At 61.5% G+C, this 114,430-nt stretch carries 109 protein-coding genes and 1 pseudogene (1 of these 110 cut by a window edge); 72 read left to right on the top strand and 38 right to left on the bottom strand.

Translation table 11 applies throughout. The annotated features are described in order from the left end of the window. Positions 1 to 791, bottom strand: partial view of a serine/threonine protein kinase gene (locus LCF59_RS06470; RefSeq protein ID WP_292286631.1) — the start only. It extends 1,390 nt beyond the left edge of the window; 791 of the gene's 2,181 nt are visible here — the first part of the coding sequence; the start codon lies at positions 789 to 791; its stop codon lies off the left edge, out of view. A gap of 33 nt (positions 792 to 824) precedes the next feature. Continuing rightward, complete coding sequence (locus LCF59_RS06465) at positions 825 to 1,418, bottom strand: OmpA family protein (protein WP_292286630.1); 594 nt, start codon at positions 1,416 to 1,418, stop codon at positions 825 to 827. Between the two features lie 264 nt (positions 1,419 to 1,682). Between LCF59_RS06465 and LCF59_RS06460 the strand changes: the two genes are divergently transcribed. Continuing rightward, positions 1,683 to 2,546, top strand: a complete 864-nt coding sequence (locus LCF59_RS06460; RefSeq protein ID WP_292286629.1) for a M15 family metallopeptidase — start codon at positions 1,683 to 1,685, stop codon at positions 2,544 to 2,546. Between the two features lie 46 nt (positions 2,547 to 2,592). Here the strand turns inward: LCF59_RS06460 and LCF59_RS06455 are convergent, their stop codons facing one another. Next, entirely contained in the window at positions 2,593 to 3,906 is a 1,314-nt protein-coding gene (locus LCF59_RS06455; RefSeq protein WP_292286628.1) for a methyltransferase domain-containing protein, read from the bottom strand. Positions 3,907 to 4,159: 253 nt separating this feature from the next. Continuing rightward, complete coding sequence (locus tag LCF59_RS06450) at positions 4,160 to 4,942, bottom strand: DeoR/GlpR family DNA-binding transcription regulator (RefSeq protein ID WP_292286627.1); 783 nt, start codon at positions 4,940 to 4,942, stop codon at positions 4,160 to 4,162. Positions 4,943 to 5,169: 227 nt separating this feature from the next. On the opposite strand from LCF59_RS06450, the gene glpD reads away from it, so the two are divergent. The 8 genes from glpD to glpK all read left to right on the top strand — a co-directional run bounded on the left by glpD (position 5,170) and on the right by glpK (position 14,477). Next, positions 5,170 to 6,765: a glycerol-3-phosphate dehydrogenase gene (gene glpD, locus LCF59_RS06445; RefSeq protein ID WP_292286626.1), complete on the top strand. Its 1,596-nt coding sequence runs from the start codon at positions 5,170 to 5,172 to the stop codon at positions 6,763 to 6,765. Between the two features lie 10 nt (positions 6,766 to 6,775). Beyond that, the gene (locus LCF59_RS06440) at positions 6,776 to 7,864 is read left to right on the top strand and encodes an ABC transporter ATP-binding protein (protein WP_292286625.1); all 1,089 of its coding nucleotides are present in this window, start codon (positions 6,776 to 6,778) and stop codon (positions 7,862 to 7,864) included. A gap of 12 nt (positions 7,865 to 7,876) precedes the next feature. Further along, positions 7,877 to 8,977 (top strand): ABC transporter ATP-binding protein, encoded by a 1,101-nt coding sequence (locus tag LCF59_RS06435; RefSeq protein ID WP_292286624.1) that lies wholly within the window; start codon positions 7,877 to 7,879, stop codon positions 8,975 to 8,977. Continuing rightward, entirely contained in the window at positions 8,977 to 9,846 is an 870-nt protein-coding gene (locus LCF59_RS06430; RefSeq protein ID WP_292286623.1) for a carbohydrate ABC transporter permease, read from the top strand. The genes LCF59_RS06435 and LCF59_RS06430 overlap by 1 nt, the downstream gene beginning before the upstream one ends. Positions 9,847 to 9,939: 93 nt before the next feature. Continuing rightward, entirely contained in the window at positions 9,940 to 10,716 is a 777-nt protein-coding gene (locus tag LCF59_RS06425) for a carbohydrate ABC transporter permease (protein ID WP_292286659.1), read from the top strand. A 61-nt stretch (positions 10,717 to 10,777) separates the two neighbouring features. Next, entirely contained in the window at positions 10,778 to 11,059 is a 282-nt protein-coding gene (locus LCF59_RS06420; RefSeq protein ID WP_292286622.1) for a DUF2160 domain-containing protein, read from the top strand. A gap of 69 nt (positions 11,060 to 11,128) precedes the next feature. Then, positions 11,129 to 12,835: an ABC transporter substrate-binding protein gene (locus LCF59_RS06415; protein WP_292286621.1), complete on the top strand. Its 1,707-nt coding sequence runs from the start codon at positions 11,129 to 11,131 to the stop codon at positions 12,833 to 12,835. A gap of 127 nt (positions 12,836 to 12,962) precedes the next feature. Continuing rightward, entirely contained in the window at positions 12,963 to 14,477 is a 1,515-nt protein-coding gene (glpK, locus tag LCF59_RS06410) for a glycerol kinase GlpK (RefSeq protein WP_292286620.1), read from the top strand. Positions 14,478 to 14,570: 93 nt separating this feature from the next. Here the strand turns inward: glpK and LCF59_RS06405 are convergent, their stop codons facing one another. Continuing rightward, positions 14,571 to 15,563, bottom strand: coding sequence for an NAD(P)H-quinone oxidoreductase (locus tag LCF59_RS06405; RefSeq protein WP_292286619.1), 993 nt, complete (start codon positions 15,561 to 15,563; stop codon positions 14,571 to 14,573). A gap of 222 nt (positions 15,564 to 15,785) precedes the next feature. Here LCF59_RS06405 and LCF59_RS06400 point away from each other — a divergent pair, with 222 nt between their 5' ends. Beyond that, a complete protein-coding gene (locus LCF59_RS06400; RefSeq protein WP_292286618.1) occupies positions 15,786 to 17,075 on the top strand; it encodes an aminotransferase class I/II-fold pyridoxal phosphate-dependent enzyme in 1,290 nt (429 codons plus the stop codon). A 77-nt stretch (positions 17,076 to 17,152) separates the two neighbouring features. On the opposite strand, the gene LCF59_RS06395 is transcribed toward LCF59_RS06400, so the two are convergent. Beyond that, positions 17,153 to 17,845 (bottom strand): metal-dependent hydrolase, encoded by a 693-nt coding sequence (locus LCF59_RS06395; protein ID WP_292286617.1) that lies wholly within the window; start codon positions 17,843 to 17,845, stop codon positions 17,153 to 17,155. A 139-nt stretch (positions 17,846 to 17,984) separates the two neighbouring features. Between LCF59_RS06395 and bchE the strand changes: the two genes are divergently transcribed. The 6 genes from bchE to LCF59_RS06365 all read left to right on the top strand — a co-directional run bounded on the left by bchE (position 17,985) and on the right by LCF59_RS06365 (position 23,490). Beyond that, positions 17,985 to 19,649, top strand: coding sequence for a magnesium-protoporphyrin IX monomethyl ester anaerobic oxidative cyclase (bchE, locus tag LCF59_RS06390; protein ID WP_292286616.1), 1,665 nt, complete (start codon positions 17,985 to 17,987; stop codon positions 19,647 to 19,649). Beyond that, the gene (bchJ, locus tag LCF59_RS06385; protein WP_292286615.1) at positions 19,642 to 20,232 is read left to right on the top strand and encodes a bacteriochlorophyll 4-vinyl reductase; all 591 of its coding nucleotides are present in this window, start codon (positions 19,642 to 19,644) and stop codon (positions 20,230 to 20,232) included. Before bchE ends, bchJ begins: the two co-directional genes overlap by 8 nt. A gap of 85 nt (positions 20,233 to 20,317) precedes the next feature. Continuing rightward, complete coding sequence (gatC, locus tag LCF59_RS06380; RefSeq protein ID WP_292286614.1) at positions 20,318 to 20,605, top strand: Asp-tRNA(Asn)/Glu-tRNA(Gln) amidotransferase subunit GatC; 288 nt, start codon at positions 20,318 to 20,320, stop codon at positions 20,603 to 20,605. Then, positions 20,605 to 22,089 (top strand): Asp-tRNA(Asn)/Glu-tRNA(Gln) amidotransferase subunit GatA, encoded by a 1,485-nt coding sequence (gatA, locus tag LCF59_RS06375; RefSeq protein ID WP_292286613.1) that lies wholly within the window; start codon positions 20,605 to 20,607, stop codon positions 22,087 to 22,089. The genes gatC and gatA overlap by 1 nt, the downstream gene beginning before the upstream one ends. Positions 22,090 to 22,111: 22 nt before the next feature. Further along, entirely contained in the window at positions 22,112 to 22,831 is a 720-nt protein-coding gene (locus LCF59_RS06370) for a hypothetical protein (RefSeq protein ID WP_292286612.1), read from the top strand. A 68-nt stretch (positions 22,832 to 22,899) separates the two neighbouring features. Then, a complete protein-coding gene (locus LCF59_RS06365) occupies positions 22,900 to 23,490 on the top strand; it encodes an N-acetylmuramoyl-L-alanine amidase (protein WP_292286611.1) in 591 nt (196 codons plus the stop codon). A gap of 97 nt (positions 23,491 to 23,587) precedes the next feature. Here the strand turns inward: LCF59_RS06365 and LCF59_RS06360 are convergent, their stop codons facing one another. After that, positions 23,588 to 24,985 (bottom strand): short-chain fatty acyl-CoA regulator family protein, encoded by a 1,398-nt coding sequence (locus LCF59_RS06360; protein ID WP_292286610.1) that lies wholly within the window; start codon positions 24,983 to 24,985, stop codon positions 23,588 to 23,590. Between the two features lie 53 nt (positions 24,986 to 25,038). Beyond that, entirely contained in the window at positions 25,039 to 26,268 is a 1,230-nt protein-coding gene (locus LCF59_RS06355; protein ID WP_292286609.1) for a multidrug effflux MFS transporter, read from the bottom strand. A 176-nt stretch (positions 26,269 to 26,444) separates the two neighbouring features. Between LCF59_RS06355 and LCF59_RS06350 the strand changes: the two genes are divergently transcribed. From LCF59_RS06350 to LCF59_RS06325, 6 genes are all read left to right on the top strand, one after another. Continuing rightward, positions 26,445 to 27,977 (top strand): acyl-CoA carboxylase subunit beta, encoded by a 1,533-nt coding sequence (locus LCF59_RS06350; RefSeq protein ID WP_292286608.1) that lies wholly within the window; start codon positions 26,445 to 26,447, stop codon positions 27,975 to 27,977. A gap of 47 nt (positions 27,978 to 28,024) precedes the next feature. Then, the gene (locus tag LCF59_RS06345) at positions 28,025 to 28,432 is read left to right on the top strand and encodes a DUF6497 family protein (RefSeq protein WP_292286607.1); all 408 of its coding nucleotides are present in this window, start codon (positions 28,025 to 28,027) and stop codon (positions 28,430 to 28,432) included. Between the two features lie 220 nt (positions 28,433 to 28,652). Beyond that, entirely contained in the window at positions 28,653 to 28,799 is a 147-nt protein-coding gene (locus LCF59_RS06340) for a hypothetical protein (protein WP_292286606.1), read from the top strand. A gap of 63 nt (positions 28,800 to 28,862) precedes the next feature. Next, positions 28,863 to 29,222 (top strand): hypothetical protein, encoded by a 360-nt coding sequence (locus tag LCF59_RS06335; protein WP_292286605.1) that lies wholly within the window; start codon positions 28,863 to 28,865, stop codon positions 29,220 to 29,222. A gap of 337 nt (positions 29,223 to 29,559) precedes the next feature. Beyond that, entirely contained in the window at positions 29,560 to 29,775 is a 216-nt protein-coding gene (locus LCF59_RS06330; protein ID WP_292286604.1) for a hypothetical protein, read from the top strand. Positions 29,776 to 29,904: 129 nt separating this feature from the next. After that, positions 29,905 to 31,905 (top strand): acetyl/propionyl/methylcrotonyl-CoA carboxylase subunit alpha, encoded by a 2,001-nt coding sequence (locus LCF59_RS06325; RefSeq protein ID WP_292286603.1) that lies wholly within the window; start codon positions 29,905 to 29,907, stop codon positions 31,903 to 31,905. Between the two features lie 60 nt (positions 31,906 to 31,965). On the opposite strand, the gene LCF59_RS06320 is transcribed toward LCF59_RS06325, so the two are convergent. Then, a complete protein-coding gene (locus tag LCF59_RS06320; protein ID WP_292286602.1) occupies positions 31,966 to 32,442 on the bottom strand; it encodes a DUF4174 domain-containing protein in 477 nt (158 codons plus the stop codon). A gap of 159 nt (positions 32,443 to 32,601) precedes the next feature. Between LCF59_RS06320 and scpA the strand changes: the two genes are divergently transcribed. From scpA to LCF59_RS06290, 6 genes are all read left to right on the top strand, one after another. After that, positions 32,602 to 34,731, top strand: a complete 2,130-nt coding sequence (gene scpA / locus LCF59_RS06315; protein ID WP_292286601.1) for a methylmalonyl-CoA mutase — start codon at positions 32,602 to 32,604, stop codon at positions 34,729 to 34,731. 139 nt (positions 34,732 to 34,870) lie between these two features. Beyond that, a complete protein-coding gene (locus tag LCF59_RS06310; protein WP_292286600.1) occupies positions 34,871 to 35,485 on the top strand; it encodes a VOC family protein in 615 nt (204 codons plus the stop codon). Continuing rightward, entirely contained in the window at positions 35,482 to 35,961 is a 480-nt protein-coding gene (locus LCF59_RS06305; RefSeq protein WP_292286599.1) for a GNAT family N-acetyltransferase, read from the top strand. Before LCF59_RS06310 ends, LCF59_RS06305 begins: the two co-directional genes overlap by 4 nt. A 42-nt stretch (positions 35,962 to 36,003) precedes the next feature. Continuing rightward, a complete protein-coding gene (locus LCF59_RS06300; protein WP_292286598.1) occupies positions 36,004 to 36,687 on the top strand; it encodes a molecular chaperone DjiA in 684 nt (227 codons plus the stop codon). Beyond that, on the top strand, positions 36,687 to 37,718 hold the full coding sequence (locus LCF59_RS06295) for an endonuclease/exonuclease/phosphatase family protein (RefSeq protein WP_292286597.1): 1,032 nt from the start codon (positions 36,687 to 36,689) through the stop codon (positions 37,716 to 37,718). Before LCF59_RS06300 ends, LCF59_RS06295 begins: the two co-directional genes overlap by 1 nt. Positions 37,719 to 37,768: 50 nt before the next feature. Beyond that, positions 37,769 to 38,134, top strand: coding sequence for a hypothetical protein (locus LCF59_RS06290; RefSeq protein ID WP_292286596.1), 366 nt, complete (start codon positions 37,769 to 37,771; stop codon positions 38,132 to 38,134). A 3-nt stretch (positions 38,135 to 38,137) separates the two neighbouring features. Here LCF59_RS06290 and LCF59_RS06285 read toward each other — a convergent pair whose 3' ends face one another. The 4 genes from LCF59_RS06285 to LCF59_RS06270 form a co-directional block, all read right to left on the bottom strand. Beyond that, a complete protein-coding gene (locus LCF59_RS06285; protein WP_292286595.1) occupies positions 38,138 to 39,190 on the bottom strand; it encodes a YeeE/YedE family protein in 1,053 nt (350 codons plus the stop codon). Between the two features lie 315 nt (positions 39,191 to 39,505). Beyond that, the gene (locus LCF59_RS06280; RefSeq protein ID WP_292286594.1) at positions 39,506 to 40,486 is read right to left on the bottom strand and encodes an ABC transporter permease; all 981 of its coding nucleotides are present in this window, start codon (positions 40,484 to 40,486) and stop codon (positions 39,506 to 39,508) included. Then, on the bottom strand, positions 40,479 to 41,516 hold the full coding sequence (locus tag LCF59_RS06275; RefSeq protein WP_292286593.1) for an ABC transporter permease: 1,038 nt from the start codon (positions 41,514 to 41,516) through the stop codon (positions 40,479 to 40,481). The genes LCF59_RS06280 and LCF59_RS06275 overlap by 8 nt, the downstream gene beginning before the upstream one ends. A gap of 110 nt (positions 41,517 to 41,626) precedes the next feature. Then, entirely contained in the window at positions 41,627 to 43,327 is a 1,701-nt protein-coding gene (locus LCF59_RS06270) for a peptide ABC transporter substrate-binding protein (protein WP_292286592.1), read from the bottom strand. Positions 43,328 to 43,590: 263 nt separating this feature from the next. Between LCF59_RS06270 and LCF59_RS06265 the strand changes: the two genes are divergently transcribed. The 4 genes from LCF59_RS06265 (at position 43,591) to LCF59_RS06250 (ending at position 49,630) form a co-directional block, all read left to right on the top strand. Beyond that, complete coding sequence (locus LCF59_RS06265; RefSeq protein ID WP_292286591.1) at positions 43,591 to 45,411, top strand: ABC transporter ATP-binding protein; 1,821 nt, start codon at positions 43,591 to 43,593, stop codon at positions 45,409 to 45,411. Between the two features lie 457 nt (positions 45,412 to 45,868). Next, positions 45,869 to 47,035 carry an acetylornithine deacetylase gene (gene argE / locus LCF59_RS06260; RefSeq protein ID WP_292286590.1) on the top strand — a complete coding sequence of 389 codons (1,167 nt, stop codon included), beginning with the start codon at positions 45,869 to 45,871 and terminating at the stop codon, positions 47,033 to 47,035. Next, the gene (locus LCF59_RS06255) at positions 47,035 to 48,381 is read left to right on the top strand and encodes an FAD-binding oxidoreductase (RefSeq protein WP_292286658.1); all 1,347 of its coding nucleotides are present in this window, start codon (positions 47,035 to 47,037) and stop codon (positions 48,379 to 48,381) included. Before argE ends, LCF59_RS06255 begins: the two co-directional genes overlap by 1 nt. A gap of 85 nt (positions 48,382 to 48,466) precedes the next feature. Next, positions 48,467 to 49,630 (top strand): M20 aminoacylase family protein, encoded by a 1,164-nt coding sequence (locus LCF59_RS06250; RefSeq protein WP_292286589.1) that lies wholly within the window; start codon positions 48,467 to 48,469, stop codon positions 49,628 to 49,630. A 130-nt stretch (positions 49,631 to 49,760) separates the two neighbouring features. Here the strand turns inward: LCF59_RS06250 and LCF59_RS06245 are convergent, their stop codons facing one another. Next, entirely contained in the window at positions 49,761 to 50,969 is a 1,209-nt protein-coding gene (locus LCF59_RS06245) for a cytochrome b/b6 domain-containing protein (protein ID WP_292286588.1), read from the bottom strand. Positions 50,970 to 51,120: 151 nt separating this feature from the next. Here LCF59_RS06245 and fabD point away from each other — a divergent pair, with 151 nt between their 5' ends. The 3 genes from fabD to LCF59_RS06230 all read left to right on the top strand — a co-directional run bounded on the left by fabD (position 51,121) and on the right by LCF59_RS06230 (position 53,369). Next, entirely contained in the window at positions 51,121 to 52,056 is a 936-nt protein-coding gene (gene fabD, locus LCF59_RS06240) for an ACP S-malonyltransferase (protein WP_292286587.1), read from the top strand. A 75-nt stretch (positions 52,057 to 52,131) separates the two neighbouring features. Then, positions 52,132 to 52,869, top strand: a complete 738-nt coding sequence (gene fabG / locus LCF59_RS06235) for a 3-oxoacyl-[acyl-carrier-protein] reductase (RefSeq protein WP_292286586.1) — start codon at positions 52,132 to 52,134, stop codon at positions 52,867 to 52,869. A 266-nt stretch (positions 52,870 to 53,135) separates the two neighbouring features. Next, on the top strand, positions 53,136 to 53,369 hold the full coding sequence (locus LCF59_RS06230; protein WP_292286585.1) for an acyl carrier protein: 234 nt from the start codon (positions 53,136 to 53,138) through the stop codon (positions 53,367 to 53,369). A 202-nt stretch (positions 53,370 to 53,571) separates the two neighbouring features. Here the strand turns inward: LCF59_RS06230 and mazG are convergent, their stop codons facing one another. Further along, a complete protein-coding gene (mazG, locus tag LCF59_RS06225; RefSeq protein ID WP_292286584.1) occupies positions 53,572 to 54,378 on the bottom strand; it encodes a nucleoside triphosphate pyrophosphohydrolase in 807 nt (268 codons plus the stop codon). Between the two features lie 63 nt (positions 54,379 to 54,441). Between mazG and LCF59_RS06220 the strand changes: the two genes are divergently transcribed. From LCF59_RS06220 to LCF59_RS06195, 6 genes are all read left to right on the top strand, one after another. Further along, entirely contained in the window at positions 54,442 to 55,602 is a 1,161-nt protein-coding gene (locus LCF59_RS06220; protein WP_292286583.1) for a M20 aminoacylase family protein, read from the top strand. Positions 55,603 to 55,605: 3 nt separating this feature from the next. Next, positions 55,606 to 56,568: an agmatinase gene (gene speB, locus LCF59_RS06215; RefSeq protein ID WP_292286582.1), complete on the top strand. Its 963-nt coding sequence runs from the start codon at positions 55,606 to 55,608 to the stop codon at positions 56,566 to 56,568. Between the two features lie 52 nt (positions 56,569 to 56,620). Continuing rightward, positions 56,621 to 57,034 (top strand): DUF1499 domain-containing protein, encoded by a 414-nt coding sequence (locus LCF59_RS06210; protein ID WP_292286581.1) that lies wholly within the window; start codon positions 56,621 to 56,623, stop codon positions 57,032 to 57,034. Between the two features lie 68 nt (positions 57,035 to 57,102). Further along, positions 57,103 to 58,149: a peptide chain release factor 1 gene (prfA, locus tag LCF59_RS06205; protein ID WP_292286580.1), complete on the top strand. Its 1,047-nt coding sequence runs from the start codon at positions 57,103 to 57,105 to the stop codon at positions 58,147 to 58,149. Then, entirely contained in the window at positions 58,146 to 58,976 is an 831-nt protein-coding gene (gene prmC, locus LCF59_RS06200; protein WP_292286579.1) for a peptide chain release factor N(5)-glutamine methyltransferase, read from the top strand. The genes prfA and prmC overlap by 4 nt, the downstream gene beginning before the upstream one ends. 205 nt (positions 58,977 to 59,181) lie before the next feature. Then, positions 59,182 to 59,769, top strand: coding sequence for a DUF4167 domain-containing protein (locus LCF59_RS06195; protein ID WP_292286578.1), 588 nt, complete (start codon positions 59,182 to 59,184; stop codon positions 59,767 to 59,769). A 9-nt stretch (positions 59,770 to 59,778) separates the two neighbouring features. Here LCF59_RS06195 and rsmA read toward each other — a convergent pair whose 3' ends face one another. From rsmA to lptF, 6 genes are all read right to left on the bottom strand, one after another. After that, positions 59,779 to 60,621, bottom strand: a complete 843-nt coding sequence (rsmA, locus tag LCF59_RS06190; protein WP_292286577.1) for a 16S rRNA (adenine(1518)-N(6)/adenine(1519)-N(6))-dimethyltransferase RsmA — start codon at positions 60,619 to 60,621, stop codon at positions 59,779 to 59,781. Between the two features lie 82 nt (positions 60,622 to 60,703). Then, positions 60,704 to 61,672, bottom strand: coding sequence for a 4-hydroxythreonine-4-phosphate dehydrogenase PdxA (gene pdxA, locus LCF59_RS06185; RefSeq protein WP_292286576.1), 969 nt, complete (start codon positions 61,670 to 61,672; stop codon positions 60,704 to 60,706). After that, on the bottom strand, positions 61,669 to 62,898 hold the full coding sequence (locus LCF59_RS06180) for a peptidylprolyl isomerase (protein ID WP_292286575.1): 1,230 nt from the start codon (positions 62,896 to 62,898) through the stop codon (positions 61,669 to 61,671). Before LCF59_RS06180 ends, pdxA begins: the two co-directional genes overlap by 4 nt. Then, positions 62,886 to 65,039: an LPS assembly protein LptD gene (locus LCF59_RS06175; protein WP_292286574.1), complete on the bottom strand. Its 2,154-nt coding sequence runs from the start codon at positions 65,037 to 65,039 to the stop codon at positions 62,886 to 62,888. The genes LCF59_RS06180 and LCF59_RS06175 overlap by 13 nt, the downstream gene beginning before the upstream one ends. Then, positions 65,039 to 66,133: an LPS export ABC transporter permease LptG gene (gene lptG / locus LCF59_RS06170; RefSeq protein WP_292286573.1), complete on the bottom strand. Its 1,095-nt coding sequence runs from the start codon at positions 66,131 to 66,133 to the stop codon at positions 65,039 to 65,041. Before lptG ends, LCF59_RS06175 begins: the two co-directional genes overlap by 1 nt. Further along, the gene (gene lptF, locus LCF59_RS06165) at positions 66,130 to 67,263 is read right to left on the bottom strand and encodes an LPS export ABC transporter permease LptF (RefSeq protein ID WP_292286572.1); all 1,134 of its coding nucleotides are present in this window, start codon (positions 67,261 to 67,263) and stop codon (positions 66,130 to 66,132) included. Before lptF ends, lptG begins: the two co-directional genes overlap by 4 nt. A 131-nt stretch (positions 67,264 to 67,394) precedes the next feature. On the opposite strand from lptF, the gene LCF59_RS06160 reads away from it, so the two are divergent. The 3 genes from LCF59_RS06160 to lpdA all read left to right on the top strand — a co-directional run bounded on the left by LCF59_RS06160 (position 67,395) and on the right by lpdA (position 70,890). Further along, positions 67,395 to 68,870, top strand: coding sequence for a leucyl aminopeptidase (locus LCF59_RS06160; protein WP_292286571.1), 1,476 nt, complete (start codon positions 67,395 to 67,397; stop codon positions 68,868 to 68,870). 3 nt (positions 68,871 to 68,873) lie between these two features. Beyond that, entirely contained in the window at positions 68,874 to 69,332 is a 459-nt protein-coding gene (locus LCF59_RS06155) for a DNA polymerase III subunit chi (protein WP_292286570.1), read from the top strand. Positions 69,333 to 69,498: 166 nt separating this feature from the next. Continuing rightward, positions 69,499 to 70,890 (top strand): dihydrolipoyl dehydrogenase, encoded by a 1,392-nt coding sequence (lpdA, locus tag LCF59_RS06150; RefSeq protein ID WP_292286569.1) that lies wholly within the window; start codon positions 69,499 to 69,501, stop codon positions 70,888 to 70,890. Between the two features lie 43 nt (positions 70,891 to 70,933). On the opposite strand, the gene LCF59_RS06145 is transcribed toward lpdA, so the two are convergent. The 3 genes from LCF59_RS06145 to LCF59_RS06135 all read right to left on the bottom strand — a co-directional run bounded on the left by LCF59_RS06145 (position 70,934) and on the right by LCF59_RS06135 (position 72,839). Then, positions 70,934 to 71,677: an SDR family NAD(P)-dependent oxidoreductase gene (locus tag LCF59_RS06145; RefSeq protein ID WP_292286568.1), complete on the bottom strand. Its 744-nt coding sequence runs from the start codon at positions 71,675 to 71,677 to the stop codon at positions 70,934 to 70,936. Positions 71,678 to 71,934: 257 nt separating this feature from the next. Next, entirely contained in the window at positions 71,935 to 72,171 is a 237-nt protein-coding gene (locus tag LCF59_RS06140; protein ID WP_292286567.1) for a hypothetical protein, read from the bottom strand. Positions 72,172 to 72,185: 14 nt separating this feature from the next. After that, positions 72,186 to 72,839, bottom strand: coding sequence for an alpha/beta hydrolase (locus tag LCF59_RS06135; protein ID WP_292286566.1), 654 nt, complete (start codon positions 72,837 to 72,839; stop codon positions 72,186 to 72,188). A gap of 171 nt (positions 72,840 to 73,010) precedes the next feature. Between LCF59_RS06135 and LCF59_RS06130 the strand changes: the two genes are divergently transcribed. From LCF59_RS06130 to LCF59_RS06075, 12 genes are all read left to right on the top strand, one after another. Further along, positions 73,011 to 73,469, top strand: a complete 459-nt coding sequence (locus LCF59_RS06130; protein WP_292286565.1) for an Rrf2 family transcriptional regulator — start codon at positions 73,011 to 73,013, stop codon at positions 73,467 to 73,469. A gap of 145 nt (positions 73,470 to 73,614) precedes the next feature. Beyond that, on the top strand, positions 73,615 to 74,658 hold the full coding sequence (locus LCF59_RS06125; protein WP_292286657.1) for an aminotransferase class V-fold PLP-dependent enzyme: 1,044 nt from the start codon (positions 73,615 to 73,617) through the stop codon (positions 74,656 to 74,658). Between the two features lie 25 nt (positions 74,659 to 74,683). Next, a complete protein-coding gene (sufB, locus tag LCF59_RS06120; RefSeq protein ID WP_292286564.1) occupies positions 74,684 to 76,207 on the top strand; it encodes a Fe-S cluster assembly protein SufB in 1,524 nt (507 codons plus the stop codon). A gap of 163 nt (positions 76,208 to 76,370) precedes the next feature. Beyond that, positions 76,371 to 76,691, top strand: a complete 321-nt coding sequence (locus tag LCF59_RS06115) for a heavy metal-binding domain-containing protein (protein ID WP_292286563.1) — start codon at positions 76,371 to 76,373, stop codon at positions 76,689 to 76,691. Positions 76,692 to 76,693: 2 nt separating this feature from the next. Next, entirely contained in the window at positions 76,694 to 77,305 is a 612-nt protein-coding gene (locus LCF59_RS06110) for a hypothetical protein (RefSeq protein ID WP_292286562.1), read from the top strand. Between the two features lie 42 nt (positions 77,306 to 77,347). Beyond that, positions 77,348 to 78,103, top strand: a complete 756-nt coding sequence (gene sufC, locus LCF59_RS06105) for a Fe-S cluster assembly ATPase SufC (RefSeq protein WP_292286656.1) — start codon at positions 77,348 to 77,350, stop codon at positions 78,101 to 78,103. After that, positions 78,103 to 79,380 carry a SufD family Fe-S cluster assembly protein gene (locus LCF59_RS06100; RefSeq protein ID WP_292286561.1) on the top strand — a complete coding sequence of 426 codons (1,278 nt, stop codon included), beginning with the start codon at positions 78,103 to 78,105 and terminating at the stop codon, positions 79,378 to 79,380. The genes sufC and LCF59_RS06100 overlap by 1 nt, the downstream gene beginning before the upstream one ends. An 8-nt stretch (positions 79,381 to 79,388) precedes the next feature. Beyond that, entirely contained in the window at positions 79,389 to 79,877 is a 489-nt protein-coding gene (locus tag LCF59_RS06095) for a YIP1 family protein (RefSeq protein ID WP_292286560.1), read from the top strand. After that, positions 79,874 to 80,464 (top strand): YIP1 family protein, encoded by a 591-nt coding sequence (locus LCF59_RS06090; RefSeq protein WP_292286559.1) that lies wholly within the window; start codon positions 79,874 to 79,876, stop codon positions 80,462 to 80,464. The genes LCF59_RS06095 and LCF59_RS06090 overlap by 4 nt, the downstream gene beginning before the upstream one ends. Next, positions 80,457 to 81,677 carry a cysteine desulfurase gene (locus LCF59_RS06085; RefSeq protein ID WP_292286558.1) on the top strand — a complete coding sequence of 407 codons (1,221 nt, stop codon included), beginning with the start codon at positions 80,457 to 80,459 and terminating at the stop codon, positions 81,675 to 81,677. Before LCF59_RS06090 ends, LCF59_RS06085 begins: the two co-directional genes overlap by 8 nt. 14 nt (positions 81,678 to 81,691) lie before the next feature. After that, the gene (locus tag LCF59_RS06080; protein ID WP_292286557.1) at positions 81,692 to 82,120 is read left to right on the top strand and encodes a heme-binding protein; all 429 of its coding nucleotides are present in this window, start codon (positions 81,692 to 81,694) and stop codon (positions 82,118 to 82,120) included. 10 nt (positions 82,121 to 82,130) lie between these two features. Then, positions 82,131 to 82,913, top strand: a complete 783-nt coding sequence (locus tag LCF59_RS06075) for a gamma-glutamyl-gamma-aminobutyrate hydrolase family protein (RefSeq protein ID WP_292286556.1) — start codon at positions 82,131 to 82,133, stop codon at positions 82,911 to 82,913. Between the two features lie 27 nt (positions 82,914 to 82,940). Here the strand turns inward: LCF59_RS06075 and kynU are convergent, their stop codons facing one another. Continuing rightward, positions 82,941 to 84,134 carry a kynureninase gene (kynU, locus tag LCF59_RS06070; RefSeq protein ID WP_292286555.1) on the bottom strand — a complete coding sequence of 398 codons (1,194 nt, stop codon included), beginning with the start codon at positions 84,132 to 84,134 and terminating at the stop codon, positions 82,941 to 82,943. A gap of 116 nt (positions 84,135 to 84,250) precedes the next feature. Beyond that, a complete protein-coding gene (locus LCF59_RS06065; protein WP_292286554.1) occupies positions 84,251 to 85,006 on the bottom strand; it encodes an SDR family NAD(P)-dependent oxidoreductase in 756 nt (251 codons plus the stop codon). Positions 85,007 to 85,132: 126 nt separating this feature from the next. Here LCF59_RS06065 and LCF59_RS06060 point away from each other — a divergent pair, with 126 nt between their 5' ends. Continuing rightward, positions 85,133 to 86,080 carry an MBL fold metallo-hydrolase gene (locus LCF59_RS06060; RefSeq protein ID WP_292286553.1) on the top strand — a complete coding sequence of 316 codons (948 nt, stop codon included), beginning with the start codon at positions 85,133 to 85,135 and terminating at the stop codon, positions 86,078 to 86,080. A 385-nt stretch (positions 86,081 to 86,465) separates the two neighbouring features. Next, on the top strand, positions 86,466 to 86,702 hold the full coding sequence (locus LCF59_RS06055) for a YdcH family protein (RefSeq protein ID WP_292286552.1): 237 nt from the start codon (positions 86,466 to 86,468) through the stop codon (positions 86,700 to 86,702). Here LCF59_RS06055 and LCF59_RS06050 read toward each other — a convergent pair whose 3' ends face one another. Continuing rightward, the gene (locus LCF59_RS06050) at positions 86,703 to 87,221 is read right to left on the bottom strand and encodes a glutathione peroxidase (protein ID WP_292286551.1); all 519 of its coding nucleotides are present in this window, start codon (positions 87,219 to 87,221) and stop codon (positions 86,703 to 86,705) included. A 326-nt stretch (positions 87,222 to 87,547) separates the two neighbouring features. On the opposite strand from LCF59_RS06050, the gene LCF59_RS06045 reads away from it, so the two are divergent. Continuing rightward, positions 87,548 to 87,817 carry a DksA/TraR family C4-type zinc finger protein gene (locus LCF59_RS06045; RefSeq protein ID WP_292286550.1) on the top strand — a complete coding sequence of 90 codons (270 nt, stop codon included), beginning with the start codon at positions 87,548 to 87,550 and terminating at the stop codon, positions 87,815 to 87,817. A 616-nt stretch (positions 87,818 to 88,433) separates the two neighbouring features. Here LCF59_RS06045 and LCF59_RS06040 read toward each other — a convergent pair. Both LCF59_RS06040 and LCF59_RS06035 read right to left on the bottom strand, forming a co-directional pair. Beyond that, a complete protein-coding gene (locus LCF59_RS06040) occupies positions 88,434 to 88,982 on the bottom strand; it encodes a hypothetical protein (RefSeq protein ID WP_292286549.1) in 549 nt (182 codons plus the stop codon). Between the two features lie 295 nt (positions 88,983 to 89,277). Further along, the gene (locus tag LCF59_RS06035) at positions 89,278 to 90,240 is read right to left on the bottom strand and encodes an IS1595 family transposase (RefSeq protein ID WP_292286548.1); all 963 of its coding nucleotides are present in this window, start codon (positions 90,238 to 90,240) and stop codon (positions 89,278 to 89,280) included. A 103-nt stretch (positions 90,241 to 90,343) separates the two neighbouring features. Between LCF59_RS06035 and LCF59_RS06030 the strand changes: the two genes are divergently transcribed. Both LCF59_RS06030 and LCF59_RS06025 read left to right on the top strand, forming a co-directional pair. Further along, positions 90,344 to 90,568: a DUF6471 domain-containing protein gene (locus LCF59_RS06030; RefSeq protein WP_292286547.1), complete on the top strand. Its 225-nt coding sequence runs from the start codon at positions 90,344 to 90,346 to the stop codon at positions 90,566 to 90,568. Positions 90,569 to 90,579: 11 nt separating this feature from the next. After that, positions 90,580 to 91,464, top strand: a complete 885-nt coding sequence (locus LCF59_RS06025; protein ID WP_292286546.1) for a hypothetical protein — start codon at positions 90,580 to 90,582, stop codon at positions 91,462 to 91,464. A gap of 114 nt (positions 91,465 to 91,578) precedes the next feature. Here the strand turns inward: LCF59_RS06025 and LCF59_RS06020 are convergent, their stop codons facing one another. The 3 genes from LCF59_RS06020 to LCF59_RS06010 form a co-directional block, all read right to left on the bottom strand. Further along, on the bottom strand, positions 91,579 to 93,399 hold the full coding sequence (locus LCF59_RS06020) for a M3 family oligoendopeptidase (protein WP_292286545.1): 1,821 nt from the start codon (positions 93,397 to 93,399) through the stop codon (positions 91,579 to 91,581). A gap of 97 nt (positions 93,400 to 93,496) precedes the next feature. Then, positions 93,497 to 95,089 (bottom strand): ATP-dependent DNA ligase, encoded by a 1,593-nt coding sequence (locus LCF59_RS06015; protein WP_292286544.1) that lies wholly within the window; start codon positions 95,087 to 95,089, stop codon positions 93,497 to 93,499. After that, positions 95,086 to 96,093, bottom strand: coding sequence for a ligase-associated DNA damage response exonuclease (locus tag LCF59_RS06010; RefSeq protein WP_292286543.1), 1,008 nt, complete (start codon positions 96,091 to 96,093; stop codon positions 95,086 to 95,088). Before LCF59_RS06010 ends, LCF59_RS06015 begins: the two co-directional genes overlap by 4 nt. 110 nt (positions 96,094 to 96,203) lie before the next feature. Between LCF59_RS06010 and LCF59_RS06005 the strand changes: the two genes are divergently transcribed. Then, a complete protein-coding gene (locus LCF59_RS06005; protein WP_292286542.1) occupies positions 96,204 to 96,437 on the top strand; it encodes a hypothetical protein in 234 nt (77 codons plus the stop codon). A 26-nt stretch (positions 96,438 to 96,463) separates the two neighbouring features. Here LCF59_RS06005 and LCF59_RS06000 read toward each other — a convergent pair whose 3' ends face one another. After that, entirely contained in the window at positions 96,464 to 97,402 is a 939-nt protein-coding gene (locus tag LCF59_RS06000) for an alpha/beta fold hydrolase (protein WP_292286541.1), read from the bottom strand. Next, a complete protein-coding gene (locus LCF59_RS05995; RefSeq protein ID WP_292286540.1) occupies positions 97,402 to 97,692 on the bottom strand; it encodes an SCP2 sterol-binding domain-containing protein in 291 nt (96 codons plus the stop codon). Before LCF59_RS05995 ends, LCF59_RS06000 begins: the two co-directional genes overlap by 1 nt. 90 nt (positions 97,693 to 97,782) lie before the next feature. Here LCF59_RS05995 and LCF59_RS05990 point away from each other — a divergent pair, with 90 nt between their 5' ends. The 5 genes from LCF59_RS05990 to LCF59_RS05970 all read left to right on the top strand — a co-directional run bounded on the left by LCF59_RS05990 (position 97,783) and on the right by LCF59_RS05970 (position 102,897). Then, positions 97,783 to 98,337: a tetratricopeptide repeat protein gene (locus tag LCF59_RS05990; protein WP_292286539.1), complete on the top strand. Its 555-nt coding sequence runs from the start codon at positions 97,783 to 97,785 to the stop codon at positions 98,335 to 98,337. Positions 98,338 to 98,378: 41 nt separating this feature from the next. Beyond that, on the top strand, positions 98,379 to 101,333 hold the full coding sequence (locus LCF59_RS05985; RefSeq protein WP_292286538.1) for a helicase-related protein: 2,955 nt from the start codon (positions 98,379 to 98,381) through the stop codon (positions 101,331 to 101,333). A gap of 1 nt (position 101,334) precedes the next feature. Beyond that, entirely contained in the window at positions 101,335 to 101,715 is a 381-nt protein-coding gene (locus LCF59_RS05980) for an RNA-binding S4 domain-containing protein (protein ID WP_292286537.1), read from the top strand. 50 nt (positions 101,716 to 101,765) lie between these two features. Then, entirely contained in the window at positions 101,766 to 102,104 is a 339-nt protein-coding gene (gene fdxA, locus LCF59_RS05975; protein ID WP_292286536.1) for a ferredoxin FdxA, read from the top strand. Positions 102,105 to 102,378: 274 nt separating this feature from the next. Continuing rightward, positions 102,379 to 102,897 carry a CarD family transcriptional regulator gene (locus LCF59_RS05970; RefSeq protein ID WP_292286535.1) on the top strand — a complete coding sequence of 173 codons (519 nt, stop codon included), beginning with the start codon at positions 102,379 to 102,381 and terminating at the stop codon, positions 102,895 to 102,897. Between the two features lie 54 nt (positions 102,898 to 102,951). On the opposite strand, the gene LCF59_RS05965 is transcribed toward LCF59_RS05970, so the two are convergent. Continuing rightward, positions 102,952 to 104,832, bottom strand: coding sequence for a monovalent cation:proton antiporter-2 (CPA2) family protein (locus LCF59_RS05965; RefSeq protein ID WP_292286534.1), 1,881 nt, complete (start codon positions 104,830 to 104,832; stop codon positions 102,952 to 102,954). Positions 104,833 to 104,969: 137 nt separating this feature from the next. Next, positions 104,970 to 107,513 carry a hypothetical protein gene (locus LCF59_RS05960; RefSeq protein WP_292286533.1) on the bottom strand — a complete coding sequence of 848 codons (2,544 nt, stop codon included), beginning with the start codon at positions 107,511 to 107,513 and terminating at the stop codon, positions 104,970 to 104,972. Positions 107,514 to 107,671: 158 nt separating this feature from the next. Here LCF59_RS05960 and LCF59_RS05955 point away from each other — a divergent pair, with 158 nt between their 5' ends. From LCF59_RS05955 to LCF59_RS05940, 4 genes are all read left to right on the top strand, one after another. Next, on the top strand, positions 107,672 to 108,370 hold the full coding sequence (locus tag LCF59_RS05955) for an SIMPL domain-containing protein (RefSeq protein WP_292286532.1): 699 nt from the start codon (positions 107,672 to 107,674) through the stop codon (positions 108,368 to 108,370). 85 nt (positions 108,371 to 108,455) lie between these two features. Continuing rightward, on the top strand, positions 108,456 to 109,460 hold the full coding sequence (locus tag LCF59_RS05950) for a hypothetical protein (RefSeq protein WP_292286531.1): 1,005 nt from the start codon (positions 108,456 to 108,458) through the stop codon (positions 109,458 to 109,460). Positions 109,461 to 109,609: 149 nt separating this feature from the next. After that, on the top strand, positions 109,610 to 111,475 hold the full coding sequence (locus tag LCF59_RS05945) for a DUF4214 domain-containing protein (protein ID WP_292286530.1): 1,866 nt from the start codon (positions 109,610 to 109,612) through the stop codon (positions 111,473 to 111,475). A 537-nt stretch (positions 111,476 to 112,012) separates the two neighbouring features. After that, positions 112,013 to 112,384, top strand: a complete 372-nt coding sequence (locus LCF59_RS05940) for a hypothetical protein (RefSeq protein ID WP_292286529.1) — start codon at positions 112,013 to 112,015, stop codon at positions 112,382 to 112,384. 126 nt (positions 112,385 to 112,510) lie between these two features. Here the strand turns inward: LCF59_RS05940 and LCF59_RS05935 are convergent, their stop codons facing one another. Continuing rightward, complete coding sequence (locus tag LCF59_RS05935) at positions 112,511 to 113,209, bottom strand: recombinase family protein (RefSeq protein ID WP_292286528.1); 699 nt, start codon at positions 113,207 to 113,209, stop codon at positions 112,511 to 112,513. A gap of 198 nt (positions 113,210 to 113,407) precedes the next feature. On the opposite strand from LCF59_RS05935, the gene LCF59_RS05930 reads away from it, so the two are divergent. After that, positions 113,408 to 114,283, top strand: a complete 876-nt coding sequence (locus LCF59_RS05930) for a hypothetical protein (RefSeq protein ID WP_292286527.1) — start codon at positions 113,408 to 113,410, stop codon at positions 114,281 to 114,283. 42 nt (positions 114,284 to 114,325) lie between these two features. Here LCF59_RS05930 and LCF59_RS05925 read toward each other — a convergent pair. Then, positions 114,326 to 114,430: pseudogene (locus LCF59_RS05925) on the bottom strand (IS5/IS1182 family transposase); the annotation flags it as partial.

Raw genomic sequence — 114,430 nt, 5'->3', positions numbered from 1 at the left:
GCACTTTCGAAACGGTCGTCGGGATTGGGATTGGTCATCTTGTCCAGAATGGACTTGAGAGGCTCGGGCACCCCCTTGGTATCGAGTGCCTCGGCCTTCTTGTGAACGACCTCCATCGGGTTGCGGCCAACATCGGGAGACCTGCCGCGGAAGTTGGCAAGCAGTGACGCACCAAGCGAATAGATATCCGTGCGGGCGTCGGTCTTGCCGGACAATTGCTCGGGCGCCGCGTAGGCGTATTTTCCGGCGAATTCGTTGCCGACGATGGTTTCCGCGCCCGGGTTGGTGTCCTTGGCGATCCCGAAATCGATGATCACCGCCTGTGCCGGGTCATTGTCACGCAGGATGATGTTGTCAGGCGACAGATCCCTGTGAAAAATCTTGCGCTCATGCGCAGCCTCCAGGCCTTCCGCGACCCGTCGACAGATCACGAGAAGGTCTTCGGAGGACATCGGTCCTTCCTTGAGCTTCTTGTCCATGCCCGGCCCGTCGACATAGTCGATCAGAAGGTAGACATGGCCGTCTGCCGTGCGGTGGTTCTCCGAGTACCGGACGATTGCGTCGTGCCGGATTTCGCGCATGGCTTCTTCGCGCGTCAGCAAAAGGAGGTAATCCTCGTTTGAGGAAAACTCCGATTTGAGAACCTTCAGTGCAACAAGCCGACCCGAGATCTCCGAACGGGCCCGGTAGACATCGGATGTCCCACCGCGGCCCAGAAGAGCTTCGACACGGTACGTGTTGTTCACCAGGTCGCCGGGCTTGAAAAGATCTCCTGGTCGGCTTTCTGTCATGATGACTCCGGGTTCAGACGGTGACCGAAGTCATTAACCAAGCGCTTGGAATTCCACCCGGCGATTCTCGTCGCTGCGGGGATCGTTTGGATCGAAGGGCACAGTCTCGCCCATGCCGATTGCCTCGAGCCGGGTCTCTGCGATTCCGCATTCATTCACGAGATGCCGCTTCACCTCTTTCGCACGCAGCAGAGACAGGTTTTCATTGTAGGATGCAGACCCCGAGCTGTCGGTGTGACCGACGATCTGGAAGAGTTGCACATCGACCGACTGCATCACTTGGCACAGCGTGGCAAGCTGCGGCTTCTGATCGTCACGCAATGTCGCGCTGTCGAAGTCGAAGGTGATCTTGATATTCACTTGATCGGATTTTTCGACTTCGTTGTACCCTGTCTCAGCAGTGGTGTTCGACGTGACAGTGGTCCCCGGAGTTTCCGCGTCGGTCTGATCGGAGGACTCGGAGGGAACCAGCACCAATCCGCGCGTCCTTTGTTTTTCGAATGCCTTGGTGATCTCGTCTGCGGTCATTTCATCCGCGGTTGCATCCTGTGCATAAGTTTTGGTTGCAAGCGGCATCGCCAGCGTTACGGCAACGGCTATTACGAAACGTGATTGAATATACGACATAGCAATACATGTCCTCGAATGAAAAAGCGTTGGTGCAAAAAGTCTAGCCCAGCTGCGATCCACCGGCAATGATTTTGACCGGTCCAGCCGGACAATGCGGCGCGCGGTTGGGGCCGTTGCATACTGCCGTGACGATTGACCGGTCCGACCGGTTCAGAATGATTTGAGCCTTTCGATTTGGGTCGGGATGCCGGTTTATCCTTGGCTTGAAAGCCGGAATCCGGTTTAATTCGACAAAATTTTTTGTGAAAGGCAGTGTGGCCCATGCGCCTGCTTCCGGCGATTATCCTTGGCATTGCGATCATTCTCGCGCCGATCATCTGGATCTTCGTGCCCAAGCTGCTTCAGCAAGAAGATTTCGCCGGTCCCGCCATCGATTCCGGGGCGCGCATCGAAATCGAGATTCTGAACCAGCAGGTCGAGGATCTGCAAATCCGGTTGGAAGATCTGACGCAGGAATTGGCAAAGGTTGCCTCAACCGCCTCGGCGGCCTCCCGTGCGCCTGCGCCAAGCCAGAACGCGACGATGGCTCCGTCCAACGATGACGAAACGTTTCGGCGTAATGGCGAGAACGATATCATCGACGCTTACGCGCAGGTGGTGTTGATCGCCAACCGCCGCAAGGTAAACGAGGGTCTGACCATCGCGGGGCCGAGTTATCTTGCGCGGGTGTTCGGCCCGCCGCGCGAAAACCTGTCCAACCGCTGCGAGGAAATGACCAACCCGCGGCTCAAGAGCAAACTCGTGCTCGAGGATGTGGGTCCGATCCGGGTACGGTTGCTCAAGCCGGCAGCGGAGTCCCTGCGCCGCGTCTTCGAAGAAATCCGCGTGACCGACCCCGATCTCTACGCGCGAATCGATACAGCCGGGTCGCTCTGTGTCAGGCAAATTCGCGGAACCCGTGGCCGCGCTTCGACGCATGCCTTCGGGCTGGCCGTCGACCTGAACATCGACGGCGTGCTCGATACGCTGGGCGATGGCAAGACCCAGTTGGGGTTAACAATTCTGGCCGATTTCTTCCGCAAGGAAGGGTGGGTCTGGGGGGCCTCCTGGGGACGCGAAGACAGCATGCATTTCGAGGTCAGCCGCCAAAAACTCGATGAGTGGATCCAGGCCGGCGCGTTGTAGGTCGGCGTGCTTTAAAATCCGAGGGTCCAGACCCCGGCCCAGTCCCTCAGAGCAGCAGAGCCGGTTTTTGAACCGCGAAAACCGTCCCTTTAATCGGATGGCCCATGTCGTTGCGCAACCGGGCGTGAGTTATCAGTTTCGGTTTCGGAAAGCCGATATCCTTGAGCGTTTCGGTCAAATAGGAATCGGAATGCTTGTACCGCCCAGTGGAATAAAGCTTGTAGCCCGTTCTGACGGATGGATCCTCTTCGTGTTCGACAGTCACAAGCAGCCAGCCGCCGGGGTGCAGAGTTTTGTTGAAGTTGTAGAAAATGGTGTCGAGGGCTCCGAAATAGACAAGAACATCAGCGCAGACGATCATGTCGAAACGGCCTTCAGGGTAGGTTTCCAAGACCGAAAGATCGGTGCGCGCCAAAAAGTGATATCCTTCCTTTTCGCGGGCGACTTCGAGCATCTTGATCGACAGGTCGATACCGATCAGCTCGGAGGCATAGTCGCGCAGAAATGCCGAACACAGCCCGGTTCCACACCCCGCATCGAGGATCCTGCGCGTCTTTGCCTTGTCGAATTCAAGTTTTTCCAGCGTGGTGAAAATCAGGTTTGGTCCGTTGTTTCCAAGCAGATTCAATTGCTGATCGTAGGACACCGCAAAACTGTCGAAAAGCTCGACTGCCATGCCGTGCTGATCAAGGGCGGATGCTGGGGATCCATGTGACGCAAGCAGGTACTCGACCCTTGCGGTCTCGGTCTTGGTCTTGCAGTTCGCTTTCGCGTATTCCAGGCAGGCCAGCGCGGCACCGTTGAAACCGACTTTTGACAGAATCATGCCCAGATGGATGGCTGGCAACACAGGTTGATCATGCGCCTTCAGGAAGGTCATTGCGACGTCCCGCGCTTTTTCCGGTCGGTTAACCGTGGCCAGGATAGACAGATACCCGGCGACAACGAGTTGGTTGTCGGGCTCGGCCTCGATAGCCTTTTGTCCCAATTCGTCAGCGGCCTCTGCCTCCCCAAGATCCGCGAGCACACCGGCGGCGGGCAAAAGGGCGTATTCGGGGCTTTTCAACCTGTGATGTACGCGGTCAAGCTCTTCGACGATCACGGTCTTGATCTTGTCGGCGGCCTCGATCTGGCCAAGCGACCTCAGCACCCCTGCCGCCTTCGCTGCGAACGGCACGGGCAGGTCTCCCAGGTCAAGGATTTCCTGGCACAGTTCGATCGCTTTTTGCGGGTCGTTTGCATCGACCAGTTCTCTTGCCTGCTCGATCTTTGATGAGATCAACTGAACGTTTTCATCCTCGACCAGAAGGTTGAGCCCGGTGTCATCGTCCTGTTCCTGTTCGTTTTGAATAAGTGTCATGTTGAAATTCCTTTTCGGAGCAATCGCCATTTATCTTGCTGCGAAACGAACCGGGAATCTAGTTTTTCACGCTTGGACCGCATCAGCGCCTAGTGCGCCGCCCAAATCGGGGCATTTCGAAACCTTGAGCGGCGCGGCGTTCATGATGGCCGACGCCCGTCTCGCGCCGCCAGCCGGACGAGGTGGACAGTTGCATCATCCGGGGAAAAGTCGATATCGCGGCTGATCTTGTCCCGACCCTGACGCGGATAGTTCAAAGCGCTGTCTGGCCAGCCCCGGATGTTACCACCACGTCGGTTTTCCATTCGGCGCATTTGCGGGGCAGGGGATCGGGAAGCGGCGCGTCGGTGAACAGGGTGTCCACCTCCGACAAGGACGCGATCCGGGCCGGTGCGCTACGTTTGAGCTTGGAAGCGTCGGCGACGAGGAAGGTTCTCCGCGATTGTTGCAGGATCGTTTGGCTCACCCCGATCTCCTGGATATCGAAATCGAGCAGATCACCATCCTCGTCCAGGGCGGAGCAGCCAATGATGGCCAAGTCGAACTTGAATTGCAGGATGGTCTCTGTCGCGAGTTTGCCAACCAGCCCACCGTCGGCGCGCCGCAGGTTGCCGCCCGTGACAACCACTTCGCATTCCTGTGTTTCGGCAAGAATATTGGCAACGTTCATGTTGTTGGTCACGACCAGCAGGTTGCGGTGATTGCGCAGCTCGCGGGCCACGGCCTCGGTGCTGGTGCCGATGTTCAGGAAAAGCGAGATATTGTTCGGGATACGGTTCGCGCAGGATTTGGCCATCGCGGCTTTTGCCTTTGCGTTGAGGACGCGGCGCTGCTCGTAGCCGATATTGCTGGTGCTTGACGGGAGCATCGCGCCGCCATGCACCCGCTCCAGCCGACCCTCCTCGGCGAGGTCGGACAGGTCACGGCGGATCGTTTGCAGCGTCACGCCGAAATGCTGTGCGAGACCTTCGACCGTGACCTTCCCGTTTTTTCGCGCGATTTCGAGAATGTCGCGGTGGCGGAAAGCATGAGACATCGGCGGACTCGTTCAAACTGGATTGCGGAGGCGGTGACGGCGTCGTCACCGGTCAAGTGGTCTGGACATTCTAAAGACCAAACACCGTCGATTGCCAATGCGAAATATCCCTCAAAATCAACCGGATAAAGAAAAACGAACAAAAACGAAAAAAACCTCCTTGCATGAATCGCATGCCGGCTGCATAAATCGAGCTCAATACGTGACCCAAGGGGAGGTGGTGAGCGGTGATCGACCATTCCAGCGAACCTGTAGACCTTTTCGTCATTGGTGGCGGCATCAATGGATGTGGCATCGCCCGGGACGCATCCGGTCGTGGTCTGACCGTGATCTTGGCCGAGATGAACGATCTGGCCTCCGCCACGTCGTCGTCGTCAACCAAGCTGTTTCACGGCGGGTTGCGATACCTCGAATATTTTGAATTCCGGCTGGTCCGCGAAGCGTTGATCGAGCGGGAAGTTTTGTTGAAAGCGATGCCGCACATCAGCTGGCCAATGCGGTTTGTCCTTCCATATCATGAGGATATGAGGTTCGAGTCGGATACCCCGACCTCGCGCCTGCTGGGTTACGTGATGCCCTGGATGAAGGGGCGGCGGCCGGCGTGGCTTATTCGTCTTGGGCTTTTTATCTACGACAGCCTTGGCGGTCGAAAGATTTTGCCGAGTACCCGGACCCTTGATCTGACCAGCGCGCCAGAGGGCGCGCCGCTTGATGATCGGTTCGAGAAGGCCTTTGAATATTCCGATTGCTGGATAGAGGACTCGCGGCTCGTCATTCTGAATGCGCGCGATGCAGAAGCGCGCGGCGCGTCGATCCTGCCGCGCACCAAGGTGGTGTCTGCAGCGCGGGACGGGGATCTATGGCGCGTCGAAACGCAAAATACCGAAAATTATGAAGTTCAGACCCACTATGCCCGCATGCTGGTGAACGCGGGCGGCCCGTGGGTGGGCGACATCATCCAGACCAAGGTGCGGCTCAATTCGACGGAAGGGGTGCGCCTTGTTCGCGGCTCGCACATCGTCACGCGCAAGCTCTATGACCACGACAAATGCTATTTTTTCCAGGGCACGGATGGGCGGATCATCTTCACCATCCCCTATGAGACGGATTTCACCCTGATCGGCACCACCGATGCCGAACACACCGAGCCGTCGGACAAACCTGTCTGTACACCCGAGGAGCAGTCCTACCTTCTCAACTTCGCGAACCAGTATCTGAAGCGCGACCTGACGGACGATGATGTTGTCTGGACCTATTCGGGGGTTCGCCCGCTCTACGACGATGGCGCGTCTAGCGCGACTGCGGCGACACGTGACTATACATTGAAGGTCGACGCGACGGGTGGTGCGCCGGTTCTGAACATCTTTGGCGGCAAGATCACCACCTATCGCCGCCTTGCCGAAAGCGCACTTGAAAAGATCGGTGAGCATTTGCCCGGGGTCAAGGGTCCGTGGACGGCAGGTGTGACCCTGCCGGGCGGCGATTTCGCGGTGGATGAAGTGGACACGCTTGTTGCGAACCTGCGGGCGCAGTATCCTTTCCTGGACGACTTCTGGGCCAGGCGGCTCGTGCGCGCCTATGGCACCGAGGCGGATGCGGTGCTGGGCGACGCGACACGGAAAAGCGATCTGGGCCGTGATTTCGGCGCGACGCTCACCGAGGCGGAAATCCTCTGGCTCATGGAACGTGAATACGCGCGCAGCGCCGAAGACGTGGTCTGGCGGCGCAACAAGCTGGGCCTGCGATTGCGCGGTGACCAGATCAAGGACTTGGAAACCTGGATGTCGGCGCATCGTCGGGCCATGCCCAAGGCCGCAGAATAAGGATGCTGGTATGACACTCGAGCTGAAAGGCGTGTCGAAGGTCGTGGAGGGGCAGACGCATATCTACCCCACGGACCTGACGCTTGAAAAAGGCACGATGAACGTCCTTCTGGGGCCGACCCTGTCGGGCAAGACCTCGCTGATGCGATTGATGGCAGGGCTGGACCAGCCCGCGACCGGCCAGATCATCTGGCAAGGCCACGACGTGACAGGCCAGCGTGTTCAAGACCGCAGGGTGGCGATGGTTTACCAGCAGTTCATCAATTACCCGTCGATGTCCGTCTATGACAATATCGCCTCTCCGATGAAGCTGATGGGGGTCGACAATTCGGAGATCGATCGCCGCGTGCGCGAAACGGCAGAGTTGATGCGGCTGACCCCGATGCTGGACCGCAAGCCGTTGGAATTGTCCGGTGGCCAACAACAGCGCTGCGCTTTGGCCCGCGCGCTGGTCAAGAATGCAGGTCTCGTCCTTCTCGATGAACCGCTGGCCAACCTGGACTACAAGCTGCGCGAGGAATTGCGGATCGAGATCCCGAAGATCTTTGAAAAGTCCGGATCGATCTTTGTCTATGCGACCACGGAGCCGGAAGAAGCGCTGCTTCTGGGGGGCAACACGGCAACGCTGTGGGAAGGCCGCGTGACGCAGTTCGGACCGACACCAGAGGTGTACCGCCAGCCGGTCGATGCCACAACAGCGCGGGTGTTCAGCGATCCGCCGATGAATTTCCTGCCCATCACCAAGACCGGAACGAAGTTGACCTTCGGAGACGGGCAATCGACACCGGTACAGGGCCGGTTGGCCGAGGTGCCAGATGGCAATTACACCGCCGGGTTCCGCCCCAACCACATCGAGATCGGTCAGCACGTGCCCGATGCGATGTCGTTCACCACACGCCTGACGGTGACAGAGCTGACCGGGTCAGAGACGTTTGTCCATCTCGACCATCATGGCGAACGCTGGGTCGGCCTGATCCACGGCGTTCACAACCTGGCGCTGGGTGAAGACCTGACGGTGTGGCTGGACCCGCGGCATGTCTACATATTCGATGAACGCGGCAAGCTCGTTGCGCCCGCATCCTACGCGCTCGCGGCTTAAGGAGAGGTAAAGATGGCCAAGATCACCCTCGACAACCTCGCCCATTCCTATCTGGCCAACCCGGCCAATGAGGCGGATTACGCCCTCAAGGAATTGAACCATGACTGGGACGATGGTGCGGCCTACGCCCTGCTCGGTTCGTCCGGTTGCGGAAAATCCACCCTTCTCAACATCATATCGGGGCTTCTTCAACCAAGCCAGGGACGCATCCTTTTCAATGGGCAGGACGTCACCCACTCCCCCACGGCAAAGCGCAACATCGCGCAGGTGTTCCAGTTCCCGGTCGTTTACGACACCATGACGGTGCACGATAACCTTGCCTTTCCATTGCGCAATCGGGGCCGGGACGAGGCCTACGTGGCCGAGCGGGTGAACAACATCGCCCGAATGATCGGCATGGAGGACGTGCTGTCGAAAAAGGCGCGCGGGCTGACAGCCGATGCCAAGCAGAAGATCAGCCTTGGCCGCGGTATGGTCCGCGAGGACGTGAATGCGCTGCTTTTCGATGAACCGCTGACCGTGATCGACCCGCACATGAAGTGGGAACTGCGCACGCAGCTCAAATCGCTGCATCACGAATTCGGCCATACGATGATCTATGTCACCCACGATCAGACCGAAGCGCTGACCTTCGCCGACAAGGTGGTCGTGATGTATGACGGTCGCGTGGTGCAGATCGGCACGCCCGAAGAACTGTTCGAGCGGCCGGAACATACCTTTGTCGGGTATTTCATCGGCTCGCCGGGGATGAATGTCCTGACGGCGGACGTGCAGGGCACCGAGGCGCGTGTCGGCGGTTCGACGATCCCGCTGGGCGGCGGCTACAGGTCAATGCAGGGCAGCAAGGTCGAGATCGGTGTGCGCCCGGAATTCGTGAAACTGAGCAGGACCGACGGCTTGCCGGTGAGCATCCAACGGGTCGAGGATGTGGGCCGCCACAAGATCGTGCGCGCCACGTTCGAAGGTCACGAGATCAACATAATCGCCAATGAGGACGACGTCATCGGGGCGGACATGACCCGCGTGAGCTTCGATCCGGCGCATGTGAATGTTTATGTGAACGACTGGCGCGTGGCGCCCGACGGGTCGCAATCGGTTGGGGAGGCCGCGTGATGGAAAAGACAGTCAACCAGAAAGCGTGGTTCCTTGTCCTGCCGGTGCTGATCCTTGTCGCGTTCTCGGCGGTGATCCCGCTGATGACCGTGGTCAACTATTCGGTGCAGGACACGTTCGGCAACAACCAGTTCTTCTGGGCCGGGCTTGAGTGGTTCGGCGAGATGCTGCGCGATGACCGCATGTGGGGCGCGTTGGGCCGCCAGTTGTTCTTCTCGGGCACCATTCTGCTGATCCAGATTCCGCTGGGTGTCTTCGTGGCGCTCAACATGCCCAAGAAAGGGATATGGGCCAGCTTCTGCCTTGTCTTGATGTCTCTCCCGCTGCTGATCCCCTGGAACGTCGTCGGCACGATCTGGCAAATTTTCGGTCGCGCGGATATCGGGCTGCTGGGCTACACGCTGGATGCCCTTGGTATCGATTACAATTACACGAGCGACGCGGTTGCCGCCTGGGTGACGATCATCGTGATGGATGTCTGGCACTGGACCTCGCTTGTTGCGCTTCTGGCCTATGCCGGCCTGCAATCCATCCCGGACGCCTATTACCAGGCGGCCAAGATCGACCAGGCGTCGCGTTGGAAAGTGTTCCGCTTCATCGAATTGCCCAAGATGATGGGTGTTCTGATGATCGCCATCCTGCTGCGCTTCATGGACAGCTTCATGATCTACACCGAACCCTTCGTCGTCACCGGCGGTGGCCCCGGCAGCACCACGACGCTTCTGTCCATCGACCTTGTCAAGATGGCTCTTGGACAGTTCGATCTGGGTCCGGCGGCAGCGTTCTCGATCATGTATTTTCTGGTCATCCTGTTGATCTCCTGGGTGTTCTACACCGTGATGGTCAACCTCGATAAGCGGGGGAGCTGAACAATGGCTGACACGACAACCACCGATATTCCCGGAGATCTGACGGCAGGCGGAACCCGCAAACGCGTCAAGGTGAACGGGTCGGCCATAGTCATGGGCTTGTACCTGCTGTTCCTGATGCTGCCGATCTACTGGCTGCTGAACATGAGCTTCAAGACCAATGCCGAGATCCTGAGTTCCTTCACGCTCTGGCCCCAGACGTTCACGTTCGACAATTACCGCACGATCCTGACCGACGCGAGCTGGTACACGGGCTATATCAACTCGATCATCTACGTGACGATGAACACGGTGATTTCGCTGGCCGTCGCGTTGCCTGCGGCCTATGCCTTCAGCCGCTATCATTTCGTGGGTGACAAGCACCTGTTTTTCTGGCTGTTGACCAACCGCATGGCGCCGCCCGCGGTGTTCGCGCTGCCGTTCTTCCAGCTTTATTCCTCGGTCGGGCTGTTCGACACGCATATTGCGGTGGCCTTGGCGCATACCTTGTTCAACGTGCCGCTGGCGGTCTGGATCCTCGAAGGGTTCATGCGCGGCGTGCCCAAGGAAATCGACGAAACTGCCTATCTGGACGGCTACAGTTTCGGCCGCTTCTTTACCCGCATCTTCATGCCCCTGATCTCGTCGGGCATCGGGGTCGCCGCGTTCTTCTGCTTCATGTTCTCGTGGGTCGAATTGCTGCTGTCACGCACCCTGACCAGCGTGGACGCCAAACCCATCGCTGCGACGATGACACGGACCGTCGGCGCAAGCGGCGTGGATTGGGGCGTGTTGGCCGCCGCGGGTGTGCTGACGATCATCCCCGGCGCGCTCGTGATCTATTTCGTGCGTAACTACATCGCCAAGGGCTTTGCCCTGGGGAGGGTGTGATGCGGATGACCTGTGACGAAACGCCCAAGATGACACACGTGAATACACGGAGGATCTTCTGATGGACCTTTCATGGATGGCATGGACATGGCCGACCGCGATTTTCTTCCTTGTCATCGCGAGCCTGCTGATCGTCTTCACAATCCTGGCAATCAAATTTCCCGAGACGCCGCGCACCGGTATCTTGCGGATCCAAACGACGCGGGGTGACAGATTGTTCATCACGCTGCTCGGTTCTGCCTTCATCAACCTGGCCTGGCTGGGTTTCATGGGCCCCGAGCTTCAGCCCTACGCGCTGATCGTATGTCTGGCCTATGCCGCGGCGGTGTTCCGCTACGTCTGACGCCGGATTTCAGGCATCGGATGCATCCGGTGCCCAACAAACCCTTGGTTCACTTTCGGGAGGATATCTATGAACCGTCTTTACAAATCCAGCACAGCCTTGGGGCTTGCGCTCATGATCGGGGGCAGCCCTGCCTTTGCCGACATGGATGCCGCGCGCGCCTTTCTGGATGAACAAATCGAACGGTCTGCGCTGTCGCGCGCGGACCAGGAAGCGGAATTGCAGTGGTTTATCGACGCTGCAGAGCCGTATCAGGGCATGTCGATCAACGTGGTTTCGGAAACCATCGCGACACATGAATACGAAAGCCAGGTGCTTGCGCCGGCGTTCACCGCGATCACCGGTATCGAGGTCTCTCACGACCTGATCGGCGAAGGCGATGTGGTCGAGCGGCTCCAGACTCAGATGCAGACCGGCGAGAATGTCTACGACATGTATGTCAATGACGCCGACCTGATCGGCACGCACTGGCGCTACCAGCAGGTGCGCAATCTGACAGACTGGATGGCCGGCGAAGGCGCCGAGGTGACGAATCCGGACCTCGATCTTGAAGATTTCATCGGCACCGCCTCGGCCACCGGCCCGGATGACAAGCTGTACCAGCTTCCGGTCCAGCAGTTCGCGAACCTCTACTGGTTCCGTCATGACTGGTTTACCGACCCGGACATCATGGCCGCCTTCGAAGAGGAATATGGCTACGAACTGGGTGTTCCGGTGAACTGGTCCGCCTACGAGGACATCGCGGAATTCTTCACCGGCCGGGAAATCGACGGCCAGACCGTGTATGGAAACATGGATTACGGTCGCCGCCACCCAAGCCTCGGCTGGCGTTTCACCGATGCATGGATGTCGATGGCCGGCATGGGCGACAAGGGTCTGCCCAACGGGACCCCGGTCGACGAATGGGGCATTCGCGTCAATGACGACTTTCAGCCCGTCGGCTCCTGCATGGCGCGCGGTGGTGCAACGAACAGCCCCGCCGCGGTCTATGCGATCGAGAAATATGTCGATTGGCTGGAAAACTACGCTCCACCCCAGGCCCCCGGCATGACCTTCTCCGAAGCGGGTCCGGTTCCGGGGCAGGGACGTGTTGCGCAACAGATGTTCCTCTACACGACATTCGTCGCGTCGCTGGTCGATCCCGACCTGCCGGTGATGAACGAGGACGGCACACCCAAGTGGCGTCTCGCGCCCAGCCCGCACGGGGCCTACTGGGAAGAGGGCATGAAGATCGGCTACCAAGATGTGGGATCGGCCACGCTGATGAAGTCCACTCCGGTGGACCGGGCGCAGGCCGCGTGGCTCTACGCTCAGTTCATCGCCTCCAAGACGGTGGACGTTGAAAAGTCGCATTATGGCCTGACCTTCATCCGCGAAAGCACGCTGGATCATGAAAGCTTCACCGAACGCGCACCGCGTCTCGGCGGGCTGGTCGAATTCTACCGGTCACCGGAGCGTGAAAACTGGACGGATACGGGCTTCAACATTCCGGACTATCCGCGTCTCGCGCAATTGTGGTGGCAGAACATCGGCGATGCGTCCTCGGGTGCCAAATCCGCCAAGGAAGCGCTCGACGGTCTGTGTGAAGAGCAAGAGCAAGTGCTGGAGCGTCTCGAACGGGCCGGTGTGCAGGGTGATCTCGGTCCCGTCATGAACGAGGAAAAGGGTGCCGAGTTCTGGCTGGCCGAGCCGGGCGCTCCGAAGCCGAAGCTCGAAAACGAAGATCCTGAGCCGTCAACCATCGCCTATGACGAGCTGATCAAGTCCTGGCAGTAAATTGCCTTTCGATCGGGGCGCGCGTGTTGCGCCCCGATCCCCTTTATTCCTTTCCTGTTTGATCCTTTCCCAGCGTCCTGAAAAACTGGACCGACATCGCACGTCACCATGAGGAGGCTCGCTGCCCATGACCCACATCCTTGCCATCGACCAAGGCACGACCTCGACGCGCGCCATCATTTTTGACGAAACCCTCAAGGCCGTTGTGTCGGCGCAGGAAGAATTCGAACAATATTATCCCAATAGCGGCTGGGTCGAACACGACCCTTCGGACCTCTGGTCGACGACGGCGGCCACCTGCCGCGCGGCCATCGAAAAGGCGGGTGCCGGGACAGGGGATATCGCCGCCATCGGCATCACCAACCAGCGCGAGACCACGCTGGTATGGGACCGCAACACCGGCAAGCCGGTGTTCAACGCGATCGTCTGGCAGGACCGGCGGACATCCGAATATTGCAAGACGCTCAAGTCGGACGGGTTCGAGACGGTCGTGACCGACCGCACCGGGCTTCTGCTTGACCCGTATTTCAGCGGCACCAAGCTGGCCTGGATCCTCGACAATGTCGACGGTGTCCGCGGGCGGGCCGAAGCCGGCGATCTTCTGTTCGGCACGGTCGACACATGGCTTGTCTGGAACCTGACCGGCGGCAAGGTGCATGTCACCGATGCGACCAATGCAGCGCGCACGATGCTCTATGATATCCGCAAGGGCCGCTGGTCGCGGACCATCTGCGACAGGCTGGGCATTCCGATGTCGATGCTGCCCGAAGTCAAGGATTGCGCTGCCGAATTCGGTGAAACCCGTGCCGATCTTTTTGGGCGCGCCATCCCGATACTCGGCATCGCAGGCGATCAGCAGGCGGCAACCGTGGGGCAGGCGTGCTTCAAGCCGGGGATGCTGAAATCAACCTACGGGACGGGCTGTTTTGCCCTCCTGAACACGGGTGACACGCCGGTGACATCGACCAACCGGTTGCTCACCACGATCGCGTATCAGCTTGATGGAAAACCGACCTACGCGCTGGAAGGGTCGATCTTCATAGCAGGGGCCGTGGTGCAATGGCTGCGCGACGGGCTCAAGATCATCCGGGAAGCGAAAGAAACGCAACCGCTTGCACAGAAGGCCGACGCGGCTCAGGAGGTGGTGCTTGTTCCGGCCTTTACCGGCCTCGGTGCACCCTACTGGAACGCTGAATGCCGGGGTGCGATTTACGGGTTGACGCGCAACTCGGGACCCGAAGAGTTTGCCCGCGCGGCCCTTGAAAGCGTCGGCTACCAGACGCGCGACCTGCTTGATGCAATGAAGGCGGATTGGGCGAGCACCTCCGAAACCGCTTTGCGAGACTTCAACGAGGCGACGCTTCGGGTCGATGGTGGCATGAGCGCGTCCGACTGGACGATGCAGTTCCTGTCCGACATCATCGATGCGCCGGTCGAACGCCCGCAGGTTTTGGAGACGACCGCGATGGGGGCGGCCTGGTTGGCCGGCTACAAGGCCGGGGTCCTGCCGGACATGGAGGCATTCGCCGCGCAATGGAAAGCCGACCGGCATTTCGATCCGGACATGAGCGCCGAGGCGCGCGCGCGAAAATACGGCGGCTGGAAACGTGCGGTCGAGGCGACGATCGGGTTCGCTGGTTAGGCTTCGGACGCGTTGGAAGCCGCTTCGAAGCGGCTTGCAACGCGGTTTCGAAACCGCGTGAAAAGAGCTTTGGAAAGCTCTTGCAGCCCGGTATCAGCCGGTCACGCTCAGAATGATTTTCCCGATATGGGTGGAGCCTTCCAGGCGCGCATGCGCCTGCGCCGCGTCCGCCAAGGCAAAGGTGCTGTCCATCACGGGTCCGATCCGTCCGGCAGCCAAATGCGGCCAGATCTCCGCCTCGAGCTCCCGCGCGATGGCGGCTTTGGCGGCAACCGATTGAGGGCGCAAAGTTGAACCGGTGATCGTCTGCCGCTTCATCATCATCGGCGCGAAATTCACCTCCGCTTTGGATCCGTGAAGAAAGGCGATCTGGACCAGACGGCCATCCTCTGCCAGCGACTTGAGGTTGCGCGATATGTAATCGCCGCCCACCATGTCGAGAATCACGTCTGCGGCGCCCATCCCGCGCATCTTGTCGACGAAATCCACCTCGCGATAATTCCACGCGGCTTCGGCGCCCAGTTCAAGGCAGGCATCACATTTTTCCTTGGACCCCGCCGTGGTGAACACGCGGGCGCCGCGCAAGGACGCCATCTGGATCGCCGTGGTGCCGATTCCGCTTGAGCCGCCATGCACGAGAAACCGCTCCCCGGCCTGCAAGCCGCCGCGTTTGAAGACATTCGACCACACGGTGAAAAACGTCTCGCAGAGCGCGGCCGCCTGGTCCAGCGCCATGCCATCCGGCACCGGCAGCGCATGATCGGCGCTGGTTGCGACGTATTCCGCATAGCCGCCTCCGGGCAAAAGCGCCGTGACCGCGTCGCCGACTTTCCACCGGAAAACGCCATGGCCGACCGCCGCCACGTGGCCCGCCGCCTCCAATCCTGGAAGCGGCGAGGCGCCCGGCGGCGGATTATAGGCACCTGCGCGTTGCAGGGCATCGGGCCGGTTCACTCCGGCGCAGGCCACCTTTATCACGATCTCGCCGGCCTTCGGGTGCGGCACCGCCACCGTCGTGGGGCGCAGGACCTCGGGTCCGCCAGGCTGTGAAATCTCGATTGCGGTCATCTCGGCGGGGAGGGGCATGGGCTGGTCCATCTTGCGTTTCGATTGCTTGGAGTGTCGCAGAACAATCCGGTACTGCAAGCCCGCGGAACGCTGTTCGCCCGCAGGTGCCGCGAGCAAAACACGGGTTTCATCGGCGGGGCGCGGGTCGGGTTGTCATTCTTTCCCGGCACGAACAGTTGTGAGCCATCCCGTGATGGCCTAATCCTTGGGGCAACAGCAGCATCCAAGAGGAAACGATCCATGACAGACGGACCCGAGTACGGCTTCGACACGCTACAGATTCACGCCGGTGCGCGGCCGGACCCGGCGACCGGTGCGCGGCAGACGCCGATCTACCAGACCACGGCCTACGTGTTTCGCGATGCCGATCACGCGGCGGCGCTCTTCAACCTGCAAGAGGTGGGGTATATTTACTCGCGTCTGACCAACCCGACCGTGGCCGCGTTGCAGGAACGCATGGCGACGCTCGAGGGCGGGGCGGGTGCGGTCTGCTGTTCTTCGGGACACGCGGCGCAGATCATGGCGCTGTTTCCGCTGATGGGGCCGGGCAAGAACATCGTCGCGTCGACGCGCCTTTACGGCGGGACGGTCACGCAGTTCAGCCACACGATCAGACGCTTCGGCTGGTCCGCGACCTTCGTGGATTTCGACGACCCGGATGCAGTGAAAGCGGCGATCAACGACGACACCCGCGCGGTGTTCTGCGAATCCATCGCCAATCCGGGCGGCTACATCACCGATCTGGACGCCATCGCGCGGATCAGCGATGACGCCGGCATCCCGCTCATCGTCGACAACACCTCGGCGACGCCCTACCTCTGTCGCCCGATCGAACACGGTGCCACGCTGGTTGTGCATTCCATGACCAAATTTCTCACGGGCAACGGCACTGTCACGGGCGGCTGCGTTGTGGATTCGGGTAAATTCGACTGGACCGCATCCGACAAGTTCCCGTCGCTGAGCGAGCCCGAGCCGGCCTATCATGGTCTGAAATTCGCCGAGACCTTTGGCCCGCTCGCCTTTACGTTTCATGGCATCGCCATCGGACTGCGTGACCTGGGCATGACGTTGAATCCGCAGGCGGCGCATTACACGATGATGGGGATCGAGACGCTGTCGTTGCGGATGCAGAAGCATGTCGAGAACGCGATGACCGTGGCAAGTTGGCTGGAAACCCATGACGCGGTCGAGGCGGTGACATATGCCGGGCTACCCTCGTCGCCCTATAATCACCGTGTCGAGAAGATTTGCCCCAAGGGCGCGGGCGGGTTGTTCACCGTGGCACTCAAGGGCGGCTATGACGCCTGTGTAAAGCTGGTGGAGTCGCTTGAGATCTTCAGCCATGTCGCCAACCTGGGCGATACGCGTAGCCTCGTCATCCATTCCGCCTCGACCACGCATCGGCAGTTGACCGAGGAACAGCAAATAGCGGCAGGGGCTGCGCCGAACGTGGTGCGGATTTCCATCGGCATCGAGGATCCCAAAGACCTGATCGCGGATCTCGACCAGGCGCTGTCCGCGGCAGGATGAGCGGCAAGGGCTTTCGAAAGCCCTTGCCCGCATTTTCGAAAATGCGGCAAGCCTGTTCGAACAGGCTTGCCCCCGGATCAGAGCGCGATCGGCTGCATCACTTGTGGTTCGATCACGTCCACATCGGGCAGAGCGCGGATCAGCCCTTCGGCGGATTGTTCGAGTGCCGGGAAGGTGCGGTAGTGACAGGGAACCAGCGTCTTGAAGTTGAAATAGCGCTTTGCCGCATAGGCGACCCCGGCCATATCCATGGTATAGTACCCCCCCGCTGAAAGAATGCCGATATCGGGTTTGTAAAGGTCCCCGATCCAGTCCATGTCGGCCATGATCGAGGTGTCGCCCGAGACATAGATCGTGCGGCCTTCGCCGCGAATGACAAAGCCGGTTTCCATGCCCATATAAGCGCTGCGGCCGTCCACAGGCATTGTTGATGAGTGCGAGGCAGGCACCAGCGTCACCGCCACATTGCCCAGCGTGATCGTCCCGCCCTTGTTGAAGGCATGTCCCTCGACCGCGCCATCGGCGTGCAGCCGCCCGGCCAGCTCGACGATCCCTGACAGGGGCGCGCCGGTGTTTCTGGACAATTCCGCGACGCCGTTGGTGTGGTCGAAATGCCCATGTGTCACGAGGATATGCGTCGCACCCGCAACGGCGGCGCCATGATCCTGCCCTTCCATCATCGGATTGCCGTTCAGCCACGGGTCGATCAGCAGCACCTGATCACCAATCTCGATGCGGAATCCCGCGTGGCCCAGCCAAATGATATTCATTCCATATTTCCTTTCTCCAGATCAGGCGCAGGCTAGCACACCCAACACCGCCGAAAAGAGGTCACTGCGGTTTGATCTGTGTCAATCAAAATGGACAATCAATATGTCAACTTGAAGTGACACATCAGGGAGACCCGTCATGCGCATCTTGTTTGTCCACCCGAATTACCGCTCCGGCGGCGCAGAGATCGCGGGCACCTGGCCACCGGCCTGGGTCGCCTACCTGTCGGGCCACCTGCGGCAGGCCGGATTCGATGACATCCATTTTGTCGATGCGATGACCGACAATCTCTCGGATGCCGATCTGGCGAAGCAAATGGAAGACATTCAGCCCGATGTGGTCGGTGTCACTGCGATCACGCCGTCGATCTACCGGGCCGAGGATGTGCTCAAGGTCGCCAAGGACGTAGTGCCCGACGCGGTGCGGATGCTGGGCGGCGTGCATGCCACCTTCATGTACAAGCAGGTCCTGTCCGAGGCGCCCTGGGTCGACGTCATCGTGCGCGGCGAGGGCGAGGAGATCTGCACCGAGCTGATGCTCGCCATCGAGGACGGGCGCTGGCCTGCCGACAAGCACAAGATCAAGGGTCTGGCATTCCAGGACGGTGACCGGATCGTCGCGACCCCGGCGGCGAGCACGGTCAAGGACCTGACCAAGATCAAGCCGGACTGGACCGTTCTGGAATGGTCGAAATACATCTACATCCCGCTGAACACGCGCGTCGCGATCCCCAACCTTGCACGCGGCTGTCCGTTCACCTGTTCCTTCTGTTCGCAGTGGAAGTTCTGGCGCGATTACCGCGTGCGCGACCCCAAGGACGTGGTGGACGAGATCGAGGACCTGGTCGAAAATCACGGCGTCGGCTTCTTCATCCTTGCCGACGAGGAACCGTCGATCAACAAGAAGAAATTCGTCGCCTTCTGCCAGGAACTGATCGACCGCGGCCTGCCCGACAAGGTCAAATGGGGCATCAACACCCGCGTGACCGACATCTACCGCGACCGCGATCTGCTCAAGTTCTACCGCAAGGCGGGGCTGGTACATGTGTCACTGGGCACCGAAGCGGCGGCGCAGATGAAGCTGGACCAGTTCAACAAGGAAACCACCGTCGCCGAGAACAAGGAAGCGGTGCGCCTGTTGCGCGAGGCGGATATCCTTGTCGAGGCGCAATTCATCGTGGGTCTGGACAATGAGACCGCCGAAACGCTGGAAGAGACCTTCCAGATGGCGTGGGACTGGCAGCCGGATCTGGCGAACTGGGCGATGTATACGCCGTGGCCCTTTACACCGCTGTTCCAGGACTTGAAGGACAAGGTCGAGGTCTTCGACTTCTCGCGCTACAACTTTGTCACGCCGATCATGAAGCCGGCCGCGATGGAGCGGGGCGAATTGCTGGACGGCGTGATGAAGAATTACCGTCGCTTCTACATGCGCAAGGCGCTGTTCCATTACCCGTGGCGCGGCACCGGGTTCCGGCGGCGCTACCTGCTGGGCTGTCTCAAGGCCTTCCTGAAAGCGGGCTTTGCGCGCACCTTCTATGATCTGGGCAAGGTCGGCTATACCGGGCCGCAATCGAAGAACAACCTCGATTTCCACTTCGACGAGACCCGGACCATCGCCGAGGCGCAGATGGAGGATTGGGAGGCCAGCGCTGACAAGGCCGCCAAGGCGGCCGAACGGCGCGAAGCGGTGAAGGCGCAAATGAAAGAGCGGTCGGCCGATCGGACACAAAGCTTCAAGATGCCAAACGGGGCCGAGGTAAAGGCCTGCGGTGGCGGAACGCAGCAAATGGAAGATGTCTGACGGGGTGCAGACCGAAGGCGTGATCGGTCCCAACGCCATCTTGCAGCTTCTGCCGCAGATCGAAGGCATCGGTGGGCAGGCGCAAGTCGCGCGGATGCTGGCCGATGCGGGCGTGGACATGGTGCCGGACGGGTCGCAGATGATCCCCGAGGGCCAAGCGGCGCGCCTGCATCAGGCCTTGCGCCGTGACGCGCCTGAAATGGCGCCGCTGTTGGCGTCCGAGGCCGGGCACGCGACGGCCCGGTATATCCTCGCGCATCGCATCCCCGTCCTTGCACAGCGCGCCCTCAGGGCGCTGCCGGCGGGTTTGGCGGCGCGCGCCCTGTCCAGGGCAATTGCCAAACACGCCTGGACCTTTGCAGGTTCCGGCCATTTCCGGGTCGTCACGCCCTGGGTGTTTGAAATTGCGCAGAACCCCATCGTGCGCGGCGAACACAGCCCGATACCGCTCTGCCATTGGCATTCCGCGGTTTTCACCCAGCTCTACCAAACCCTTGTCGCGCCCGACTGCCGTTGCACGGAAACCGCCTGCTGCGCCGTCACCGGGCACGGCGCCTGCCGGTTCGTGGTCACGCGCGGGTGACGGCCGCATCGCTTCCACTTGAACCCCTCATCCCGGACCGCTAAAGGCAGGTTGACAGTCTGTATCGCGATCCGAAGGGTGCCTCATGTCCATCGATACCGAAACCGCCGCCCGTGTGGCCAAGCTTGCGCGCATCCGTGTCGAAGACGATGCGCTGCCCGCGCTGGCACAGGAATTCTCGAATATTCTCGGCTTTATCGAGCAGCTGAACGAGGTCGATGTCGACGGCGTCGAGCCGATGGTCAGCGTGGAACCGATGCGGCTCAAGCGGCGCGAGGACGGGGTGACCGACGGCGGCATGCAGGACAAGGTCCTGGCCAACGCCCCCGACGCGCGCGAAGGGTTTTTCGCGGTTCCGAAGGTGGTGGAATAATGACCGACCTGAGCAAGCTCAAGATTTCCGAAGCCCGCGACGCGCTGCGCAAGGGGGACGTGACCAGCGTCGACTTGACCGAAGCCTGCCTGTCGGCGGTGGACCGTGCCGTGACCCTGGGCGCGGTCGTGCACAAGACGCCCGAAGTGGCGATTGGCCAGGCCAAATCCGCCGATGACCGGATCAAGGCCGGCGACGCACCCGACCTTTGCGGCATCCCGCTTGGCATCAAGGACCTGTTCTGCACCAAGGGCGTGCCAAGCCAGGCCGCCAGCGCGATTCTGAACGGCTTCACACCCGAATACGAAAGCACCGTGTCAGGCAAGCTGTTCGATGCCGGCGCGGTGATGCTGGGCAAGCTCAACATGGACGAGTTTGCCATGGGAAGCAGCAACGAAACCTCGACCTATGGCAACGCGGTCAATCCGTGGCGGCGCAATGGGGACGACACCGCGCTCACGCCGGGCGGCTCGTCCGGTGGGTCGGCCGCTGCCGTCGCCGCTGACCTCTGCCTCGCTGCCACCGGCACCGACACCGGCGGGTCGATCCGCCAGCCCGCCGCCTTCACCGGCATTACCGGCATCAAGCCCACCTATGGCCGCTGCTCGCGCTGGGGCATCGTTGCCTTCGCCTCGTCGCTGGACCAGGCCGGCCCGATGACCAAGGATGTGCGCGACGCCGCGATCATGCTTGAGGCGATGTGCGGCCATGATCCCAAGGACAGCACCAGCGCCGATTTGCCCGTGCCCAACTTCGAGGCGATGCTGACCGGCGACATCCGCGGCAAGACCATCGGCATCCCGCGCGAATACACGATGGACGGGATGCCCGACGAGATCGCGGCGCTTTGGGCCGAGGGCCGCAAGATGCTCGAGGACGCGGGCGCCGTGGTGAAGGATATCTCCTTGCCGCATACAAAATACGCGTTGCCCGCCTATTACGTCATCGCGCCCGCCGAGGCGTCGTCGAACCTCGCGCGCTATGACGGCGTGCGCTATGGCCATCGCGCCAAGCTGTCCCAGGGCGACGGCATCACCGAGATGTACGAGAAGACTCGCGCCGAAGGCTTTGGCCCCGAAGTGCAACGCCGCGTGATGGTCGGCACATATGTGCTGTCGGCCGGCTTTTACGACGCCTATTACAACCGGGCCCGCAAGGTTCGCACGCTCATCAAGAAGGACTTCGAGGATGTCTTCGCCCAGGGCGTCGACGCGATCCTGACACCCGCCACCCCCTCGGCGGCGTTCGAACTGGGCCGCAAGCAGGATGATCCGGTCCAGATGTATCTCAATGACGTGTTCACCGTCACCGTGAACCTTGCCGGGCTGCCCGGCATATCTGTTCCGGTCGGGCTGGACACCACCGGGCTGCCGCTTGGTCTGCAACTGATCGGCCGGCCGTGGGAAGAGGGCGATTTGCTGAACACCGCCTACGCTCTGGAACGCGCGGCCGGGTTTGTGGCGAAACCCGCCCAATGGTGGTAACACGCGCCAGATGAGCCAGGACATGAGCAGAAAATCCCCACACTCCCGACGTCTGACCCGTGCGTCGATCGGCGGCCTCGTGCTTTTGGCGCTCGCGGCCTGTTCCACGGAGGTGCCGAACAGCGGCGTCGGCTTCGACGATTACGACAGCTACCAACAGCGCCGCGATCAAGTGCTCGAAGGTCGTGAACCGGCCACGACGATCACGCCGCCCGCGCCGGTGACCGGCGCGCCGCTCTCGGCGACAGGCCCCCTGGACGACGCGGCCCTCGCGGCCCGTCGCGCAAATTCGGGTGTTGATCCGGTCAACGCCTCACCCGGCAACCCGGCGCCGCAGCCGGTGGAAAATGCCGCCGGCATCTCCACCGAGAATGATTTCGACGCCGTGTCCAACACGCGCAGTATCGAAAGCGACGCAGCCCTGATCGCGCAGAACCGCTCGCGCTACCAGGTCATCCAGCCCGAGGCGCTGCCCACACGCCCGGGGACGGATGCGCCGAATATCGTGGCCTACGCGCTGCAGACCGACAATCCCAAGGGCGCGCCGATCTATCGCCGCTCGTCCTTTGCGTCTGAAAACCGGCATCTGCGCAATTGTGCCGGCTTCGCCTCGTCAGATCTCGCGCAGGAGGCGTTTCTTGCCGCCGGTGGCCCGGAGCGGGATCGCAAGACCCTCGACCCCGATGGGGACGGGTTTGCCTGCAACTGGGACCCGGCCCCGTTCCGCGCGGTCCGCAACTGACGCCGCTCTGGCACCCATCGCCGAATTGCGGCCCGCGCCGTGGCGGCGCGCGGCCTGACCTGATCGTCTTGCACTACACGGCGATGGAATGTGCCGCGACGGCGCGCGATTGGCTCTGCGATCCGCAGGCACAGGTTTCGGCGCATTACGTCTTGGCATCCGATGGCACGCTTTGGCAATTGGTCGACGAAGACGCCCGCGCCTGGCACGCCGGCGCCGGGGCGTGGGGGCCGGTCGACGACGTGAACTCCCGTTCCATCGGGATCGAGATCGCCAATACCGGTCACACGCCGTTCGCCGCTTGCCAGATGGATCGGCTGGAGCGCCTGGTCGCGGAGATAATGACCCGCCACGGCATCCCCCCCGAACGGGTCATCGGCCATTCGGACATGGCACCGGGCCGCAAGACCGATCCCGGACCAAGGTTCGACTGGCTGCGGCTGGCCCGGCAGGGGCTGTCGATCTGGCCAGAGCCGCATGGCAACGGCGATTTCTTTGAGAACGCGCGGCGCTTCGGCTATAAGGCTGCTGTCCCGCGGGAGACACTCCTGCACAGCTTTCGCCTGCGGTTCCGTCCCGGTGCGACAGGCCCGATTGACGCTACTGACCATGCACTCATGGCCTGCCTCGCACAGCGCTGGCCCGTCGCCGCGTCCTGATCTTCTCTGGTTTTCAAATATCCCGGGGGTTTGGGGGTGGAACCTCCAAGTGGTTCCGCAGGTGGGAACAGACGATGCGTCACTGCATCCTTGCTGCTCAAATCAACTCGTAGGGCAGGATGCCCCGCCGGTGCGTCTGGATCGTCAGCTTGCGCTCCAGCGGCGGGACCGATCTTTGATGACAATTCGAGCGTTCACAAATCCGGCAGGAAATCCCGATCGGCTCGAAGGCGCCATCGCGGGCGAGGTCCAGCCCGTCGGCGTAGACCAGCGCGCCGGCATGTTTCACCTCGCAGCCAAGCGCGATCGCGTAGCGCCGCACGGGCGCGCCGAAATGCCCCCCGGTCTTGGAGACATCCCGTGCGAGAGAGATATAGCGCACCCCATCCGGCGTTTCGGCCAATTGCCGCAGGAACCGGCCCGGAGTCTCGAAGGCGCGGTGCACGTTCCACAGCGGACAGGCCCCGCCGAAGCGGGCAAATTGCAAGCGCGTGGCGCTGTGCCGCTTGGTGATCGTGCCGGCCTGGTCGACGCGAACGAAAAAGAACGGGATCCCCTTGGCCCCGGGGCGTTGCAGGGTCGACAGCCGGTGCGCCACCTGTTCGATCGACGCCCCGAACCGCCGTGCCATCAATTCCAGGTCGTGGCGGGTTTCATGAGCGCTGTGCAGGAATTGCCCGTAGGGCATCACCGCGGCCCCGGCGAAATAATTGGCCAGACCCAGCCGCGCGATGTCGCGGGCCGCGTCGGACTGGAACCGGCCCAGATCGAGCGTTGCATCCAGCAGCTTGCCATGACGTGCCAGCGCCAGTTGCAGCATCATCTGGAAAGTCTGGGTTTCGGGCGCGGCCAGCGACGACACGGTCACTTCCTGCCGTAATTCGTCAAAGCGGCGCAGCTCGGGCATGTTGGCGAAACGGACATGCAGCCCTTCGTGTTCGAGCCCGCGAATGGCGGCGCGCACGCGGTCCGATCCGGTCAGCTTGGTGGCCACCCGCTCGGCGGCGCGGTCCACGGCGTCGATGTAGTTGTCGCAATAGTGAAAGAAATCGCGCACCTCTTCCCAGGGTGAGGGCTGCAACTGCGCGCCCTCGCGCCCCAGGGCCTCGTCCAGCGACGCGAGCCGTTCATGGGTCTGCCTGTAGGCGCTGTGCAGTTCGAGAAAGGCCCGCGCCAATCCCGGCGCGTTCGATGCGGTCAGGCGAAGATCGGCAATCGGGGGGGTGGCGTCCGAGAAGATCGGATCGGCCAGCGCCTCGCGCATGTCTGAAATCATGCGCTCGGCATCCCCCTGGCCCAATTCGGTCACATCGATTCCGAATTCCTGCGCAAGGGCCAGCACCACCGTGGTGGACAGCGGGCGCTTGTTGTTTTCCATCTGGTTCAGATAGGGCAGGGACACGCCCATCTTGGTCGAGAAATCGCGCTGGGTCATGCCCAGTCGGGTGCGGATCTCGCGCAGCTTGGCACCGGCATAAAGTTTTTGAGTCGACATGTCAGCCTCGGGGATTTGCAGCTTTGCAGCGCGTCACTGCCGAGTTTGCAAATTCATCCGGCGCTGTCCAGCCCGGCAAGCCGCGCCGACCGCCAGATCACCAGCTGAATCGCGAAGATCGCAAAGATCGCGGTGGCAAGCATGATCCACAAAAGCGGCCACGGGCCCGATCCCGGCACCAAGAGCGCGCCGGCCAGGGCGGACAGGCCCGCGCCTCCGCCCAGCATGATTGCGCCGCCCAAACCGCTTGCCGTGCCGGCCAGATGGGGACGCACCGACAGCATGCCTGCGGTGGCGTTGGGGATTGTCATGCCGTTGCCAAGGCCGACGAAGGTCATGAAGCCGAAGAAACTCCATTCGGTGCCAAAGCCCAGCCAGAAGACGCTTATGGACAGAAGTATGCCAGCCGCGTTGATCAGCGTGCCAGCAAAGACCATGCGGTTGACGCCGATCCGCGCCGAATAGCGCCCCGAGATGAAATTGCCGAGGAAATAGCCGATCGCGGGTGCGCCGAAGAAGAAACCCAGGATGGCCGGTGACATGCCGAACACTTCGGTGCCGACAAAGGGCGCACCGCCCAGGTAGGCAAAGAACGCGCCCGAGGACATGCCGGCGGCAAGCGCATAACCCCAGAAACGCGGGCTGGTCAGAAGCTCGGGGTATTGCGCGAATTGCGCGGTCATGGACATGCCGCTGACGCTGGCGGTCTCGCCAAGGTCGGCCCAGGAAAGCCAGAACATGCCCAGGCCAAGGATGAAGAGCAGCCAGAAGTTCGACTGCCAGCCGAACATTTCGTCGAGAATGCCGCCAAAGGCCGGGCCGATCATCGGCACCACCGCCATACCCATTGTCACGTAGCCGATCATCGACGCGGCCTGGTCTTGCGGCACGCAATCGCGCACCACGGCGCGCGACAGGACCATCGCGGTGACGATCACCGCTTGCGCCATCCGAAACGCAAGGAAGGTGTAGACATCGGGTGCATAGATGCAGCCCAGCGTGGCAAGGCAAAACCCGCCAAGGCCCCAAAGGATCACCGGGCGGCGACCGAGCTTGTCCGAGATCGGCCCGATCAGGATTTGCAGCACCGCGTTCACGCCAAGATAGACCGCCACCGACAGCTGCATCAGTCGGTACTCGGTGTCGAAATAGGCGGTCATGTTGGGCAGGGAGGGCAGAAAGATGTTCATCACAAGCGCCGACAGCCCCGCGAGCAGGATCAGTGTGACAATATGCGGCGGTGTGGCGCGGTCGAGGAAGCGGACCTTTGAGATGTAACTCATTGGATATCGCTACGCCCGGTCTCCGGGAATGTCCATATGAGGCGGCGTAACGATACAATTTGCAAATTTGCAAATAGCAAGCAGAAGTCTTTCCATGGTTTGCAAATTTGCTCATTTTCTCTTGAGTGCGTGCCGCACCACAGTATGGTCGTGCGAAAGGCAAAAAGGGATGGTCCATGAAAGATATTCTGCAAGAGTTGGAGACCCGCCGCGCCGACGCCCGCATGGGTGGTGGGCAAAAACGCATCGACGCACAGCACGCGCGCGGCAAGCTGACGGCACGCGAACGGGTCGAGCTGTTGCTGGATGAAGGCAGCTTTGAAGAATACGACATGTTCGTCACCCATCGCTGCACCGATTTCGGGATGGAAAAGAACCGCCCGGCGGGCGACGGCGTTGTCACCGGCTGGGGCACGATCAATGGCCGGATGGTCTATGTCTTCAGTCAGGACTTCACCGTCCTGGGCGGATCGGTGTCTGCGACCCATGCGATGAAGATCTGCAAGATCATGGACATGGCGATGCAGAACGGCGCGCCGGTGATCGGGATCAACGATTCAGGCGGCGCACGTATCCAGGAAGGTGTCGACAGCCTGGCCGGCTATGGCGAGGTGTTCCAGCGCAACATCATGGCCTCGGGCGTGGTGCCGCAGATCAGCGTGATCATGGGGCCATGCGCGGGCGGGGCGGTCTACAGCCCGGCCATGACCGACTTTATCTTCATGGTGAAGGACAGTTCATACATGTTCGTCACCGGGCCTGACGTGGTGAAAACCGTCACCAACGAACAGGTCACCGCAGAAGAGCTGGGCGGCGCGGCGACGCATACCAGGAAATCCTCGGTCGCGGATGCCGCGTTCGACAATGATGTAGAGGCGCTCGCCGAGGTGCGGCGCCTGGTGGATTTCCTGCCGCTCAACAACCAGCAGCCCGCCCCCAGGCGCCCGTTCTTCGATGACGTCGACCGGGTGGAGTCATCGCTGGACACGCTGGTTCCTGAGAATCCCAACACACCCTATGACATGAAAGAGCTGATCCAGAAGATCGCGGATGAGGGTGATTTTTACGAGATACAGGAAGACTTCGCCAAGAACATCGTGACCGGCTTTGTCCGCCTGGAAGGACAGACGGTGGGGATTGTCGCGAACCAGCCGATGGTTCTGGCAGGGGTGCTGGACATCGACAGCGCCCGCAAGGCTGCGCGCTTTGTGCGGTTCTGTGATTGTTTCGGTATCCCGATCCTGACGTTGGTGGATGTGCCCGGCTTCCTGCCGGGAACGTCGCAGGAGTATAACGGCGTGATCAAGCACGGGGCAAAGCTGCTCTATGCCTATGGCGAAGCGACGGTGCCGAAAGTCACGGTCATCACCCGCAAAAGCTATGGCGGGGCGTATGTCGTCATGGCGTCCAAGCACCTGCGGGCGGATGTGAATTATGCCTGGCCGACAGCCGAGATTGCCGTGATGGGCGCGAAAGGCGCGACCGAGATCATCCACCGGTCGGATTTGGGCGATGAGGCAAAGATCGCCGCCCATGCCGCCGAATACGAAGACCGCTTCGCCAATCCATTTGTCGCGGCGGAACGCGGCTTTATTGACGAGGTGATCCAGCCGCGCAGCACCCGCAAACGTGTCGCGCGGGCGTTCGCCGCGCTGCGGTCGAAAAAGCAGGACATGCCCTGGAAGAAGCACGACAACATTCCGCTTTGAGCGGCGCTGGTGCGTGTGAGCACGCACCCTACGGAGGGAGGCCGTCAATGGCGATTGGAGGAGCTGGGCAATGTCTCGTCATGGGTGCAATGGCACTTGGCGGGACAGCTGCGTGCGCGTCTGATGAGCCTCTCTCCGTGCCTTCGGGCCAGCCCGTGATGTTCCAGGAAATGCTTTGGGACCGGCCCGGCGCGGGGCTTGTCTACCGGTTTCGTTTCATCGCGCCCGAGATCGGGCAGGAGGGGCGCGCCTATGATGACGTGGAGGTGGACATGCAGCATCTGTGCGAGGCGTATGCGATTCCCCGCATCGCCGATACCGGGCCGCAGCCCAGACAGATCGTGATTTCCCTGGCCAGGACCGAAACCGAATTCGGTATTACCAATCCCGAAGTCGTGCAATTTTTCGAAGCGTATCGCATAGAAGACGAGACCTGCATCTTGGAGCTTTTTTAATGCGACTACAAAATCTTGCGGACCGTCTGTCCAGTTGGAAACGGTTTGAGTCTTTTGCGCCACAGCGCGGCGTTGTCTTGGGCTGTGGATATCTTTCGGCCCGGATTTCAGGATATCCTGAAGAGGACTGCACCCAAGCAGTCTTTACCTCGAACCGAGGACAGGCAGGACCATCATCTGGTTTTGTTGGGTCCTTTACTGAACCTGACAGGAGAACAAGATGTCCAAGAGCATCAAGCTTCTTGCCGCAGCCGGCCTTTTTGCAGCGCTCTCGGCGTGTGCACAACAGCAGGCTGAAGAAGAGTTTGTGGTCATCGATCCGGAACCGATCAGCCACGAGCCCGTTCAAACCGGCAAATACAAGTAAACTGAAAACGGGGCGGGCACAGACGTCCGCCCCCTTTTCGCCGATGCGCGCAGGGGTTGTCCCATGCTGAAGCATCGCGGCTTTCCGGGGCGGCTTCCCGGAACGGATTTCCAGTTCACCATCCGGCGGCCCAATCCAAAGGGTGCCACGCCTCTTATCCGGCGGGACCGCTATCGCGACCGCCGCGCGCCGGACAAACGCGCCGATCTGGCCTTCATGGGCGCATTGTGGGCGCATTTCGGCGACGCACCGTTCGAGCGCGGCAATCTCGATGCCGGGCGGCTGAGCTGGCTGTTCGCACGCGAGGTGCTGCCCTATGACGACCCCTTTGATCCCGAAAGCTATGACGCGCAGCTGATCATCGACGAAAAAGCGGCGCGCGCCAGCTTTCCTGAGGCGTTCGAAGACGGAATGTGGGCATGAAATCGCTGACGCCGGGACACTTTAAGCGGGAACAGGCCGAAACGGCAAGTTGCCGCAAACGGTCGATTGATCCGTTGGGCGATTGTGGCACGCTGCCCGCGTTCCTGGTGACTTGGCGTTGGCAGTTTGCGCCAGGTTTTCTCAGCTACCCTGTGCCTGTCGGGCGGTTTGGCCATACCCCAGGTCAAACGCCTGACATTTTTCATTTTACATCAGAATGTTACACCGAACGGCAAAGTTTTTCTCAAACCTGGCACCATCCGGATCGGGGCTGGAACAGGCGGCCAATCCGATGCGTTCCTTCACGACAGGTACTCTTTCGAGAAGGAACACACTCATGGAACAGACTGGTCTCAGCCGCAAATCCATCCTCGTCGTCTGTGCGCTGCTTGGCGTTTCCGCCTGCGGCGACACGCTGGGCGAGCAGGCGCTTCTGGGCGGTGCGGCCGGTGCGGGCACAGCGGTCGCAACCGGCGGGGATACCGCAACGGGTGCAGCCGTCGGCGCAGCCGGCAATGTCGCCTACTGCCAGGCCTATCCCGAACGCTGCTGACGCAGCGCGCTACCACTCACATTCATTCGGGAATTGGACCGTCGCGCCGTCAGGCTGCGGCGGTCTTTTTCGTTCTATCGCCGCGGGTCGCGCCGGCGGCCAAGAAAAGACAGACAGAAAGGGACAGACATGTTCGACAAGATCCTGATTGCCAACCGGGGCGAGATTGCCTGCCGGGTGATCAAGACCGCCCGCAAGATGGGCATCAAGACCGTCGCGATCTATTCGGATGCCGACAAACACGCGCTGCATGTCGAGATGGCCGACGAGGCGGTGCATATCGGCCCGCCACAGGCGAACCAGTCCTATATCGTGATCGACAAGGTGATGGACGCGATCCGCCAGACCGGAGCGCAGGCGGTGCATCCGGGCTACGGGTTCCTGTCGGAAAACCCGAAATTCGCCGAGGCGCTCGAAGCTGAAGGCGTGGCCTTCATCGGGCCGCCCAAGGGGGCGATCGAAGCGATGGGGGACAAGATCACCTCCAAGAAGATCGCGCAGGAGGCCGATGTGTCCACGGTGCCGGGTGTCATGGGCCTGATCGAGGACGCCGAGGAGGCGGTGCGTATTTCGAGCGAGATCGGCTATCCGGTGATGATCAAGGCCAGCGCCGGAGGCGGCGGCAAAGGCATGCGGATCGCGTGGAACGACGATGAGGCGCGCGAAGGGTTCCAGTCGTCCAAGAACGAAGCCGCGTCATCCTTTGGCGACGACCGCATCTTCATCGAGAAATTCATCACCCAGCCGCGTCATATCGAAATCCAGGTGCTGTGTGATGCGCATGGCAACGGCATCTACCTGAACGAACGGGAATGTTCGATCCAGCGCCGGAACCAGAAGGTTGTCGAAGAAGCGCCCAGCCCGTTCCTGGATGAAGACACACGCAAGGCGATGGGCGAGCAATCCGTCGCTCTGGCAAAGGCCGTGGGCTACACCAGCGCCGGGACGGTGGAATTCATCGTCGATGGCAACCGGAACTTCTTTTTCCTTGAAATGAATACGCGGTTGCAGGTGGAACACCCCGTGACCGAACTTATCACGGGCGTCGATCTGGTCGAACAGATGATCCGCATCGCCAATGGCGAGGCGCTGTCGATCAAGCAGGATGATGTGAAAATCAATGGCTGGGCCATCGAGAACCGGCTTTACGCCGAAGACCCTTACCGCGGCTTTCTGCCGTCGATTGGCCGCCTGACCCGCTATCGCCCACCCGAGGAAGGGCCGCTGGGCGATGGCATCGTGCGCAACGACACCGGCGTGTTCGAGGGTGGCGAGATCAGCATGTACTACGATCCGATGATCGCAAAGCTGTGCACCTGGGCCCCGACCCGCGGCAAAGCGATCGAGATGATGCGCAATGCGCTCGACAGGTTCGAGGTCGAGGGCATTGGCCACAACCTGCCTTTCGTCGCTGCCGTTATGGATCATCCCAAGTTCATCGCCGGCGAAATGACCACCGCCTTCATCGAGGAGGAATATCCCGACGGCTTTGACGGGGTGACACTGGACGACACGGCGCTGAAACGGGTCGTCGCTGCCTGTGCCGCGATGAACCGCGTCGCCGAGATTCGCCGCGCGCGGATTTCAGGCACGCTCGACAATCACGAACGCCAGGTCGGAGATGACTGGAATGTCGCGTTGCAGGAGCGGGATTTCGACGTGACCATTGCGGCGGATCAGAGCGGCGCGACCGTTCGCTTTGCGGATGGTACCGAATTGCGCGTTGCAGGGGCCTGGACGCCGGGCGATCAACTGGCACGGATGACGGTGAACGACGCTCCGCTGGTGATGAAGGTCGGCAAGGTCTCGGGCGGGTTCCGCATCCGCACGCGGGGCGCGGACCTCAAGGTCCACGTCCGCACGGCGCGTCAGGCGGAACTTGCACGCAGGATGCCCGAGAAAGTGCCGCCGGATACATCGAAAATGCTGCTGTGCCCGATGCCGGGCCTGATCGTGAAAATCGATGTCGGTGAAGGCGACGAGGTTCAAGAAGGGCAGGCGCTGTGCACCGTCGAAGCGATGAAGATGGAAAACATCTTGCGCGCCGAACGCAGAGGCACTGTTTTGAAGATCAATGCCGATCCGGGCGACAGTCTGGCCGTGGATGATATCATCATGGAGTTCGAATAGGCGCGTGCCTCTGGTGTTGACGATATCAGGCGATCTGCCTTCGGGGCATGGGGACTGGCCTTACCCCCGTGGCAGGCCGTCCGTGCGGTCATTGATTTCCTGTTGGCGCATCGGCATCTTGTCGATGGCGCGGCTGATTTCACGGACGCTCCACGGCAGCGGCTTGCGCTGTTCGACCTTTCCATCCTTGCCGATCACCGCCAGCATGAAGCCACGCGGCCTCAGCTGGGTGCGGATGGAAGACCGGTCATCGGGGTCGGTGTCGGTGATGATGACGACATCGCGCGCGTCGAGCGCTTCCAGCTCGTCAAGCAGCAACTGCATCTGCTGGACGTATCTCGGGTCGGCGGGGCTATCGGCGAAAACGACGATGGGGCGCTTGATCCACAGGAAATCGGACAGCGTCACGTCCTGCGCGGAGCGGATCATGTCCACTGACATATCGTCGATCGTGGCCTCGTTTTCCCGCTCTTGTGTCCACGCGGCGGAGGACAGCGTCATCATGCCGGCCAGCATCAGGGATAATATCTTGTTCATGCTTGGACACATAGGGCGTGGATCGCCCAATGCGAAGGCTCGAAACGGGGCGGGGTGCAAAAAAGTGACCATCGGACGAACGCCCATCAGACCCTCACCGCCGCGCGGGACGCCATGGATCGGCGACACGCGGGCGCAGACAAAAGGATGACACGCCAAATGACAGCCAAGAAAGACACATGGCGCCAGCTTGCGGAAAAAGAACTTCGCGGCAAACCGCTGGACGCGCTGACATGGAAAACGCTGGAAGGTATCGATGTCCAGCCGCTTTATACCGAAGAGGATGTGGATGGGCTGCCGCATCTGGGGTCCATCCCCGGCGAGGCCCCGTTCACGCGCGGCGTCAAGGCGACGATGTACGCCGGCCGTCCCTGGACGATCCGGCAATATGCGGGCTTTTCCACGGCCGAGGAATCGAATGCCTTTTACCGCCGCAACCTGGCTGCCGGTCAGCAGGGGGTGTCGGTTGCCTTCGATCTGGCGACGCATCGGGGCTATGACAGCGATCACGAGCGGGTCACGGGCGATGTCGGCAAGGCAGGCGTGGCGATCGACAGCGTCGAGGACATGAAGATCCTTTTCGACGGCATTCCGCTGGATCAGGTGTCGGTGTCGATGACGATGAATGGCGCGGTGATCCCGATCCTTGCCAATTTCATCGTCGCGGGCGAAGAGCAGGGGCACGACAGGTCGGTCCTGTCCGGCACCATTCAGAACGACATCCTCAAGGAATTCATGGTGCGGAATACCTATGTATACCCACCCGAGCCCTCGATGCGGATCATCGCGGATATCATCGAGTACACCAGCAACGAGATGCCGCGATTCAACTCGATCAGCATTTCCGGCTACCACATGCAGGAGGCGGGCGCGAACCTCGTTCAGGAACTGGCCTACACGCTGGCCGACGGCAAGGAATACGTCCAGACCGCCATGGCGCGCGGCATGGATGTGGATCGCTTCGCCGGGCGGCTGTCGTTCTTCTTTGCGATTGGAAAGAACTTTTTCATGGAGGCGGCCAAGCTGCGTGCGGCGCGGCTTCTGTGGCACCGGATCATGACCGAACTCGGGGCCAAGAACGACCGCTCAAAGGTACTGCGCACGCATTGTCAGACCTCTGGTGTGAGCCTGGCCGAGCAAGATCCTTACAACAATGTGATCCGCACCGCCTATGAGGCAATGAGCGCGGTCCTGGGCGGCACGCAAAGCCTGCACACCAACGCGCTGGACGAGGCGATTGCGCTGCCAACAGAGTTTTCCGCCCGCATTGCACGCAACACGCAGTTGATCTTGCAGGAAGAAACCGGTGTGACGAATGTCGTCGATCCGCTTGCGGGGTCCTATTATGTTGAAAAGCTGACCCATGATCTGGCCGAGGAAGCCTGGAAGTTGATCGCGGAGGTGGACGAGATGGGCGGCATGACCAAGGCAGTGGCCAGCGGCATGCCAAAGCTGCGCATCGAGGAAACGGCGGCCACGCGCCAGGCGCTGATCGACCGGGGCGAGGATGTGATCGTCGGCGTCAACAAGTACCGTCGCGAGACCGAGGACGAACTGGATATCCTGGATGTGGATAACGTCAAGGTGCGCCAGTCCCAGATCGACAGGCTCAAGACGATTCGCGGCAACCGCGATCAGGCGGCCTGTGACAGGGCCTTGGCGGAATTGGAGCGGCGCGCGAAGGACGGCGGCAATCTTCTGGAGGCGGCGGTCGAGGCATCGCGGGCACGCGCATCAGTCGGAGAAATCAGCATGGCGATGGAAAAAGTGTTTGGCCGCCACCGGGCCGAGGTCAAGACCTTGGCAGGCGTCTATGGCGCAGCCTACGAAGGCGACGAGGGCTTTGCCGCGATTCAGCGCTCGGTCGAGGCGTTTGCCGAGGACGAAGGCCGACGCCCGCGGATGCTGGTGGTCAAGATGGGGCAGGACGGCCACGACCGGGGCGCCAAGGTGATCGCGACCGCGTTCGCGGATATCGGCTTTGACGTGGATGTGGGGCCATTGTTCCAGACGCCCGCCGAGGCGGCGCAGGATGCGATCGACAACGATGTTCATGTGATCGGGATCTCGAGTCAGGCCGCTGGGCACAAGACATTGGCCCCGGAGCTTGTCAAGGAGCTCAAGGCGCAAGGCGCGGGCGACATCCTCGTGATCTGCGGCGGGGTGATCCCGCAGCAGGATTACAAGTTCCTTCAGGATGCGGGCGTGAAGGCGATCTTCGGACCCGGGACGAACATCCCCGAGGCGGCGCAGGATATACTGCGGCTCATCCGCGAGGCGCGGGGGTGAGCCTGGTGTCGGATCGGCGTCGCCGATCCGACAGGCCGGGGGCTCTGCCCCGTCGTCCATTGGGCTTGCACCAATGGCGCCGCAATGAACGACCCCCCGGGATATTTGAAAAACAAAGAAACCGGGGAGGTCGGTTCTGATGTTCACTTTGGATCATGTCGCAGTGGCGGGGGAGACCCTGGCCGAGGCGGTGGCGCATGGCGAGGCGGCGCTTGGCGTGCCGCTTTTGCCCGGTGGGGAGCATGCGCATTACGCGACGCATAACCACCTGCTCGGGCTGGAGGACGGGCTGTATCTCGAGGCCATCGCCCTTGACCCGTCCCAGCCCGCGCCGGAATATCCGCGTTGGTTCGGGCTCGATGAGTTCACCGGTGCGGCGCGGCTCGACAAATGGATCCTGCGCTGTGATGACATCGCGGCGGCGCAGGACGCGTTTCCCGAGGCCGGGGCGCCGGTGCATCTGACGCGCGGTGATCTGAGCTGGAGCATGCTGGTGCCGCCGGATGGGCGTTTGCCGTTCGGCGGCCAGTTTCCCGCGATCATCCAGTGGCACACCGACACGCCGCCGGGAATGACGCTGCCCGCTGCGGCGCTGCGGCTCGAGAGGTTGACGATCTGTGGGCCTGATGTGGACGATCTGAAAACGCGCCTGGCGCCGGTGTTCGACGATGACCGCGTGGCGTTTCGCACCCGGCCCGAGCGGATGATGGAGGCGGTGTTCCTGACTGGCAGCGGGCGGCGCATCCTGACATGATCATCCGCCCCGCGCGTCCCGGGGATGCCGGGGTGGTGATGGCGATCCTGAACGATATGATCGACACCACAAGCATCACGTTCACCACCGAGCGCAAGAGCCTGCAGGCCGTGCAGGACGATATCGCGGCGCGGGGGCGGGCGTTTCTTGTCGTCGAGGTGGCGGGCGTTGCGGCGGGCTATGCCAGGTATTTCCCGTTTCGCGGTGGTCCCGGCTATGCGCGGACCAAGGAACATTCGATCGCACTTGCGCCACAGGCGCGGGGGTGCGGTGCGGGGCGTGCGTTGATGAGCGCGCTGGCGGCAGAGGCGCGCCGCGAGGGCGTGCATTCGCTGATTGCTGCCGTCAGCGGAGAAAATCCGGCAGGCCGCGCCTTTCATGCCGCCATCGGCTTTACCGAGATTGCCGTGCTGCCCGAGGTGGGCTTCAAGTTCGAGCGCTGGATTGACCTTGTCCTGATGCAGAAACGGCTCTGATGCCGCACTGACAGAGCTGGCGTTTTGACGTAAACTGTAGCCATGTCGATCTGGTCGCGCATTTCGGAAGCCCTTTCGTCCCTCGCGTCGGGCGAGGGGCTGGCTGCGGTGTTCGACCGTTTGCGCACACCGCCGGAGAAAACCGTTGCTTTCACCATCGCGGTGATCGCCCTGTCGGCCAAGATGGCCAAGGCAGACGGGCGTGTGACCCGTGACGAGGTCATGGCTTTTCGCGAGGTTTTTCACATCCCCAGGGAGGACGAGGCGGGCGCTGCACGCGTTTTCAATCTTGCACGGCAGGACGTGGCGGGGTTCGAGGATTATGCCAAGCGCATCCGCACCATGTTCGGAAACGATCAGGGCACGCTGTGCGACCTGATGGAGGGATTGTTTCATATCGCCATGGCGGACGGGACGTATCATGATGGCGAGGACGCGTTCCTGCACCGCGTGGCGCAGATATTCGAATTGCCGGCAGGATCGTTCAAACAGCTCAAGTCGCGTTTCGTGCCGGACGCGCAGCGGGATCCTTTTGATGTGCTGGGGGTCGATCCCGAAATGCCGCTGGACGAGATTCGCGCGACATGGCGGATGTTGGTGCGCGAAAGCCATCCCGATCGCATGATCGCGCGCGGCGTGCCGGAGGAGGCCGTGAAGCTGTCCGAACGCCGCCTGATCGACATCAATCGCGCCTGGGAAGAGATCTCGGCCCGGGAAAACGCGTGATGCGGATCGCCACCTACAATGTCGAGTGGTTCGATGTGCTGTTCGACGACGATGGCAGGCTGGTTGCCGATGATAGCTGGTCGGTGCGGCATGACGTGACCAAGGCCATGCAGATCGAGGCGCTCGGGATTGTCTTTACGGCGATGGATGCGGATGCGGTGCTGGTGATCGAGGCCCCGGACACCAACCGCCGGCGCGACACTGTCCGGGCGCTTGAGACCTTTGCCAGCGTCTTTGATCTGCGTGCCTGCAAGGCGGTGATGGGGTTTGCCAATGACACCCGGCAGGAAATCGCGTTGATGTACGACCCCGTCATGCTCTCGGCAGCGCATGATCCCAAGGGACCTGCGCCGGTGCCCGGTATGCCGCCGGGCGAGGGTGCGCCGCGTTTTGACGGGACCTTTCGCATTGATCTCGACGTGGACGCGACGGAAGACAAGGTGGTGTTTTCCAAGCCGCCGTTCGAAGTGGCGATGACGGTGCGCGCGACGGGGCAGATGATCCGCCTGATCGGCACGCATTTGAAATCCAAGGCGCCACATGGCGCGGCAAATCGCAACGACGTGATGCGCCTGTCGATCGCGAACCGGCGCAAACAATTGGCGCAGGCGATCTGGGTGCGCGCACGGGTCGAAGAGCATCTGGCGAAGGCGGAGCCGGTCATCTTGCTGGGGGATCTGAATGACGGTCCCGGGCTGGATGAATACGAAGACCTTTTCGGGCGCAGTTCGGTCGAGATTGTCTTGGGACGCGGCGATCTTGCCTTGTTCGATCCACATGCGGCGCGGGCGTTGTCGCGGCGGATTGTGGCACAGCCGACCACGGCGCGATTTTATATCCCGCAGGAAGAGCGGTATTTGCAAGCGCTTCTGGATTACGTGATGGTTTCCCCCGATCTTCGGGCCGAGGCGCGTCGCTGGCGGATCTGGCATCCATTCGACGATCCGGCTTGCTGGACGGCACCCGAATTGCGGCAGGCCTTGCTGACGGGGTCGGATCACTATCCGGTGTCTCTGGATATCGATCTGTAGGGTCTGCACCCAAGGGTGCAATCGTCTGTCATGTGGCTTATATCCGAACCATGAAACAGATTTCCAGCATTGCACTGGCTCTGGCCATCACGACATCCGCAGCCTCTGCGCAGGAGGATGAGGGCACCAGCCTCATGGAGGAGGGGGCAAAGCTCTTTTTTCGGGGGCTCATGGACGAGATGGAACCGGCGCTTCGAGAGCTTGAAGGGCTGGCCAAGGACATGGAACCGGCGATCCGCAGTTTCGCCGAGGAAATGGGACCGGCCCTGCGCGACTTGATGGAGCAGGTCGAGGATTGGTCGGCCTATGACCCGCCGGTCGTGCTTCCTAACGGGGACATCCTGCTCAGGAGGAAAAAGGATGCGCCCCCTCTCGACAGCTTGCCGCCGCCGGAAGAGGGCGAGATCGACATCTGAGCCTTATTCAGCCGGTTGCGCATAGGCGTCGCGCCGGGCAGGTGTCAGCAGCGCATTTGCCAGGAAAGCACCGGCTGCGATGGACAGGATGGCCAAAAGGGCGGCGATGGAAAGCGTCGGCACTCCGCCCAGACCCGCGCCCACTGTGCAGCCTCCGGCCAGCACGCCACCGACGCCCATCAGCACGGCACCGCCAGCATAGCGGCCGGTTTCGGCCGGGGCGCTGAAGGAATGCCACCGGAAGCTGCCAAACGCGAGGGACGTCACGAGGGACCCGGCGAGGACGCCACCAATCAGCCCGACGCCGAAAGTGGCGGGTATCGAGCTGGACGCGACGGTCCAGAACAGCGTGTCGGCGAAGGGGGCGGTGAACGACAGGCTTTGCAGGGCGACCGGGTCAAAATCATCGTAGAGCACATAACCCGTGCCGATCCACCCGGCAGGCACCAGCGCACCAAGCAGCGCGGCCATGACAAGCGCGCTGACCCGGTTGCCCGACCGCAGTGCAATGGCCAGGGCGGCCAGGGCGATCAGCGCAGACGAGAGCAGCGCGCCACCGGGCAGAGCAGCGAGGGACACTGTTTCGCCCAAGGGTAGGGTGGCAGAGCCCAGCGTGGTGCGCAGGGGCGCAAGGATGCCCTTGAGCGTGGCATGGGCGGTGATGGCAAACACCAGCAGGACAAAGACGCCGCGCAGGTTGCCACTGGCAGACAGGATCGTCAGTCGCGAGACACAGCCGCGTGTGAGCACCATGCCCGCGCCGAACATCAGACCGCCCAGGGCAATGGCGAGGACCGGAAGGTCCCCTGCCAGCAAGCGGTGAGTGTCAAAGCTGATCGCGCCGGTCAGCACACCGGCCTGCGTGCCAAGTACAGCCACGGCCAGCGCGGTCATCCAGACGCCCATTGCCTGCTTGCGGTCTTCACCAACCAAAGCGCGACGAAAGCAGAATTTCGTGCGCTCGGCCAGGGCGCCGAAGGCGGCACCCAGGATCACCCCAAGCCCGACCGCCGCTTGCGGCGCCGTAAGGGTCTCGAAGCCAAGAGATTCGAACATGGGGTCGCTCCTTTCATCTGATTGACGTGTCAGATGGCGGGAGGCTGTTGTCTCGACAAGGGCTGGAGACCGGAGGCGCGCGCGGCTGGCCGGGAGAGAATTCCGGACCGGTCAGGACCTGTGGAATGCCGTTCTTTCGTGGTGAGTTTGCCCGAACCAGTCTTCTGGTGATCTGCGCATCGCGGGGTTTCTGGTTTTATTTGCAATGAGCGAGGCTGCGTTGGCTCTTGACGCGGACCGGTGGGGGGGGTGCCCCCGGTCCGCCGTTGGCGGGGACCAGAGGGCCTTTTCGGCCCAAGGACTCCGCCAGTTGCGTCAGCGCCCCCGGATGCGCGGGTCGAGCGCGTCACGCAGGCCGTCGCCGAGGTAGTTCACCGACAAGACCGTCAAGGAGATGAACAGCCCCGGCAGCATCACGCGTTCGGGGTATTGCTGCATCCGCGACACGGCATCCGCCAGCATCTTGCCCCAGGTGGGGAAGTCGGACGGGAACCCGACCCCAAGAAAGCTGAGCGCGGATTCGGTGATGATCGCGGTGGCAAGGCCCAGCGTGGCCGACACCATGATCGGTGACAGGACATTCGGCAGCAGGTGGCGCTGCACGATCTTGAACGGCGTGGTGCCGATGGAGCGCGCGGCAAGGATGAATTCGCGCTCCTTCAGGGCAAGGATGTCGCCGCGCACGATCCGGGCCGTTGGCATCCAGCTTGTCACCGCGATGATCGCGACGATCAGGACGAACATGCCGCCTTCGGGCCCGAACGCCTGGCGCAAGGGCTGGCGGAACAGGGTCACCGCGACCAGCAGCATCGGCAGGATCGGCAGGGACAGGAACAGGTCCGTCAGGCGCATCAGAATGCCGTCAGCCTTTTTCACGAACCCGGCGAGAACGCCGACAGTCGTGCCGATGACAAGGCTCAGGACCATTGCGGCCCATCCCACAGCCATCGAGATGCGACCCCCCTGAAGGATCTGGGCAAACTGGTCGCGCCCCAGCTGGTCGGTGCCGAAGGGCCGGGTCCAGGACACCTTGGCAGAGCTGTCCAGAAGTGCGGTCCAGATCGGCCGCATGTCCTTGTTGCGAATGTCGAGCTTTTGCGCGTCGACCTGCCAGATCAATGGCCCGATCAGCACCGCAATGGTGATGAAAATCAGAAATCCACCGCCGAACATTGCGCCCTTGTGTTTGCGGAACTGGTCCCACACGTCTTTCCACTGGCTGCGTGGCGGTGCCAGCGGGCCTTTGTCGGCCAGCGCTTCGATCGGGGCGGGGGACGCGGGGAGGGGATCAGTCATAGCGGATTCTCGGGTCGAGAAGGCCGTACAGGATATCGGCGATCAGGTTGAACATGACGATGAGGAAGGCGAAAATAAACGTGATTGTCATTACCATCGGCAGATCGCTGGCGAACAGCGCCGTGATGAGCAGTTGGCCAAGGCCGTTTACCTTGAACACGTTCTCCGTGATGATCGCACCGCCGAAGATGGCCGGCACGTTGAGCGCGATGACGGTGATGACCGGGATCATCGAATTGCGCAGGACGTGGACGGTGACGACAACGGCCTCCGACAGCCCCTTGGCGCGGGCGGTGCGGACATAATCCTGGTTGAGATTGTCGAGCATCGAAGCGCGCATGTAGCGACTGATCTGAGCCGTGGTCTGCAACGCCAGCACCATCACCGGCAGGATCATCTGTTGCAGTTGAAACTTGAAGCTGGCCCAGTCATTCACGATATGCGTCGTGTCATAGATCGACGGGAACCAGCCCAGTTGCACCGAGAAAATGACGATGAGCAACGGGCCGGTGAAGAACGGCGGGATCGAAAAGCCGATCATCGTGATGAAAGTGCCCGATTGATCGAAAACCGAATATTGCCTGTAGGCCGAATAGATGCCGATGGGCAGGGCGATCAGGATGCCCACGACATACGCCATGCCGACAACCCAGAGCGTTTGCGGGATGCGCTGGATGACGGTGTCCATGACCGGCGACCGGGTCTGCCAGGAGATCACGCGCAGTTCGTCCTGGTAAAGCTGCGTATCCGGCAGCCAGCCCAGAAGACCGCTGGACCGTGTGGCCCAGTCGATGAACACTTTCGGTTCGGTCCAGAAGACCTGCACCAACCATTTCCAGTATTGCACCAGCGCGGGTTCCCCGACGCCAAGCGCTTCGCGCATCTTCTGCTTGACCTCTGGCGGGACGGTCAGCGGAACCTGCGCCATCGGGTCGCCGGGGGCGAGTTGCAAAAGCATGAAAATGACAAAACTGATGAACAGAAGCGTCGGAACGGCGAGGACAAGTCGTCGGACGGCAAAGGTCAGCATCGTGTGGCGCCTCGGGGCATGAGTCTTGGAAAAACTGGCAAGATGCGTGCACGCACGCACCTTGCCGGGCAAGCGTAGGGTGCGTGATGTCACGCACCCAAACCAGGGCATCAGTCCATGCGATACCAGTCTGCGACGTTCCACAATTCGCTGTCCCAGACATTGAGATCAACGCCGCCCAGCGTGTTGGAGTGGGCAGACAGGCGACCACGGTGCACCAGCGGGATCATGCCGCCATTGTCGGTCATCATCGCGCTCAGTTCCCGACCGATCCGCTGACGCTCTGCCATGTCGGCGGTTTCGGTCAACTCGGCATGCAACGCATCATACTCTTCCATGCAGAAGCGGCTGATGTTCTCGCCTTGCCACTGGGTTTCGGGGCGCGGAGCCTTGTCGCACAGGCCGTTGCCGAGATAGCTCTGCGGGTCGGTGCCGTTGAAGGTGTTGGCGTACATCTCAACGTCCGCATAGAACTTCTGGAAGGTGTCCGGGCTGCCCGGGTCACCGCCGAAAAACACCGAGCTGTCGACGTTGCGCAGCTCGACTTCAAAGCCGATCTGCTCCCACCATTCCTTGATCAGCGCCTGGAAATCCTGACGCACCGCGTTGGTCGAGCTCTGGTACAGGATCGAGAGCGGCTCGCCATTGTGTTCGCGCACGCCGTCGCCATCCGTGTCGACGATGCCGGCTTCATCCAGCAGCGCCTTGGCGCCTTCGATGTCCTGAACGTCGCAGCCCTCGAACGTGGACGCGAATGCCTCGGGGGCCGGGACCCAGGAACAGCCGACCCGACCGGCCTGACCATACCCGATTTCCACCAGCAGCGGGCGGTCGATTGCCATCGACATGGCCTTGTACACCGCCGGTTCGCGCAGGAAGGGATGAGGGTGCGCCGCGGTGGAGCGTTCGCCCTCGGGCAAGTTGGGGTCGGGGTCCGTCTGGTTGACCATGATGCGTTCGAGCAGCGGTCCGAACCCGGCAACGGCGACGCCCTGTCCGCCTTCTTCCATCGCGGCGATCACGTCAGGGGCCAGTTGCAGGTTCCAGGCGTAGTCAAATTCTCCGGTTTCCATCACGGCCTGACCCGCAGCGCGCGCATCACCGCCCCCCTTGAAGGTGACCGATGCAAAAGCGGGCTTGTCCGGGTCGCGATAATTCTCGTTCGCCGACATGGAAATCACATCGTTCGGCTTGAATTCATCAACAACGAACGGGCCGGTGCCGATCGGGTTGAAATTTTCCTCGGTGCAGGTCGATGCAGCCGCGCCCACGCAGTTTTCGAACTGTGCCTTCTGGAGGATCGGGCTTTCGCCACCGACAAACGGGCCATAGGGGTTCGGGGTCGGGCCGTCGAAAGTCACGACAACAGTGGTTTCGTCAGGTGTCTCGACGCTCTCCACGCCTTGGAATTTCGTCACCTGCGCGCAGCCGCCTTCGGGATCGGTGCAATATTCGTAGGTGAACTTGACGTCCTCGGAAGTGAACGGCGTGCCATCGGACCATGTCAGGCCGGGCGTGATGTTCCATGTGATCGAGGTCAGGTCTTCGCTGATGCCGCCATTCTGGACGGTCGGCAGTTCTTCGACCAGCCACGGCACGAGATTTCCGTCCGGATCGTAACGCGCAAGCGGTTCAATGACCATCGAGGCGGCTTCGACATCCTTCGTGCCGCCCGACAGGAACGCATTCATGATGGAGGGCGCTTGCCAGTAGATGATCCGGACTTCACCGTCCGATCCACGTTCTGCGAACGCGGCAGGGGCAAGGGCGACAGCCGCAGCGGCCCCCATGAGAAGGGTTGTGAGTTTCATTCGTCTCTCCTTGTTGGACACAGTTTTCCCGTGTCGTTCTTGTTGCCGGGAAAAGCGCCGAAGCGCGGCGGCTCCTGCTGTTCAAGATCACCAAGACCCACCGCTGACCACGCGCTCCACATCCACTAGGGGCACATCGAAACAATTTTTTATTCCGAAATGCAAGCCCCGAGGTCGGTTTGCGTCGCGTCCGCTTACAGAGCGTTTGACTTTGCCCGAGCGTCGTTTAGCAATTGTGCAACTTCTGCAAAAGGATCGCGCTCATGCCGGATGGCAGCATCGCCAAGATTGATAATCTTCGGGTTGAATTCCAGACCAAATCGGGGACGGTTGTCGGTGTCGAGGATGTCTCGTTCGAGATCAACCCGGGCGAAACCGTCTGTGTGGTTGGGGAATCGGGATCCGGCAAATCGGTGTCGTCCCTCGCCTTGATGCGCCTTGTTCAATACGGCGGTGGCGAGGTTACGGGCGGCCACATGCTGTTCGATCGCAAGGAAAAGGGAACCGTCGATCTTTCCGATACGGATCAGGACCTGATGCGCACGATCCGCGGCAACGAGATCGGGATGATCTTCCAGGAGCCGATGACCGCACTCAATCCGGTCTTTACCGTTGGCAAGCAATTGACCGAAGGCCTGCGCCTGCACAAGGGCATGAGCCGGGCCCAGGCCGAGGCGCGCGCTCTGGACCTGATGCGGCAGGTGCGAATCCCCGAACCCGAGCGTCGTCTGAAACAGTTCCCGCACGAGCTGTCGGGCGGGATGCGGCAGCGCGTGGTGATCGCGATGGCCTTGGCGTGCGAGCCGCGCCTTCTCATCGCGGACGAGCCGACCACGGCACTCGACGTGACCATCCAGGCGGAAATCCTGGCCCTGATGGACCGTCTCAAGCGGGAAACCGGCACGGCGGTGATATTCATCACGCATGACATGGCCGTGGTGGCGCAGATGGCCGACCGCGTTGTTGTCATGTTCCGGGGCAACAAGGTCGAAGAAGGCACGGTCCAGGAGATCTTCGAAAACCCGCAACACCCCTACACCCAGTCATTGTTGGCCGCAGTGCCCAAGCTCGGAGAGATGGCAGGCACCGACTTGCCGCGTCCGATGCGCCTGTTAGGCCGGGACGGGTCCGATGTGCCGCCGATCACCGGGTCCGAAGAGGTGCTTCTCGACGTCAAGAACCTGACGACGCGGTTTCCGGTGAAAGGCGGGTTCTTCCGGCGCACGGTCGCCAATGTCCATGCCGTCGAGGACCTGTCGTTTTCGGTGAACAAGGGACAGACTCTGAGCCTTGTCGGGGAATCGGGATGCGGAAAATCCACGGCCGGACGATCGATCCTTCGACTGGTGGAACCGCTGGAGGGCAGCATCTTTCTTGAGGGCAAGGATATCATGGCACTGGGCCAGACCGGCCTGCGCCAGGCGCGCAGCGACATGCAGATGGTGTTCCAGGATCCCTTCGCATCGCTGAATCCGCAGATGCAATTGGCCGACCAGGTGTCCGAGCCGATGCGCAATTATGGCATGGGAACCTCCAAGGAAATGCGCGAACGGGTCGAAATGCTGTTCGACCGCGTGGAACTGCCGCGCAGCTTCATGCAGCGCTACCCGCATGAATTGTCGGGCGGGCAACGGCAACGCATCGCCATTGCGCGCGCGCTGGCGCTGAACCCCAAGCTGATCGTGTCGGATGAGGCGGTGTCGGCGCTCGATGTGTCGGTGCAGGCACAGGTGTTGAACCTGATGATGGAATTGCAGGCAGAGCTGGGCATTTCCTATCTCTTCATCAGCCATGACATGGCGGTGGTCGAGCGGGTCAGCCATCATGTCGGCGTTATGTACCTGGGCCGTATTGTAGAGATCGGCCCCCGCCGCGCGGTGTTCGAAAACCCGCAGCACCCCTATACCCAAGCCTTGATGAAAGCGGTGCCGATTGCCGATCCACAAAGGCGCAAGTCGGAGAAGGACCTGAACTTCAAACCGATCCCGTCGCCCATTCATGGGCTCGATTACCAACCCGAACCATCGGTCTACCGCGAGGTGGAACCCGGTCACAAGGTGCTGGTGACAGACAGCGGGTATTGATCGTACCGGGCCGCATCCCGGGGGCGCGCGCCGCATGGTACGGGTCCAAGATCGGGGCAGCACCGTGCGGGTCCGCGTCGTGAACATGCATTGCGAATAGTCCGGCCGGTCCAACCGCCTGAAATCGCCTGCGCCGGTCCGGGCTCGCATGCGCCCGTGGATCGACGCCGGAAAGACCGTCTTTATGGTTGGCGACCTGGATACGCTGCACGGTTCCCGCAGGGTGGACATTCTGGAGGACCCGGGCGCGCGATCTTCGACCGGACGCCGGGCGCCACCTGTCACCTGAACCGCGGGCTGCACCTGTTCGGAGCCATTGACCATCTGTCTCGGACACGTGATGTTGCCCGCACGGCGGGGCCGGTTGCGCTGCAACGCAAATTCGATGATGTCCGGCCATCGGATCATCACACGGTCTACGCGGACTACCTTATGTCATCCGACGCAGAGTGAACACATGCAGACACGATTGTCCCCCCGCGAGATTCTTGACCATCTGGTGAAATTCCCAACGGTCAGCCGCGACACGAACTTGCCGCTCATCGATTGGGTCGAGGGTTATCTTGCAGATCACGGAATCACCTGCCACCGGCATGTCAAAGCTGACGACCCGGGCAAGGCGGCGCTTTTTGCCCATGTCGGACCCGAACTGCCGGGCGGCGTGATCCTGTCAGGCCATACCGATGTTGTCCCGGTTGATGGCCAGCCATGGACCACCGATCCGTTCACAGTGACCGAAAGGGACGGCAAGCTGTACGGGCGCGGAACCACCGACATGAAAGGGTTTGACGCGCTGGCGATCTGGGCACTGGTCGAGGCGCAGGCGCGCGGCGTCTTGCGGCCCGTGCAGATCGCCCTGAGCTATGACGAAGAAGTGGGATGCGCCGGCGCGCCGCCATTGATCGAGGCGATGCAGGGCAGGGTGCCGCGCGCCGACACGGTGATTGTCGGCGAACCGACGATGCTCAAGGCGGTGACGGGGCACAAGGGGGGCACGACGTTCTGGGTGCATGTCCACGGATTCGAAGTGCATTCATCGATCATGCATACGGGCGTCAGCGCGATCATGTACGGGGCCAAGCTGATCGAATGGGCGAACCGGATGAACGCCGAAAGCGCCGCTGCCACGCCGGGACCCGTCGCGGCGCAGTTCGATCCGCCTTACACGAATGTGCATGTCGGCCAGATCTCGGGTGGCACAGCCCATAACATCACCGCCAAGGATTGCGAATTCGGTCTTGGTTTTCGGGTCGTGCCGGGAGAAACCCTGGAGCATTGGGAAGGCAAGCTGCGCGCCGCCGCCGCAGAGGTCGAGGCCGAAATGAAAGCCGTGCGCCCCGAGGCCTGGATCGAGATCACCCCCGCCTTTTCCCTGCCGCCCTTCAAGCCCAAGGATGGCAGCAAAGCGGAAACGCTGGTGCGCCAACTCACGGGAGATAACGGCACGAAGCATGTCTCTTACGGGACCGAGGCGAGCCATTTCCAGGCCGCCGGATATTCTGTTGTGGTCTGTGGGCCCGGTGATATCGCCGTGGCGCATCAGCCAGATGAATACATTACGCTGGCCCAGTTCAAGCAAGGGCAGGCGTTCATGGAGCGACTGCTGGAGCATCTGTCCGCATGATGCCATTTCCGATCTCGGACGCCACGCCCATCGCGTTTCCCGGACCGCCGCCGCGCGAAACCGACGTTGTGGTGATCGGTGGCGGGGTTATCGGGGTGTGCACGGCGCTGTTCCTGGCGCGCAAGGGGCGCCGCGTTGTGCTTTTGGAAAAAGGGCGCATTGCGGCAGAGCAATCCTCGCGCAACTGGGGCTGGATCCGCCAGCAGGGACGCGATCCGCAGGAACTGCCGATCATGGTCGAGGCAAACCATCTCTGGACCGAGCTGGCGGCGCAGACCAATGTCGATATCGGGCTGGTGCGGTCGGGTGTGACCTATCTCGCCGAGAGCGAGACCGAGCTTCAGAGCTTTGCCAACTGGCTGCCGCATGCGACAGCGCAGGGGGTGGATACCGAACTTCTGGACCGTTCGGCGCTGAAGGCGCGTTTTCCGGACCTGGCGAAATCAGGCATCCACGGGGCGCTGACCACGCCTTCCGACATGCGGGCCGAGCCTTGGGTCACGGTGCCGGCGCTGGCGGGTATCGCCGTGCGCGAAGGCGCGGTGATCGTCGAGGGTTGCGCGGCCCGCAAGCTCGATCTCGAAGGCGGACGGGTCACCGGTGTCCATTCCGAGGCCGGGCGCATTGCCTGTTGCGATGTCGTGGTTGCCGGAGGTGCCTGGTCGTCCTTGTTCCTGCGGGCGCACGGGGTGGCAATCCCGCAATTATCCGTTCGTGCAAGCGCCGGGGCGACGGAGCCGGTGGCCTTGCCGCATCAGGGCGCCGCGGCGGCGGCAGATTTCGCCTTTCGCATGCGCGCCGATGGCGGTGCGTCATTGGCGGCGGGCGGCTTTCACGAGCTGTTCATCGGACCGGACGCTGTCCGGGCGCTGCCGAAATACGCCGCACAGCTCCGGGCCGATCCGTTCGGAACGCGCTTTTATCCCGCGGCTCCCGGCGGATATCCGGATGCCTGGACAACCAGGCGCCAGTGGCAGGCGGACGAGGTCAGCCCCTTCGAAAGGATGCGCGTTCTGAACCCGAAGCCCAACAGCGCCAAACTGCGCAAAGTGGCGGCTTCCGTCGAACGACTGTTCCCGCAGGTCGGGCCGATCCGCTACCGCGCGATGTGGGCCGGGATGATCGACACACTTCCGGACGTGGTGCCGGTCGTGGACCGTGTCGATGCGATCCCCGGCCTGACCATCGGCACGGGAATGAGCGGGCACGGGTTTGGCATCGGTCCGGGAATGGGCCGCGTGCTGGCCGATCTGGTCTGCGGCGCGGCACCGGGCCACGATCTTGGCCGGTTCCGCCTGTCGCGGTTCAGCGACGGGAGCCGAATGGATCTGGGTCCGGCACTCTAGGCGTCGGATCCACTTGAAGCCCGGAGCGGTCTGGGTCACGTTCCGGGGCTGAGACTCCGTTCCACTCAACACAAGGATGACCAACATGCCGGTCAAGAACCGATTTGCCGAACTGCACGACGAGATCACCGCGTGGCGACGCGATCTGCACGAAAACCCCGAGATCCTGTTCGAAACGCACCGCACCAGCGCTTTGGTGGCGGACCGTCTCAAGGAATTCGGCTGCGACGAGATCGTCACCGGGATCGGGCGCACGGGTGTTGTCGGTGTGATCAAGGGCAAGAGCAATGCATCCGGCAAGGTGATCGGCTTGCGCGCCGATATGGACGCGCTGCCGATTCACGAACAGACCGGGCTGGACTACAAGTCCAAGACCGATGGCGCGATGCATGCCTGCGGCCATGACGGCCACACGGCGATGTTGTTGGGCGCGGCCAAGTACCTGAGCGAGACGCGCAATTTCGATGGCACGGTTGTCGTGATCTTCCAGCCCGCCGAAGAAGGCGGCGGCGGCGGCAAGGAAATGTGCGACGATGGCATGATGGATCGCTGGGGCATCCAGGAGGTCTATGGCATGCACAACTGGCCGGGCAAACCGGTGGGCAGCTTTGCGATCCGGCCCGGCGCATTTTTTGCCGCAACCGACCAGTTCGACATCACCTTCGAGGGCAAGGGCGGTCACGCGGCCAAGCCGCATGAGACCATCGATACCACCGTTATGGCATCGCAAGCGGTGCTGGCGTTGCAGACCATCGCCAGCCGCAATGCCGATCCGACCGACCAGGTGGTGGTGTCCGTCACCTCCTTCGAGACATCAAGCAAGGCATTCAACGTGATCCCGCAGCGCGTACAGCTCAAGGGGACCGTGCGCACCATGTCGACCGAGATGCGTGACCTTGCGGAAAGACGGATCAAGAGCGTCTGTGCAGGGATTGCCGACACGTTCGGCGGCACGGTCGATGTGACCTATCACAGAGGCTACCCGGTCATGGTCAATCACGACGAACAGACCGAATTCGCGGCCAGCGTTGCCACGTCGATCGCCGGAGCCTGCGACGATGCGGATCTCGTGATGGGAGGCGAAGATTTCGCGTTCATGCTCGAAGAGCGTCCCGGGGCCTATATCCTTGTCGGCAACGGAGACGGCGCATCGGTGCACCATCCGGAATACAACTTCAACGATGAGGCGATCCCGGCGGGCTGCTCGTGGTGGGCCGAAATCGTGGAACAACGGATGCCGGCAGCGTGATGACCGGATAGGCGTCGCGCAATGTCGCGCGACCCGACCACTGAACGGCCCTCTGTCGGGGGTCGTTCAATGGTCACGCCGATCATGCCACCTTGCAATTGCCGGTCGACACATGACCATTGGTCAAAGGCTACTCTGCACCCCGTTCCGCTGTCAGGGCGACATCCACAGTCACCTCGAAGGCCAGTTGGCTTTCATCGGTCATGTTCTCTCCGATCCCGAAAGGCCTCCGGTCGAGAACAGTGCTCCCCTCCATCGTCGCCACATTGTCGTTCAGCGACAGGTCAAAGGGCAGCGACACCGCCTGTTCCACGCCGCGTAGCGTCAAGGTGCCGTCGGCAACATACCCCTCGTCGGTGTTCAGGATGTCCGCGCTGAACCGTGCCGTGGGGTATTGCGCGCTGGCAAAATAATCCGGGCCCAAAGCCTGCTGCGTGACCGATCCAAGCGTCAGGGACGGAATAGCGATTTCCACGGTCACCGTCCCCGCCTTGCCGCTGTCGATGCTCTCGTTGAAACCGATATCGGCTGTCCAGTCAGCAAACGACCCGGACACGGCTGATCCCATTTGCTGCACCGTGATGCCGAGTGTGCCGCTCTCGACCACCCATTCGCTGTCCACCTGTTGCAGTGCGGGGGCTTCGGCGGCGATTGCACCATGGTCTTGGTACAGGCCAAGCGCGCTGCCAAGTCCAATCGCAGCCGCCCAGATGACCACTGCGAAAACCGGTGCCAGGACTTTCCTGCGAGGCGCGCTTTCGGCACTGTCCGGCACCGATCGTCCCGGCAACATCCGCGCCAGCGTGTGATCCTTGTCGACCACCGCGTGCTTCACGGCGCCGGCGATGTGCAGCAGAAGCGACCCGATCAGCACCCGTTCGAAAATGATATGCAGCCCTGCCGCGATCCCCGACACCTGCTGGTTTTCCGGAACGAGAGGAAGATTCTGACCGAACGGCCACCAGATCGGCGCGAAACCCTCGGTCGCGGCGTGATGGATCCACCCTGACAGCGGCACAAGCACCAGAGAGCCATAGAGCAACCAATGCACGATCTCGGCCAACAGGGTTTCTGTGGTGCGATCGGGATGCACCGGTACTGGTTTCGGCTGGCTCAACGCCCAGAGGATCCGTGCCAATGCCACGAAAAACAGCGTCACGCCCACCGTTTTGTGCAAGGAGAACAGCCATGCCTTGTCGGCCAGTTGTTCTGCGGTGTCATAAGGCAGGCGGTTTGCGATGATGCCCAGCGGGATCACGATGAATATGCCCAGCGCGGTCAGCCAGTGAAACGTCTTGGTGACCGCGCCGTAGCTGGACCGTGTGTTGGTGGCGTGCATGGATCGACTCCGGTGTCATGTCGCGGTACGGCACACCTACCGCGTGGCTCGCGTGGTTCAATCTTCGCCAGCGCACAGAAATCGTGCGGCAGCGTTGCGTCGCGTGACCACGGGCTGTAATGGCTTGGGCCGACAAAAGCTGGAGACTGTCATGAGCCGAGCATTTCTTTTTCCCGGGCAAGGGGCCCAGACCATCGGGATGGGGCGCGACCTGGCCGAGGCCTATCCCGCTGCGCGCATTGTCTTCGAAGAGGTTGACGAGGCGCTGGGAGAAAAGCTGAGCGCGGTGATCTGGGACGGCGATATCGAGACATTGACCCTGACGGCAAACGCGCAACCGGCGTTGATGGCCACATCGATCGCCGCGATCCGTGCCCTTGAGGCAGAAGGCATTACAGTGATGCAGGCGTCCTATGTCGCGGGGCATTCGCTGGGCGAATACTCGGCCCTGACCGCGGCGGGCGCGTTGTCGGTGACCGATGCCGCGCGCTTGCTGCGCGCCCGGGGCGCGGCAATGCAGGACGCGGTGCCGGTTGGCCAAGGGGCGATGGCAGCGATACTTGGACTGGGCCTGGAAGAGGTGCGCAAGGTTGCCGAGGCCGCCAGCCAGGGCGAGGTTTGCGCTGCGGCCAATGACAATGATCCGGCGCAGGTCGTGGTGTCCGGCCACAAGGCAGCCGTGGAGCGCGCGGTCGATCTCGCGAGAGAGGCAGGCGCCAAGCGTGCGATGCTGCTGCCGGTCAGCGCGCCGTTCCATTGCGCGTTGATGGCCCCGGCCGCCAAGGCGATGGAAAACGCCTTGGCGGATGTGGACATCCGCGCGCCGTCGGTTCCCGTTGTCGCCAATGTTTTGGCCGAAGCCGTGAGCGAACCCGACCGCATCCGCAGCCTTCTGGCCGATCAGATCACCGGCGCCGTCCGCTGGCGCGAGTCGGTGGCCTGGATGGTGGAACAAGGTGTTGACGATTTCTGGGAAATCGGTGCGGGCAAGGCGCTGATCGGGATGGTCCGCCGGATCGACCGCAGCGTCGCGACGCGGGCAGTGGGCACCGCCACCGATGTAAAGGCGGCGTCAGAGAACGGCTGACCGGCTTCGCGAATTGATACTCCGCGCGTAGACGCTTTGCGCATATGGGTGGAAAATGATGAAAAGGACCTCGACATGTTCGATCTGACAGGCAAAACCGCGCTGATCACTGGCGCTTCGGGGGGCATCGGCGGTGAAATCGCCCGCGCCTTGCACGGCGCGGGGGCGACGGTCGGCCTGTCCGGCACCCGTACCGAACCATTGGAAACACTTGCCGCCGCGCTGGGCGACCGCGCCCATGTCCTGCCCTGCAACCTGAGCGATCCAGAGGCGGTTGCGGCGCTGCCGAAGCAGGCGGCCGAGGCGATGGGCAGTGTCGATATCCTGGTCAACAACGCCGGGATCACGCGGGATAACCTGTTCATGCGCATGTCGGATGACGAATGGCAGTCGGTGCTCGATGTGAACCTCACCGCGACGTTCAAGCTTTGCAAAGGTGTGCTGCGCGGCATGATGAAGGCGCGCTGGGGGCGCATCGTGAATATCTCGTCTGTCGTCGGATCCACCGGCAATCCCGGTCAGGGCAATTACGCCGCCGCCAAGGCCGGCATGGTCGGCATGTCGAAATCGCTGGCCCATGAAGTGGCAAGCCGCGGTGTGACGGTGAACGCGGTCGCACCGGGGTTCATCGAAACGGCAATGACAGACAAGCTGACCGACGACCAGAAATCCGCGATCCTGACGCAGATTCCTTCGGGCCGCATGGGCACGCCGCAAGAAATTGCAGCGGCTGTGCTCTATCTGTCCAGCGCCGAGGCGGGCTTTGTCACCGGAACCACGCTGCACGTGAACGGCGGCATGGCAATGCTCTAGACGCCGTGCCCGCGGCGCGCGCTATGGGCGCTCTTGCACCGCTTGGTGCAGGCTTTGCCGACGCCGATTCTTTGTGGCGAAAGCGTTTGCCATCCCGATCCCATGTGCTATAGCGGCGCAGGTTTCGGACCAGCCCTTTCACCGGGCAGCTTCGGTCTTTCGCGCCTCAAGCGGGACGTAAACCGCCGCCCGTCAGGGCATTACAAATTCCGCCCGGGCGAGGGCTAACCCGGCCTTCGCGCCGACGAAACTGTGAGGAAGATAACATGAGCGACATCGCAGATCGCGTTAAGAAGATTGTCGTCGAGCACCTAGGTGTCGAAGAGGATAAAGTCGTGGAAAACGCCTCTTTTATCGATGATCTTGGCGCAGACAGCCTTGACACAGTCGAACTGGTCATGGCGTTCGAAGAAGAGTTCGGGATCGAGATTCCGGATGACGCGGCCGAGACCATTCAGACGTTCGGCGATGCCGTGAAGTTCATCAAAGACGCGCAGTAAGCGCCGCACTCATCGAGCTTTTCAAAAGCGCGGTCTTTTCAAGGGCGCGCTTTTGTTTTGCGCGGCTGTCCCGATTGTGCGCCCCGATTGCGCGCTTTGAATGCCATCCCCGATGGCAACGGCCCGGTCGGCGCAGGTGCCTGGTGTTCGCTGTACCGACAAGACCGGCCGCGTCGCGCCGGCAGGCGGGTTGTGGGGCCGGTTACCCTGTCTTTTCCTGCAGCTTCGCCGCATCCCAAAGCGCGTCCATCTCGGCAAGATCGCTTTGGGCAGGTGATTTGCCCTGTTCGGCCAGTGCCGCCTCGATGCTTTCGAAACGGCGGGTGAACTTGGCATTGGCCGCGCGCAGAGCCGCCTCGGGGTCGAGGCCCATGTGGCGCCCCAGATTGACCATGACGAACAGCAGATCGCCGAATTCCTCGAACCGCTCGGCCTCGTCGCGCACCTCGCGCAGTTCCTGTGCTTCCTCGACGATCTTGTCCAGCACTTCGTCCGTCGTGGGCCAGTCGAACCCGACCCGCGCCGCGCGGTTCTGCAACTTGATCGCACGGGTCAGCGCGGGCAGACCCCTGGCGACCCCGTCCAGCACGCCGCGCTGCGCCTTGTCTGCGCGTTCCGCCGCCTTGATCCGTTCCCAGTCCTGCACCTGTTGTTCGGCGGATTTCTCGCGGCTCTCGTCGCCGAACACATGCGGATGTCGGGCCACCATCTTGTCGGAGATCGCATTTGCCACGTTATCGAAACTGAACATCCCGGCCTCTTCAGCCATCTGGGTGTGGTAGACCGACTGCAGGAGCAGGTCGCCCAATTCGCCCTTCAGCTCGCCCCAGGCTTCGCGCTCTATGGCATCCGCCACCTCGTAGGCTTCCTCTATCGTGTAGGGTGCGATGGACGCAAAATCCTGTTCGATGTCCCACGGACACCCGGTGTCCGGGTCGCGCAACCGGCGCATGATTTCCAGGAGCCGGGGCAGCCCGCCCTTGGGGTCATGGATCAGGTCATCGGTCATTGCAGGCCTCCGTGCTTCGGCATTAGAAACAGGGATGCGGCATCGCGATAAGGGAGTCCAGACATGGCGATCATCAACCGGATCGGCGATTATGCCGAAGACCTCAAGACATGGCGGCGGCACCTGCACATGCACCCCGAACTCAGCCTCGATTGCCATGAAACGGCGGCTTTCGTGGTCGAACGGCTGCGCGACTTCGGCGTGGATGAAATTCACGAAGGCATTGCCGAATCCGGTGTCGTGGCGCTGATCCACGGGCAGGGTGACGGCCCTGTGACGGGCCTGCGCGCCGACATGGATGCGTTGCCGATGGCAGAAATCACCGGGGCCGACTGGGCCTCGACCGTTCCGGGTATGATGCATGCCTGCGGACATGACGGGCACACCGCGATGCTGCTGGGGGCCGCACGCTACCTCGCCGAGACCCGGAATTTCAAAGGCACGGCCGCGCTGATTTTTCAACCGGCCGAGGAAACCATCGGCGGTGGGCGCATCATGGTCGAAGAAGGCATCATGGATCGATTCGGTATCCAGGAGGTGTACGCGCTGCATACCGATCCGTTCGTTGACGCGGGGGTGTTCAGCACGTGTCCCGGACCGATCATGGCCGCGGTGGATGATTTCGAGATCACGATCACCGGCAAGGGCGGGCACGGGGCCTTTCCACATACGACTCTGGACCCGGTCCCTTGCGGTCTGGCCATCGGGCAGGCGCTTCAGACGATCCCGTCGCGCAATGCTGATCCGGCGTCGCCATTGGTCGTGTCGCTGACGATCATCGAAACCGGCTCCGCCACGAATGTCATTCCCGAAACCATGCGCCTTGCGGGCACGGTGCGCAGCTTTGATCCCGATCTGCGCGACATGATCGAACGCCGCTTCCACGAGATCGTTGCCGGGCAGGCGGCGAGCTATGGTGTGAAGGCGCATCTTGCGTACAACCGCAATTACCCCGCCACGAACAATCACGAAACAGAGACCGATTTCGCGGTCACGGTCGCCAAGAACGTGGCCGGGGCATCGGGTGTCATCGCCGACCGCACACCCGAAATGGGGGCAGAGGATTTTTCCTACATGCTCAATGCCCGCCCCGGCGCGTTCCTGTTCCTGGGGCAGGGGATCGGGCCGTCCTGCCACCACCCGGCGTTCGACTTCAACGATGATGTGGCTCCCATCGGCGCGTCCTTTTTCGCGCGCCTGATCGAGACCCGTCACGGAGTGTGATCCATGGCGCTTGAAGACGCGAAAACCCAGATCGACCACGCGTTCACCCGCGATGACCTGAAGGGGGCGAGTTTCGAAAACGCCTTTGCCGGCGCCACCTCCTTCCTGCGGCGGCGCTACACCAAGGATCTGACCAATGTGGACATTGCCATCACCGGTGTGCCCTTCGATCAGGCCGTGACCCACCGCGCCGGCACCCGGTTTGGCCCGCGCGCGGTCCGCGAGGCATCGAGCCTGCAGCCCTACGACAAACCTTATGGCTGGGATTTCAACGTGCTAGACGACTTCGCGATTGCCGATTACGGCGATCTGGCCTTCGACTATGCCAAGATATCGGACTTTCCCGAAACGCTGAAAACCCATATCGCGGGCATCCTCGCGCAGGACACCGCAACGGTCACGCTGGGCGGTGATCATTCCATCACCCTGCCGATCCTCGAAGCCTATGCCGAGAAATACGGACCTCTGTCGCTGCTTCAGTTCGATGCGCATACCGACACATGGGCCGACGATGACATGGATCGCATCGACCATGGCACGTTTCTTTACAAGGCCGTCAAGCTGGGTCTGGTTGATCCGGGCCGCTCGGTCCAGGTGGGCATTCGCACCGACAACCCCGACACTCTTGGTTTCAACATCATCGACGCCCGCGAGATGCACCGGATCGGACCCGAGGCCGTGGCTGAGAAAATCCGCGAAATCCTAAAGGATTACCCGACATACCTCAGCTTCGACATCGACTGTCTTGATCCCGCCTTTGCCCCCGGCACCGGCACACCTGTCTGGGGCGGACCATCAAGCGCGGACATGGCGGTCATCCTGCGAAATATCGCCGGGATCGAGCTGATGGGCGGCGATCTGGTTGAAGTCAGCCCGTCGTTCGATACATCAGGGGTGACGGCGATTGCGGGGGCGCATGTGGTGACAGAGATCCTGTCGCTCTGGGGCTGGACCCGCCGCGCCTGACAGGGTTACCCGTATAAAGGGGCAGAGTGCCCATTGGGACAAGGCAGGCATCGTGAAAGTGTTTTTCTGGGCGATCATCGTCATTATTCTGGGCGGGCTGGCATGGATCAGGTTTGCCCCGTCGGACCCGGCGGTGTGGCATGTCGACCCCAAGGTGACGGCGGATCAGGACCTTGCCGGAGGCGTCCGACGCCGCATCCCGGCTGATGACGGGACATTTGCCGAACTGGACCGCATCATCCTGGCCACGCCCCGCACCGAAGTGCTGGCCGGCAGTGTCGAGGACGGCATGGTAACTTATGTCACGCGCTCGCAATGGATGGGATTTCCGGATTATACCACGGTGATGAAAAACGACGACGTCCTGGAGCTTTTCGCCCGCTCGCGCTTTGGCCAGTCCGACATGGGTGTCAACAAGGCCCGCGTCGAAAGCTGGCTGGACCGGCTGGAGGCGCAACGCGACTAGCCCGGGGCTTGCGCCGCTGAACGAGATGACCACTTGACCCGCTGCCCCCGGTCGATCACATCCCTGCCATGATCCCCGAAGACCGCCTGCACCAGATCACATCGCGATTCGAATACCTTGAGGCCCAGATGGCCGAAGGGTCCGGCGATATCGCCGCCCTCGGCAAGGAATATGCCGATCTGCGCCCGGTGGTCGAACAGATCGCCGACTGGAAACAGGTCCGCGCCGACATTGCCGAGGCCGAGGCGATGCTGGACGATCCGGAAATGCGCGACCTGGCGCAGGAAGAGCTTTCCACGCTCAGGATGCGTCTGCCCGAGGTGGAACACGCGCTGCAACTGGCGCTTCTGCCGAAAGACAAGGCCGATGCGCGCCCCGCCATGCTCGAGATACGACCCGGCACCGGCGGGGAAGAGGCTGCGCTCTTCGCAGGTGATCTGTTGCGCATGTACCAACGCTATGCCGAGGCGCGTGGCTGGCGGGTCGAGATTATCGAGCACCAGGAAACCGAGATCGGCGGCATCAAGGACGTCGTGGCCCGGATCAGCGGCGACAGCGTGTTCGCGCGGTTGAAATACGAATCCGGCGTGCATCGCGTCCAACGCGTGCCCGAAACCGAAAGCGGCGGCCGCATCCACACCTCGGCAGCCACGGTCGCCGTCCTGCCAGAGGCCGAGGACGTGGATATCGAGATCAACCCCAACGATCTGCGCATCGACACCATGCGCAGTTCCGGCGCGGGAGGCCAGCACGTCAACACCACCGATTCAGCGGTGCGGATCACCCATGTTCCCAGCGGGATCGTCGTCACCAGTTCAGAAAAATCCCAACATCGCAACCGCGAGATCGCGATGCAGGTGCTGCGCACACGGCTTTTCGACCAGGAGCGGCAAAAGGCCGAGGACGAACGCTCTGCCGACCGCAAGAGCCAGGTTGGCTCGGGGGACCGCTCGGAACGCATTCGCACCTACAATTTCCCGCAAGGCCGCCTGACCGATCACCGTATCGGCCTCACGCTCTACAAGCTCGATGCGGTGATGGCGGGCGATCTGGATGACATCATTGACGCGTTGACCGCCGATGCGCAGGCCAGGCTGCTGGCCGAGATGACGTGACCCACGATCCAAAGGACGCCTTGCAGGATGCCCGGCGCCGGCTGGACATCGCCGGTTCACCCAGCCCGGCCCGCGATGCCAGCGCATTGGTCGATCTGGTGCAGCGGGGGGCGCCGTCCTGGACGCCGCTGACCGACGACCAGATGGCCCATCTGCAACGGTTGGTCGATCGGCGCGCGCGGCGCGAACCGATCAGCCATATCACCGGCAAGCGCGCCTTCTGGATGCATGATTTCCAGGTGACGGGAGACGTGCTCGACCCGCGCCCGGACACCGAAACGCTGGTCGAAACCGCATTGACGCATGCCTTTGACACGGTGCTTGATCTTGGCACTGGATCGGGCTGCATCCTGCTGTCGCTGCTGCACGAACGCCCCGGTGCGTGCGGGCTCGGGACAGATGTGTCAGACGCGGCGCTCGCTGTGGCGCGCCGCAACGCGGCGACGGTCGGGGTGTCGAATCGCGCCGACTGGCGGGTCTCCGACTGGTTCAGCGATGTCACGGGCACTTTCGACCTGATCGTGTCGAACCCGCCCTATATCGCTGAATCCGAGATGCCGGACCTCGCCCCGGAACTTGCCTACGAACCGCGCGGTGCCCTGACGGATGAGGGGGATGGCCTGTCTGCCTACCGCGAAATCACGGCAAGCGCGCCGCGTTTCCTGGCTCCCAATGGACGCTTGATGGTCGAAATCGGACCGACCCAAGCCAGGGATGTGACCGCGTTCTTCCACGCCGCGGGACTTGAAAATGTCACTACGCATCCCGACCTTGATGGCCGGGACCGTGTGATTTCCGGCGCGTTTCTGCCACAAACCGACGTATGATCCGCAAGACCGATCACATTTTGCACAGTTTATGCTTGTAAGCAGGCCCCTGACATGATTATGCAGACGTGTCGTTGCGGTCGAGGCCGGGTTATACCCCTCTCGCGCGGTCGTAAGCCACACATGGATGCAATTGCATAGGACCCGCGCTAACAGCGCACACAGCAATCGCAAAAACAGCTGAAAGAAGGCTGGAAAGTAACAAATGCGTTCTTCAAACAAACGTTCGCGGAACAAGAACAACCGCAGCCGCTCCAACTCTGTCGGAAATGTCGTCAACCGTGTGTTCGACAGCTCCGGCCCAGAGGGCAAGGTGCGCGGTACGCCGCAGCAGATCATTGACAAGTACAACCAACTGGCGCGCGATGCGCAGCTGGGAAATGACCGCGTGAATGCCGAGAATTTTCAGCAGCACGCGGAACATTACATGCGCATGCTGAGCGAGGCACAGCGCGAACAGGACGCCCGCCGCGAACAGCAGGAGCGGGAAAACCGCGAACGCCAGCAGCAGCGCGACCAGGATCGTGCAGCCCGGTCCGATCAGGACACGCCGCAAAATCAGCAGCAGCCGGACCCTGTGCCACAGCAGCCTGACGATCCGTCAGCCAGCCCGCAGCCCGATGTGGTCGACACTGCAAGCGATAGCAGCAGCGACAGCGGTCTTGTCGAAACGCCCGAGGCAAAAGCGGCGGAAAAGCCGAAACGCCCGCGCGCGCCACGCAAACCGCGCAAGAAGCCCGAGGCAAAATCCGATGAGACCCCGGATCAGAACCCCGCCGACGCCGCCGAATAGACGTCGGTTTCAGGGGATGGCCAGCTGTCGTGCCAGCGCGCAAAACCCTTCAACAGAGATTTGTTCCGCCCGCTCTGTGGGCGGAATGCCCACGGCGGTCAGATGATCCTCGATCGCGGGTGACAGCCCCTTGAGCGAGGCCCGCAACATTTTGCGGCGCTGATTGAACCCGGCCGCGACCACACGTTCCAGAACCTTCGGATCCGCCTCGAACCGGGGCGCGGGCAAGGCGCGAAGTTGCACCACGGCCGAGCTTACCTTTGGCGGCGGTGTGAACGCCTCGGGCGGCAGGTGCATGGCGATCCGGACATCGCAGCGCCACTGCGCCAACACGGCCAGCCGCCCATAGGCCTTGGACCCCGGCTTTGCGACGATCCGCTCCGCCACCTCTTTCTGGAACATCAACGTCAACCGGTCCCAGACCGGCGGCCACGCGGACGGCGTGAGCCAGCGCACAAGCAATTCCGTACCGACGTTATAAGGCAGGTTGGCGCAGATCGCGATTGGCGGTGTCAGTTGCTCCAGCGGGTTGAGCGCGAGCGCGTCCCCCTGTACCACCTCGAGCCGGCCCGGATAGACGGCCGCTATTTCAGCCAACGCGGGCAGGCAGCGGGCATCCTTTTCCACCGCAAGCACCCGGCGCGCGCCCTCTGCCAGCAGCCCTCGGGTCAAACCACCCGGTCCCGGCCCGATTTCGAGCACATCCATCCCGCTCAGATCGCCGGCTTGCCGCGCGATCTTGGCCGTCAGGTTCAGATCCAGCAAGAAGTTCTGACCCAACGCTTTTTTGGCGCTCAGCCCGTGTGTCGTGATCACGTCGCGCAGCGGCGGGAGGGAATCAATCGTGGGCATGGCGCTCTCGGTGCAACGGGCAGATCGCCTGCGTCTTCACTTTCCAAATATGCAAGAACTGTCCTCTCCAGTCGTGCCGTGGTCAGGACGCCGTGCCCGCCAACCGCCAGGCCATGCGGAGCGCCTCGATGGTCGATGACGGGTTGGCCCGACCGGTGCCCGCGATGTCGAAGGCGGTGCCGTGATCGGGCGAGGTGCGCACAATTGGCAGTCCCAGCGTTATGTTGACGCCCCGGTCGAAATCCAGCGTCTTGATCGGGATGAGCGCCTGATCGTGATACATGCAGATCGCCGCGTCATACCCGTCTCGTGCCGCTGCGTGGAACATTGTGTCCGCCGACAAAGGACCTGCAATCGTCATGCCTTCGGCGCGCAACCGGTCCAGCACCGGCGCGATGATGTCGATCTCTTCGCGCCCCATGCGCCCGCCTTCGCCGGCATGGGGGTTCAAACCGGCCACGGCGAGCCGCGGTGCCGCGAGTCCGAATTGCGTTTTCAAGGCCCTGTGGGTGGTGCGGATGCGCGCGTCCAGCAGATCGGCCGTCAGCGCCTGCTTTACCTCATCCAGTGGAATATGGATGGTGACGGGAACCACCCGCAGGTCGGGACCGGCCAGCATCATCACCACGTCGGAGCTGTCGCACAGATGGGCCAGAAATTCGGTATGGCCGGGAAACCCGAACCCGGCCCCCTCCTGCAGCGCCTGTTTGTGAATTGGCAGGGTGCACACACCACCCGCAGTGCCACAGGCGGCAAGTGCGACCGCGCGCTCGATCGCCGCAATCACACCCTTGGCATGTGCAGGCTGTGCTTGGCCGGGGCTGCGCGGGCCATCGAAGGACTGCGGCAGAACCGGCAGGGCCGCGCCGCAGGTTGCAACCTCGTCCGGAGCGACAATCTCGGTCCATCTCGTGCCGTCCGGCAGATGCGCCGGATCCCCGATCAGGAAAAACGGCACCTCACCGCCGATCGCGTCCCAGGCCGCCACGGCAAGTTCGGGTCCGATCCCGGCGGGCTCGCCTATGGTCAGGGCAATGGGAGCAGGTGTCATGGCGCGATGATGCGGGCGTCGGCGCGCAATTGGGACAGGTAGCTTTGGGACAGCGAATCGAGCCGCTGGTTGCGCAGCCCCATCGCGAACTGTTCGCGATCGACGTCCTCGTTCATCTCGGCCGTGCGCCCGCAGAGCATCAGGAACATGAGCGTCTGCCCATTCGAGCGCGTGAGCGCGGTGGACACTTCGCCGGGGTCGAGCTTGGACAACTCGAAGGCGACATCTGTGGGAATTTCGGAAGGTGGCATGGCGTTCCGTTCCAGTACGTCTTCGGGCTGTCCCTTTGCCACGCCATAAAGATCATCGCAGCGATCGACCCGGCTTTCCAGAACGCGGGCCTGCGCCAGTGTCTCCTGGCTTCGACCTCCGGGCAGGTAATAGGCGGCGTATTCTATCGCGGCATAGGTCGGCGGGGTATAGCCGGTCTCTTCGAGGCCACGCAGCTGGAACAGCGCCACCGCGTTGGAAATCGGGATCGGATCAGTCACCTCTCCCGGTGCCAGCGCCAGCACGAGTGGACGCAGGACCGGCGGCAAATCCTCAAGGTTCTGCCAAGGCAAACGCCCCCCGGCGTCGCGGCTTGCGGTCGCGGAGTAGCGCCGTGCCTGTGCGGAGAACTCGGCCTCGGATGTTGTCTGGCTGATTCGTTCGGCACGGTCGCGCACCGCCTCGGCCTCCTGCGGCGGGGCGGGCATGATGAGTTCGGACAGCAGGACCCGCACGCTCGATCCGCCTGACGCGCCAAGCGCCCGGTCGATCTCGTCCTCGGACACGTTGACGCGTCCGGCAAAGCGCGCCTGTACCAGCAACCGCCAGCTCAGACCCGCGCGGACAAAGTCGCGGAAGGTCTCGGTGGCGACACCGCTGCTGTCGAGCGAAGCGATGAATTCCTCGCGGCTCAGATTGGCGCGGCCGGCGAATTCGCTCATCCCGTCGAGGACTTCTTCCGAAGACGGCACGATCCCCGCGGAACGGGCCGCCTGAAGGCGCAACCGGTCGTCGATCAACTGTTCCCGCGCCAGTTCCGCCGGATTGCCCGGCGCGTTCAGCACCGACAGCATCCGTTCACGCTGTTGCAGTTCGTAGAACGTGATCACGCTGTCATTGACGCGCAGCACGGGCTCGAACAGGTTTTGCGCCGACACGGTGGCGGGCGCAAAGGCCAGTGCCACGCCAAGCGCCAGCGCGCCAAGTTTGCGGAGGGAAGGGCTCAATAGCTGCATGAACGGCGGTACTCCTTGCCGCTGCCGCCGGTGCTGAACCCTGTCAGCGCGACGGTCAGGCCGAAATCGGTAGATGGTTCAAGGTTAGTGGAAGAGGCAAAGTTCCGCGAGACCGAAAAGTCCACCACGACGCATTCGTTGCGATATTCCGCGCCCAGCCCCGCTTTGAGGAACTGTTCCTCGGCGATATCGTAGCGGGTGTTGCCGGTCGCGGTCCAGTGCCGGTCGATGTCATAGCGGCCATTCAGAACCCATTGCGATTGCGCATCCTTGCGGTCTTCCTTGGCGTCGGTGGTCAGCAGGATGTAGGACGCATTCAGTGAATAATCGTCCCGAGTGATATTGCCGCGCATTTCCGCCTTGGAAAAGCGGGTCTCGCCCGTGTCGTACAACCCGCGCGCCAGGAGGTTCAACCCGTTGCGATGGGCGAATTGTCCCGCGACCAGCCAATCCGACGCCGTGCTGTCCTGCCCAGAAGAGCGGGAAAAGGCGCTGTCGGTCTCGTCGCGCCAGACACGGCCGAGGGTCAACGCCGCGCGCCAACCGTCCGGGTCCTGCTGCATCCAGCGCAGACCGGCCGCGCCGGCAAGGCCGCGTTCGCGACGGTCGGGCGCGGGAAAGCGCGACAGCGACAGCAGGTTGCCCTCGTCGAATTCGACGCGGGTGCTTTCGTCGTTGGGCAGGGCCAGCCGGTCGCCGCCGACCCAGCCGATCTGGGCGACAGGCTCAAGCAGGGCGCGGCCGCCGCTCTGCGTCTGCCTGACGAGCGGCCAGCGCAATTCCACCGATGCGCCGGGGGTGGCCTGCGTATAGCTGCCTTCGGCACTCACGTCCTGATCAACCTCGAAATGGTCCAGCCAAAGCTGCGCCAGCGCGCCGGCGCGGACCCCGCCGGGCAAGGTCCAGCGATTGCGCCAGCTCAGATCCAGGTTGGCGCGCGCCACGTCGCGGCCATCGACGACGGTATCGGCATCGGGTCCGTCGATATCGGTGTCGGAATAGCGGTAATGCCCGTGCACCTGGACGCCAAGCCGCACTTCACCGCCAATTCGCGATGGGAAATAGCGCCGGTTGTAGCGCAAATCGCCAATGATCGTTGGCTGGGTCGCGTTGTTCTCACCATCCGTCAGGCTTTCGTAATGGATCAGGCCCAATGAAAAGAACCGGTCCCGCCTTGTGCGTGTCAGGGTCAGGGCGCTGTCCAGCCGGTCCTTCTTGAAATCGCTGCTGTAGTCGTTGAGGTAGGCATCGTCGCTCACCGCTTCGATGTCGAAGGTCAGCCGGTAATCCCGGGGAAGGCGAAACGCGCCCTCGGCAAACAGATGTCCGCGCAATTTCTCGCGATCAAGGTTGTCGCGGCTGACCGCACCGTTGACCGTGATGTCGCCCCGGCGGAATGCCTGCCTGTAGCGCATCTCGAGCGTGCGGGTGATCGGCGAAAGGTAGGGCGTCAACGTCAGGTCGGCGTGATCGCCGATGGGAATGAAGTATGGCAGCTTGATCCCGAAGCCCAGCAGCGTCGAGGTTTTCAATTCCGGTATCAGGAAACCGCGCGCACGATCCAGCGTCGGATCCGGCAGGCGCATCCGGGGGATGTAGAACACCGGCACCCCCAGCACGCGCAATTGCGCGTCGTCGAAATAGAGTTGCCGTTCCTTGGCATCATGCACGACGCGGCTGGCCCGGATCGCCCAGAGAGGGTCCTTGCCAGAGCAGACCTGACAGGACGTGGCGGCGATCTGGCTCATGGCGGTATATCGTCCATCGACCCTTGCCGCTCGGGCCGAAGCGATCTGCAATTGGTCGTCCAGCACGAAGCGCGCGCTTTCCAGCAGACCATTGCGAAAGCCCTCGTCCAGTTCGGCCTGCGTGGCGGTCAGGACATCGCCATTGGGCTGGGTGATACGGATAGGGCCCTGAATTTCGAGAGTGTCGTTTGTGCGATCATAGACCAGGGTGCCGGCTGTCATGCGCGTGCCGTCATACAGCGCCTCGACATTGCCGGTGGCGATCAGGGTGTCGCCGCCCTGTTGCACCAGAACCTGATCCGCCAGCAGAACGGCATCGTCGGTCTGCGCCCGCGCCGTCGCGGTGCTGACCATCAGCGCCAAAGACACACCGGCAATGGCTGCGCGCAGCATCAGCCGTCCTCCCGGTGCAGGATCAGACCCAGCGCAAGAAGGATCGACGCAAGCGGCGGAACCCAGGCCGCCGCCTGCACATTCAACTGCCCGTTCTCTCCGAGTATCTGAGCGAAGTTTCGGACATAATACAATGAAAAGCCGAGAAGAACTGCCGACAGAACCGCGATCCCGGTACCGCCCATGCGGCTGTGTCGCATGGTGAAGGCCGCGCCGATCAGCACCATCGCCACCAGGAAAACAGGCCGCGCCATTTCCATCTGGAGCCAGACCGCGTGGCGGCGCGCGGAAAAGCCCGCATTCTCCAGATCGGTGATGAAGCCGCGCAATTCCCAGACCGAAATCGCCGAAGGCTGTCCGAACCGGTCCTTGATGCTGTCCTCGGTCAGGGTTGATGGCACGGTCAGTGTCGGATGCCGTTCCGAATTGGTCTCGGGATTCACCCCCGCGATCAACGGCCAGACCTTGGCGTCGCGCAGCCGCCATTCGCCGCTGTCCAGCATGGCTTGTTCGGCTTCGATCCGGCGCACCGGACCGCCCCCTTCGGCATAGGCGACGAACATCACGTCATACAGCACCGTTCCGTTGGGATTGGCCCGCGCTGCACGGATCACCGTCTGCCCGCGTGGATCGGATTGGCGCAACCAAAGCCCCTCGGCCCCGATCGACAGCGCCGATGTTCCGCCACTGCGGTAGGTTTCGCGCAAGTCGGAATATGCCTTGGAGGTTGCGGCCACGATCGGGTTGCCCATGGCAACGGCCAGCGTGCCGATGATTGCTGCGACCACCAGCGGCCCGACAAGCGCGGTCAGCCCGGATCGCCCGGCTGCACGGGTCACGACCAGCTCCGATGACCGGGCAAGCGACACGAACAACGCGATGGACGAGAGGATCATCACCAGTGGCAGGATCTGATACATGCCGTCAGGGGTGTTCAGCAAAGTCAGCCGCATCACCTCGCCAAAGCTGACCGAACTATCAAATCGGCGGATCTGTTCAACAAGGTCCAACAGCACCTGGAACAGGAAGAAGACACCGAAAATGCCCAGAAACGTCCAAAGGAAACGGCGCGCGAAGTAAAAATGAAGCGTCATGCCGGCATCCCCTCCGCCCGTCTGCGCCGCGATGGTCGAAACGGCCGCGCCGCAAGATGCAAGACAGCGCCCGCAATGGCGAGTCCAACCACCGAGGGCAGGTAGACCAGCGGCCACAAGGCGGCGTTGTTGCGCGCCGGATCCGTGACCGCGCTTTCCACCAGCTTGATCACCACCAGCAGGAAAATCGCCACCACGATCTGCTTGCCGACCCCGAAGCGGCTGAAACTGCCGGTCAGCAATGTGGCAAACCCGATCAGCGCCGCCACCATGCCCAGGAGCGCCTGCTGAAAGCGGCCGTGCACTTCTTCGAGGATGCGCGAAACGGAGGCCCCGACCTCTTTTGCCATCTCCTCGGGCCGGGTCAGCATGTCCAGCGTGGACAGGTGCCGGGGACGCAGGGTTCCGCCTGGGTTTTGCACGATCAATGTGCTGATATCATGAGTGAAATCCTGAAACACCGTGGTGGACATCGTTCGCGTGTCCTGCCGCAGCGTCTGCGCCAGACCGCTGACCATGACCAGACGCGGACCTGTCTCGCCCTGGACGACATAGGCGCTTTCGGCGGTATAGGTCACCTCGCGGTCGTCCTGACGCCGGTCCGACAGGAAGACGTCGCGCAATTCCCCCTCGGGGGTGATGTCGCTGATGAAAAAGGTCACGCCGGGGCCGGGGTGCAGGAACGCGCCCTCGCGCAGCAGGCGCGCGCTGACCGAGCCCGAAATCTCGACCTCGCGCTCTTTCAACTGTGCCACCGAGGCAGGGACCAGGACATGTGTCAGCGCCGACATCATCAGCGCGACGATCACACCGAACCATAACACCGGACGCGCCAGTCGCCATGGGCTGTAGCCGGTGGCCTGAACCACCGTCAGCTCGGAATCGCCCATCAGCCGGTTGGTCACGTAAACCGCGGCGGCGAAAGACGCCATCGGCAGCACCAGCGCGATGACGCTGGGCAGGCTGAGGGCCGTGAATTCAAGAAAAACGCCGGCCGAGTGACCATCGGCGATCAGCCGGTCGAACAGGATCACGGCCCGGTTCACCCAGTAGACTGCGACCAGAACAAGCGAGAAGAATCCAAACAGGACCATGAGTTGCGACAGCATATATCTGTCGAATCTTGGCACGTCCGCCCCCCTCACACGACACAGAGTGGGGCGCATTGCCCCCGTCCCAAGGGTTTGCGGGAAAACCGGGCTCTGGTCAACCGCGCGCACGGGCGCTACCCCTATGCCGATCATAGCTTATGGAGCAGAACATGGCGGAACTTCGCGCATTGACCTTCCAACCTGTCGAACTCGATGCCCTCGACACAGTCACGGGGCGGATCGCGGTCTGCATCACCCCCGATCTGAAGCTGACGGCGGGCGCCCGGAGGCTCAACCGTCTGACCAAGACAGCAATAGCCCGTGCCACCACCTCCGAGGCGTGGGAAAAACTCGAAGAAGGAAAGGTGATGTCACTGGGCTGGCCCGCCGGTGTCGCAGCCGAGGCGGTCGACATGGTCAAGCTGTCGCGCCGTCCCACTGCCGATCTGGCGCGCAAGGCCGGCGCGGCCCTGGCCGTGGCCGCTGGCAGCGCCGAACTGACCGTGTTGGTCGAAGGCACGCGCCACCCCGAGGAAATCGCGCTGGGCCTGGCCTTGCGCAGCTACGGGTTCGACGATCACAAGTCCCGGCAAGCTGAGCCGGTGGGTGCAGCCAGGGTCATGTGCGCCAAGCCCGAAGAGGCCGAGGCCGCCTGGGCCCCGCGGCTTGCCGTGGCAGAGGGGGTTCACTTTACGCGGGACCTTGTGAACGAGCCGGCCAATGTGTTGACGACGACCGAATTTGCAAATCGCTTGCAGGCGCTTGGCGATCTCGGCGTCGAGGTCGAGGTGCTCGAGGAAAAGGAACTGGCCGATTTGGGCATGGGTGCGCTGCTTTGCGTCGGCCAAGGGTCCGACAGCCCGACCAAGGTTGTCATCATGCGGTGGAACGGCGGCGCCAAGGCGGATGCACCCCTGGCGCTGGTCGGCAAGGGGGTGGTCTTCGACACCGGGGGCATTTCGCTCAAACCGGCAGGCGGAATGGAAGACATGACGATGGACATGGGGGGCGCAGGTGTCGTGGCGGGCGTGATGCATGCGGTCGCCAAGCGAAAGGCCAAAGCGAATGTCGTGGGTCTTGTCGGGCTGGTCGAGAACATGCCCTCCGGCAACGCGGTGCGGCCCGGCGACGTGGTCACCTCCATGAAGGGTGACACGATCGAGGTGATCAACACCGATGCCGAAGGGCGTTTGGTGCTTGCAGACGTTATGTGGCACGCACAGCAAGCCGAAAAACCTGCCGCAATGATCGACCTTGCCACGTTGACCGGCGCCTGCATCATCGCGCTTGGGCACGAGAATGCCGCCGTTTATGCAAATGAGGACGGCTTGGCGGATGCGTTCCTCAAGGCCGCGAAAACCGAAACCGAGGGCGCGTGGCGGATGCCATTGGGTAAAGCCTATGACGACATGCTGAAATCGGCCAAGGCGGACATGAAGAATGTCGGTGGCCGTCCTGCGGGATCGATCACTGCGGCGCAATTCCTCAAACGCTTCGTGGCGGATGACACACCCTGGATCCACCTTGACATTGCAGGTGTGGCGCAAGTCAAAAGCGACCTGGACATGTCACCCAAGGGAGCCACGGGATGGGGCGTGCGGGCGCTTGACCGTCTGATCTCGGACCGCTTCGAGCCACGGGAGTGATCCATGGGAGCGGCCTTTTTTTACCACCTGACGCGCAAGCCGCTCGAGGTCACCTTGCCCATGCTTTTGGGCAAGGCGATGGGCGCGGGCTGGCGTGTTGCGGTGCGGGGCATCGACATGGAGCGCATGAAGTGGCTCGACCAGGCGTTGTGGATGGGACCCGAGGACGGGTTCCTGCCGCATGGCCTGGCCGGCGGGCCGCATGACGCGGCCCAGCCGGTGTTGCTCACGGTGGCCGCAGAGGCGGCAAATACCCCGCACTGCCTGATGACGGTGGACGGGGCCGGGGTAACCGCTGGCGAGGTTCAGGCCCTGGAGCGTGTCTGTGTGCTTTTCGACGGCAATGACAGCGCCGCGGTTGAAGCCGCGCGCGGGCAATGGCGCAACCTGACCGGCGCCGGCTGTTCCGCGCAATACTGGTCCGAGGAATCGGGGCGCTGGGAAAAGAAGGCAGAGGCCTGAAATTTGCTTTATTAACATAAGGTTAATGGGTAACGTTGGCTGACCCATTGTTTCGCGCGCGAAACATTCGGTCCGGTTCGGTCCTATTGCCAACTGCCCATTGTGAGCCTTGACGCATTGGCCTACGCTTTCTGCCAGACTTGACCTTGAGGGAGGACAGCAGGCCATGAGCAAGAGCTTCGACATGATCGTGATCGGCGCCGGCCCCGGCGGCTACGTCGCCGCCATCCGCGGCGCTCAGCTTGGGTTGCGCGTTGCGATTGTCGAGCGCGAGCATCTCGGCGGTATCTGTCTGAATTGGGGCTGTATCCCGACCAAGGCCATGCTGCGTACTTCTGAAGTGTTCCACCTGATGCACCGCTCCAAGGAATTCGGGCTGAAAGCCGAAGGCATCGGCTACGATCTTGAGGCGGTGGTCAAACGCTCGCGCGGGATCGCGAAACAGCTCAATTCCGGGGTGGGCCATCTGCTCGGAAAGAACAAGGTCACCGTCATAATGGGGGATGCAACGATCCCCGCCAAGGGCAAGGTGCAGGTCAAGACGGACACAGGCACCGAAGACCTGACCGCCGGGAACATCATCCTCGCTACCGGCGCGCGTGCGCGCGAGCTGCCGGGGCTGGAGGCGGACGGAGATCTGGTCTGGACCTACAAACACGCGCTGGTACCCAAACGCATGCCGAAAAAGCTTCTGGTCATCGGCTCGGGCGCCATCGGGATCGAATTCGCCAGCTTCTACAACATGCTGGGCGCCGAAACGACGGTGGTCGAGGTGATGGATCGCATCCTGCCGGTTGAGGATGCCGAGATCAGTGAATTCGCCAAGAAACAGTTCGAATCCCAAGGCATGACGATCCGCGAACAGGCGATGGTCAAGCAACTGGATCGCGGCCCCGGCAAGGTGACCGCGCATATCGAGACGGGTGGCAAAGTCAGCACCGAAGAGTTCGATACGGTGATTTCGGCGGTCGGCATCGTCGGCAATACCGAAGGTCTGGGTCTCGAGGCGTTGGGGGTGAAGATCGACCGGACCCATGTCGTGACAGACCCGCATTGCCGCACAGGGATCGACGGACTCTATGCCATTGGCGACCTCGCCGGCGCGCCGTGGCTGGCGCACAAGGCCAGCCACGAGGGTGTCATGGTGGCCGAGCTGATCGCGGGCGGGCATCCGCACGCGGTTGAGCCGGACAGCATCGCGGGCTGCACCTATTGCCAGCCGCAGGTGGCCAGCGTCGGCCTGACCGAGGCGCAGGCGAAAGAGAAGGGCTTTGACATCAAGGTCGGCCGCTTCCCCTTTATCGGCAACGGCAAGGCGATTGCGCTGGGGGAGTCCGAGGGGCTGGTCAAGACGGTGTTCGATGCGAAAACCGGCGCGCTTCTGGGCGCGCATATGGTCGGGGCGGACGTCACGGAACTGATCCAGGGCTATGTCATTGGTCGGCAGCTTGAGACCACCGAGGAGGACCTGATGCAGGCCGTGTTCCCGCATCCGACCCTGTCGGAGATGATGCATGAGAGCGTGCTGGATGCCTGGGGCCGCGCCATCCACTATTAGCGTGGCGGCCAAAGATCAGTCATACGCACAATCGTCGGGGTCGTCAGACATGCTGGCCGCCATTCACCTCGATCTCGGTGCCGGTGACATAGCCGCTTTGCCCGGAACACAGGAAATAGATCACGTCCGCCACTTCCTGCGGTTGGCCCAAGCGCCGCATCGGCAACGTCTCGACGATCTTGTCTGTGCCCTCGCTCAGGATGCTGGTTTCCACCTCGCCCGGCGCAATCGCGTTCACGCGCACCCCCATGGGCCCGAAATCATGCGCCATTTCCCGCGTCAACGCGGCCAGCGCGGCCTTGGAGGTTGCATAGGCGGCCCCGGCAAAAGGGTGCACGCGGGCCCCGGCGATGGAGGTCACGTTCACGATTGAGCCGTTGGCGCGGGCCAATTCGTCCTTCAAGCCACGGCCGAGCACCACGGAGGCGAAGAAATTGACGTGAAACACCTTGCCCCAGTCGCGCAGGTCGGTGTCCAGCGTGTTGAGCCGTTCGCCATCGGGGCCTTTCGGGGACGTTCCGGCATTGTTTACAAGCGCATCGAGCCGTCCGCCATCCAGCCGGTTCTTCACGACCTCGATTGCATCCATGGTTTGTTGCGGATCGCCCAGATCGACCTGGATATGATTCCGCTCGCCCCCGGGCCACGGACATTCGGGGGAAAAGGCCTGTCGCGAGCAGCTGATCACGCGCCACCCTTCGGCGGCGAATTTCTTGACGGTGGCATGGCCGATGCCCCGGCTTGCGCCGGTGAGCAGGAGGGTGCGTTGAGGTTCTGTGTCTGACATTGTCTCACCGTAGGCGAGTCGGACGCCCGACGCGAGGTGCAAAGCGCGCTGGTGGCCGTTGTCGGCAAAACCGGCAAGCGTCGCGCCCGTTGTGCAAAACCATGCGACCGGACGCAGCGCAATCTGTTCGGTCCTCCGGGTCAACCGGGCCGATGGGTGTTCGTCCGAGGGGGCCTTTCGCATTGGCCTGTGTCTTTGCCCGTGCGTGTATCCGTTCCCGTGCCTGCGACGTGACCGAGGCAGCGTGATCAACCAGATCAGCGTCCGAAGTTTTCGTCTTTCTTCTGGCCTTCGATGCGCGCGCGGATGAATGCGCGGCCCTTGCGTTCGGCAAGGCGCACGCGGATCGCTGTGAGGAAGGCTTCCTCGAGGGTTGTCGAGGCAGCCCCGAGTTCGGCGGCCACCTCCATGAAGAAGCGATCATCATCCAGATGCTTCATCGCTTTCAGCGTATCATCGGCCAGGCGTTCGGCGAGGTCTTGAACCATCGACATCTTTTGCGGCGTCCCTAGCGCGAGTTTTCAGTCAGGCGGCGTTTCACGTATGTCGACACGGTGTCGATCATCGGGTCCATGTACGGTTCCTGGAAGAAATGGTCGGCGCCTTCGATTTCTTCGTGGGTGACCGTGATGCCTTTCTGTTCGGCCAGCTTGCCGACAAGGGTGGCCGTGTCGGCGGGCGGAGCCACGCGGTCGCCGGTGCCATTCACGATCAGGCCCGAGGACGGGCAGGGCGCCAGGAACGAGAAATCATACATGTTGGCGGGCGGGCTGACGGAAATGAAACCGGTGATCTCGGGACGGCGCATCAGAAGCTGCATTCCGATCCACGCACCGAAACTGAACCCCGCAACCCAGCAATGCTTGGAATTGTTGTTCATGGATTGCAGGTAGTCGAGCGCGGAGGCGGCATCGCTCAGCTCGCCGACCCCCTGATCGTATTCGCCCTGGCTGCGACCGACACCGCGGAAATTGAAGCGCAGCACCGTGAAGCCCATTTTGTAGAAGGCGTAATGCAGGTTGTAGACAACCTTGTTGTTCATCGTGCCGCCGAACTGCGGGTGCGGATGCAGGATGATCGCAATCGGCGCGTCGCTTTCCTTTTGCGGGTGGTAGCGGCCTTCGAGGCGGCCTTCGGGTCCGGGAAAAATCACCTCGGGCATGGTGTGCGGTGGCTCCTGACTGGGCTCTGGTGCGGCGGTCTGAAAACGTTGACAGCCTCACGCGGACTACTTAGAATGGTTCTAAATCGGGATGGACCCGAAGTGCTATCCGGTCTTATGCAATTGACCGTGCAAGGTCAATTGCGTGACGAGTTCGTTTGGGAGACGGCCATGAAACTGAGTACGAAAGGCCGGTACGCGATGGTTGCCCTGGCAGATATCGCGCTGCAACCCGAGGGAGAGCTTGTGACGCTCGGCGATATCGCGCAGCGGCAGGATGTATCGCTGCCCTATCTTGAACAGTTGTTCGTCAAGCTGCGGCGTGCCGGGCTTGTCGCATCGGTGCGCGGTCCGGGGGGCGGCTACCGGCTGTCCCGCCCGGCGAGCGAGATCCGGGTGGTGGATGTCCTTGCGGCGGTCGATGAAACGGTCGACGCGATGCACAAGGGGGCGGGCGTCTCCGGAGGATTGTCGGGGAGCCGGGCACAATCCATGACGAACCGTCTGTGGGAAGGGTTGTCGGCGCATGTCTACGTGTTTCTTCACCAGACCCGGCTGTCCGACGTGGTTGGCAATTCATTGGCGCCCTGTCCTGCCGTGCCAAACCTTTTCGCCGTGGTGGACGAGTGATGGGATCGAATTGGCTGCGCCAATCCGACTCGGTTGCGTTTGCTCAGCAAACGCAAACTGTGGGGGCGCTGCCCCCTCTTGGCCTGCGGCCAATTCACCCCCGGGATATTTTTGAAACGAAGAAAGACAAGGGTTCGCTTCGATGATGGCGCGGGTTTATCTGGATCACAACGCGACCATGCCGTTGCGGGCCGAGGCGCGTGCCGCGGCGCTTGCCGCGATGGATATCGTCGGCAATCCCAGCTCGGTGCATTCCGAGGGGCGCGCTGCCAAGAGCCTGATCGAGCGCGCGCGGGGGCAGGTCGCGTCTGCTTTCGGCGCGGACGGGGCGGACGTGGTTTTTGTTTCCGGCGCGACCGAAGCGGCGGCGCTGGCATGCGCGGGGCGCGGTTTGTCGGGATCCGAAATCGAACATGACGCGGTGCGTGCCTGGATCGATCCCGCTTTGGCCGTGGACGCGGCGGGGCAGGTCGATGTGACCAGCCCGGCGCGGTCGGCGGTGCAATTGGCCAATTCCGAGACCGGCGTGGTGCAGGATCTTCCCCGGGGTGTCGCAGTGGTGGATGCAACGCAGGCGTTTGGCAAACTGCCGGTGGCCTTCAACTGGATCGGTTGCGAAATGGCGCTGATCTCGGCCCACAAGATCGGCGGCCCGAAAGGTATCGGTGCGCTGGTCATCAAGCGGGGCACGGACCTGGCAGCGCAAATCCGGGGCGGTGGCCAGGAGATGGGCCGGCGCTCCGGAACCGAGAACCTGCCGGGCATCGCCGGGTTCGGTGCCGCGGCGGAGGCTGCAGTGAAGGATCTGGACGCCGGGGTCTGGAGCCGGGTGGAAAAACTTAGAAACATTCTAGAATCCGCTATTGAGGCGGAGGCAAAAGAGACTATTTTTGTCGGGAACGCAGGCACGCGGCTGCCCAACACGTCTTGCCTGGCGACGCCCGGCTGGAAGGGAGAGACGCAGGTCATGCAAATGGATTTGGCGGGGTTCGCAATCAGCGCGGGGTCTGCCTGTTCCAGCGGCAAGGTCAGGGCCAGCGCGGTGCTACGCGCCATGGGGCTTGACGAGGCCGCGGCCAGCAGCGCCATCCGGGTGTCGCTGGGACCGGAGACGACCGAGAACGATGTGATGCGGTTTGCCGACGTGTGGCTGACCAAAAGGGAAAAGCACCGCGCGCGGGCCGCGTGAGACAACCGAAAAAGGGGTATGAAGCATGGCTGCTTTGGACAATACGACCGTCAAGGAAGGTGTCGATCAGGAAACCGTGGATGCGGTGCGGGAAGTCGGTGGCGCCTACAAGCACGGCTGGAATACCGATATCGAGATGGATTATGCGCCCAAGGGGTTGAACCCGGATATCGTGCGCCTGATCTCCGAGAAGAACGAAGAGCCGGAATGGATGACAGACTGGCGCTTGCAAGCCTATGAGCGCTGGCTTCAGAAGGACGAGCCGACCTGGGCGATGGTGGATTACCCGGCGATCGATTTCCAGGACCAGTATTACTATGCGCGCCCGAAGAGCATGGAGGTGAAGCCGAAATCGCTCGACGAGGTCGATCCCAAGCTGCTGGCCACCTATGAAAAGCTCGGTATCCCGCTCAAGGAACAGCTGATCCTTGCGGGCGTCGAAGGTGCCGAGGACGCGCCAGCCGAAGGCCGCAAGGTCGCTGTTGACGCCGTGTTCGATTCGGTGTCCGTCGGCACGACGTTCCAGAAAGAGTTGAAGGACGCAGGCGTGATCTTCTGCTCGATCTCGGAGGCGATCAAGGATCACCCGGAGCTCGTGAAGAAATATCTCGGGTCTGTCGTGCCCGTGTCGGACAATTACTACGCGACGTTGAATTCGGCCGTTTTCTCGGATGGCTCATTCGTCTACGTGCCGCCGGGCGTGCGCTGTCCGATGGAGCTGTCCACCTATTTCCGCATCAATGCGGAAAATACGGGCCAGTTCGAGCGGACCTTGATCATCGCCGACAAGGGATCCTTCGTGTCTTATCTTGAGGGGTGCACCGCGCCGCAGCGGGATACTTCTCAGTTGCACGCCGCCGTGGTCGAGATCATCGTCGAGGAAGATGCCGAGGTGAAATATTCGACCGTGCAGAACTGGTATCCTGGCGACGAAGACGGCAAGGGCGGGATCTACAACTTTGTCACCAAGCGCGCCGATTGCCGGGGCGACCGCGCCAAGGTGATGTGGACACAGGTCGAAACCGGCTCTGCGGTGACGTGGAAATACCCGTCCTGCATCCTGCGGGGCGACGACAGCCAGGGCGAATTCTATTCGATCGCCATCGCCAACAACTACCAGCAGGCCGATACCGGCACGAAGATGGTGCACCTGGGCAAGAACACCAAGTCCCGGATCGTGTCCAAGGGGATCAGCGCGGGCCACGCGCAGAACACCTATCGCGGGCTGGTGTCGATGCATCCCAAGGCCAAGGACAGCCGCAATTACACCCAGTGCGACAGCCTTCTGATCGGCGGCACCTGCGGGGCACACACCGTGCCCTATATAGAGGTCAAGAACAATTCGAGCCGGGTGGAGCACGAGGCGACCACGTCCAAGGTCGATGACGATCAGCTGTTCTACTGCCGCCAGCGCGGCATGGACGAGGAAGAGGCCGTGGCGCTGGTCGTGAACGGGTTCTGCCGCGACGTGTTGCAGGCGCTGCCGATGGAGTTTGCCATGGAGGCGCAGCAGCTTGTGGCGATCTCCCTGGAGGGGTCCGTTGGCTGATGCGGGTCAGGCGAGGGGCTTTCACGTTTGCCGGGGTCTTCGCGGCGCCGGGCGTGAAAGCTATCGCGCTTGCTGATCTGGACAGGTGATTCACCCTGCTGAACGTCGCCGCACTACGCGGCGTCGCGGGGCACATGAGTGTAAATGTAAGCGGGAAAACGCGATGATCATCACGACGACCAATTCCATCGAGGGCCAAAAGATCCTGGACTACAAGGGTCTCGTTGTCGGCGAGGCGATCATGGGAGCCAATGTGGTCCGGGACCTGTTTGCCTCGATTACCGATGTTGTCGGCGGCCGGTCCGGGGCCTATGAGGCCAAGCTGCAGGACGCGCGCGATACGGCGATGCGCGAGCTGGAGCAGCGCGCGGTGGCCATGGGTGGTAACGCGGTGGTCGGCGTTGATCTGGATTACGAGGTGGTCGGCAATTCGATGTTGATGGTGTCCGTCAGCGGCACCGCCGTTCTGACGGATCGGGGCTGATCATGGCAGATGTCACCAAGGATGCGCCGGTGATCGACCGCCCGACTCTGACCTTCCCGCAGGAGGTCAGCGACTGGGTGCGCGGATTGTACGCCGATGCCACGGTCATTCTCGAGTACGGGAGCGGTGGGTCCACTGTTCTGGCGTCCGAGATGGTTGGAAAGACGGTGTTTTCCGTCGAAACGGATCCCGACTGGCGCGACATGATGCAGCGCTACCTGGATCATGCCGGAACGACGTCGGATGTGACGCTGCACTACGCGGATATCGGCAAGGTCGGCAAATGGGGGCGGCCGGTTTCGGACAAGAAGTGGGATCGGTACCATGCCTATCCGAACTCAGTCTGGGATTTGCCTGACTTCAAGCCGCCGGATCTCGTGCTTGTCGATGGGCGCTTCCGGGTGGCCTGCGCGTTGACGGCGCTGCTGCGGACGGAGCAGCCGCTGACCTTGCTGTTCGACGATTATGGCGGGCGCCGGTTGTACCACGCGATCGAAGAGTTTGTTCAGCCGGTTGAGACACGCGGACGGATGGCGCGATTCGAGATCGAGCCGACACCGCTGCCACGCGACAAGCTGACGGAAATTCTGCGGCTATATACGAAATCTTTCTGACGCGGCACGCGGTTGGACATGAAACAAGAGAGAGGGAAAGAAATGCTGGAAATCAAGAACCTGCACGTCAAACTTGAGGAAGAGGACAAGCAGATCCTCAAGGGTGTGAACCTGAGTGTCGAGGCGGGCAAGGTGCATGCGATCATGGGACCGAACGGGTCTGGCAAGTCGACCCTGTCCTACGTCCTGTCGGGCCGGGATGGCTATGAAGTGACAGGGGGATCGGCCACGATAGAGGGTGAGGATATCCTCGAGATGGAGCCGGAAGAACGCGCCGCAGCCGGTGTATTCCTGGCCTTCCAGTACCCCGTGGAAATTCCGGGCGTCGGCAACATGACCTTTCTGCGGACGGCTGTGAATTCACAGCGCAAGGCGCGCGGCCAAGAGGAAATGTCCTCGACGGAATTCCTCAAATTGATCCGGGAGAAGGCGAAGGATCTGAAGATCGACGCCGATATGCTCAAGCGTCCCGTCAATGTCGGCTTTTCCGGCGGTGAGAAGAAACGCAACGAGATCCTCCAGATGGCGATGCTCGAGCCGAAGATGTGCATCCTCGACGAGACCGACTCGGGCCTTGACGTGGACGCGATGAAGCTGGTTGCCGATGGTGTGAACGCGCTGCGCAACGAGGGGCGGGGGTTCCTTGTTATTACGCACTATCAACGGCTTCTGGACCATATCAAACCGGATGTCGTGCACATCATGTCCGATGGACGGATCATCAAGACCGGCGGTCCGGAACTGGCGCTCGAGGTCGAACACAACGGCTATGCGGATATCAAGGCGGAGGTGGCGTAATGGCCCTGCCGCAGATCAAGCAAGACGCGACGGAGGCACGGCTGGCGGCGCTGGACCTGCCATCAGGCAACTGGTCCGAGGCGGCACGCAAGGACGCGGTCAGCCGGCTGCGCGCCATGGGACTTCCCCATGCGCGGGACGAGTATTGGAAATTCACACGGCCCGATACCCTGGTGCAACCCGATGCGCCAAAGGCGGCGGTGCTGGAAGCAGACGAGACGCCTGTTTTTGGTGACGTGGATTGCCTCAGGCTGGTCTTTGTCGATGGCGTGTTCAGTGTCGAGGAATCGGACGATCTTGCCCTTGAACACGTGAGCCTCGACCGGTTGGGCGATGCGCTGGATATTCACTGGGCCAAGGATGTCTACGGAGTGCTAGAAGCGCGTGGGCAGACCCCGGTACACCGGCCACTTGCAACGCTGAACACGGCCTTTGCGACCGATGGTCTGCTGATCCATGTGACCGGCAAGGCGCCAAAGCCGATCAACCTGGTTTATCGCCACGAATCAGAGGGTTCGGATGCGATTTTGCACCATGTTGTGAAGATTGAATCTGGCGCGGAACTGACGCTTCTGGAGAATGGCCCGGCTGCGGCGCGCTTCAACAAGTGCATGGAAGTCGAGATCGCCGATGGCGGCGTTTTTCACCATGTCCGTGCGCAGGGGCGCGACCATGAACGCCGCGCGGCAACCGCGCTGTTCACGCGGCTGGGTGAGGCATCCGTTTTCAAATCCTTCACGTTGACCGCCAATGGCGTTCTGACGCGCAATGAATGCGTGATCGAACTGACCGGCGACAACGCAACCGCGCATGTCGCGGGTGCTTGCATGGGGGATGGGGATTTCCACCACGACGACACGGTGTTCATCACCCATGACGCGCTGAACTGCGAAAGCCGCCAGGTGTTCAAGAAGGTGTTGCGCAACGGGGCGACGGGCGTGTTCCAGGGCAAGATCCTTGTCAAGGAAGGCGCGCAGAAAACCGATGGCTACCAGATCAGCCAATCGCTGCTGCTGGACGATGACAGCCAGTTCCTTGCCAAGCCGGAGCTTGAGATTTACGCCGATGACGTTGTGTGTTCCCATGGCTCCACGTCGGGGGCAATTGACGAAGAGGGACTCTTTTACCTGCGGTCTCGCGGGATCGAAGAGGGGCCAGCGACGGATCTTCTGACTATTGCCTTCCTTGCCGAAGCGGTGATGGAGATCGCGGACGAAAGCCTGCAGGAGAAAATCAACGAGCGTGTCGAAGCATGGCTGACACGGCGCCGCGGTTAAGAGGTCGCATGCCGGTGACATCGGATATCGTGGCCACCTATCGGGGGCCGGGACGGGTGGTGCGCCGCCTGGCGCAAGCGGGGCAGCGCGAAGACCGTGCGTTGGCCATCCTGATGGGGGCTTGCGCGATCCTTTTCATCGCCCGGTGGCCGGCTTTGGCGCGCGAGGCGCATCTTGAAGATGTCGAGTTGAACATGCTTCTGGGCGGCACGCTTCTCGCGACGGTGTTTCTGGCCCCGCTCATGTTCTATGCCTTGGCGCTTGTGGCGCATGGCGTGGCACGGGCGCTTGGTGGCCAGGGTCCGTCTTACAATGCGCGGTTGTCGCTTTTCTGGAGCCTTCTGGCCTCGGCGCCGCTCGTGCTATTGAACGGGCTTGTTGCGGGCTATATCGGGTCAGGTATCGAACTGAGCATCGTGGGGCTGATCTGGTTCTGCGTTTTCATGTGGTTCTGGCTTGCCAGCATGCTGGCGGTGTACCGGAGGGGCGACGCGTGACGATAACCGGCTTCCTGCGGCTGGCCGCTAACACGGTGACAGCCCCGCGCGACGTGGCGCGTCTTTTGCTTGCGATGAATCTGCCGCCGCAGGCGCTCTGGATCGCCTTTGCGCTGGTGATCGTGCTCAACACGCTGATGTTCTCGGTGTCGATGATGCTGATGCCCGGGACGGACGCGATGGGACCGGTTCTGGCCAGCCCCACCGTGTTCGGAGCCATGCTTGCCGTGTCGGTTGCGGCCCTGATCGGGGCGGTCACGATTTGCGGGCGGCCCCTGGGTGGGCAGGCGACCGTGGGTCAGATCGCGATCCTCGTGATCTGGCTTCAGGCGCTGCGGGTTCTGATGCAGGGCGTTGTCGCCTTGGTCGGACCGATCAGCGTGTTCCTGTCCGGCGTCGTTATCAGCGCTGCAACGGTGCTGGGTTTGTGGATCTTTGTGAATTTTATTGATGTTGCCCACGAGTCAGGCAGCCTGTTGCGAGCGGGGTTGATCCTGCTCCTGGCTGTTGTGGGCATGATGCTGGGGCTGAGTATGGTCTTTAGCCTGCTGGGCATCTCGACAGGAGGACTCCCTGGATATGTATGATGTCACCGAAATCCGCCGCGATTTCCCGATCCTCTCGCGCGAGGTGAATGGCAAGCCGCTGGTTTATCTCGACAACGGGGCCAGCGCGCAGAAACCGCAGGTGGTGATCGACGCGATGACACGCGCCTATTCCGAGGAATACGCCAACGTGCATCGCGGCCTGCATTACCTGTCCAATCTCGCGACCGAGAAATACGAGAGCACGCGGGGCGTGATCGCGAAATTCCTCGGGGTGAAGGACGAAAACCAGATCGTCATGAACACCGGCACCACGATGGGCATCAACTTGGTGGCCTATGGCTGGGCGATGCCGCGCTTCGAGGCTGGCGACGAGATCATCCTGTCGGTGATGGAGCATCACGCCAACATCGTGCCCTGGCATTTTCTGCGCGAACGCCAGGGCGTGGTGATCAAGTGGGTCGATGTGGACAGCACCGGGCATCTGGACCCGCAGGCGGTGATCGATGCGATGGGCCCCAAGACCAAGCTGGTCGCGGTCACGCATCTGTCCAATGTGCTGGGCACCGTTGTCGATGTGAAACCCATCTGCAAAGCGGCGCGCGAGCGGGGGATTGCAACGCTGATCGACGGGTCACAATCGGCGGTTCACATGCCAGTGACCGTCGATGACATCGGATGCGATTTTTATGCGATCACCGGGCACAAGCTTTATGGTCCCTCCGGGTCGGGCGCGATCTACATCGCACAGGAAAGACTTGCCGAGATGCAGCCGTTCATCGGTGGCGGCGACATGATCCGCGAGGTCCACAAGGACGAGATCACGTGGAACGACCCGCCGATGAAATTCGAGGCGGGCACACCGGGCATCGTGCAACAGATCGGCCTTGGTGTGGCGCTTGACTACATGATGGGTCTGGGTATGGACAACGTCGCCGCGCATGAAACGAAGCTGCGCGACTATGCCCGCACAAAGCTGGACGGCCTGAATTGGTTGCAAGTGCAGGGCACAACGCCCGACAAAGCGGCACTCTTCAGTTTCACGCTGGACGGGGCGGCGCACGCGCATGACATCTCGACCATTCTTGATAAAAAGGGGGTCGCGGTGCGGGCGGGCCAGCATTGCACCGGGCCTTTGATGGATCATCTTGGTCTGACGGCGACCTGTCGGGCGTCGTTTGGACTGTACAACACCGAAGAAGAGGTGGACAAACTGGTCGACGCGCTTGAACTGGCGCATGACCTTTTTGCCTGAACTGGAGAAACACAATGGCAAGCCTGTCCTTGCGCCGTGCGCGCACCATCATCCGCAAGACGCTCGATGCGGGGCGTGCGGCCGAGCTGAAGCCGCTGTCTGTGATCGTTCTTGACGCGGGTGGCAACATCCAGGCGTTCGAACGCGAGGATGGGGCCAGCCCGGGGCGATTCCAGATCGCGCATGCAAAGGCCTATGGCTCGGTGATGCTGGGCATCGCCGGCACCGCGCAGATGCAACGTGCAGAGGGCCAGGCCTATTTCATCAATGCGGCCTCCGGGGCTTTGGGCGGCCAGTTGATCCCGGTGCCGGGTGGCGTGCTGGTGCGGGATGCCAAGGGCAATGTCGTCGGTGCCGTCGGTGTGACAGGCGACACGTCTGATAATGACGCGGCGGCCGCCAAGGCCGGGATAGACGCGGTGGGCCTGACAGCCGAGATATAAGGAACGGGACATGAGCCGACCAGTCGTCGGGATCATCGGGAACCAGCACCTGATCAACGATCAGTACCCTGCGCATGCCGGAGGGTCGATGAACTCGGAGGCGGTGGCTCAGGTGGCCGATTGCCTGCCGCTGGTGGTGCCGGCTGATCCGCGGTTCATGTCGGTCGCAGAGTTGCTGGATGTCTGCGACGGCTTCCTGCTGACCGGCGGCCGCCCGAACGTGCATCCCGAGGAATACGGCGAGGCCGAGACCGAGGCGCATGGCGCCTTCGACCGGGCGCGCGACGCGATCGCGCTGTCACTGGTGCGCGCCTGTGTGGAACGCGGCCAGCCCTTTCTGGGTATCTGCCGGGGCTTCCAGGAGGTGAATGTCGCCATGGGTGGCACACTGCACCCCGAGATCCGCGATCTGCCGGGCCGGATGAATCACCGGATGCCACCCGATGGTACGCTGGAGGAGAAATTCGCGTTGCGTCATGTCGTGACGCTGGCAGACGGCGGGCGGTTCCATCGCCTGTTCGGATCGACCGAAGTGATGACCAACACGCTGCACGGGCAGGGGATCAAGACTCCGGGGCCACGGATCGTGATCGAAGGGCATGCGCCCGACGGCACACCCGAGGCGGTCTACGTCAAAAATGCACCGGGGTTCACCCTGTCGGTGCAATGGCATCCGGAATGGGACGCGGCCAATGATCCTGTGTCACGGCCTCTGTTCGAGGCGTTCGGCGATGCGGTACGGGCTTGGGCCCAAGGCCACGCGGTGGGCGGACAGCGCGTCACCGCCTTGTAAGTCTAAGGTGACGGAGACTGCCTCGTTCTAGGTCACCGCTTTGCGCTGTTTGAAGTTGGGGGTGTCCCAAAGACGGTTGCGCATGATCCGCGCGAGGATATCGACCGATGCATCCACATCGTCTTCGCCCAGGTAAAGCGGTGTGAAGCCGAACCGCATGATGTCTGGCGCGCGGAAATCGCCGATGACGTCATGTGCGATCAGGGCCTGTATCGCGGCGTAGCCGTCTGCAAATCGAAAGCTGACTTGTGATCCGCGCGCCTCTGGATTGCGCGGGCTTGCGAGCGTCAGATCGGGGCAGGTCGCCTCCACGCCGGCGATGAACCGCTCCGACAAGGCGATAGACTGCGCGCGCAGGGCCTGCATGTCCACATCCTCCCAGACGTCAAGCGCGGCATCCAGTGCCGCCATCTGCACAACCGGCGGCGTGCCGACGCGCATCCGTGCGATGCCTGCACCGGGGGTGTAGCCCAGGTCGAAGGCAAACGGGCTATCATGGCCGAGCCACCCCGACAGCGCGGGCAGTGCGGTGTCGGCATGGCGCGGTGCGACATAGATGAAGGCGGGCGCGCCGGGGCCGCCGTTGAGGTACTTGTAGGTGCAGCCCACCGCGAAATCTGCCTGGACCCCGGCAAGGTCCACCGGCAGCGCGCCTGCCGAATGGGCCAGGTCCCAGACCGTGACAACGCCTGCCGCCTGCGCCTTGGCGGTCAGAGCCGCCATGTCGTGTTTGCGCCCGGTGCGGTAATCGATTTCGGTGACAAGCGTCACGGCGATCTCGTCGGTGATTGCCGCCTCGATCTCTTCGGGCTCCACCAACCGCAACTCGTAGTCCGGGCCCAGCAAGGAAATGAGACCTTCGGCCATGTAAAGATCGGACGGAAAATTCCCGGTGTCCGACAGGATCACACGGCGGTCGGGGGTCAATTTGATTGCCGCGGCAAGCGCTTGGTAAACCTTGATCGACAGGGTGTCCCCGACCACCACATGTCCCTCTTCCGCCCCGATGAGCCGACCGATCCGGTCGCCGAGCCGTGCCGGCATGTCCATCCAGCCACATGCATTCCAGCCTTTGATCAGGTGTTCGCCCCATTCGTCCTGCATCGCCGCGGCGACGCGTGCCACGGCCCGCTTGGGCAAGGGGCCAAGCGAATTGCCATCCAGGTAGATCATGCCATCGGGCAGATGAAACGCGTCGCGGGTGGCGGTGAAATCGGTCATTGTCAGGGCCCCTCAGGCTCAGAGATTTGTTCGGAGGTGCCAGAGATCGGGGAAAAGTTCAATCTCGTGCATCCGCCCGCGACAGGACATGCCGCCTGCAGGGTCGCAGGTCTCGGTCACATCTCGCCGCCGGCGATCTGGATGGCTTGACCATTGACGCTGCCGGAGTTCGGGCCGCACAGCCAAAGAGCCGCTTCGGCCACTTCCTCGGGGGGGATCAGGCGGCCATGCGGGTTGGCCCCGACCATGACGTCGCTCGCCTCGTCTTCGCTCAGTCCCGTGCGCGCCATGATGCGGTCGATGTTCTGCGGAACGATATCGGTGTCTACATAGGCCGGGCAAATGGCGTTGAAGGTGTAGGGCTTCCCAAGATAATCTGCGGCCAGCCCCCGGATCAGCCCCACCACCGCATGTTTGGAGGCGGTATAGCAGGGCGCCCCCTTCAGCCCGCGCAGCCCGGCGATCGAACTGATCGCGATGACGCGCCCCCAGCCGGTGTCATGCATCGACTTTAGGCTTTCGCGGATTGTCAGGAAGGTGCCATCGATATTGGTGTTCATCATGCTGCGCCAGAAGGCCATATCGGTCTTGTGCAGCGCGCGGCCCTCGGCGACTCCGGCGTTGGGCACGCAGATCTGCACGGGGCCATGCCGGGCCACGGCCCGTGCAATCCCGTCCACGACCGCCATCTCGTCCTGCACGTCCATCACCTGCGGTGACAGGTCATGCGCCTGCGCTGCCTGCTCCAGCACGTCGGTCCGGCGTCCGGTGATCGTCACAACAGCGCCCTGCGCGCAAAGCGTCTTTGCAATGGCAAGGCCGATGCCGGTGCCGCCACCGGTGACAAGGGCGTGTTTCGCGTCCAAGGTCATGCCATCCCCCCACAGTTTGATCCCGACACTACCCGCGTCGCGCGCCGTGACAAGCCACCTGATCGGAAAGGGATTGCATTTGTTATTCGCATTCGTGAATGTGTACACGACAGGAGGAGACCACCCATGCGAATGACCCACATCCTTGCAATCGGACTCAGCGCCGGTGCCGTCAGCGCAAGCGAAGACATTGCCGACAAGTATCCGCAATCCGAGCTCTACAACAAACCCGTGGAAGTGATTCCGCATGTCTTTTCCGCCATTGGCGCCACCGCCCCGCCGACCTATGAAAACGCCGGCCACAACAACAACCTGAGCTTTGTCGTGACCGGTGATGGCGTTGTGGTCATCAATGGCGGCGCGTCGGCTCGGCTGGCCCAGGCGCTGCATGACGAGATCAAGGCGGTGACCGACCAACCGGTGAAGCTGGTCATCAATGAAAACGGGCAGGGCCACGCCATGCTGGGCAACAGCTATTGGGCCGAACAGGGCGTCGATATTCTCGCCCATGCCGATGCGATCGCCGAAGTGGAAAAGAACGGGGATTTCATTCTGCAAGGGATGCAGAACTATAACCGTGACCGGGCCGAGGGCACCACGGTGGTGGTGCCGACTATCAGTTTCGACGACGACTACGTGATCCAGATGGGTGACGTGACATTCGAGGTGCTGCACCTTGGCCCGGCGCACGATCCGGGCGACACACAGGTCTGGATTCCGCAATGGGACATCGTGATCGCCGGCGACATCGCGTTTCACGAACGGATGCCACCGATCTTTCCCGAAACCGACACCGATGCCTGGATCGAAACCTTTGACGGCCCCTTCACGGCGCTTGGGGCGACCTATGTGATCCCCGGTCACGGCCACCCGACGAACATGGCGCAAGTCACGCGCTATACCTCGGATTACGTCAAGGACCTGCGCGCCAGGATCGGCGCACATATCGAAGAGGGCGGCGACCTGGCCAGCGCCTATTATGTCGACCAGTCGAACTGGGATCATCTCGACACGTTCGAAGAACTGGCAACCAAGAATGCGGGCCGGGTCTTTGAGGAGATGGAGTGGGAGTGACACGCGCCCGCTCTTCTTCTCTTTGAAAATATGCCGGGGGAGTCGCCAAGGGCGACGGGGGCTGGCCCCCGCCCATTTCCGTTACGGAAACGCGAAGAGGCGTCAACGCGTCTTCGCCCGGTCTGGAGTGTGCCGTCCGCTGGTCGGCCCAGGGCCGCGCAAAATCACCGCGACAAGGGATCACCGCGACAGGGGCATGACATGCAGCCGAATATCGATCATGCAGATGGTGGATCAACTCCGCGGCCAAGCGTGTCGCCTCGATCCCGACCCGCGCCGCACCCGCAGAAAGCTTCGCGAGTGAATGGTATTTGATCCGGGTCAAGGCAGGGCGATGGTGGCTCTGACAGGGTGAAAGACAGGTAACCAACAAAGGAGTGGACCATTGTCACATACGCCGCATGAATTGGCCGAGGAATTCCCAGAGCATGTCGATCAAATGAGCGCCTTGAAGCAGTCAGACGCGCATTTCGCCAAGCTTTTCGAGACCTATCACGATATCAACCGCGCGGTTCATCGGGCCGAAACCAATGTCGAGCCGATCGACACGTTCTCCGAAACCGAGCTGCGCAAGAAGCGCGGGGCGCTCAAGGACGAGATCTGGAGCTACTTGCAGGGCTGATCAGGGCAAGACAGATGTGATCGCCTGGGTCACGGGCCGGGACATTGGCCGCGCGTTGGAGCCGAATGTCGCGGCCACGCTGCCATCCGGGGCGATCAGCACCTTGTTGAAATTCCAGCTTGGGGCGAACCCGGCTTCAGCCTCCAGCCACTTGTAGAAGGGATGGGCGTCCTCGCCACGGATCGCTGTGATGGTTGTCATCGGGAAATCCAGACCGAAATTGACCTCGCAGAAATCCTTGACCTCATCGTTGCTCGCCAATTCCTGCCGAAAATCGTCAGACGGGATGGCCAGGACCACCAATCCCAGGTCCCTGTAGGTGTCATAGAGCCTCTGCAGACCGTCATATTGCGATGTGAATCCGCAACGCGACGCCGTGTTCACGACAAGGACCGGTTGTCCGCGCCAGTCGGACAAGGTGATTTCACCGCCGTCGATCGACGGGAAGGTGAACCCCGCAGGGGCCGCGTGGCCAAGCGAGGTGAACAAGGTCAACAGGACCGCCAGAACTCTGCGCATGTCATTTCTCCTTTGCCCGGGATATAGCCGGGTCCGGCGACAAGAAAAGCCTCAAAGCTTGCACAATACATGACCGCTCTGCGATCCCGCCCGTGGGCATGACCGGTGTTCTCAGAAATCGGGATGTTGTGGAAGGTGACCGGGGTGATCATCTTGTGCGCCACCATAGGCGCCAACCCTGATCCGAACGCCGCGCCGCCGCAAACCGGCGGTCTCCGCTTGTCTCGAAGGGTCTCGACATGGCGGGATGCCAGCGAGGCGACAAGCCGCTTGCGAGGCGCATCGGACCTGCCCATATTGCGGGGAACGACGTGGAGGGACGGAACATGGCAGGGGGATGGACCCGTGACGGCGCGGTGCAGGAGCAAATAGATGCTTCGATCACCGATGAGCTGGCCAGGCTGAAAGCACGGCGGTCACCGGTGGGCGAGAGCCGCACCCATTGTGCGGACTGTGATGAACCGATCCCCCAAAAGCGGCGCGCCGCCCTGCCGGGGGTCAAGCTGTGTATCGAATGCCAGCAGGATCGCGATGGAGCCCGTGTGGCGCGTGGCGGCGTCAACCGTCGCGGGTCGAAAGACAGCCAGTTGAAGTGAACGCGGGCGCGGGCCCCGGCAAGTGCCTTGGGGGCTTTGCCCCCAAACCCCCAGGATATTTTCAGCAAGAAGAAAGGGGTGCCCGCAGGTGCCGACACCCCTGAAAGAAGGTGTGACCTTCTCCTTGCGCGGTCATCGGCGTCCCCGCCTGTACCGCGCCTTCAGGCTGGCGCGGATTGGTTAAGATCGCGTTACCGGCTTTCTTCTTGCCGGAAATATCCGGCCTTATGTATCAAACGCACCAACAATCTAGCTGATCTTCTGCCCCGTGTGAATCATCATGCGGGGTATGCAGGATCGAACCATCAACAACGCGCTGCTGGCGCTGTATCGCGCGGGCGAAGGGCTTGAGCATGTAGAAGCCCTGATGGCTCTGCGCGGCGTCGAGAAGCCAGCCAGAACGCACGACAGGCCATTGTCTCGCGGCAGGTGCAAGCGGCTGGCGCTGTCTATGCTGCCCTGTACGTCCTCACAGATCGCTGACGCCATAGAGGAGACAGTGCCAGGTATTACCCGCAAGAGCGCGGTGCAGCGCGCCTATATGGCGCTTGTGAGGCTAGAGGCGCGTGGGGTGGTGCGGCGTGAGGGGCGGGTGTGGAGGCTGGCCCCGTAGGGCTTAGCAAGCCGTAGGCTTGGTGGTCCAACGCGGTCCGGCCCTACTGTAGCGATACACAATTTGAGCAGGTTCGCGCAGCTCACGGTCTTCGCGGCTTTTTAGCACCAGCATTAGCGCCGACCGGTAAAAGCTACCCAAAAATACAGCGTTTAGCGAAGAAACGATAAGAGCGGAACCCATAGCGTGCGCCATCGCGTGTTGAGCAGTGTCGCTCAACGCCGCAACGCCCTCAGCCACAGCTTCCGAGCCGGTGTCGTCTGCGCGACCATTGAGCGCCCTACTAAAGAGGACAAGCCGAATGAGTTTCGCGCCATCCATCATGGCGTCCCCCATCGACACGACAACTTCTCTAAGTTCGGCGTGTGCGTTAGGGTCGGTATTTTTCAAGAATATCATCGCGTTAGCGTGGTATTCGTCAATAAGTTCTGATCGCTCTTGGGAGTGTTTTACCCATACGTCTAGTTTCTTTCGCACCCAAGGAAGCGAGAAGACCAGCGCGATTAGAACTATCGGCAAAGCAACTGAGGTCAGAAAAGATAGTTGTGTCACGGTGCCTTCCCTCCTTCATTCTTGCCGTCTTTGTTTTGGTTCTTCTTGTTCTGTAACTTAAGCATAGAACGCTTGTGCGCCAAGTTTGTTCTGTGCCTATCGTTCAAAAATGTCCCAACTGCGGTCCCGATCGGGGGAATATGTGGCAACCCCCAAATTATGAAAACGAAGGCAAGAAGCCCCAAAAGCCGTATGCACCAGACTGTCTAACAAATAGTTCTATCGCGTCCGTGTCAATTTGCAACAATTCACTCCATTGCTACCAGAAGTGTTACAGCATTGATCACCGTCAACTTCAAGCCGCCCGCTGCCAGTAGCCCTTCCAAGTCCTGCTAACCCGTGCATCCATCGCGTTGCTGACCAGCGTGTGTGCCAGAGTGCCGTTGTCGGTGCGGCGGTTGTCTTCCATCCATGCCGCGTGGTTCGCGTACTGGTGAAGGTACTGCGGGCTAACGTGGTGGTGCTGACCGCCCACCATGCGACGGAGGCGTGAGAAGTAGCTTTCTGCCATGTTGGTGTGCTTGCCGTGGTCGCTGTAGATTTCGCTGTGGTTCACGCGCTCGACGTTCCAGCCCGCGTGTAGCAGGTCCCAATGGCTTGCTTCGTCAGCTGAGATAGTCGCCATGCGGCTGACGTGCTCATTCACCAGCGCCACGCCTTCACCCTCAGAGAGGGTAACAAACGGCAGTGTGCGGCCCGGACGTTCGCGCATAGCGACAACGACGCGGCGCTTATCAGAACGGTTCTCTTTCAAGCGACGATCCTTACGGTCTGCCTTGGCGTTTTCAGGGCGAACGTGACCGCCGAAGTAAGCGCCATCAACTTCGACGTGACCATCAAGCACAACGCCTGTCTGAACTTCTTGCGCCATCGCTTCGCGCAGCTTGTGGGCCAACACAAAGGCTGTCTTGTACTGGCAGTCCAGATCGCGGGAAAGCTGGATCATGCTCACGCCCTTGGAGGCGTTGACCATGATGCAGATCGCCGCCAGCAGGTCCACAAAGTCCATCTTGCGGCTGGCAAAGATCGTGCCGGATGTGACGCTGAACTGGTGCGCACATGCCTTGCACTTGAACTTGCGCCGCGTGGTGATCTTGTACGTTTCGTCATGGCTGCAACGCGGGCAAACCGCTTCGCCATTGGTCTCAGGCCAGCGCATTTCGCAGAACGTCTGGTAGGCCGCTTCCTCGCCTGCCTTGTAGATCGAACGCAGGCTGAGGGTGCGGGACGCTGCTGAGAGAAGAAAGTGCTGTGCCATTTTGTACTGTATCCATTGCTTACGTAACGAATATAGTACCTAGACGTATCGGATACAATACCCTATGTAATGAAAACAGTACTTTTATTTATATGGGTGATACATGCCAGAGCAAACAGACTGGGAGGCGCAAGCAGCGGGGCTGCTCAAGGCCGAGTTGAAGCGCAAAGGGGTGACTTACGCTCAACTTGTTGAAAGGCTTGCTGATATAGGAATCAGTGAAAAAGAGGTGAACGTCCGCAACAAGCTGTCCCGAGGGAAGTTTTCAGCGGCGTTTATGTTGGCATGTCTAAAAGCGGTTGGATCATCGCAGCTACACTTGGAATAGCAGCACTCGCATTGATCGGGATCGGGGTGTTCTACTCTTATGATAGCTTCTCAAGATATCAGCAGGATCACGCCAGCCAGCGCGGTGAGGTAGCCCAAAACCAAACAAGCGCAGCTAGCAAAGGCATAGAGTTCTGTCGGACCAGCCTGAGCCAAGATGGAGTTTTTGCGTGGTTTGAGTGTGTCGTAAAATCCGTAACCGCCAATAGCGAAGACAAGCAGTCCCAATATGACTTGAAGGCCCAGCAAGACATGGCTGCGTGGGCTTATGGGATGTTCATAGCTACGCTGTGGATCGCTGGCATCACCTTGGTTGGTGTTCTGTTTGTGGGGTGGACTCTCATCGCCACTCGGCGAATGGCTATCGACACTAGAGAATTTGGCGTTGCTCAAACTCGCCCATGGTTGTCCCTGAAGCTGGAAGTTGGATCGGACTTGGCCTTCAAAGATGATGGGGGCAGAATTGCAATTATCGCCACTCTGGTGAACCATGGGCATAGTCCTGCAATCGCTGTGGATGTGCACTTCGCAAGTACTGCCGCGATTGAAAGGGAAATGACCGTTTCGGAGGAGACCCGCGCCCGCCCATTTATCGCCAGCCAGAAGCGCAGTCGGTTCGGGCACCGCATTTTTCCTCAAGAACCGCACCGACACCGGGCGAAAATTACTATTCCAATATCCAGAGAGGGATTCGAACGCGGAATGATCTCCCCTGTCGTCGTTTGCTCCGTGCGATATCAAACCCCAGGAGACCCTCAAAGCCAGCACTTCACTGATGTAGCCATGAGTTTGGTTGATACCGAAAGTGGGATGGGGCTTGGCATGTCTACCAAGGTTAAGGCCATCCCCCAAAACCGTCTCAAATTGGAACAACATGGATTGGGAGCAGTTCAGTAAAAGCGTGAACACCAGCACCTTAATCACGCCTCAGCCCTCCGGCTGGTGCGCTTGATACATAAGGCCGGAAATATCCCCGCCGGAGGCATCCGACGGTTCACACAGGCGGGCGGTTCAGCTTTCCATCGCCTCCAACTCGTCGATCAGGCCGGAAATCATGTTCAGGCCCTTGTCCCAGAATTTCGGGTCGCTGGCGTCGAGACCGAACGGGGCAAGCAGGTCCTTGTGGTGCTTCGAGCCGCCGGCCTTGAGCATGTTGAAATACTTGTCCTGGAAGCCGACCGGGTTTTCCTCGTAATTCGCGTAGAGCGCGTTCACCAGACCGTCGCCAAAGGCGTAGGCGTAGACATAGAACGGCGAGTGTACGAAGTGGGGGATATAGGCCCAGAACGTTTCGTAGCCGGGCATGAATTCGAAGGCCGGTCCAAGGGATTCGGCCTGTACCGACATCCAGAGCGCGTTGATGTCGTTCGGGGTAAGCTCACCGCCGCGACGGGCCTCGTGCAGTTTGCATTCGAAGTCGTAGAACGCGATCTGGCGGACGACGGTGTTGATCATGTCCTCGACCTTGCCGGCCAGCAGCACCTTCTTTTCGGCATCGTCTTTTGCATTGTCGAGCATGCGGCGGAAGGTGAGCATTTCGCCGAAGACTGACGCGGTTTCGGCCAGTGTCAGCGGCGTGGAGGCCAGCATTTCCCCCTGGTCGGCGGCAAGCACCTGGTGCACGCCGTGGCCCAGCTCGTGCGCAAGGGTCATGACGTCGCGCGGTTTGCCCAGGTAATTGAGCATGACATACGGGTGGACATCCGTCACGGTCGGGTGCGCAAACGCCCCCGGTGCCTTGCCGGGCTTCACGGCGGCATCGATCCAGCCATCGGTGAAGAAGGGTTTGGCAATGTCGGACATGCGTGGATCGAAGGCGTGATAGGCCGTCATCACGGTCTCGGTTGCCTCGTCCCAATCCACGATGCGGGTGGTTTCCATCGGCAGGGGTGCGTTGCGATCCCAGACCTGCATCACGTCCAGTCCCAGCCATTTGCGCTTGAGCTCGTAGTAGCGATGGCTGAGCTTGGGGTAGGCGGCGACCACCGCATCGCGCAGCGCCTCGACCACTTCGGGTTCGACATCATTCGCCAGGTGCCGCCCGGTCTGGGCCGTGGGCATGCCGCGCCAGCGATCCATGACCTCCTTCTCCTTGGCCTGCGTGTTGTGAACGCGGGAGAAGGTCTTGATGTTCTCGGCGAAGACGGCAGCGAGTTCGCGCGCGGCGGCCTCGCGTTTCGCGCGGTCCTGTTCGGTGAGCAGGTTCAAGGTGCCCTCGATGCTGAGCAGTTCACCATCGACTTCGAATTCCAGCCCGGCGATGGTTTCGTCGAAAAGCCGTTCCCAGGCATCCCCGACGACACCCATGTCGTGCAGGAATTTCTCCAACTCGTCGGACAATTGATACGGTTTCATGGCGCGGATTCGGCGGATCGCGGGTCGATAGCGCGCGAGGTCGTCATTCGCCTCCATGAGCGCGTCGATCTTGGCATCGTCGATGCGGTTCAGCTCCAGCGTGAAGAACACCAGCGGCGTGGTGTAGATCGTGATCTTTTCCTGCTGATCCGACAGGAATTTCGCGCGCTGGGCGTCGGTCGTCAGCTGGTAATACCGCAGGCCCGCGTAGGACATGATGCGGCCTGCGATATTCTCGATCTTTTCGTGGCGGTGGATCGCGGTGAGGAACGCCTCGCCTGTCAGATCGGCCAGCTTGCCCTCGTAATCGGCGGCAAAGCTGCGGCAGGCCTCTTCCAGCCAGTCCAGATCGCGTTTCAGCTCTGCTGCGTCGTCGGAGGCGTAAAGGTGGGTCAGATCCCACACTGGCAGATCCCCCAGGTCTCTGGAGCCGCTCCGGGCGTTGGCGTCATATACGGGGGAAGGCGTGCGCAGCATTGGGTGTCTCCTGTTCTTCGTTGTCTTCGAACCTGTGCCGTGTGGCCGACAGGTTCAAGGGGCAATAGCGCGGGACCCGACGGGACTGGTGCTCGTGTCAACCGTAGGTTTCGAGCATCTCCTTCAGATCGTCGAGCGTGTTGGCCTCCTGCAGCGGCTTGTCATGCCGCCAGCGGGACATGCGCGGAAAGCGCAGCGCGATGCCGGATTTGTGGCGCGGCGAGGCATGGATGCCCTCGAAAGCGATCTCGAAGACGTGATGCGGGGTGACCTGCCGCACGGGACCAAAGCGCTGTTGCGTATTCTTGCGGACCCAGGCGGTGATCTGGCGAAACTCCTCGTCCGTCAGGCCGGAATAGGCCTTGGTAAAGGGGACCAGATCGTTGCCGTTCCAGACCGCGAAGGTGAAATCGGTGAATAGGTTGGCACGGCGGCCATGGCCTTGCTGGGCATAGATCATCACGGCGTCCACGGTCAGTGGATCGAGCTTCCATTTCCACCAATCGCCTTTCTTGCGCCCTGAAAGATAGGGGCTGTCCTTGCGTTTGAGCATCAGCCCCTCGGCGCGGTGATCGCGGGCGGTGACGCGGATGTCGGCAAGTCTGTCCCAGGTGTCGAAGGGCAGCGCTGGCGCCACGCGGATCGGTGCGTCCCGGGGCAGTTCCTGCAAGATCGCATTCATGCGCGCGCGACGGTGGTTGAGCGGCTGGTGACGCAGGTCCTGTCCGTTTTCCTCCAGCAGATCGTAGGACAGGAGGATCACCGGGGCCTCTTTGAGAAGTTTTTTCGGCACGGTCTTGCGACCGATCCTGGCCTGGAGCGTGTTGAAGGGATAGGGCTGGTCGCCATCCCACGCGACGATTTCGCCATCCAGAACGGTCCCATTCGGCAGAAAATCGGGCAGGCGGCCGAATTCCGGGAAACGGTCGGTCATCAATTCTTCGCCGCGCGACCAGACGTGATGGGTGCCGCCCCGCAGGATCACCTGACCGCGGATGCCGTCCCATTTCCATTCCGCGAGCCAGTCTTCGGGATCTCCCAGCCCGTCGGGAGGATCGTCCAGTTGATAGGCAAGATAAAACGGGTAGGGGCGGCTTTCGTCGGCGACCGAATCCTCGGCTTCGATCAGGTGGTGGAAACTGGTTGTCTCGGGCGTCCAACCGCCCATCAGGCGGTGGGCCAGGCTGGCTTCTTCCTGGCCCGTCGCTTGCGCCAAGGCGCGGGTCATCAATTTTCGGCTGACGCCGATGCGGAACCCGCCGGTGATCAACTTGTTGAAGAGAAACCGTTCAGTTGCCTCCAGCTGATCCCAGGCGTCCAGGATCCGCGCTTTGCGGGTCTCGATGTCGGCAGTGACCAAGGATTTCAGCTCGGTGATCCAATGTGTCAACGGCAGGTCGCTTTGCCGGCTCGGCGGAGGCAGGACGAGCGCAATGGTCTCGGCCAGATCGCCGACAACCGGGTAGCTTTCTTCGAGCAGCCAAAGCGGAATATCCCCCTGTTCCGCCGCCCATTCGCGCAGTTGGGTGGTTGTGACCGCGCGCTTTGGGCGACGTCCCGAAAACAGCGCAATGGTCCAGAGTTTGTCATCATCGCTGGCTTGCGTGAAGAAATTCGCCAAAGCTTTTGTTTTGGCAGTCGTTTTGGTTGTCTGGTCAATTGTTGTGAAAAGCGTTGCAAAGTCTTTCATGCGGCGTCGACCTCATCGTCATTGCCGCCGAATTCGGTGGGCACGACCTTTGCGTTATACCCTTGACTGTTCAGCCATCGCGCAAAAATATCCGTATAACCATGCGTTGCGTATATTTTTTCTGCTCCAGTGGATTCGATGGCATGCATCAGGCCGGGCCAATCGGCATGGTCCGACACGACGAATCCACGGTCCGCTGCACGTCGGCGACGCACGCCGCGCAGCTGCATCCAGCCGGAGGCGAATCCGGTGGACGATGTGCCGAATCGATGTGCCCATTTGGACCCGACCGCAGATGGCGGCGCGATCACCAGGGCGCCGGGATAATCCTTGGTATCCAGGTCCGGCGTGACCTGGACCGTGTCCGGCAAAGCATAGCCTTGTCCACGCAAAACGGCATTGGTGGCCTCCACCGCGCCATGGGTCAGGATCGGGCCGACATCGGGGTTCAGCATCCGCATCAGGCGTTGCGCCTTGCCAAGCGAATAGGCACCCAGGATCGAACACCGCCCGGCGGCGGCGTTGGCGGCCCACCAGTCGTTCAATTGCAGGGCCACGTCGCCCTGGTCTGCCCATTTGAAAACCGGCAGGCCGAAGGTGCATTCGGTGATGAAGCTGTGACAGCGCACGGGCTCGAAGGTTTCGGAAAGGCCGTCGGGGACCACCTTGTAATCGCCCGAGACGACCCAGACCTCGCCCGCGACCTCGACCCGGATCTGTGCCGATCCGGGCAGGTGCCCGGCTGGATGAAACGAGACCGACGCATCGCCGATTCTGCGAAACTCGCCGAATTTAACCGTTTCTACAGAAATATCCCCGAGCCTGTGCTGCATGACCGGCGCGCAGGCGTCCGTGCACAAGTAACGACGATGCCCCGGCCGCGCATGGTCGGCGTGCCCGTGGGTGATCAGCGCGCGATCCACAGGGCGCCAAGGGTCGATGAAGAAATCGCCAGCGGCGCAATAGATGCCGCGATCGGTAAAGGTGAGTACGTCGTTCGCCATACCGCAAAACATAGGAGGCAAAGCCCATATCGCCAGAGCCGCTATCGCCGGAGCAGTGCCAAGCTGCGCGCCTCGCTTGGGGTAAGCGCTTGGGCCATTGAGAGGCTGTCATGCTCATCGCCGGATTTTGCCAACGTCTTTTGTCGGGCGGGCCTTTGGCCGGGGCGGCCCTGAGAACACCGGCACATCAGGTGACCGAGGTGCTGGATTTTGTCGGTCTCGATGTCAGTCTTGCGCCTTGGGGCAAGGCGACGAAACCACGCGACCGGGTGCCAAACGGCATGTGCTGTGTCTTTGCCGCGCCCGGACATGCCGGGATGCGCGTTGGCGCCACGGTACAATAGCGGCGCCGGCACGTGTTCGGCAAATCCTAGGTGCTGAAGCTTGCAAAGAGCGACATCGCCGCACCTGTGACCTGTTTGCGTGTGCCCGCGGTCTCCATCAGCACTTCGTGCTCTGCGCCATCGACCAAAAGCAGCTTGCCGCCCGGCCAGTTGGTCATCCTATCGCGGATGCGTGTCGTATCGACGATGCGTTCATTCGAGCCGAGACAGCACAAGGCCGGCATTGCCGGCGATTTCATCTGCGCAAGCGCGTTACATTCGGCAATCGCGCTGCCCAGCCATGCGTAAGACGGGCCGCCCAGCCCGAATCGCGGCTCCGCCTGCACATGGCGGCGCATGTAATCGAACATATCGCGGTCTGTGGTGAGCATGTTGTCCGCGAACCGTTCGGACATGGGGTAGCTTTTGGCCGATGTGCCCGCAGCAAGCCGGTGCCCTTGGCCCAAAGCCTTCGCGATCCGCGTCAGGGTCCAGGCCACCGGGCGCAGATAGGCCGCCATGTCGATACCCCACATCGGGCCTGTGAACATGACCGCGCGAATGTCGCTGCCCGACATGAGCGCCCGCAGGCCGATACAGCCGCCCATGGAGTGCGCGATCATGTGCCAGGGGCGTGGCAGGTCACGGTCGCGCGCAAAGGCGCGCACCGCGGCCCAGTCCTTCTGGTAGTCGAGAAATGTGCCGACATGCCCGACCATCGGGTCATCGCCCAGCCGGTCGGCCAGTCCTTGCCCGCGCCAGTCAATGGTCACCATGTCAAACCCGGCCCGAACGACATCCCGCGCAGTGTGGCCGTATTTCTCGATATACTCGGTCCGGCCCGGCAGCAGGAACACCGTGCCCTTGCCCGACTGCGACGCCGCGTGCCCGGCCCGGATTCGCACCCCGTCCGACGTGGTCAGCCAGTAGGCCTTGGTGTCCGGACCCTCGGCCAGGTCGTCGCGATAGGGGGCGGCCTGTGGCATCAGGCCAGCGTCGAGGCCAGTTTCATCGCCATACCCATGTCGCCGTCGATGCTGAGACGGCCCGACATGAAAGCGCTGGTGGGGTCGAGCGATCCGTCGAAAATTTCGCGAAACGTCTCGGCATCGGCGGTCAGCGTAACGTCGGCGGCGTCGTCACCGTCGCGCGCGCCGTCACCATCGACGATCATGCTGCCTTCACCTTCGATGTTGAACCGGGCCGTGCCGTCGATCCCGCCGCCATCGAGTTTTACATTCATGGCGCTGACGGCCTCTTTCACGACGTCGCTCATCTGATCGTCTCCTTGTGATCGGGTTGCGGGTTGCAAGACTGGCATCTGCCATATGTTACGCTATGTTCCACAGTGGTTATGAGGATGACGATGAGCAAACACAAATCTGCCGTTGCGGCATTTCTAACCGCCGCCTGTCTGACCGCCGCGCCGGTCCTGGCGCAAGAGGACCGTTTGTCCGAATTGCTGGACGAGCTGGCCGGGGCCGAAGACGCCCGCACCGCGGCGCGGTTGGAAAAGCAGGTGCAGCAGGAATGGTCGAAATCCGGCTCGGCCAGCATCGACCTTCTGCTGAAACGTGGCGAGGATGCGCTTGAGGTCGATAATCTTGACGCGGCGATCGAACATCTGACAGCGCTGACCGATCATGCGCCCGAGTTTGCGGAAGGCTGGCACACATTGGCTTTGGCCTATTACCGGGTCGAGAAATTTGGCCCCGCCGCCGGAGCGCTCGAACGGGCATTGGCGCTCAATCCGCATCACTTCGGCGCGCTGCGTGGGCTTGGTGCGATATTTGAACAGGTGAACCGGCCCCACCTTGCGTATGACGCCTATTCGCGGGTACTGAACCTCAGGCCGCACGATTCCGGCGCGATCGACGCGCTGGAGCGGCTGGAGCGGCGGGTGAACGGGCAGACACTCTGACCCGTTGAAATCGCGCGAGCAGGACGGCAAAGGACGTCAATATGGCCGGACAGGCGCGGGTTGCGGCCATTCTGGGCCCAACCAACACAGGTAAAACCCATTACGCGATCGAACGCATGCTGGGCCAGCGCACCGGCATGATCGGGTTGCCGTTGCGGCTTCTGGCGCGCGAGGTGTATGACAAGATCGTCCTGGCGCGGGGGCCGTCGGTGGTGGCGCTGGTGACTGGGGAGGAACGCATCGTTCCGCCACGGGCGCAATACTGGGTCTGTACCGTCGAGGCGATGCCCGAAGGCATGGGATGTGATTTCGTCGGGATCGACGAGATCCAGCTTTGCGCCGATCCGGAGCGTGGGCATGTCTTTACCGACCGATTGCTGCGAATGCGCGGGCTGCACGAAACCCTGTTCATGGGATCGGACACGATGCGCGGGCCGATTTCGGAACTTGTGGACGGCGTGGAGTTTGTCCGCCGCGAGCGGATGAGCCAGCTCACCTATACCGGGTCGAAAAAGATCAGCCGCTTGCAGCCCCGCACAGCGATCGTCGGGTTCTCGGTCGAAAACGTTTACGCGATTGCCGAATTGCTGCGCCGCCAGAAGGGGGGCGCTGCGGTGGTCATGGGGGCATTGTCGCCACGAACGCGGAATGCGCAGGTCGACCTCTACCAGAATGGCGAGGTGGATTACCTTGTGGCGACCGATGCCATCGGGATGGGTTTGAACCTCGATATCAATCACATCGCGTTTTCATCGCTGACCAAGTTCGATGGCCGGCGGATGCGGCCCCTGATGCCGAACGAATTGGCTCAGATTGCCGGGCGTGCCGGGCGCGGCATGTCGAATGGCACGTTCGGCGTGACGGGCGAGGCGGGGCCACTGTCCGATGACGTGGCCGAGGCGATCACCAACCACCGGTTCACACCGCTGAGAAAGCTCAACTGGCGCAGCGCGGATCTGCGGTTCGGCAGCATCGATGCCCTGATCAATTCGCTCGAGGCCTCTCCGCAGGATGAACGGCTCGTCAAGTCGCGCGAGGCGGATGATTTGCAGGCTCTCAAGGCGCTGAGTGCCGTGGCCGATGTCGAGGCGCGGGCGTCCGATCCCAAATCAGTGCAGCTCTTGTGGGACGTGTGCCGCATTCCGGATTTTCGCGGTATCAGCCACGCGGAACATGCCGGGCTTTTGGAAGTTATCTATGGACACCTTCACCAGCGCGGAGCGATACCGGATGATTTTCTCGGGCGCCAGGTCAACCGGATTGACAGAACAGACGGCGATATTGACACATTGTCGAAACGGTTGGCGTATATTCGCACGTGGACCTATGTCGCGCAGCGCCGGGGGTGGGTGCATGACGAAAGCCATTGGCGTGGACTGACGCGCGCTGTAGAAGACCGATTGTCGGATGCGCTGCACGAGCGCCTGACCCAAAGATTTGTTGACCGGCGCACATCCGTGCTCTTGCGGCGGTTGAAACAGAAGGAGGCCCTTTTGGCCGAAGTGAATGATAAGGGTGAAGTCACCGTCGAAGGCGAATTCGTCGGCAGACTCGAAGGGTTCCGGTTCCGCCAGGACAAGGATGCGACTGGACAGGAAGCCAAGACGCTCAAGACCGCGTCGTTGCAGGCATTGTCGCCACATTTCCATCTTCGGGCGGACCGGTTCTATAACGCGCCGGATACCGAGCTGGATTTCACCGAACAGGGTGGACTGATGTGGGGCGAACAGGCGGTTGGCAAGCTGACCGCCGGGGATGATCCGCTCAAGCCGCGGGTCGTTGCGTTCGTCGACGAAGAGGCTGGGCCGGACGTCGCGCAAAAAGTGGAGCGTCGCCTGCAGCACTTCATCGATCGCAAGATCGCGTCGCTGTACGAGCCGCTGATCAATCTGGACAAGGACGAGACGCTGACGGGCCTGGCGCGCGGCTTTGCCTTCCGAATGGTCGAGGCCCTGGGCATATTGCCCCGCGCCGAGGTGGCCGATGACGTGAAAGCTCTGGATCAAGAGGCGCGCGGCATGCTGCGCAAACACGGAATCCGGTTCGGCCAGTTCACGATCTTCATGCCGCTTCTGCTGAAGCCTGCGCCGACGCGATTGCGGCTGGTGCTGTGGAGCCTGTCAAAAAATCTCGACATTTTCCCCGAAGCGCCGCCGCCGGGGCTTGTCACGGTGCCGAATACACCCGGCACGCCTGCAGAGCATCACACGATCGCGGGCTACCGCGCTGCCGGGGACAGGGCGATCCGCATCGACATGCTTGAACGCCTGGCCGATCTGCTGCGCGCGCAGGACAGCCGCGGCGGGTTCGAAGCCAACCCCGACATGTTGTCGATCACCGGGCTGACGCTGGAGCAATTCGCCGATCTGATGGGCGGTCTGGGCTACAAGGCCGAAAAAGGCGAGCGCGAGAAGGTGCGCGCCGTCGATAGCGTTGTGCCGGAGGCCGACGCCGCGACCGCGCAGGACCAGGATGCCAACATCGATGGGGCTGTCCCGGTCGAGGATACGCCCGTCATGGACGTGACCACGCAAGATGCGGCGGGTGCGGATGCCGCCCCGGCGGACGTGCCCGACGCGGCCGACCTGCCGCAGACGGCCGAGGACATGCCGGACGACAGCGTGGCGCCCGTGGCCGACACACCGCGGGACACGCCCGAAGAGACCCCGGTGCCGAAAAACTCCGAAACCGAGATCGACCCGGGCGCAGCACCCGATGCCGCCTTGGCCGGACCCGAAACGGAAGTCTTTTACACCTTCACATGGCGCGGCAACCGCCCGGATCGCCAACCACGCCGCGATGGTGGCAAGGGTCGCCGCGATGGTGGCAAACCACAGGGCGATCGGCCGCGCGGCAAGGGCAAACCCAAAGGCAAGGGCCAGCCACGGGACACGGGTGGTAAATCCGCCCAGTCGCGCCCGCCCAGGAAAGAAAAGCAGATCGATCCGGACAATCCCTTTGCAGCCGCCCTTATGGGGTTGAAGAACAAGGATTGATTTGACGGAAGCGGTGCAGAAACTCCGGGTCGACAAATGGTTGTGGCACGCGCGTTTTTTCAAGACGCGCAGCCTCGCCGCCAAGGTTGTGTCGTCTGGAAAACTCCGGGTCAACGGACAGCCGGTCGCAAAACCGGCCTATTCGGTGTCGGAGTTGGATGTGCTAACCTTTCCGCAAGCGAAAGAGGTTCGCGTGATCAAGGTGCTGGCGTTGGGAGAGCGACGCGGCCCGGCGGTGGAGGCGCAAATGCTCTACGAGGATTTGCAGCCACCCGAGCCGCGCGCGTCTGCGCCGCATGTGCCGCGGTTCGAAGGCAAGGGTCGCCCGAGCAAGAAAGATCGTCGCGCCATGCAACAAACCCGGTCAGACCTTCTTGAATGATTTTCACCAGTGCCTTAGCTACCCGCTAAAGTGACTGATGGACAACGCCTATGACCTACATTGTCAACGATGCCTGCATTAACTGCAAATACACCGACTGCGTCGAGGTATGTCCCGTGGACTGCTTCTACGAGGGTGAAAACATGCTGGTGATTCACCCCGACGAATGTATCGACTGTGGTGTGTGCGAGCCTGAATGCCCTGCTGACGCGATCCGCCCGGACACGGAGCCGGACATGGACAAATGGGTGGAGTTCAACCGCAAATACTCGGAGATGTGGCCGGTCATCATCACCAAGAAAGACCCGCTGCCCAAGGCCGAAGAACATGATGGCGAGAGCGGCAAGCTCGACAAATACTTCTCGGAAGCGCCGGGCGAGGGCGGGTGATGATTCGGACGCGGCAAGGCGCTTGATGGCGCAAATGCCCGTAATGCGTTGAAACTATACAGACTTATCGGTTCATAGCCCCGGCTACCGCAAGCGCGTTTTTTGTGTTATATTTCTGTTAGAAATCGCACTCATGGGACATGCGCTGCCCTGCGCATGAAAATTAAGCTGAACTAGCTTGCTTTAGTAGACTGGATCGTAACGACCGGAAGCGCAGCCTCCGATCGTTCTTTTTCGTCTGTGTCACTTGAGTGGTTGCCAAGGAAGGTTCTGAATGTCGAAAGCTAAAAAATCCGAATTTCGTCCGAACGAGTATGTTGTCTACCCGGCACATGGCGTTGGCCAGATCGTGTCCATCGAAGATCAAGAGATTGCGGGCATCAAGCTCGAACTCTTCGTGATCTCGTTCGAAAAAGACAAGATGACCCTGCGGGTGCCGGTACACAAAGCCACGGAAATCGGAATGAGGTCGCTGAGTTCACCCGACGTGGTGAGCCAGGCGATGAAGACGCTTAAAGGCAAAGCCAAGGTCAAGAAGGCCATGTGGTCGCGCCGCGCACAGGAATATGAACAAAAAATCAATTCCGGCGATCTGATCGCAATTGCCGAAGTGGTGCGCGACCTGCACCGCGCCGACGATCAGCGCGAGCAGAGCTATTCCGAACGCCAACTTTACGAGGCGGCTCTGGAACGCCTGACCCGAGAGATTGCTGCCACCTCCGGCGGCGATGAGCTGGCCGCGGCCAAGCAGGTGGACGAGGTCCTGACGTCACGGGCACCCGCCGCCGCCTGATCGGGCGACACTCTTTATCTGTTAGCGAAAGCGGTCCCATTCGGGGCCGCTTTTTCATGCGGCGTTGTCATCGTTGTTTTCCAACGAGGCAAGCAATGCGGCTTCCAGTTCTTTCTCGAGTTCGCGGGCGCGGGCGATGTAGCGGTCGTTCTGTGCCGAGGGCAGGTTCGGATCCCACAGGTCGGCCAGCTCCCGCACAGTGTAGCGATCGTGCTTGTAGAACAGCTTTTCCGCTTCCGCCGCTTCGAATTCGGTCAACCCTATATTCTCCAGGACATAGCGCCCCGCGCGCAGGGAGCTGTCGAACAGCTCGCGGACAATGTCGTTGGCGCCGGCCTGGTAAAGCCGATAGGTGTGCGTGCGGTCGCGCGACCGCGCCACGATGTGCAGGTCCGGGCGCAGGCGACGGGCATAGGTGACCAGCTGTTCGGCCGCCACGGGGTCGTCCAGCGCCACCATCAACACACGTGCGCTGTCGATCCCCGCGGCATGCAGCAGATCGGGGCGCAGCGGGTCGCCGAAGAAACCCTCGTAGCCGAAGCGGCGCATCAGCTGGATGGTTTGCAGGTTGTTGTCGATCACGACGGTCGTGTAACCGACAGATTGCACCAGGCGGTTCACGATCTGCCCGAACCGCCCGATCCCGGCGATGATCACGGTGCCCTGCTCATCTATATCGTCATGTTCCGGCAGCTTGGTGGTGTCTTTCATGCGTTTGGACAGGAATTCATACAGCAAGAAGGCCAAGGGCGTTATCAGCATGGACAGCGCCACGATCAGCAGGAGGCGATCCCCCAGATCGGCGGGAAAAATCGCTTGTTGCAGCGAGAACGAGATCAGGACGAAGCCGAATTCCCCGGCCTGGGCCAGACCCAGGGTGAACAGCCATTGGTCCCGCCCGCGCAGCTTGAAGGCGCGCCCGAGCATGTAAAGAATGATACCCTTGAGCAGCATGATCGAGAGCGCCAATGCGAGGATGCTCACCGGTTCGGAAAAGAACAGCTCGAAATCGATGCCGGCCCCGACCGTGATGAAGAACAGGCCCAGCAGCAGCCCCTTGAAGGGTTCGATGTCGGATTCCAGCTCGTGCCGAAATTCGCTGTTGGCCAGAACCACGCCGGCCAGGAACGTGCCAAGCGCCGGAGACAGGCCAACAGCGGTCATGAGAAAGGCGATGCCGATCACGATGAGCAGAGCCAGCGCTGTATACATCTCGCGCAGATGGGCGGCATGGATGAAACGAAAGAGCGGCCGCGCGCCGTAGATGCCGCCGAGGATGATAAGCGCCACGGCACCAAGCGTGACCAGCGTGACACCCCAGCCGGGCAACCCTTCGACCAGGGACATGCCATGTGTCGCGCCGTGATCGCCTTGATCCAGCGGACTGCGCATGATGGAGCCGTTTTCTGTCAGTGTGGGTGCGGCTGGCACCGCCAGGAGCGGCAGGATGACCAGCATCGGGATCACCGCGATGTCCTGTGTCAGCAGCACCGAAAAGGTGGATCGGCCGCCGCTTGTCTGCATCAGCCCTTTTTCGCTAAGCGTTTGCAGCACAATCGCGGTCGACGAGAGTGCAAAGATCATCCCGATGGCAAGCGCGGTTTGCCAGACAAACCCCAAGTAAAGCGCCCCTGTCATGACGGTCAGCATCGTGACAAGGATTTGCAGCCCGCCCATGCCGATCAAGCGGTGGCGCATGTCCCAGAGCGCACGAGGCTCAAGTTCGAGCCCGATGATGAACAACATCATCACCACGCCGAATTCGGCGAAATGTTGCAGATCGGTCGCGTCCGAGATCAGCCCCAGACCGGGGCCGATGGCAACCCCGGCAAGCAGATATCCGAGCACCGACCCGAGGCCGAGGCGCGCGGCAATGGGCACCGCTATCACAGCGGCCAGCAAGAAGACCGACGCGAGAAATAGAAACTCAGCCATACAGAAGATGCCTTTCGAACTGCTCGCACCATGGCGATCTTGGCGCGGAAATGACACCCGGCGGCGATGCGGTTTGCCGCTTTACCTGGCAAAAGCCGTATTGCTGCAAAAGAGGCGTGCAGCCACAGCGGACGCGTTCACCCGTCCGGCATATCCAGAACCACGTTCCGGCCATTCTTGGCGATCCGCAACTGGCTTTCACCAATGGCCGCAACCTGCCCTCCATCGAGCCGGTCTCCAACCTGTACCTTCTGGTAGCGTCCGTTCGACAGTCTCACCAGCGCCCGGCGGCTGGTGGGTTTGCCATAGACCCCGATCAAGTTGATCCGGCGCAGGTTGATGGCGTTCGACACGGTGGCCTGTCGCGACACGTTGGCGGTCGAGGGAACACGCGGCTGGACGCTTCGCGGAGCGACGGCCGCCACCTGGGTGGTCTCTGCCGGGCGTTGCTGTTGCGCCTCGCGTGTCTGCTTCACGATCGCTGAAAAGTTGCGCGGCCTGTTGACCGGCGCCGTCGATTCGGCGACCGCAAATTTTGTCGCGGCAGGCTGCGCTGCTTCCTGCTCGGCCTTGAGCGTCTCGGGTCGCGGTTTCGGGCGCAGCGCCGAAAGTTCCGCCATGGTGCGCCCGGCCAACTGGGCCCGTTCGTTGTTTTCGATCAGACCGTCGGGGCGGGTTTTCGGCCGCGTTTCCTCGAGTGCGGGATCGCGCGCGACGGTCTGTTCATCTTGCTGCGGCTCGGGGTCGGTTGCGGGCGGGGCGGTGCGGTTCGGCGGCACGACAGGCGGCGGGCCTGTAAAAATCCTTATGCCGTCGGGGTTTATCGCACCTTCGGGTGTCGCGACCACGAGTCCACGCTCATCCAGCGTGAAATCCGTGCCGGGTGCCGCCGGATTGGGCTGCGACAGGTAAGTCCGGTCGTTGCGCAGCGCCTGCGCCTTGGGCAAAGCCACCGCATCGAATTGCTGAACGGACCCGTCGATGGACGCGATGTAAAGATCATCGAGCGTCGTTTGCCGGGGCGTGTCTGGGGGCTGCGGGGACCTTTGCCAGATGCCTGTCGCTGCATAGCGCGCCTCGGCCTCCTCCGCCGTCAGCGCCGGGGGCGGCGGCAAGAGATTGGACAGCCCGTCATCCGGCGGCGCGAGGCCTTTGCCGGTGTCCAGCGCGGCCAGTTCGGTTGGGTCATCGTCATCCGCAGGTGCAGTGACAGAGCCATCAAGCGGTTCGAGCTGGACATCGGGCATGCGTGCAATGGAAGGCGCGTCGGAATCGCGGTCCAGAAAACGGGAAATGCCCTCGTCCAGAAACACGCTGGCCCACGCGGCGACAGCCAGCAGAAACACAAGCAGCGCGCTGGTCAGGATGAGGCCAAGGAACCGCGGTTTGCCGCCGATCTCGGGCTCGGTCCGGGCGCCAAAGATTGTCATCCGTTGGCGTTCGCTGGCGATCGGGGTCTCCGGTTCCTCGGTTTCGGGGGGATGTTGGGCGCGCATCGCGGCGATCCTGGCAACGGCGGCCCGCGCCGGTTCCGGGTCGTGCCTGCGTGGCGGCGGCGCATCCTTGTCCGCCGTGTCTTGGGTGGCGGCGACCGTGGCGTCGGGGGCGGTGGGATCCGCCGTTGCGGGAGCTGGCTTGCGACGGCTGAAAAAGCCGAAGCCCTTGCGTTCGGTCCCGGTGCCTGCGGTGTCTTCAACCTGAAGGGCAGGCGTGGTGACATCGGTGTCGCCTGTCGATTTATGCGCACCGCCAAGTTTGAACCGTGGTTCAGAGGGGACTTCGGTGCCAGCTGAAACACCGGCAACCGGCGGGGCTGTTGGCGTTTCGGATGTGTCGGTGGCATCCCGCGAGGCGCGGATCGATGCGAAGGAGGGCGGATTGGGCGCTTGCGGTGGCTCCATTCGAAGAGATGGAGTCGGGGCGGGGCTGTCCCCGGGCTCTGCTTCGTCAGGATCATCCGTATCGGCGGCGCTTTGGGGGCCGGATGCAGCCACGAGGTCTGGCACATCCGAACCGGGCGGTGGTGTTTCCACGGCCCCCGGGTTCGCTGCGGAGCTGTCTTCGGTCGGGGCTTCAGGAGTGGCGCGCCCGACGTCCAACGCTTCTGTTGTCGCGGTGTCTTCTTCGCTGGACAGTTCTTTCGCGGCGTCGGCGGGCAGGACCAGGACAGCGTTGGTGTCGCGGTCCGGCGCGGGGCCGGCCCAGGTTGCCGCTGCGCCAAAGAACACGTCTCCGCTGAACTGCCCTTCGGGCGCAATCGCACCGAACGCGACCGGGTCGAAATGGTGGCTCTTTGCAAAGGCCTCGGCCTCGTCCAGCGTCTCGTTGGCGACGGCGGCGACATAGACCCAGCCATCGACGATCGACCAGTCGAATCGCAGGTCGTCGACCGCATAAGGCGTGGTTCCGTCCAGCGCTGCGCGGATGTCGGTCTGCAAATCCGCATCCGTTTGCGCCATGTGGGGCAGCGACAGATACTTGATCTGTTCACTTGGGATGATCAGCTTGACCTGTCCGCCTTTTGCCGAGACCGCGTCAGCCTCGGCGCGCAGTTCTGCGAGGGCTCCGCGCAGATCGTCCGTGTCCAGGGCGACATCGCCCAGCGTCACCCAGCCGCCGGGAACGCGTCGCAAAAGAGAGATACCATCGAAAGAGAGAGTCAGGGCAAATTCTGGCGTCATGTTGAGAGTTTAACAGTCCTGCACGAGGGATGGGAGTCTCGATGATGGGTCTTCGGGCATCCGAGGCGATCTTTCGCGCGGTACGTTTCCACGCTTGCAAAAAGGAGAGACTGTCGCGATTGTCCTGATCAAAGTTTGCAGGTGCACAAGAGGTCGAAATGTCGAAATTTTCTACGGTTCTTGGCGCAATTGTCCTGTCTCTTGGTCTGGCCCCGGCCTTTGCCGACACTTCTGGACGGATCACGGTCACGGGCGATGGCAGCGTGTCGGCCGCTCCGGACATGGCGATCATAACGATGGGCGCGGCTGCCGACGCGGAGAGCGCGAAAATCGCAATGGACGAGACATCCGCGATCACGTCCGCGATTCTGGAACGGCTGACCGAGGCCGGAATCGCCTCCAGGGATATCCAGACGTCCGACCTGTCGCTCATCCCGATGTGGTCGAACCAGTCCTCCACCGACGGGCGACGTCGCATCGAAGGCTACCGCGCATCGAACCGTGTCACCGCAAATATACGCGACCTCGACGTTCTTGGCCCGGTTCTGGACGCTGTCTTGACCGAAGGTGCGACCAATCTGGGCGGGTTGCAGTTCACCATCTCCGATCCGGAGCCGTTGATGAACGACGCGCGACGCAAGGCGGTCGAGGACGCCCGGGCGCGCGCCGATTTGTTTGCCGAGGCGTCGGGCGTAACCTTGGGCCGGCTTTTGAGCCTGAGTGAGACCGCAAGCCGCGCGCCACGTCCCGAGACATTGCGGATGGCCCGCGCCGCTGATGCGGGCGTGCCCGTGGCCGAAGGTGAGACCGAAATCAGTGCCGGTGTGACACTGGTCTATGCGATCGCCGAGGATTGAATGACCCCGGGGGCCAGACCCTAGGCGCGGCCCGAACCGGCGGTTATGGTCCCCTCAAGAATGAACCTTTCATCAAGGGACAGCTATGGCACGCCGCACGGCCCAACCTAAAAATGTGAACGTTCTGATTGTTGGCCAGATGGGGCGGCTCGCGTACGAGGCGCTGCTTTTCACGCTGTCGATGAAACAGAGCACGCAGGACTCGCGATTCTCGCTCCACGTCGCCGAGCCGCAGCCAGGCCCGCTGTGGCAAACGGATCCGACGATCCGCCCAGAGCCGCTGCGCGACAAGATTACCGAAAATGGCGGCACGATCCTGCCGTTCGAGACCAGGCATTTCGGCAGCGCCTATCCCTATGGCAACAAGATCGAGGCGCTTTTTGCCTTGCCCAAGGGCGAGCCGTTCATCTTCTTCGACACGGACACCCTGATCACTGGAGAGTTGGGCGAGGTGCCGTTCGATTTCGACAGGCCGGGCGCGTCGCTGCGCGTTGAAGGCACCTGGCCGCAGCTTGAACTTTATGGCCCCGGCTATACCGAGATCTGGAAATCGCTGTACGACCGCTACGGTCTGGAATTCGAAAGCTCCCTGGACCTGAGCCAGCCAGATGAATACTGGCGCCGCTATCTTTATTTCAACGCGGGGTATTTCTTTTACAAATGCCCGCATGTTTTCGGTCAGACTTTCCTGGACATGGCGCTGGATATTCAGGCCAATCCACCTGACCCGTTGATCTGCCAGCCGTTGAAGCCATGGCTGGACCAGATCGCGCTACCCTTGGTGATTCACAAGCTGGGCGGAGGGCGTGACGCGTTGCCCGCCGGGTATCTGGATGGAAAGACCAGTGCGCATTACCGGAATATTCCGCTTCTGTATGCGCGTGAACGGGACGAGGTTGTTGCCTTGCTTGAGGCAATCGCCGCTCCCAATAAAATCAAGCGCCTTCTCAAGGAATACGAGCCGTTCAAGCGCATGATCTTCCAGAGCCGGGGTCAAAAGGTCCGCGACTTGTTCGATCGCAACCATCTGCCAAGCCGCGAACAGCCAATCCGCCAGCGGATCAAGAAAAACGGGTTCTGGATGGTATAACGCCTGAACAATTCTTCGTTGAACCACTGGCATCGAGGCGACCACTCAGTTTACTTCCCCGGTCCTTCGGCTAACGTCCGGAATGGTACGCTGCCGCTGACGTCGTTTGTTGTCACCGGATAGACCAACCCTGTTTTTGGACCTTCGACATGGCCTTTCTGACTGCTGACATCTTCGACCCGACGGGAGACCCGGTTATTGATGTCATGACGGGCGGTTTCGTCTGGGACCTGTCCGACAGCCGCACGATCAGCTGGGCGGTGGCCGACGGGTTGTATGGGGATGTCTGGACGGATCGTCCGGCCGCGGTTCAAATTTTTTCAGAAGCGCTTGCGTCATTCGAGCCGTTCATTGACGTGGATTTCGACGATCGGGGCGATTTCGCCAGCCCGATCGATGCGGGCGAGGCCGGGGCTGACATTGTCTACACGCTTGACAATACCGAAGCGAGTGACGGCTCTCTGGCTTATGCCTATTACCCGGGTCCCGGCGTGTTCTACGATTTTGAACAATACGGGACAGAGGGCGGGGATATCTTCATGAATTTCGCGGCCCGGCAGAACATCATGTCCAGTTTTGCACCGGGATCGGACGGCTTCATGACGGTGATCCACGAGCTGGGCCATGCGCTCGGGCTCAAGCATCCGTTCGAAGCCACGCTCGGCCGCCCGGTGATATCCGACTTGGATCAGACATTGGTGCGGGATGTCGACTGGTTCTCGATCATGTCCTATGACGACCAATACGCCGACGAATTGGAGCGCTGGGACCCCGCGACACCGATGGTTCTGGATGTGTTGGCATTGCAATACCTCTACGGGCCCGACACCACCACGAATGCCGGCGACACGACCTTCGATCTTGTCAGCCGGGATTATTATTACACACTCTGGGATGCCGACGGGCAGGACCGCGTGGATGTCTCTGGCCAATCCGAGGGCTGGATCATCGCGCTGCCCTTCGTGCAACTCAGCGACCTGGTCGAGACACGCAGCGGCTTCGCGCTGCCCGGCGCGCAATTCGACGCGGAACTTGTCGCATCAGCACCCACCGAAATGGTCTGGCTCATGGGGGACATGGAGCATGCGACAGGGTCGGCCCATGCCGATATCCTGGTTGGCAACGCCCTGAACAACAGGCTTCTTGGAGGGGACGGTGACGATGAACTTGAAGGAAACGCCGGTGACGACCATTTGGATGGCGGGGCAGGTGAAGACCTCGCCCGATACTTCGGGGACCGGTCCTCCTTTACCGTGACAATCGCGCCGGACACCATCACCGTAGAAGACCGCCGTACTGACGGGACGGGCACCGACAGCTTGTCGCGGATCGAGACTGTGGCGTTCTATACCGAACAGAGCAGTGAACAGCTTGACCTGGAAACCTACGCTGGGCCGGCCAGCCTGTCCGCGCCCGAACTGGAAAGCTTTGTCGAGCTTTACATCGCGTATTTCAACCGCGCCCCGGACGCGCTGGGGTTGAATTTCTGGGCCACCGCCTTTGCCAATGGTCTGTCACGACAGCAGATCGCGGCGGATTTCCTCGACCAGGATGAAACTCTCGCCCTATATTCCGACGTTCAGACTGACGCTGATCTTGTCACGCGGGTCTATGACAACGTGCTGGGCCGCGCGCCGGATCGGGACGGGTTCGATTTCTGGATCGACGCGCTCGGATCCGACGAGGTGGGCCGCGACAGCTTCATCCTCTCCGTGCTCGACGGGGCCAGGGCGGCGCCGGCACAGGACGCTTCACAGGCCTTCGTGGATCAGCAAACCTCCGACCGCGCATATCTCGAGACCAAAACCGACCTCGGCGCGCTCTACGCAGTCCATAACGGCTTGTCGGATGTTGATGCGGCAACCGACACGCTTGCGCTGTTCGACGGAACCGAAGAAAGCGTCGCCGACGCGGTCACAGCCATCACCCGATCCCATACCGACGCGCTGGACCCGGACAACGGGGCGTTCCTGATGCCGGTGGTGGGCGTTCTGGACATTCCCTTCGCCGGCTGAGAGTGCCCCCGATCGCAGCCCGGCGCGACGTCGATTTTCGTGCGGTAATTGATTTTCACGTGGACCAGCAGAGCCTCGACACCGGAGACTTCCGTCCAGCTCTGCGCAAAAACCGGGTGTTTCAATAAATGGCGGAGAGACAGGGACTCTCGGAGAGAATAAAGATCATATAAAAAACAATTACTTATTTGGTTTTTAGGTTCTTGAGTAGGTTCCAATTTAGGTTCCATTTTGCGGGTTGCTGCCGATCTTCTTACGCTGATACCGTCAACGCATGACACAGCTTGGCAGCATCTCAGGAAACCACTTGTCAATCACCTGCAAGGTCTGTGGCTACAACACTCTCCTAGCCGTCAATCCCCTGTTAGACCGTCTTGGGTGGGAAGCCCGCCTGCAGGACGTGGTGCCAAACCTTCGCTGTAGTAGCTGCAAGGCTAAAGCGCAGGTAGAGTTCCAGATTGTCTACGTTGGCAGTTCAGGAGATGCCCTGCTTGGGGCTAAGGCGACCAAAGACCCTAAGTCAGATGGGAGAATTGAATGATGAAGGGAATGAGGCTGGCGGTTGCTCTTGCTTGCTTTGCGCCCCCAACATTGGCGGGCGTAATGGACTGTAAACTTGAACCAACAAAAGAAATACTTTCACCAAGTCTTTCGGTTTATTTCCACGACGGGATTATTCACTCAGCAACATTAGAATTCACTACAGATTATGGAGATACCCTGCCTTACTTGTTCGGGTGTGAAGCTAATTGCATCATGGATATGGCAGGAGACGACTTCAGATACATACTTGGCGTGGAGCCTGAGTTGCGAAACCCCAAGCACGTGTCATTGGTCACGGAGTCCAAAAGCGACGACTTCAGAAACATCGACACATTGGAAGTGAAGGATTGCCGCGACCGTCCCTGAATTTAGAACTCTAGTCTGTAATTTTTCTTTTGGATTCTGAGGTGGAAACCGGGCGGATGAAGTCCCCAGCGTGATACGATGGAGAGGCTCCAAGTTTTCTCGGGGCCTCTTCCAATTGGATTAGCGTTAGCCCAGTTTCTGCATCACACGGGACACTGTGACGGCCTGCCATTGACCTCGACCGGATGGGGTGGGGATACCGTCTGCATTCAACGCACGGGCCATTGCAGCCAGTGAGAGTGTGCCTTCTGGGTTGATGCGGTCGAAGACGAACTTCAGGTTCTGTGCCTTCTGTGTGGCCTTCTCAGAGCGTGCCTGACGGGCCTTAGCTACATCCTCAGCAGTACCAGTGCGACCGATGAACTTGGTCTTATCTTCCTTGTCGTATGCACCCAGCACCTGACCACGGGCCGTAGCAGCAGCCAGAGCATCCTTGGTGCGCTTCGAGATAGCCAGACGTTCCTGTTCAGCAACCAGTGCCAGTATGCCAACAGTGAGTTCATTGGCTTGGGGGTTGTCTGCTGCAATGAACGGCACACCAGACTTTTGAAGGCCCAGCAGGAAGTAAGCATCGCGGGCCAATCTATCCGTCTTCGCCACAACCAAGGTTGCATTGTAGGCTTTGCACAGGTTGATGGCCTCAGCCAGCTTGGGGCGCTTGTTGTTCTTGCCGCTCTCGACCTCGACCACCTCACAGACCAGCTCCCAGTCGCCACCGTTCAGATAATCAGCAACAGCTTTGCGTTGGGCTTCGAGACCCAGACCGGACTGGCCTTGCTTATCGGTGGATACACGAAGGTATGAAATGAAGCGACCTTGGGCCATTGGACTGTTCCTTTACGTTCTTTCATATGTTCGTATCAAACAATGTAATGATTCGGCAAGGCGTAACTGCAAACGAATCCCAAGGTTAAGCTCTACTGGTGAGTGGTGTTGTTCAGGTGCTTTTCCGAGAGACCTTGCAAGGTTTACAAATCCAGCACCCCCAAGCAGACTGGCACTGTTAAAAAAGTGAGGTTGACGATGATTAGATCAACAAGTCTCGCAGTCCTGTTTGCAATAAGTGCCAGCGTTGCCACTAGCGAAACAGTAACAGACTCTGAAACTTTTGAGGATCGAAGCGGGTATCCTTGCTTTGTGCAGTTGAACACGGATGCAGACAAGAAAATTACGTTGCAGCTTTCTGACTACAAGGACGTTTGGTCCCTTCACTTCCTTATTTCTGACCGCGCGAATATCTATCGCAAGTTTTTTGACAAGAGGGGGTTGCGTGATGAAGCTGCATTCACGGGTGCATTCGGCGAGGTCCGCATAGGCAAGAGAACTATTGATTTCAATGACATATCGTTTCTTGAGGTTCAGCGTCAGAACGTAAACGAGAAAACCTTTGGGATTTTCAGTATTGAAGAACAGCACAATGTGGCCCGCGCATTGGGGGCCATGGCAGATGACGAAGTTGAGATACAGGAGTTGATATCCTTGGATGGTACCGCTGAGGCCCTAAAAGAATTTCGCTCTTGTTCATACGCTGCGATGGGACTGCGAGAGGGCCAAAGGGTAGAAACAGACTTCAGGGCGGAGTACCGTATGATCTTCGAGGGGGCGTTTGAAAACTGGGTGGCCAGCATGGCTCGGGCGGAGCACTGCCTTGCAGGCAGGTTTGACGATGATGCCGTTGCAAAGGTAGTCGCTGCGGCTGGGAGCGCCTTTTATCCCGGAGCTTTAAAGTTCCGCAAGCGCAACGAATACAGGGATGACCTTGAGGGACGGTTACCCATCGCAAAGCTTTCAGGCATGGCGAATGCAAAAACGGAAGGATGCTTTATGGCGAGCATGTTAGCGGATGCTGCGCGGATACCAGTCGATAGGGCTATTGAAGAGGCAGCCAAATTAGACTGAACTTCAGTCACCTCAATACCTAGGGTCTGGACTCATTGAGTTTCACAGCCAGTAGATGACAAGTGCAGCCAGCGCGATGGCCGACAGGAAGACCTTTGGGCATCTGTCGTATCGGGTTGCCACACGCCGCCAGTCTTTCAGCCTGCC

The sequence above is a fragment of the Marivita sp. genome, assembly GCF_020055675.1.
GTDB lineage: Bacteria > Pseudomonadota > Alphaproteobacteria > Rhodobacterales > Rhodobacteraceae > Marivita.
This window is presented reverse-complemented; position numbering and strand designations above follow the sequence as displayed.

Coding starts and splice junctions, on each gene's coding strand:
- LCF59_RS06275 (WP_292286593.1), bottom strand. CDS start 41,516: ATGCTGACCTTTGCCGTCCGACGACTTGTCCTCGCCGTTCCGACGCTT.
- LCF59_RS06245 (WP_292286588.1), bottom strand. CDS start 50,969: ATGCACGCCACCAACACACGGTCCAGCTACGGCGCGGTCACCAAGACG.
- LCF59_RS06425 (WP_292286659.1), top strand. CDS start 9,940: ATGGGCTTGTACCTGCTGTTCCTGATGCTGCCGATCTACTGGCTGCTG.
- LCF59_RS06140 (WP_292286567.1), bottom strand. CDS start 72,171: ATGTCGATGGTTCAAGACCTCGCCGAACGCCTGGCCGATGATACGCTG.
- LCF59_RS06455 (WP_292286628.1), bottom strand. CDS start 3,906: ATGACACTTATTCAAAACGAACAGGAACAGGACGATGACACCGGGCTC.
- LCF59_RS06250 (WP_292286589.1), top strand. CDS start 48,467: ATGCCGGTCAAGAACCGATTTGCCGAACTGCACGACGAGATCACCGCG.
- LCF59_RS05985 (WP_292286538.1), top strand. CDS start 98,379: ATGGCCGGACAGGCGCGGGTTGCGGCCATTCTGGGCCCAACCAACACA.
- LCF59_RS06335 (WP_292286605.1), top strand. CDS start 28,863: ATGCTGAAGCATCGCGGCTTTCCGGGGCGGCTTCCCGGAACGGATTTC.
- LCF59_RS05950 (WP_292286531.1), top strand. CDS start 108,456: ATGGCACGCCGCACGGCCCAACCTAAAAATGTGAACGTTCTGATTGTT.
- LCF59_RS06030 (WP_292286547.1), top strand. CDS start 90,344: ATGCCAGAGCAAACAGACTGGGAGGCGCAAGCAGCGGGGCTGCTCAAG.
- LCF59_RS06035 (WP_292286548.1), bottom strand. CDS start 90,240: ATGGCACAGCACTTTCTTCTCTCAGCAGCGTCCCGCACCCTCAGCCTG.
- LCF59_RS06350 (WP_292286608.1), top strand. CDS start 26,445: ATGAAAGATATTCTGCAAGAGTTGGAGACCCGCCGCGCCGACGCCCGC.
- fabD (WP_292286587.1), top strand. CDS start 51,121: ATGAGCCGAGCATTTCTTTTTCCCGGGCAAGGGGCCCAGACCATCGGG.
- LCF59_RS06085 (WP_292286558.1), top strand. CDS start 80,457: ATGTATGATGTCACCGAAATCCGCCGCGATTTCCCGATCCTCTCGCGC.
- LCF59_RS05995 (WP_292286540.1), bottom strand. CDS start 97,692: ATGAGCGACGTCGTGAAAGAGGCCGTCAGCGCCATGAATGTAAAACTC.
- glpK (WP_292286620.1), top strand. CDS start 12,963: ATGACCCACATCCTTGCCATCGACCAAGGCACGACCTCGACGCGCGCC.
- gatA (WP_292286613.1), top strand. CDS start 20,605: ATGACCGACCTGAGCAAGCTCAAGATTTCCGAAGCCCGCGACGCGCTG.
- LCF59_RS06300 (WP_292286598.1), top strand. CDS start 36,004: ATGTCGATCTGGTCGCGCATTTCGGAAGCCCTTTCGTCCCTCGCGTCG.
- LCF59_RS06270 (WP_292286592.1), bottom strand. CDS start 43,327: ATGAAACTCACAACCCTTCTCATGGGGGCCGCTGCGGCTGTCGCCCTT.
- prfA (WP_292286580.1), top strand. CDS start 57,103: ATGATCCCCGAAGACCGCCTGCACCAGATCACATCGCGATTCGAATAC.
- LCF59_RS06010 (WP_292286543.1), bottom strand. CDS start 96,093: ATGGCGAACGACGTACTCACCTTTACCGATCGCGGCATCTATTGCGCC.
- LCF59_RS06095 (WP_292286560.1), top strand. CDS start 79,389: ATGCCGGTGACATCGGATATCGTGGCCACCTATCGGGGGCCGGGACGG.
- LCF59_RS06395 (WP_292286617.1), bottom strand. CDS start 17,845: ATGAATATCATTTGGCTGGGCCACGCGGGATTCCGCATCGAGATTGGT.
- LCF59_RS06020 (WP_292286545.1), bottom strand. CDS start 93,399: ATGCTGCGCACGCCTTCCCCCGTATATGACGCCAACGCCCGGAGCGGC.
- LCF59_RS05970 (WP_292286535.1), top strand. CDS start 102,379: ATGTCGAAAGCTAAAAAATCCGAATTTCGTCCGAACGAGTATGTTGTC.
- LCF59_RS06155 (WP_292286570.1), top strand. CDS start 68,874: ATGGGAGCGGCCTTTTTTTACCACCTGACGCGCAAGCCGCTCGAGGTC.
- gatC (WP_292286614.1), top strand. CDS start 20,318: ATGTCCATCGATACCGAAACCGCCGCCCGTGTGGCCAAGCTTGCGCGC.
- LCF59_RS06265 (WP_292286591.1), top strand. CDS start 43,591: ATGCCGGATGGCAGCATCGCCAAGATTGATAATCTTCGGGTTGAATTC.
- LCF59_RS06465 (WP_292286630.1), bottom strand. CDS start 1,418: ATGTCGTATATTCAATCACGTTTCGTAATAGCCGTTGCCGTAACGCTG.
- LCF59_RS06080 (WP_292286557.1), top strand. CDS start 81,692: ATGGCAAGCCTGTCCTTGCGCCGTGCGCGCACCATCATCCGCAAGACG.
- LCF59_RS05940 (WP_292286529.1), top strand. CDS start 112,013: ATGATGAAGGGAATGAGGCTGGCGGTTGCTCTTGCTTGCTTTGCGCCC.
- LCF59_RS06420 (WP_292286622.1), top strand. CDS start 10,778: ATGGACCTTTCATGGATGGCATGGACATGGCCGACCGCGATTTTCTTC.
- LCF59_RS06320 (WP_292286602.1), bottom strand. CDS start 32,442: ATGAACAAGATATTATCCCTGATGCTGGCCGGCATGATGACGCTGTCC.
- LCF59_RS06050 (WP_292286551.1), bottom strand. CDS start 87,221: ATGCGCAGAGTTCTGGCGGTCCTGTTGACCTTGTTCACCTCGCTTGGC.
- fdxA (WP_292286536.1), top strand. CDS start 101,766: ATGACCTACATTGTCAACGATGCCTGCATTAACTGCAAATACACCGAC.
- LCF59_RS06065 (WP_292286554.1), bottom strand. CDS start 85,006: ATGACCTTGGACGCGAAACACGCCCTTGTCACCGGTGGCGGCACCGGC.
- LCF59_RS06355 (WP_292286609.1), bottom strand. CDS start 26,268: ATGAGTTACATCTCAAAGGTCCGCTTCCTCGACCGCGCCACACCGCCG.
- lptG (WP_292286573.1), bottom strand. CDS start 66,133: ATGACGCTTCATTTTTACTTCGCGCGCCGTTTCCTTTGGACGTTTCTG.
- LCF59_RS06345 (WP_292286607.1), top strand. CDS start 28,025: ATGGCGATTGGAGGAGCTGGGCAATGTCTCGTCATGGGTGCAATGGCA.
- LCF59_RS06130 (WP_292286565.1), top strand. CDS start 73,011: ATGAAACTGAGTACGAAAGGCCGGTACGCGATGGTTGCCCTGGCAGAT.
- LCF59_RS05960 (WP_292286533.1), bottom strand. CDS start 107,513: ATGACGCCAGAATTTGCCCTGACTCTCTCTTTCGATGGTATCTCTCTT.
- LCF59_RS06360 (WP_292286610.1), bottom strand. CDS start 24,985: ATGTCGACTCAAAAACTTTATGCCGGTGCCAAGCTGCGCGAGATCCGC.
- LCF59_RS06015 (WP_292286544.1), bottom strand. CDS start 95,089: ATGAAAGACTTTGCAACGCTTTTCACAACAATTGACCAGACAACCAAA.
- LCF59_RS06135 (WP_292286566.1), bottom strand. CDS start 72,839: ATGCCCGAGGTGATTTTTCCCGGACCCGAAGGCCGCCTCGAAGGCCGC.
- LCF59_RS06310 (WP_292286600.1), top strand. CDS start 34,871: ATGTTCACTTTGGATCATGTCGCAGTGGCGGGGGAGACCCTGGCCGAG.
- sufB (WP_292286564.1), top strand. CDS start 74,684: ATGGCTGCTTTGGACAATACGACCGTCAAGGAAGGTGTCGATCAGGAA.
- LCF59_RS06115 (WP_292286563.1), top strand. CDS start 76,371: ATGATCATCACGACGACCAATTCCATCGAGGGCCAAAAGATCCTGGAC.
- mazG (WP_292286584.1), bottom strand. CDS start 54,378: ATGACCGATGACCTGATCCATGACCCCAAGGGCGGGCTGCCCCGGCTC.
- LCF59_RS06145 (WP_292286568.1), bottom strand. CDS start 71,677: ATGTCAGACACAGAACCTCAACGCACCCTCCTGCTCACCGGCGCAAGC.
- speB (WP_292286582.1), top strand. CDS start 55,606: ATGGCGCTTGAAGACGCGAAAACCCAGATCGACCACGCGTTCACCCGC.
- LCF59_RS06440 (WP_292286625.1), top strand. CDS start 6,776: ATGACACTCGAGCTGAAAGGCGTGTCGAAGGTCGTGGAGGGGCAGACG.
- sufC (WP_292286656.1), top strand. CDS start 77,348: ATGCTGGAAATCAAGAACCTGCACGTCAAACTTGAGGAAGAGGACAAG.
- LCF59_RS06110 (WP_292286562.1), top strand. CDS start 76,694: ATGGCAGATGTCACCAAGGATGCGCCGGTGATCGACCGCCCGACTCTG.
- LCF59_RS06415 (WP_292286621.1), top strand. CDS start 11,129: ATGAACCGTCTTTACAAATCCAGCACAGCCTTGGGGCTTGCGCTCATG.
- kynU (WP_292286555.1), bottom strand. CDS start 84,134: ATGACCGATTTCACCGCCACCCGCGACGCGTTTCATCTGCCCGATGGC.
- LCF59_RS06005 (WP_292286542.1), top strand. CDS start 96,204: ATGCTCATCGCCGGATTTTGCCAACGTCTTTTGTCGGGCGGGCCTTTG.
- LCF59_RS06450 (WP_292286627.1), bottom strand. CDS start 4,942: ATGTCTCATGCTTTCCGCCACCGCGACATTCTCGAAATCGCGCGAAAA.
- LCF59_RS06285 (WP_292286595.1), bottom strand. CDS start 39,190: ATGTTCGAATCTCTTGGCTTCGAGACCCTTACGGCGCCGCAAGCGGCG.
- fabG (WP_292286586.1), top strand. CDS start 52,132: ATGTTCGATCTGACAGGCAAAACCGCGCTGATCACTGGCGCTTCGGGG.
- LCF59_RS05990 (WP_292286539.1), top strand. CDS start 97,783: ATGAGCAAACACAAATCTGCCGTTGCGGCATTTCTAACCGCCGCCTGT.
- LCF59_RS06075 (WP_292286556.1), top strand. CDS start 82,131: ATGAGCCGACCAGTCGTCGGGATCATCGGGAACCAGCACCTGATCAAC.
- LCF59_RS06325 (WP_292286603.1), top strand. CDS start 29,905: ATGTTCGACAAGATCCTGATTGCCAACCGGGGCGAGATTGCCTGCCGG.
- LCF59_RS06400 (WP_292286618.1), top strand. CDS start 15,786: ATGACAGACGGACCCGAGTACGGCTTCGACACGCTACAGATTCACGCC.
- LCF59_RS06175 (WP_292286574.1), bottom strand. CDS start 65,039: ATGCTGCGCGCAGCCATTGCCGGTGTGTCTTTGGCGCTGATGGTCAGC.
- LCF59_RS06160 (WP_292286571.1), top strand. CDS start 67,395: ATGGCGGAACTTCGCGCATTGACCTTCCAACCTGTCGAACTCGATGCC.
- LCF59_RS06295 (WP_292286597.1), top strand. CDS start 36,687: ATGCGGATCGCCACCTACAATGTCGAGTGGTTCGATGTGCTGTTCGAC.
- LCF59_RS06220 (WP_292286583.1), top strand. CDS start 54,442: ATGGCGATCATCAACCGGATCGGCGATTATGCCGAAGACCTCAAGACA.
- LCF59_RS06230 (WP_292286585.1), top strand. CDS start 53,136: ATGAGCGACATCGCAGATCGCGTTAAGAAGATTGTCGTCGAGCACCTA.
- LCF59_RS06280 (WP_292286594.1), bottom strand. CDS start 40,486: ATGACTGATCCCCTCCCCGCGTCCCCCGCCCCGATCGAAGCGCTGGCC.
- LCF59_RS06125 (WP_292286657.1), top strand. CDS start 73,615: ATGGCGCGGGTTTATCTGGATCACAACGCGACCATGCCGTTGCGGGCC.
- lpdA (WP_292286569.1), top strand. CDS start 69,499: ATGAGCAAGAGCTTCGACATGATCGTGATCGGCGCCGGCCCCGGCGGC.
- LCF59_RS06340 (WP_292286606.1), top strand. CDS start 28,653: ATGTCCAAGAGCATCAAGCTTCTTGCCGCAGCCGGCCTTTTTGCAGCG.
- LCF59_RS06370 (WP_292286612.1), top strand. CDS start 22,112: ATGAGCAGAAAATCCCCACACTCCCGACGTCTGACCCGTGCGTCGATC.
- LCF59_RS05955 (WP_292286532.1), top strand. CDS start 107,672: ATGTCGAAATTTTCTACGGTTCTTGGCGCAATTGTCCTGTCTCTTGGT.
- LCF59_RS06255 (WP_292286658.1), top strand. CDS start 47,035: ATGCCATTTCCGATCTCGGACGCCACGCCCATCGCGTTTCCCGGACCG.
- scpA (WP_292286601.1), top strand. CDS start 32,602: ATGACAGCCAAGAAAGACACATGGCGCCAGCTTGCGGAAAAAGAACTT.
- pdxA (WP_292286576.1), bottom strand. CDS start 61,672: ATGACACCTGCTCCCATTGCCCTGACCATAGGCGAGCCCGCCGGGATC.
- LCF59_RS06460 (WP_292286629.1), top strand. CDS start 1,683: ATGCGCCTGCTTCCGGCGATTATCCTTGGCATTGCGATCATTCTCGCG.
- LCF59_RS06430 (WP_292286623.1), top strand. CDS start 8,977: ATGGAAAAGACAGTCAACCAGAAAGCGTGGTTCCTTGTCCTGCCGGTG.
- LCF59_RS06305 (WP_292286599.1), top strand. CDS start 35,482: ATGATCATCCGCCCCGCGCGTCCCGGGGATGCCGGGGTGGTGATGGCG.
- LCF59_RS06180 (WP_292286575.1), bottom strand. CDS start 62,898: ATGCAGCTATTGAGCCCTTCCCTCCGCAAACTTGGCGCGCTGGCGCTT.
- rsmA (WP_292286577.1), bottom strand. CDS start 60,621: ATGCCCACGATTGATTCCCTCCCGCCGCTGCGCGACGTGATCACGACA.
- LCF59_RS06405 (WP_292286619.1), bottom strand. CDS start 15,563: ATGCCCCTCCCCGCCGAGATGACCGCAATCGAGATTTCACAGCCTGGC.
- LCF59_RS06100 (WP_292286561.1), top strand. CDS start 78,103: ATGGCCCTGCCGCAGATCAAGCAAGACGCGACGGAGGCACGGCTGGCG.
- LCF59_RS06435 (WP_292286624.1), top strand. CDS start 7,877: ATGGCCAAGATCACCCTCGACAACCTCGCCCATTCCTATCTGGCCAAC.
- LCF59_RS06330 (WP_292286604.1), top strand. CDS start 29,560: ATGGAACAGACTGGTCTCAGCCGCAAATCCATCCTCGTCGTCTGTGCG.
- argE (WP_292286590.1), top strand. CDS start 45,869: ATGCAGACACGATTGTCCCCCCGCGAGATTCTTGACCATCTGGTGAAA.
- LCF59_RS06045 (WP_292286550.1), top strand. CDS start 87,548: ATGGCAGGGGGATGGACCCGTGACGGCGCGGTGCAGGAGCAAATAGAT.
- LCF59_RS05935 (WP_292286528.1), bottom strand. CDS start 113,209: ATGGCCCAAGGTCGCTTCATTTCATACCTTCGTGTATCCACCGATAAG.
- bchE (WP_292286616.1), top strand. CDS start 17,985: ATGCGCATCTTGTTTGTCCACCCGAATTACCGCTCCGGCGGCGCAGAG.
- LCF59_RS06290 (WP_292286596.1), top strand. CDS start 37,769: ATGAAACAGATTTCCAGCATTGCACTGGCTCTGGCCATCACGACATCC.
- LCF59_RS06060 (WP_292286553.1), top strand. CDS start 85,133: ATGCGAATGACCCACATCCTTGCAATCGGACTCAGCGCCGGTGCCGTC.
- LCF59_RS06195 (WP_292286578.1), top strand. CDS start 59,182: ATGCGTTCTTCAAACAAACGTTCGCGGAACAAGAACAACCGCAGCCGC.
- LCF59_RS05945 (WP_292286530.1), top strand. CDS start 109,610: ATGGCCTTTCTGACTGCTGACATCTTCGACCCGACGGGAGACCCGGTT.
- LCF59_RS06000 (WP_292286541.1), bottom strand. CDS start 97,402: ATGCCACAGGCCGCCCCCTATCGCGACGACCTGGCCGAGGGTCCGGAC.
- LCF59_RS05965 (WP_292286534.1), bottom strand. CDS start 104,832: ATGGCTGAGTTTCTATTTCTCGCGTCGGTCTTCTTGCTGGCCGCTGTG.
- LCF59_RS05930 (WP_292286527.1), top strand. CDS start 113,408: ATGATTAGATCAACAAGTCTCGCAGTCCTGTTTGCAATAAGTGCCAGC.
- bchJ (WP_292286615.1), top strand. CDS start 19,642: ATGTCTGACGGGGTGCAGACCGAAGGCGTGATCGGTCCCAACGCCATC.